91 protein-coding genes (2 of these 91 only partly in view) are annotated in these 115,343 nt (G+C 34.6%); 63 read left to right on the top strand and 28 right to left on the bottom strand.

Translation table 11 applies throughout. The features are described from left to right. A protein-coding gene (locus A4F88_RS10310) for a NanQ anomerase/TabA/YiaL family protein (RefSeq protein ID WP_068842530.1) crosses the window boundary here: on the bottom strand, window positions 1-432 show its 5' portion. 18 nt of this gene lie to the left of the window's left edge; only the first 432 of its 450 coding nucleotides appear in the window; its start codon is at window positions 430-432; its stop codon lies off the left edge, out of view. A 519-nt stretch (window positions 433-951) separates the two neighbouring features. On the opposite strand from A4F88_RS10310, the gene A4F88_RS10315 reads away from it, so the two are divergent. Then, entirely contained in the window at window positions 952-1,959 is a 1,008-nt protein-coding gene (locus tag A4F88_RS10315) for a LacI family DNA-binding transcriptional regulator (RefSeq protein WP_082815744.1), read from the top strand. An 88-nt stretch (window positions 1,960-2,047) separates the two neighbouring features. Here A4F88_RS10315 and A4F88_RS10320 read toward each other — a convergent pair whose 3' ends face one another. Continuing rightward, window positions 2,048-3,217: a DUF4861 family protein gene (locus A4F88_RS10320; protein WP_068842658.1), complete on the bottom strand. Its 1,170-nt coding sequence runs from the start codon at window positions 3,215-3,217 to the stop codon at window positions 2,048-2,050. A gap of 296 nt (window positions 3,218-3,513) precedes the next feature. Between A4F88_RS10320 and A4F88_RS10325 the strand changes: the two genes are divergently transcribed. From A4F88_RS10325 to A4F88_RS25750, 7 genes are all read left to right on the top strand, one after another. Next, window positions 3,514-3,798, top strand: coding sequence for a hypothetical protein (locus A4F88_RS10325; protein WP_068842532.1), 285 nt, complete (start codon window positions 3,514-3,516; stop codon window positions 3,796-3,798). A gap of 223 nt (window positions 3,799-4,021) precedes the next feature. Continuing rightward, on the top strand, window positions 4,022-4,657 hold the full coding sequence (locus A4F88_RS10330; RefSeq protein WP_068842533.1) for an HAD family hydrolase: 636 nt from the start codon (window positions 4,022-4,024) through the stop codon (window positions 4,655-4,657). Between the two features lie 604 nt (window positions 4,658-5,261). Beyond that, window positions 5,262-8,192: a triple tyrosine motif-containing protein gene (locus tag A4F88_RS10335; protein ID WP_068842534.1), complete on the top strand. Its 2,931-nt coding sequence runs from the start codon at window positions 5,262-5,264 to the stop codon at window positions 8,190-8,192. Window positions 8,193-8,661: 469 nt separating this feature from the next. Continuing rightward, window positions 8,662-12,552 carry a family 16 glycosylhydrolase gene (locus A4F88_RS10340; RefSeq protein ID WP_245179078.1) on the top strand — a complete coding sequence of 1,297 codons (3,891 nt, stop codon included), beginning with the start codon at window positions 8,662-8,664 and terminating at the stop codon, window positions 12,550-12,552. A gap of 176 nt (window positions 12,553-12,728) precedes the next feature. Beyond that, window positions 12,729-15,401, top strand: coding sequence for a beta-1,3-glucanase family protein (locus A4F88_RS10345; RefSeq protein ID WP_068842536.1), 2,673 nt, complete (start codon window positions 12,729-12,731; stop codon window positions 15,399-15,401). 144 nt (window positions 15,402-15,545) lie between these two features. Then, on the top strand, window positions 15,546-17,183 hold the full coding sequence (locus tag A4F88_RS10350) for a glycosyl hydrolase family 18 protein (RefSeq protein WP_068842537.1): 1,638 nt from the start codon (window positions 15,546-15,548) through the stop codon (window positions 17,181-17,183). A gap of 176 nt (window positions 17,184-17,359) precedes the next feature. Further along, the gene (locus A4F88_RS25750; RefSeq protein ID WP_245179080.1) at window positions 17,360-20,242 is read left to right on the top strand and encodes a carbohydrate-binding protein; all 2,883 of its coding nucleotides are present in this window, start codon (window positions 17,360-17,362) and stop codon (window positions 20,240-20,242) included. Window positions 20,243-20,353: 111 nt separating this feature from the next. Here A4F88_RS25750 and A4F88_RS10360 read toward each other — a convergent pair whose 3' ends face one another. Then, on the bottom strand, window positions 20,354-20,728 hold the full coding sequence (locus A4F88_RS10360) for a YdeI/OmpD-associated family protein (RefSeq protein ID WP_068842538.1): 375 nt from the start codon (window positions 20,726-20,728) through the stop codon (window positions 20,354-20,356). A 488-nt stretch (window positions 20,729-21,216) separates the two neighbouring features. On the opposite strand from A4F88_RS10360, the gene A4F88_RS10365 reads away from it, so the two are divergent. Further along, window positions 21,217-23,160: a metallophosphoesterase family protein gene (locus tag A4F88_RS10365; protein WP_068842539.1), complete on the top strand. Its 1,944-nt coding sequence runs from the start codon at window positions 21,217-21,219 to the stop codon at window positions 23,158-23,160. Between the two features lie 405 nt (window positions 23,161-23,565). Here the strand turns inward: A4F88_RS10365 and A4F88_RS10370 are convergent, their stop codons facing one another. Beyond that, entirely contained in the window at window positions 23,566-24,630 is a 1,065-nt protein-coding gene (locus A4F88_RS10370; protein WP_068842540.1) for a phosphatidylinositol-specific phospholipase C1-like protein, read from the bottom strand. A gap of 267 nt (window positions 24,631-24,897) precedes the next feature. On the opposite strand from A4F88_RS10370, the gene A4F88_RS10375 reads away from it, so the two are divergent. The 12 genes from A4F88_RS10375 (at window position 24,898) to A4F88_RS10430 (ending at window position 38,647) form a co-directional block, all read left to right on the top strand. Further along, complete coding sequence (locus A4F88_RS10375; protein WP_068842541.1) at window positions 24,898-25,422, top strand: RNA polymerase sigma-70 factor; 525 nt, start codon at window positions 24,898-24,900, stop codon at window positions 25,420-25,422. Between the two features lie 83 nt (window positions 25,423-25,505). Further along, on the top strand, window positions 25,506-26,429 hold the full coding sequence (locus tag A4F88_RS10380) for a FecR family protein (RefSeq protein ID WP_068842542.1): 924 nt from the start codon (window positions 25,506-25,508) through the stop codon (window positions 26,427-26,429). Between the two features lie 74 nt (window positions 26,430-26,503). Beyond that, a complete protein-coding gene (locus A4F88_RS10385; protein ID WP_068842543.1) occupies window positions 26,504-29,794 on the top strand; it encodes a SusC/RagA family TonB-linked outer membrane protein in 3,291 nt (1,096 codons plus the stop codon). A gap of 3 nt (window positions 29,795-29,797) precedes the next feature. Beyond that, window positions 29,798-31,567: a RagB/SusD family nutrient uptake outer membrane protein gene (locus tag A4F88_RS10390; RefSeq protein WP_068842544.1), complete on the top strand. Its 1,770-nt coding sequence runs from the start codon at window positions 29,798-29,800 to the stop codon at window positions 31,565-31,567. 348 nt (window positions 31,568-31,915) lie between these two features. After that, a complete protein-coding gene (locus tag A4F88_RS10395; RefSeq protein ID WP_068842545.1) occupies window positions 31,916-32,566 on the top strand; it encodes a porin family protein in 651 nt (216 codons plus the stop codon). 356 nt (window positions 32,567-32,922) lie between these two features. Beyond that, window positions 32,923-33,363 (top strand): hypothetical protein, encoded by a 441-nt coding sequence (locus tag A4F88_RS10400; protein ID WP_068842659.1) that lies wholly within the window; start codon window positions 32,923-32,925, stop codon window positions 33,361-33,363. Window positions 33,364-33,624: 261 nt separating this feature from the next. Then, window positions 33,625-34,290, top strand: coding sequence for a hypothetical protein (locus A4F88_RS10405; RefSeq protein ID WP_068842546.1), 666 nt, complete (start codon window positions 33,625-33,627; stop codon window positions 34,288-34,290). A 261-nt stretch (window positions 34,291-34,551) separates the two neighbouring features. After that, window positions 34,552-35,124, top strand: coding sequence for a hypothetical protein (locus A4F88_RS10410; protein WP_068842547.1), 573 nt, complete (start codon window positions 34,552-34,554; stop codon window positions 35,122-35,124). A gap of 60 nt (window positions 35,125-35,184) precedes the next feature. Next, window positions 35,185-35,766, top strand: a complete 582-nt coding sequence (locus tag A4F88_RS10415; protein WP_068842548.1) for a hypothetical protein — start codon at window positions 35,185-35,187, stop codon at window positions 35,764-35,766. A gap of 343 nt (window positions 35,767-36,109) precedes the next feature. Then, window positions 36,110-36,736: a hypothetical protein gene (locus A4F88_RS10420; RefSeq protein ID WP_068842549.1), complete on the top strand. Its 627-nt coding sequence runs from the start codon at window positions 36,110-36,112 to the stop codon at window positions 36,734-36,736. 267 nt (window positions 36,737-37,003) lie between these two features. Further along, window positions 37,004-38,029, top strand: coding sequence for an NAD(P)-dependent alcohol dehydrogenase (locus tag A4F88_RS10425; protein ID WP_068842550.1), 1,026 nt, complete (start codon window positions 37,004-37,006; stop codon window positions 38,027-38,029). A gap of 243 nt (window positions 38,030-38,272) precedes the next feature. Beyond that, a complete protein-coding gene (locus A4F88_RS10430; RefSeq protein ID WP_068842551.1) occupies window positions 38,273-38,647 on the top strand; it encodes a SpoIIAA family protein in 375 nt (124 codons plus the stop codon). A gap of 202 nt (window positions 38,648-38,849) precedes the next feature. Here A4F88_RS10430 and A4F88_RS10435 read toward each other — a convergent pair whose 3' ends face one another. The 4 genes from A4F88_RS10435 to A4F88_RS25415 form a co-directional block, all read right to left on the bottom strand. Further along, window positions 38,850-39,119 (bottom strand): hypothetical protein, encoded by a 270-nt coding sequence (locus A4F88_RS10435; protein ID WP_068842552.1) that lies wholly within the window; start codon window positions 39,117-39,119, stop codon window positions 38,850-38,852. Window positions 39,120-39,156: 37 nt separating this feature from the next. Further along, window positions 39,157-39,555: a hypothetical protein gene (locus A4F88_RS10440; protein ID WP_068842553.1), complete on the bottom strand. Its 399-nt coding sequence runs from the start codon at window positions 39,553-39,555 to the stop codon at window positions 39,157-39,159. A gap of 202 nt (window positions 39,556-39,757) precedes the next feature. Then, a complete protein-coding gene (locus tag A4F88_RS10445) occupies window positions 39,758-40,123 on the bottom strand; it encodes a hypothetical protein (protein ID WP_068842554.1) in 366 nt (121 codons plus the stop codon). A gap of 21 nt (window positions 40,124-40,144) precedes the next feature. Continuing rightward, window positions 40,145-40,294: a hypothetical protein gene (locus tag A4F88_RS25415; RefSeq protein WP_156062660.1), complete on the bottom strand. Its 150-nt coding sequence runs from the start codon at window positions 40,292-40,294 to the stop codon at window positions 40,145-40,147. Window positions 40,295-40,633: 339 nt separating this feature from the next. On the opposite strand from A4F88_RS25415, the gene A4F88_RS10450 reads away from it, so the two are divergent. Together A4F88_RS10450 and A4F88_RS10455 are read left to right on the top strand one after the other, a co-directional pair. Further along, entirely contained in the window at window positions 40,634-41,554 is a 921-nt protein-coding gene (locus A4F88_RS10450) for a hypothetical protein (protein WP_068842555.1), read from the top strand. A gap of 12 nt (window positions 41,555-41,566) precedes the next feature. Continuing rightward, window positions 41,567-42,046, top strand: a complete 480-nt coding sequence (locus tag A4F88_RS10455) for a hypothetical protein (RefSeq protein WP_068842556.1) — start codon at window positions 41,567-41,569, stop codon at window positions 42,044-42,046. A gap of 57 nt (window positions 42,047-42,103) precedes the next feature. Here A4F88_RS10455 and A4F88_RS10460 read toward each other — a convergent pair whose 3' ends face one another. Continuing rightward, window positions 42,104-43,021 carry a DsbA family protein gene (locus A4F88_RS10460; RefSeq protein ID WP_068842557.1) on the bottom strand — a complete coding sequence of 306 codons (918 nt, stop codon included), beginning with the start codon at window positions 43,019-43,021 and terminating at the stop codon, window positions 42,104-42,106. Window positions 43,022-43,182: 161 nt separating this feature from the next. Between A4F88_RS10460 and A4F88_RS10465 the strand changes: the two genes are divergently transcribed. The 15 genes from A4F88_RS10465 (at window position 43,183) to A4F88_RS10530 (ending at window position 54,453) form a co-directional block, all read left to right on the top strand. Continuing rightward, a complete protein-coding gene (locus A4F88_RS10465; protein WP_068842558.1) occupies window positions 43,183-43,500 on the top strand; it encodes a winged helix-turn-helix transcriptional regulator in 318 nt (105 codons plus the stop codon). Window positions 43,501-43,527: 27 nt separating this feature from the next. Further along, the gene (locus tag A4F88_RS10470) at window positions 43,528-44,226 is read left to right on the top strand and encodes a hypothetical protein (protein ID WP_082815745.1); all 699 of its coding nucleotides are present in this window, start codon (window positions 43,528-43,530) and stop codon (window positions 44,224-44,226) included. A gap of 35 nt (window positions 44,227-44,261) precedes the next feature. Beyond that, complete coding sequence (locus A4F88_RS10475; RefSeq protein WP_068842559.1) at window positions 44,262-45,623, top strand: DUF6138 family protein; 1,362 nt, start codon at window positions 44,262-44,264, stop codon at window positions 45,621-45,623. A gap of 402 nt (window positions 45,624-46,025) precedes the next feature. Beyond that, entirely contained in the window at window positions 46,026-47,207 is a 1,182-nt protein-coding gene (locus A4F88_RS10480) for an ankyrin repeat domain-containing protein (protein WP_068842560.1), read from the top strand. 160 nt (window positions 47,208-47,367) lie between these two features. Continuing rightward, on the top strand, window positions 47,368-47,568 hold the full coding sequence (locus tag A4F88_RS10485; protein WP_245179081.1) for an Imm17 family immunity protein: 201 nt from the start codon (window positions 47,368-47,370) through the stop codon (window positions 47,566-47,568). Window positions 47,569-47,669: 101 nt separating this feature from the next. Further along, window positions 47,670-48,131 carry an IS200/IS605 family transposase gene (gene tnpA / locus A4F88_RS10490; RefSeq protein ID WP_068842561.1) on the top strand — a complete coding sequence of 154 codons (462 nt, stop codon included), beginning with the start codon at window positions 47,670-47,672 and terminating at the stop codon, window positions 48,129-48,131. A 445-nt stretch (window positions 48,132-48,576) separates the two neighbouring features. Further along, window positions 48,577-49,524 carry a DUF6985 domain-containing protein gene (locus A4F88_RS10495; RefSeq protein WP_068842562.1) on the top strand — a complete coding sequence of 316 codons (948 nt, stop codon included), beginning with the start codon at window positions 48,577-48,579 and terminating at the stop codon, window positions 49,522-49,524. Between the two features lie 132 nt (window positions 49,525-49,656). Next, on the top strand, window positions 49,657-50,049 hold the full coding sequence (locus A4F88_RS10500) for a hypothetical protein (RefSeq protein WP_068842563.1): 393 nt from the start codon (window positions 49,657-49,659) through the stop codon (window positions 50,047-50,049). 334 nt (window positions 50,050-50,383) lie between these two features. Further along, window positions 50,384-51,067 (top strand): hypothetical protein, encoded by a 684-nt coding sequence (locus A4F88_RS10505; protein WP_068842564.1) that lies wholly within the window; start codon window positions 50,384-50,386, stop codon window positions 51,065-51,067. A gap of 95 nt (window positions 51,068-51,162) precedes the next feature. Beyond that, on the top strand, window positions 51,163-51,879 hold the full coding sequence (locus A4F88_RS10510) for a leucine-rich repeat domain-containing protein (protein ID WP_068842565.1): 717 nt from the start codon (window positions 51,163-51,165) through the stop codon (window positions 51,877-51,879). Between the two features lie 29 nt (window positions 51,880-51,908). Further along, the gene (locus A4F88_RS25420; protein WP_156062661.1) at window positions 51,909-52,085 is read left to right on the top strand and encodes a hypothetical protein; all 177 of its coding nucleotides are present in this window, start codon (window positions 51,909-51,911) and stop codon (window positions 52,083-52,085) included. A gap of 44 nt (window positions 52,086-52,129) precedes the next feature. After that, complete coding sequence (locus A4F88_RS10515) at window positions 52,130-52,441, top strand: aminoacyl-tRNA hydrolase (protein ID WP_245179082.1); 312 nt, start codon at window positions 52,130-52,132, stop codon at window positions 52,439-52,441. 2 nt (window positions 52,442-52,443) lie between these two features. Next, entirely contained in the window at window positions 52,444-53,097 is a 654-nt protein-coding gene (locus A4F88_RS10520) for an Imm19 family immunity protein (protein ID WP_068842567.1), read from the top strand. A 217-nt stretch (window positions 53,098-53,314) separates the two neighbouring features. Continuing rightward, entirely contained in the window at window positions 53,315-53,791 is a 477-nt protein-coding gene (locus A4F88_RS10525) for a TlpA disulfide reductase family protein (RefSeq protein WP_068842568.1), read from the top strand. A 50-nt stretch (window positions 53,792-53,841) separates the two neighbouring features. Continuing rightward, the gene (locus A4F88_RS10530; protein ID WP_068842569.1) at window positions 53,842-54,453 is read left to right on the top strand and encodes a thioredoxin family protein; all 612 of its coding nucleotides are present in this window, start codon (window positions 53,842-53,844) and stop codon (window positions 54,451-54,453) included. 52 nt (window positions 54,454-54,505) lie between these two features. On the opposite strand, the gene A4F88_RS10535 is transcribed toward A4F88_RS10530, so the two are convergent. Continuing rightward, window positions 54,506-55,240, bottom strand: a complete 735-nt coding sequence (locus A4F88_RS10535) for an AAA family ATPase (protein ID WP_068842570.1) — start codon at window positions 55,238-55,240, stop codon at window positions 54,506-54,508. Window positions 55,241-55,270: 30 nt separating this feature from the next. Further along, a complete protein-coding gene (locus tag A4F88_RS10540; protein WP_068842571.1) occupies window positions 55,271-56,002 on the bottom strand; it encodes a YggS family pyridoxal phosphate-dependent enzyme in 732 nt (243 codons plus the stop codon). 183 nt (window positions 56,003-56,185) lie between these two features. Here A4F88_RS10540 and A4F88_RS10545 point away from each other — a divergent pair, with 183 nt between their 5' ends. Further along, on the top strand, window positions 56,186-56,419 hold the full coding sequence (locus A4F88_RS10545; RefSeq protein WP_068842572.1) for a thioredoxin: 234 nt from the start codon (window positions 56,186-56,188) through the stop codon (window positions 56,417-56,419). Between the two features lie 147 nt (window positions 56,420-56,566). Here A4F88_RS10545 and A4F88_RS10550 read toward each other — a convergent pair whose 3' ends face one another. Genes A4F88_RS10550 through A4F88_RS10560 form a run of 3 tightly spaced genes read right to left on the bottom strand, consistent with a single transcriptional unit; the run spans window position 56,567 to window position 58,656 of the window. Continuing rightward, window positions 56,567-56,860 (bottom strand): DUF3861 domain-containing protein, encoded by a 294-nt coding sequence (locus tag A4F88_RS10550; protein ID WP_068842573.1) that lies wholly within the window; start codon window positions 56,858-56,860, stop codon window positions 56,567-56,569. An 18-nt stretch (window positions 56,861-56,878) separates the two neighbouring features. Further along, complete coding sequence (locus A4F88_RS10555; protein WP_068842574.1) at window positions 56,879-57,610, bottom strand: LytR/AlgR family response regulator transcription factor; 732 nt, start codon at window positions 57,608-57,610, stop codon at window positions 56,879-56,881. After that, entirely contained in the window at window positions 57,607-58,656 is a 1,050-nt protein-coding gene (locus A4F88_RS10560; RefSeq protein WP_073075433.1) for a sensor histidine kinase, read from the bottom strand. Before A4F88_RS10560 ends, A4F88_RS10555 begins: the two co-directional genes overlap by 4 nt. A gap of 264 nt (window positions 58,657-58,920) precedes the next feature. Between A4F88_RS10560 and A4F88_RS10565 the strand changes: the two genes are divergently transcribed. From A4F88_RS10565 to A4F88_RS10580, 4 genes are all read left to right on the top strand, one after another. After that, the gene (locus tag A4F88_RS10565; RefSeq protein ID WP_068842576.1) at window positions 58,921-60,084 is read left to right on the top strand and encodes an efflux RND transporter periplasmic adaptor subunit; all 1,164 of its coding nucleotides are present in this window, start codon (window positions 58,921-58,923) and stop codon (window positions 60,082-60,084) included. Between the two features lie 6 nt (window positions 60,085-60,090). Beyond that, the gene (locus tag A4F88_RS10570) at window positions 60,091-63,255 is read left to right on the top strand and encodes an efflux RND transporter permease subunit (protein ID WP_068842577.1); all 3,165 of its coding nucleotides are present in this window, start codon (window positions 60,091-60,093) and stop codon (window positions 63,253-63,255) included. A 48-nt stretch (window positions 63,256-63,303) separates the two neighbouring features. Beyond that, window positions 63,304-64,680 (top strand): efflux transporter outer membrane subunit, encoded by a 1,377-nt coding sequence (locus tag A4F88_RS10575; RefSeq protein ID WP_317041609.1) that lies wholly within the window; start codon window positions 63,304-63,306, stop codon window positions 64,678-64,680. A 229-nt stretch (window positions 64,681-64,909) separates the two neighbouring features. Beyond that, entirely contained in the window at window positions 64,910-65,410 is a 501-nt protein-coding gene (locus tag A4F88_RS10580) for a hypothetical protein (protein WP_068842579.1), read from the top strand. A gap of 53 nt (window positions 65,411-65,463) precedes the next feature. Here the strand turns inward: A4F88_RS10580 and A4F88_RS10585 are convergent, their stop codons facing one another. Then, the gene (locus A4F88_RS10585; RefSeq protein WP_068842580.1) at window positions 65,464-66,210 is read right to left on the bottom strand and encodes an NUDIX hydrolase; all 747 of its coding nucleotides are present in this window, start codon (window positions 66,208-66,210) and stop codon (window positions 65,464-65,466) included. A 267-nt stretch (window positions 66,211-66,477) separates the two neighbouring features. Between A4F88_RS10585 and A4F88_RS10590 the strand changes: the two genes are divergently transcribed. Continuing rightward, window positions 66,478-68,922: a glycoside hydrolase family 3 N-terminal domain-containing protein gene (locus A4F88_RS10590; RefSeq protein WP_068842581.1), complete on the top strand. Its 2,445-nt coding sequence runs from the start codon at window positions 66,478-66,480 to the stop codon at window positions 68,920-68,922. An 87-nt stretch (window positions 68,923-69,009) separates the two neighbouring features. On the opposite strand, the gene fucP is transcribed toward A4F88_RS10590, so the two are convergent. The 7 genes from fucP to A4F88_RS10625 all read right to left on the bottom strand — a co-directional run bounded on the left by fucP (window position 69,010) and on the right by A4F88_RS10625 (window position 76,924). Next, window positions 69,010-70,308: an L-fucose:H+ symporter permease gene (gene fucP / locus A4F88_RS10595; RefSeq protein ID WP_068842582.1), complete on the bottom strand. Its 1,299-nt coding sequence runs from the start codon at window positions 70,306-70,308 to the stop codon at window positions 69,010-69,012. Window positions 70,309-70,445: 137 nt separating this feature from the next. After that, window positions 70,446-70,892 (bottom strand): MaoC/PaaZ C-terminal domain-containing protein, encoded by a 447-nt coding sequence (locus A4F88_RS10600; RefSeq protein WP_068842583.1) that lies wholly within the window; start codon window positions 70,890-70,892, stop codon window positions 70,446-70,448. A 103-nt stretch (window positions 70,893-70,995) separates the two neighbouring features. Then, window positions 70,996-72,054, bottom strand: coding sequence for a Gfo/Idh/MocA family protein (locus tag A4F88_RS10605; protein WP_068842584.1), 1,059 nt, complete (start codon window positions 72,052-72,054; stop codon window positions 70,996-70,998). Between the two features lie 35 nt (window positions 72,055-72,089). Beyond that, the gene (locus tag A4F88_RS10610) at window positions 72,090-73,316 is read right to left on the bottom strand and encodes an extracellular solute-binding protein (protein ID WP_068842585.1); all 1,227 of its coding nucleotides are present in this window, start codon (window positions 73,314-73,316) and stop codon (window positions 72,090-72,092) included. Between the two features lie 2 nt (window positions 73,317-73,318). After that, window positions 73,319-74,455, bottom strand: coding sequence for a CaiB/BaiF CoA transferase family protein (locus tag A4F88_RS10615; protein WP_068842586.1), 1,137 nt, complete (start codon window positions 74,453-74,455; stop codon window positions 73,319-73,321). 175 nt (window positions 74,456-74,630) lie between these two features. Continuing rightward, the gene (locus A4F88_RS10620; protein ID WP_068842587.1) at window positions 74,631-75,779 is read right to left on the bottom strand and encodes a CaiB/BaiF CoA transferase family protein; all 1,149 of its coding nucleotides are present in this window, start codon (window positions 75,777-75,779) and stop codon (window positions 74,631-74,633) included. Beyond that, window positions 75,776-76,924, bottom strand: coding sequence for an ABC transporter substrate-binding protein (locus A4F88_RS10625; protein ID WP_068842588.1), 1,149 nt, complete (start codon window positions 76,922-76,924; stop codon window positions 75,776-75,778). The genes A4F88_RS10620 and A4F88_RS10625 overlap by 4 nt, the downstream gene beginning before the upstream one ends. A 325-nt stretch (window positions 76,925-77,249) precedes the next feature. On the opposite strand from A4F88_RS10625, the gene A4F88_RS10630 reads away from it, so the two are divergent. The 5 genes from A4F88_RS10630 to A4F88_RS10650 all read left to right on the top strand — a co-directional run bounded on the left by A4F88_RS10630 (window position 77,250) and on the right by A4F88_RS10650 (window position 82,067). After that, window positions 77,250-78,014: an SDR family NAD(P)-dependent oxidoreductase gene (locus A4F88_RS10630; protein WP_068842589.1), complete on the top strand. Its 765-nt coding sequence runs from the start codon at window positions 77,250-77,252 to the stop codon at window positions 78,012-78,014. Window positions 78,015-78,160: 146 nt separating this feature from the next. Next, window positions 78,161-79,015, top strand: coding sequence for a fumarylacetoacetate hydrolase family protein (locus A4F88_RS10635; RefSeq protein WP_068842590.1), 855 nt, complete (start codon window positions 78,161-78,163; stop codon window positions 79,013-79,015). Window positions 79,016-79,237: 222 nt separating this feature from the next. Beyond that, the gene (locus A4F88_RS10640) at window positions 79,238-80,251 is read left to right on the top strand and encodes a zinc-binding alcohol dehydrogenase family protein (protein WP_068842591.1); all 1,014 of its coding nucleotides are present in this window, start codon (window positions 79,238-79,240) and stop codon (window positions 80,249-80,251) included. A 175-nt stretch (window positions 80,252-80,426) separates the two neighbouring features. Further along, window positions 80,427-81,224, top strand: coding sequence for an SDR family oxidoreductase (locus tag A4F88_RS10645; RefSeq protein WP_068842592.1), 798 nt, complete (start codon window positions 80,427-80,429; stop codon window positions 81,222-81,224). Window positions 81,225-81,230: 6 nt separating this feature from the next. Further along, on the top strand, window positions 81,231-82,067 hold the full coding sequence (locus A4F88_RS10650; protein WP_068842593.1) for an amidohydrolase family protein: 837 nt from the start codon (window positions 81,231-81,233) through the stop codon (window positions 82,065-82,067). 327 nt (window positions 82,068-82,394) lie between these two features. Here A4F88_RS10650 and pelA read toward each other — a convergent pair whose 3' ends face one another. Both pelA and A4F88_RS10660 read right to left on the bottom strand, forming a co-directional pair. After that, window positions 82,395-83,576, bottom strand: a complete 1,182-nt coding sequence (pelA, locus tag A4F88_RS10655; RefSeq protein WP_068842594.1) for a pectate lyase — start codon at window positions 83,574-83,576, stop codon at window positions 82,395-82,397. A gap of 12 nt (window positions 83,577-83,588) precedes the next feature. Then, window positions 83,589-85,265, bottom strand: coding sequence for a glycoside hydrolase family 28 protein (locus A4F88_RS10660; RefSeq protein WP_068842595.1), 1,677 nt, complete (start codon window positions 85,263-85,265; stop codon window positions 83,589-83,591). A 433-nt stretch (window positions 85,266-85,698) separates the two neighbouring features. Here A4F88_RS10660 and A4F88_RS10665 point away from each other — a divergent pair, with 433 nt between their 5' ends. The 3 genes from A4F88_RS10665 (at window position 85,699) to A4F88_RS10675 (ending at window position 90,997) form a co-directional block, all read left to right on the top strand. Beyond that, entirely contained in the window at window positions 85,699-88,206 is a 2,508-nt protein-coding gene (locus A4F88_RS10665; protein WP_068842596.1) for an L-rhamnose mutarotase, read from the top strand. Between the two features lie 149 nt (window positions 88,207-88,355). Further along, a complete protein-coding gene (locus tag A4F88_RS10670; RefSeq protein WP_068842597.1) occupies window positions 88,356-89,420 on the top strand; it encodes a Gfo/Idh/MocA family protein in 1,065 nt (354 codons plus the stop codon). Next, a complete protein-coding gene (locus A4F88_RS10675) occupies window positions 89,417-90,997 on the top strand; it encodes a sodium:solute symporter (RefSeq protein WP_068842598.1) in 1,581 nt (526 codons plus the stop codon). Before A4F88_RS10670 ends, A4F88_RS10675 begins: the two co-directional genes overlap by 4 nt. Window positions 90,998-91,144: 147 nt before the next feature. Here the strand turns inward: A4F88_RS10675 and A4F88_RS10680 are convergent, their stop codons facing one another. Both A4F88_RS10680 and A4F88_RS10685 read right to left on the bottom strand, forming a co-directional pair. Continuing rightward, window positions 91,145-91,510, bottom strand: a complete 366-nt coding sequence (locus A4F88_RS10680; protein WP_245179083.1) for a helix-turn-helix domain-containing protein — start codon at window positions 91,508-91,510, stop codon at window positions 91,145-91,147. Between the two features lie 146 nt (window positions 91,511-91,656). Then, on the bottom strand, window positions 91,657-91,974 hold the full coding sequence (locus A4F88_RS10685; RefSeq protein WP_245179084.1) for a type II toxin-antitoxin system RelE/ParE family toxin: 318 nt from the start codon (window positions 91,972-91,974) through the stop codon (window positions 91,657-91,659). Window positions 91,975-92,159: 185 nt separating this feature from the next. Between A4F88_RS10685 and A4F88_RS10690 the strand changes: the two genes are divergently transcribed. Then, window positions 92,160-93,056 carry a hypothetical protein gene (locus A4F88_RS10690; RefSeq protein ID WP_068842599.1) on the top strand — a complete coding sequence of 299 codons (897 nt, stop codon included), beginning with the start codon at window positions 92,160-92,162 and terminating at the stop codon, window positions 93,054-93,056. A 41-nt stretch (window positions 93,057-93,097) separates the two neighbouring features. On the opposite strand, the gene A4F88_RS10695 is transcribed toward A4F88_RS10690, so the two are convergent. After that, window positions 93,098-93,310: a helix-turn-helix transcriptional regulator gene (locus A4F88_RS10695; protein WP_068842600.1), complete on the bottom strand. Its 213-nt coding sequence runs from the start codon at window positions 93,308-93,310 to the stop codon at window positions 93,098-93,100. A gap of 163 nt (window positions 93,311-93,473) precedes the next feature. Between A4F88_RS10695 and A4F88_RS10700 the strand changes: the two genes are divergently transcribed. Continuing rightward, a complete protein-coding gene (locus tag A4F88_RS10700) occupies window positions 93,474-93,677 on the top strand; it encodes a SymE family type I addiction module toxin (protein WP_068842601.1) in 204 nt (67 codons plus the stop codon). 328 nt (window positions 93,678-94,005) lie between these two features. Here A4F88_RS10700 and A4F88_RS10705 read toward each other — a convergent pair whose 3' ends face one another. Next, window positions 94,006-95,217: an MFS transporter gene (locus tag A4F88_RS10705; protein ID WP_068842602.1), complete on the bottom strand. Its 1,212-nt coding sequence runs from the start codon at window positions 95,215-95,217 to the stop codon at window positions 94,006-94,008. 101 nt (window positions 95,218-95,318) lie between these two features. On the opposite strand from A4F88_RS10705, the gene A4F88_RS10710 reads away from it, so the two are divergent. The 9 genes from A4F88_RS10710 to A4F88_RS10750 all read left to right on the top strand — a co-directional run. Beyond that, window positions 95,319-96,137 (top strand): AraC family transcriptional regulator, encoded by an 819-nt coding sequence (locus tag A4F88_RS10710; RefSeq protein ID WP_068842603.1) that lies wholly within the window; start codon window positions 95,319-95,321, stop codon window positions 96,135-96,137. 436 nt (window positions 96,138-96,573) lie between these two features. Beyond that, entirely contained in the window at window positions 96,574-98,760 is a 2,187-nt protein-coding gene (locus tag A4F88_RS10715) for an alpha-L-rhamnosidase-related protein (RefSeq protein ID WP_068842604.1), read from the top strand. Between the two features lie 379 nt (window positions 98,761-99,139). Beyond that, window positions 99,140-100,816, top strand: coding sequence for a glycoside hydrolase family protein (locus tag A4F88_RS10720; protein WP_068842664.1), 1,677 nt, complete (start codon window positions 99,140-99,142; stop codon window positions 100,814-100,816). Window positions 100,817-100,962: 146 nt separating this feature from the next. Further along, window positions 100,963-102,084 carry a glycoside hydrolase family protein gene (locus A4F88_RS10725; protein WP_068842605.1) on the top strand — a complete coding sequence of 374 codons (1,122 nt, stop codon included), beginning with the start codon at window positions 100,963-100,965 and terminating at the stop codon, window positions 102,082-102,084. A gap of 138 nt (window positions 102,085-102,222) precedes the next feature. Further along, window positions 102,223-105,558: a glycoside hydrolase family 2 TIM barrel-domain containing protein gene (locus A4F88_RS10730; RefSeq protein ID WP_245179085.1), complete on the top strand. Its 3,336-nt coding sequence runs from the start codon at window positions 102,223-102,225 to the stop codon at window positions 105,556-105,558. A 172-nt stretch (window positions 105,559-105,730) separates the two neighbouring features. Further along, entirely contained in the window at window positions 105,731-109,120 is a 3,390-nt protein-coding gene (locus A4F88_RS10735; RefSeq protein ID WP_068842666.1) for a glycosyl hydrolase, read from the top strand. A gap of 462 nt (window positions 109,121-109,582) precedes the next feature. Further along, on the top strand, window positions 109,583-111,007 hold the full coding sequence (locus A4F88_RS10740) for a sialate O-acetylesterase (RefSeq protein WP_068842606.1): 1,425 nt from the start codon (window positions 109,583-109,585) through the stop codon (window positions 111,005-111,007). Between the two features lie 153 nt (window positions 111,008-111,160). Further along, window positions 111,161-113,491 carry a DUF5703 domain-containing protein gene (locus A4F88_RS10745; protein WP_068842607.1) on the top strand — a complete coding sequence of 777 codons (2,331 nt, stop codon included), beginning with the start codon at window positions 111,161-111,163 and terminating at the stop codon, window positions 113,489-113,491. A 15-nt stretch (window positions 113,492-113,506) separates the two neighbouring features. Further along, window positions 113,507-115,343: the 5' portion of a pectate lyase family protein gene (locus tag A4F88_RS10750; protein WP_068842608.1), read on the top strand. It continues 623 nt past the right edge of the window; only the first 1,837 of its 2,460 coding nucleotides appear in the window; its start codon is at window positions 113,507-113,509; its stop codon lies beyond the right edge, outside the window.

Genomic DNA, 115,343 nt, shown 5'->3' on the forward strand with positions numbered 1-115,343 from the left:
AACAATCTTTTTAAGTGTTCCTTCGCCAATCATTGCTGCATGAACATCTTCGGGAAATAAAATCGCAAACTGTTTTTCCTGTAATTCAAAAAACATGTCGGGTTTGTCGTGAAAAAAACGAACATCTCTTTCGTCGCTGTAATCACCATTTGGACTAACACATTTTTCTCTTGGTTTCCAGGCAAAAGTTTCAGGGCCTTGTATCGAAATTTGTATGTCGATGTTTTTATCATGGCATTCAAAACCTTTAATGCTTTCTTCTCTTGTGGCACCTTCGCCTGCAATTACAATAACTTTTAATCCTTCGGCAATTTCAAAAGCTCCTTCTTCAAGAATGCTGATGTCATTTTGATTTACGTAATCAAAAGCTTTTTTAAAATTGGGATGAAGACCGAAATACTTTGAGGCGTTTTGTAATGAATCTACAATCATTTTATTGGGTTTTATATTTTGTTTTGTGTGTTTTTTATTTTTTGAATCCTGTTTTTTCAGAACATTTTCGTGTCATGATTTTAGTATAAAAACAGCTAAGTGTTACTTTATGTTTTGTGATCTAACTTGCTGGTTTTTAATTGCTTTTTGTGTTCTTTATATCGTGATGTCAGTTGTGTTCAAAATTGTTATATTTCTATTACATCATTGACATTCTTTATCTTATATCTAAAAAAGAAACAATTAGATAAAACATCATTTTTGGACTGTTTAATTCCCTTTTTTATTGACACTGAATCGCTCTTTTTTGTATTAGAAGCTAAAATCTTAATAATATTTTTGCCTGATGTTATGTTATTATGTCATACATGTGTATATTTGCGTGTACGCACACGGGCTTTTACAAATGTATATAAAAAGTTAAGTAAAACAACTTAAATTTGATAAAAAAGAATAATTGTCTGTACGTTATCGAAATCATTTAACTTAAAAATCATCAATATCATAACAATAAAAAAAATTGCCGAATTAGCAAACGTTTCTCCGGGAACGGTTGACAGAATTATCCACAATCGCGGGCAGGTTGCTCAGGAAAATGTAGATAAGGTGAATGCTATTATAGAGGAGTATGGTTATAAGCGAAATATTCTGGCTAGTAATCTTGCCTTAAATAAGAAATTTCATTTTGCAGTATTTTTACCTCAGTATGAAAATCTGGAATATTGGAAAAGCCAAATCGCAGGAATCGAAAAAGCAGCAATAGAATTTAGTAAATTCGGAATTGTGCTGGATTATTTCTTTTATGATTTTAATGTGGCTTCGTTTAAAGAAGCAGTAAAAAAAGTATTGAAATTTGATTGTGACGGATTATTGTTTGCACCGATTTTTTATGAAGAATCCGTTCGGTTTTTAAGCGAGTATGAAAAGAAAAATATTCCGGTTGTTATGATCGATTCCAATATCGACTCGAATATCGAACATGCTTATGTAGGTCAGGATGCTTTTCAAAGTGGATATCTTGCCGGAAGGCTAATCAGTTTTGCAGTTAAAAACGAAAGACAGGTTTTGATCTTTAAAATTACAAGAGAAATAGAAAGTACTTCGGTTTACTTACAACGTATCGATGGGTTTTATTCGTTTTTTAAAGATCACGATGAACTTACAAACTTTAAATTTTCAGAAATCACGATCAAAGATTCCGGAATCGATCAGCTCAATCTGGAAATGTTCAGCGGAATTAACAGCGTTTTTGTACCCAATTCAAGAGCGTATATTGTAGCGCGTTTTTTAGAACACAACAATATAAAAGGGGTTCGGATTATTGGTTATGATTTATTGAAAGACAATATTGAGTATCTCAATAAAGGCGTAATTGACTTTTTGATCAATCAAAGACCGGAAGAACAAGGATATATGGGGATTAATCATCTTTACAAAAAGCTGGTTTTGCAGGAAGATGCAGAACGCACCCATTATATTCCGTTAGAAATTATTTTAAAAGAGAATTATTTTCCTGCCAGGAAATGATTTTTTAATGCAGTGTTATTTAATTATAATCTCACAAAGACGCTAAATTGCAAAGTTTTTATCTTAGCAACTTAGCGTCTTTCAGATATTACTTCTTTACCTTAACGATCAACGGATTATTGATTTTTTTAGCAAAAGAGCTCAAATAGCTTTCCCATTCCTGTTTGGTTTGAAACGGACTTCCTTTTTTCCATCCAAAGCCTGTATAATAGATTGCTTTATTGTTTTTTACTTCGATATTTCCGTAAAGGTTACTTAAATCTTTATCAGTGGTAATATGATTATCGAAACTGTTTAACGTATTTTTTGGGGCAACAATTCCGGTTCCAATTTCAGAATCGTCAATAGGCTCCCAATGGCTTAACCAGCCTTCTTTCAGGTTTGTTCCAATAGTTCCTTTTTTATCATGAAGTGTTAATCCGGCAGCAATAGATTTTGTTCCGGTAATATGGATTTCAAAACGGGAAAGATAGCTTCCGTAGTCCAGGCTAATCAGTTTTGATTCGGTTATTTTATTTCCTTTTGCATCCCAATCGGCATACGTCAGGATAAAACTCGTTCTGACAGGGCCAGTAGTAATGGTTTTCCAACTGGTAAAATTCTTCGAAAAATAATAGTTGTTGTCTGCTTTAACGGCAATTCCGCCCACGCCACGGCTGTCTCCCACATGAAAATTATCCAGACCTTCTCCTGTATCTTTATGATATGTTCCGGTTCCGTTAGTGGCTTTTTCGTACCATTTATTGATAATTGGGTAATCGACTCTTTTAAGCCAGGCATCGATTCCGCTTGTTAAAGTTCCTCCGGCAATTTTATCTTCGACCATTTTTTGTGCTACAGGACCATAAGTTCTAAATGCTACTTTGTTGTTTTCCCATGCATAATCATCTGTTCGCTCCGGAACAAATCTCGAATAACAGCTGACCGTTTTTGATGCGGATGGATTTTCGGCAACTAAAATCTCAAAATCTTTATGCGATGAAGCATTTATTTTAGGCTGAAATAAGATTACATCCATAATTCCGTCTCCATCATTATCTACTGTCTGGCTTTCTAAAAAAGTATTGGTACCGGCTTCTTTTACAGCATAGTTTTCCAGTTTAACTGTAGTGGGTAATCTGAGTGACTTTTTGGTTAACTCAATAGTTTCAAATTCACGGTTTACAGGCAAAGAATTGCTTACTGTTATGATTTTGTTTTGAGCATGAATGGCAAAACTACCTGCCATAATTGCGGTGAATAGAATATGTTTTTTCAAAGCTTTGTAATTATTAATTTGATTTAAAAACACAATTGTTTTTTTGAATCATAAATGTACAAATCAAATCTAAGCTGAGAATCCGAAAATGGAGTAAAAAAGTACAACCTGTTCTTTTGTAGTATGTTAAGACTTTTTTTTAATGAAAAAGTCTTTAGATAAAAGTCTTTTTTGTGAGATAAATCAATGTTGTTTTTTGATTTTATTTAGTTAGTTTTCAGGTAGTTATACGTGGTTTTTAATCCATAATTTATTTGTTGCTTTACCAGTATTATTAACCCCTAAAAACAAATAAAATGGAATCAGAAAGCAAACTAGTTACAGGTACAAACAACATAACGGTAGATATTCAGATTGGTAGTACAAGAAGTGTGGATGTAGGAACCAACAACCCTAATTTGGAAGTTAAAATTTCAAATGAAGGACCTTCTAATAATGTCATAATTTCTGCAACTGCAAGACGATATGAATTGAGAGCAGGTCAGCAAAGCACCTTTAAATTAGGTGATTTGACAAATCGAAGTGTTATAATTCTTCAAAATGATGGAGGACAACCTGCTAAAGTTCAAATCTCCTGGTAAATGTTTTAATTCAGAAAGAAATCCATGCGCTGTTTTGTATGGGTTTCTTTTAAATTTTAAACCACTTTAATGATTTCTTTTTTTTATCAGTTTTCTGAGATAGGCAGGCGGGTTTAAAAGGTATTATTTTAATGATGCTGTAACTTCTTCTTTTATTTTTTTGTAATTTACATAACGCGTAATCTCTATCAGGTTATGGTATAATTAAATGTAAATCAACAATATGATTAAATGTATTATTTTCGATTGTGATGGTGTTCTGGTTGATACAGAAAAAATTGGTAACGGAATTATGCTTTCAATGGCTGCCGAATATGGTTTTAAAATGAAATTAGAAGACGCTTACCGCGATTTTAACGGCCGTAATTTAAAAGAATGTTTCCTGCATATCGAAAATGCTATTGGCAAAAAACTTCCGGATAACTTTGAATCTGAATATCGTAAAAAAAGCTTTGAAGCTTTTAAAACTCAGGTGCAACCTATGGAAGGAATAATTTCGTTTATTGAAAAACTAAAAATTCCATATGGTGTGGCTTCGAGTGGTCCGGTGGATAAAATCAGGCTGAATCTTGAAGTAGCAGGTTTACTGGATAAATTCGAAAATAAAATATTCAGTTCTTATCAAATTAATTGCTGGAAACCCGATCCGGGAATTTTTCTGCACGCTGCAAAAGAAATGGGATTTGAAGTAAAAGACTGTATCGTGATTGAAGACAGCAAAGCAGGAGTAAAGGCAGGAATTCAGGGTGGATTTAAAGTTTATGGTTTCACGAACGGCTACAATAATGAAGATTTAGAAAAAGAAGGAGCGATTCTTTTTGATTCTTATGAGCAATTGAGTGAGATGCTTCAGCTTTAAAATTTATGCCAGAAGAAGCTTCGACTCCGCTCAGTGTGACAACAGCTGATTAGTAAAAAAAGCAGTAGGAACAAATGATATTTCAGCTTTAAAATTTATGCCAGAAGAAGCTTCGACTCCGCTCAGCCTGACAACAACTGATTAGTAAAAAAAGTAGTGGGAACAAATGATATTTCAGCTTTAAAATTTATGCCAGAAGAAGCTTCGACTCCGCTCAGTGTGACAACAGCTGATTAGTAAAAAAAGCAGTAGGAACAAATGATATTATAGGATGGATTTTAATCCATCCTTTGTCAGTATTCTTAGAATTGATATTAAATTTTAAGAATATCTAATTACCCAATTCTCTCATTATCTAATTCTTTTATCTCTTAATTTTCTCATTATCAAATTCTCTAATTCAAATGTAATTTGTTACATTAAAATAAATTTTTATATATTTGATTATAGAGATTCGTTTTTTTTAGTGCTTCAAATTATCAAATTGTAATTTTTGAAGAGATGATTAAACAGTTTCTTCCTGCTTGAAAATGCCTTTTCCCAAAGAGGAATTTTCAGGTATGTAGTTCTTACAAGCTACAAATTAACCTACAGACAGAAACAAATGACGAAATTAACCATTAGAATTTTAGTTCTATTACTATCTCTTTTATTTCCAATTGTTAATGCCCAAATTAAAAAAATTGGAGTTCCGTTTATTACCAATTATAATCCTAAAACTTATAAAGCAGCTTCAGAGAACTGGGATGTTCTGCAGGATTCAAAAGGCATGATGTTTTTTGCCAATCATTTTGGAATCATGCAGTTTGATGGCGTAAGATGGAGCATCGTAACGCAACCCGAAAACAGAAGTATGGTTCGCTCGCTTGCCATTGACAAAAAGGATAAAATGTATGTGGGCGCCCAGGGAGAATTTGGTTATACGGTTCAGTTGCCTAACGGACAATACAAATACACTTCATTAGTAAAATTAATTCCTGCTACTGCCAGAAATTTTGGAGATGTCCTGCACACGATTATTCGCAATAATGAAGTGATTTTTTTCTCGAATGAAGGAATATATATTTATAAGAACAACAAAATCAAAGTAATAAAATCAAAAAACAATTTTGATGATCTTTTTGAAGTCAATACTGAAATCTATGTTTCAGAGAATGCAAAAGGTTTATTGAAGCTTACAGAAGGTGTTTTGACTGAAATTCCGAATAGTGCACAATTTAGCGGAATGAAAATCAGAAAGATATTCGAAACTCAAAACGGGCTGATAGTACTAACACAAAAAAACGGACTTTATCTTTATAAAAACAATGTACTAAAACCTTTTGTAACTCAGGTGGATCACTTGCTGAAACAAAATCAGATCTCAACCGGAATTTTACTTTCTGATGGTTATATCGGAATTGGAACACGGCAGACGGGGTTGATAGTTATGGATAGTGCAGGAAATTTGATTCAGCATATCAATAAAGAAATGGGCTTACAGAATGAATATGTTACTAATCTTAAAGTAGACAAGGAAGGTAATTTATGGGTGACTTTAAAAGAAGGGATTTCGGTAATTCAGATTTCATCACCATTATCAAAAATACTGGATGCTTCGAATGCCGAAACCAAGATATATTGCAGTCAGATTTATCAGGACAAACTATATATCGCGACAGATAATGGTGTTTTTTGGCTGGACTGGCAAGGCTATAAAAAAGGACAGCATGAAAACGACCATTTTCAGCATATTACGGGAATGTCTGAGAATGTCTGGAATATTGGCGTTTTTGGAAACTCGCTTTTGGCTTTTGAAAAAAACGGAATCTTTGAAATAAAAGGCAACTCAGCTCAATTGCTGGCTAAAACAGATGGTGCGTGGAAAGGCGTAATTATCCCGAATCATCCTGATTTGTTACTTGTTGGCGGCTATACGGGATTGTATCTATTAAAAAAAAGCAACAATTCCTGGGTGTATCAGCATAAGATAAAAGGTTTTGATGAAAGCAGCCGGGTTATTGAAACAGAGAAAAACGGAAATATCTGGATTGCACACGGATACAAAGGGATTTTTAAAATTAAACTTAATAAAACATTCGATGCCGTTTCAGATCTTCAGTTTTATAATCAGAAAAATGGTTTTCCTTCGAGTTTGTTTTTAAATACCTTTAAACTCAATGATCAGATTCTTTTTGGAACCACAAAAGGAGTATACCAGCAGGATTCTCATTCGAACAAAATGATTCCTGATCCTATATTCAGGAAATATCTTGGTATGGACAGTCATATTCGTTTGCTTAAAGAAGACAATCAAAATAATATCTGGTACATTTCGGGAGAAAATACCGGAAAAATGAGCCGAAATGCTCAAGGGAAATTTGCAATAGAAGAATTGCCTTTTCGAAAGCTACGGTATTTGTATGTTCCGGGCTTCGAAAACATTCAGACGACTTCTGGCGGAGATGTCTTTTTCGGTACTCAAGATGGTCTGATTCATTATAATACTACTAAGACCAAAAAATACCAATCGAAATATAAAGCAGTCATTTCTGAAGTAAAATGTATTTTTCCAAAAGACAGTTTATTGTTTTCAAGCAGATACGATGTGCTTCCAACACATACAGCATCTGCTCAGGATAAATTTTCGGCTGTTTTGCCACATTCTAATAATGCCTTACATTTTTCGTTTGCATCACTTTGTTATGATGAAGCCGATGCTACTAAATACGAATACTGGCTGGAAGGTTTTGAACCCAAATGGTCAGAATACAGTCTTCAAACAGAAAAAGAATATACCAATTTACCTGAAAACGAATATGTTTTTCACGTAAGGGCAAAAAATATTTACGATGTAGTAAGCGAAGAAGCCGTTTTTAAATTTGAAGTTTTGCCGCCCTGGTACAGAACAAGCTGGGCTTATATCTTGTATCTTATACTTTTTGGTGTTTTAATTTATTCGATTATCAAATACCAAAAAAATCTGGCAGAACGGGATCGTGAGCAATTGATATTGAATCAGGAAAAGGAGTTGCTACGAAACCGTGCCGAACTAAATGAGCAAAAACTATTGCTCGAACAGGAAAATATGGCAATTATAAAGGATAACCTGGAAGCAACGATTAAACTTAAAAATGCTAAAGTAGCTTCAAATACGGTAAACCTGATTCATTTAAATGAAATTTTGCTGTCTATAAAAGAACTCATTAGTCAGATTGATAAAAAGAATGATTTTAATACCAACTACGGTTTATTGACCAAAATTAACAGGATCATTGATCACGAATTGCAGGGAGATCAGCACTGGAACGAGTTTGAGGAAATCTTTAATCAGCTTCATGATAACTTTATGCAGCGATTGAAAATGAGTTTTCCGGAATTAACTCCGCGTGATATGCGTTTGTGTGCCTATTTGCGAATGAATTTCAATACAAAAGAGATTGCACCGCTTTTAGGAATCTCTGTAAGAGGGGTTGAAGATACCCGATACCGTATTCGGAAAAAACTACAGCTTTCTTCTGAAGCAAATATTACAGAATTCATCCTTAATTTCTAAAAGTGTCATTTCTAATTTTTAAACACATCAAAACATAGATTTTTACAGTTTAATAAAATCTTAAAAGGCATTTCATTTTTTGTACCACATATAGATGTGATAAAAATGAGTTTCTTTTTTGTTTTCTTTTTCATAAATAATGAATCTATCTTTCTATATCCTAAAAATACCTCATCACAGCCGTTCTTTATTATAGGTTAAATCCCAGGTAGTTTTACGGGTTTTGACTTCTAATTACTACATTTTTTTATGAACACCGTAGTCAAACCGTACTCAAAAATGTAAGTCTTGCCTGATTTATTTGTTAATATTGTCCCACTATTACCAAAATAATAATCTATTTTTTACAAAGTAGTTTTTTATTGCGGTAATAATCTTTACTAACAAAAAACTAAAAAAAATGAATCAAAAAGACTCTTTTTTCGGCCGACCACCGAAAGACAATTTTTATTATTTTAAATTTTTGGCTGTGGCAATATTTATATTGCTGCCCTTTTTAAAAGTCCAGGCACAATGTAAAACATTAGTCTGGTCTGATGAATTTAATGGGACCACAGTCGATTTAACCAAATGGCAGAGTATTTCCGGAAATGGATGTCCTTCGCTCTGCGGATTCGGAAATGCAGAGGCACAGCGTTACGATCCTAATCAGGCCACAATTGTAAAAGAAGGAACGAACAGTTACTTAAATATTGAGGCAAAATACCAGCCGAGTGCGCAATTTCCGGATCAGCCGTATGCTTCTTCAAAATTAACGACAGAAGGTAAATATTCGCTCAAATACGGAAGAATCGAAGCTCGTATGAAATTATCAAATGGGCAGGGAGCCTGGCCGGCTTTCTGGATGCTTCCGGTTGGAGGAAACTGGCCTTTTACTGGTGAAATTGACATCATGGAAGCCAAACACCGAAACCCAAAATCTGTAGACGGAACCATTCATTATGATGGAAACGGATATCATTTTACAGGCAGAAGCTATAGTTCTCCAACTGATTTATCTTCTGATTTTCACATTTATGCCGTAGAATGGGGACCAAACTTTATTAAATGGTATGTTGATGATGTTTTGTTTCATACAGCAACACCCAACACTACTGTAAATGGCGGATGGCCTTTTAACGACAATCAGTTTTATATTATCTTAAATCTTGCTGTAGGAAGTGCAGGAACGCCTTATACAAGTGTAAACGGAGCAGGAGTTGCACCGGTTCCTGGCGATTTTCCGGCAAAATTACAGGTAGATTATGTTCGTGTTTATGACGGAAGTTATAAATACGGAATTGCGGGAGATGTAAAAGTATATCAGAACGAAACAAGCAAAACCTATTCTATAAATGCAGTTTCGGGAGCAACATATAACTGGACTGTTCCTGCCGGCGCGACAATAACTGCCGGACAGGGAACAAATGCTGTAACAGTAAACTGGGGAACCACAGGAGGAGACGTTGCCGTGACAACAACAGTTTCGGGCTGTACGGCTAATACGTATAAACTTGCTGTAGCAACAGAACCGGCAATTCCGGTAGAAAGAATCTATGAAGATTTTCAGTCGAACAGAAATGTGGTCTACGGACTGAAAACCGGAGTTTTAACGGAAGCTGTTGCTAATCCTTCTGCAACGGGAATCAACACCTCTGCTTTGGTTGGAAAATATGTTCGTAATTCGTCTGAGCTGTACGATGTATTTAATATCAAAAACGTAGTCATCAGTAATGCGAATGATTATGTTTACGGAAGAAAAAGAATCTCTTTTGATTTGTATACTTCGGCGCCTGTTGGAACCAAAATATCAATGCAGTTAGAAAATAGTCTTGTAACTACAGCGACCAATTATCCGTCAGGAAGACATAGCGGTTACAAAGCCACAACAACGGTTCAGAACAAATGGGAAACGATCGAATTTGAATTTGAAAAAATAATCGATCCTAATACCAGCGCTTTGACGATCAATAATGTAGTATTTCTTTTTGAATCGAATTCAAATTCCGGAGCAACTTATTATTTTGATAATCTTCTGACCAGAGCTACTCCTGAAAAACCTATTGTAGCTACAGATGTTTTACAAAACTATGATGGCATCAATAAAATTATCAAAGGAACCACTACCGGAGTATATTCTGTTGTAGCCAATCCGGGAGCCAATTCTGTTAACTCTTCGGCAAATGTGGCAAAGTACGTTCGAAATGTTACCGAACAATACGATGTACTTTTCTTTAATACACAAGACAATATCGAAGATGCAGGTTTGCTAAAAAACCAGACTAAAAAAATCATGATCGATGTGTACACCTCAGCACCAATAGGAACTGTCGTGAGTCTGAATTTAGAGAATAGTGCGACTTCGCTTCCGGCAAATTTTCCAACAGGAAGAAACAGTACGTATGTAGCCATTACCACAAAACAAAATCAATGGGAAACCCTGACTTTCTATTATAATTCAAGTCCGGATGAAGCCACTTCGAATCTGGCAGTAAACCAAATGGTGATATTAGCCAACTCAGGTTCATATACAAACGACACTTATTATTTTGATAATATCAGAATTGCTTCGACCAAATTACCGGATACTTTTACTCCGGGAGTCGTTTACGAAGATTATCAAACCATTCATAATATTACGTTTAGAGACGCAATTGGAACTTATACGCCCAATACACCAAATCCAAATGCAAGCGGAATCAATACCTCTTCAAATGTTGGAAAATATGTGAGAAAATCAACAGAGTTGTATGATAATTTCTCTTTCAATACCACTTTAACCAATATTGGAGATTTTAAAAGCGGTACAAAAAAGTTTGCTGTAGACGTTTATACTTCGGCGCCAGTAGGATCTGTAATTTCATGGCAGGCAGAAAGCAGCGCTTCAATTCCGTCTAATTATCCGGTGGGAAGACACAGTATTTATCAGGCAGTTGTAAAACAAACCAACACCTGGCATACGCTGGTGTTTACTTATGTAAGTGCTCCAGATGCATCAACTTTAGATAGCGAAGTTAACCGTTTTGTTTTTCTGGCAGAACCGGGTACCAATTCAGGAAACACTTATTACTTTGATAATATCAGAGCAGTAAACTTAGTGTCTGCAGAAAATCCGCCTGCTACTTTACCTGCACCGTGGGTGAGTACAGATTTAGGGGCTGTTACGCCGGCAGGAGAAGCGACTCACGCTAGCGGAACATTCACTATAAAAGGATCAGGAGTTGATATTTGGGACACAAGCGATCAGTTTCAGTTTGTGAATCAGCCTATAACAGGCGATGCCGAAATTATTGCTAAAGTAAATTCACTTACCAATACCAATACATACGCAAAAGCCGGCGTAATGTTCCGCGAAACTCTTACACCAACTTCAAAACATGCCATGACAGATGTAAGTGCAGCGGCAGGTATAGAATTTTTATCGAGAGATACTGTTTCAGGAATTACTACAGCTACAGTAGCTGCAGGCACGGCTCCAAAATGGATTCGTATTACAAGATCCGGAAATGTATTTACTTCTTATTCTTCGGATAACGGAACAACCTGGACACAGTTGGGTACGCCAAAAACAATTGCAATGGCAAGTACTGTTTATGTGGGAATGGCAGTGACTTCGCATGCAAACGGAACGCTGACAACAGGAGTTTTCAGTGATGTTACGGTTCGAAATATTACGCCTCCGGTTAACAATGTCAATTTAGCTTTGGCTAAAACCGCAGTCGCTTCTACAGAAGAAAATCCGACTTTATCTTCGGCGAAAGCCACAGACGGAGATGCCGGAACAAGATGGGCAAGTAGTTTTGCCAATGCAACAGAATGGATTTATGTTGATTTGGGAAGCAATTACAATATTAATCGTGTCGTTCTAAAATGGGAAGCAGCCTTTGCTACACAATACAAAGTGCAAATTTCAACAGACAATGTTTTCACCGAAAATGAAACTGTAAACACCCAAACAGCCAGCGATGGAGGAACGGATGACCTGACAGTAAGCGGAACCGGAAGATATATCAGGATTTTATGTACTGCAAAAGCTTTGGCTCCTTACGGATATTCGCTATTCGAAATAGAAGCTTACGGATCTGCTTCGACAGCCAAAAAAGCAGCAATTGCAGCAATTGCAGCAGAAGAAACAGAAGTGACCAGTACAGCATTTACAATGTATCCAAATCCGGCGAGCAACTATGTTCAGTTGGCAATCCCTGAAAATTTAGACCATAAAGTCATAACAATTTATGATGATTCAGGAACATTGCTTTTAGAGAAAAAAGTGGAAGGTACTGAAGGACTGATTGACATTAGTAAATTAAAAAGAGGAATCTATATTCTAAACTTTAAGTCTGATCAAAAAAGCTGGTCTAAAAAACTAATCAAGCAATAAGCTAAAAAAATCCGTTGGGTGTAATTTGTTTAGAATAAAGTTTTGCGTCTCCCCATACCCGAAACAAATTCTGAGAAAAACAAACCTGCATTACACCTGACGGATTTATAAAGTCATGAACCTGAAAAGGATTCCGGCTGAAAATCTATATGATGTAACCCCAAAATAATTTAGATATGAAAATAAACAAACTTAGAAGATTTTCTCTTCTGGCAATACTGTTTCTGGCATTGTCAAACCTCATGCACGGTCAGGGACCTATTCCGTTTACTATAAGCAATACCTCAACATTTAATGATAACGAATTGTATGTTGCCATTGTTGGAATTGATTACACTACCGGAAACCACGTTTGGGTAAATGCCAAAACAAGTCAGGTTTTACCCATGAGTTCTTCTTATAATACCGTTACCGGACCTACAATTGGCGGAAATACCGGACCGGGATTAAACTCAAAATACGCGAATTGTTTTACCAAATTAAGTGAGATTCCTAACAAAACTTTTACGCTGCCACAAATTGCCGGCTGCAGGGTTTTTATCTCTAAAGGACAACAATTGTATTTTTACTTTTTTGGCGCAAGCGGTGCACCATCCGGATATACATCACCAAATCCGTTGAATGCTACAGATCCAAATCAGGGAATTTTGTATGAAATCATCGAATTGACGAATAATCAATATGGTTTCTTTGGTAATCCATCAAGAGTAGATTCGTATAAATATCCAATGGGATTAGAATTATTTGGTGCCAACGGATATCAGAAAAGAGTAGGTGAATTAAAAAAACATGCTGATATAGTAGCGGCTTTTAAAGCCAATGTTCCCTCAGAGTTTCAGGGTTGTGTAAACGATGCAACAGGCGAAATTACAGCACCGTCAAAAACTCCGGCTTTTGCAGACGGAACAGGCGGAACAACTGTTGGCGCTCAGGCAAACTACTTAAAATCGTATATTGATGCAATCTGGAATAAATATAAAAATGAAGATTTAATATTCTATGCCGGAGATGCCGGAGTTTTTAAAGGAAGAGTGATTGGAGAACAGCTCGAAGTTGTGGGACAATCCGGAGGTTTTGTAGGCCGTACCGGAAGAGTTCAAAACAGACCAACAACTCAGGAAGCACTGGAAGGAAAAGGAGTTCTGGACAGAAGGCTGGTCGACGGAGATTTAGATCTTGTTGTTCAGGCACAATTAACAGCAGCAATTAACCGTCATGTGGTAAATACTACGACGCCAAATCCGGGACAGCAAAACTGGTACGATGCCTCGAAATTTTATCAGGTAAACCCAACGAATCATTATTCAAAATTCTGGCACTTACCGGGAATCAGTGTAGATAATCTGGCTTATGGTTTTGCTTATGATGATGTGGCAGATCAGTCGCCATCACTTCATTCGCCGCAGCCAACCAAAGTAATCGCTACTTTTGGTGGTTATGCCGGAACAGTACCTTCGGTTCCTGCAACTACAGATGTGATTACGGTGTATAGAGATTGCAATTACACCGGATTTTCTGGCGGATTAACAATTGGAGATTATAATCTGGCTCGTTTAAATACTTTAGGTGTTTTAAACGATGATATTTCTTCTCTTAAAATTACTCCGGGATTTCAGGCAATTTTATATCAGGATGATAATTTTACCGGAGCTTCAACTGTAATCAATTCTGATAATACTTGTCTGAATGCAACATGGAATGATAAAGTAACTTCTATTCGTGTAATCGCAAACGGAACGACAACTTTAGGGAATCAAACTTTCTTTTTGCAAAACAGAAACAGCGGTTTATACATGGACGTTTGGAATTCAAGTATGTCAAACGGTGCAGGAATCAACCAGGGCGCTTTGAATTCAGGAAACAACCAGAAATTTACTTTTACGCATTTAGGCGACGGAATGTATAAAATCATTGCGAATCATAGCGGTATGTCAATGGATATTAACAATTTCAATAAAGCCAATGGTGCAAGAGTAGAGCAATATCCATACAATGCAACAACAAACCAACAGTTTATTTTGGTTTCTACAAGCGATGGATTTTATAAAATTGTGGCCCGTCACAGCGGCAGAATCGTTGAGGTAGCAGGAGCAAGCACAGCTTCTGGAGCAATTGTACAACAATGGGATAATAACAACCAGACCTGCGGACAATGGAAATTAGTTCCGGCTACAAGTTCTCAAACCTCAGTTTTAATTCAGGCAGAAGACTATTCAGCTATGAGCGGTATTCAGGTTGAACCAACAACCGATACAGGCGGAGGATCAAATGTAGGGTATACTGATACTGGAGACTGGCTGGCTTATAATAATATTAATTTCCCTACTACAGGTTCCTATTTAATCGAATACCGCGTAGCTAGTGCTGTAACCGGCGGCAGATTATCATCTGATTTAAATGGCGGAACGATTGTATTAGGCAATGTAGATATTCCAAACACAGGCGGATGGCAAAACTGGCAAACCGTTTCTCAAACCGTAAACGTGAACGCCGGAACTTATAATTTCGGAATCTATATTCAGAATACAGGAATGAACATTAACTGGATCAAAATCACAAAAGTTGGTGCTGGTTTAGCTGCAAAAACGGCTGCTGCTCCAATAGTGGAAGAAGAAACAACCGCTTCAGTTTTAAATGTATATCCTAGTCCGGTAGAAAACACACTTTATATTACCACTGATGTTACAGGCGGAAATGTAAGTATAGTAGATTCTCAGACCGGAGCTGTGGTTTCAGGACAAAAATTAAACCATAACAGTATCGATGTATCGCATTTGAGAAAAGGTGTTTATCTGATTGTTTTTGAAAAAGACGGTACAAAAACGGTTAAACGTTTTATAAAAAAATAGCTTAAAAAAACAGATTTTAAATTTCAGTTTGGGATTTGGTACTGCTGATCATTGGTATCAAATTCCAAACTGAAGTCTGAAATCTATAGTTAAAAAATCTCCCCCATTTTTTACAAATTTTTATTAACCTATTAAATAATTATTATGAAAAACAATTACAAAAGAATGTCACTAAGATGGATGGTCATTTTAGTATTGGGTATTTTTAATTTATCAGTAGCCCAGAAAAAAGTAATCGCTTATGTTCCAAACTGGATCGATTTAAATTCGTTTTCGAGCAGTATTCAGTACAGTAAACTGACACATATCAATATTGCGTTCGAAAATCCTGATGCAAACGGATACTTGTCTTTTAATTCAGGAAGTAATACCATTATCAATGCAGCACATGCCCAAAATGTAAAAGTTTTTGTTTCCCTTGGCGGAGGCGCAGTTTCTGAAGGAGGCGCTATTCGTGATAACTATTTCAATCTTATTACAAGTAGCAACAGAACGGCTTTTATCCAGAAGATATACGATTATGTAGTTGCCCATAATTTTGATGGTGTCGATGTCGATCTTGAAGGTCCGGCGATTAATGGCGATTATGGCGCATTTGTAATTGCTTTGGCGAATAAACTGCACGCTAACGGAAAACAAATTACAGCAGCACTTTCAGAAGGATATGGCGGAGCCAATGTACCATCGTCTACTTTTGCCGCCTTTGACTGGATCAATATCATGGCGTATGATGCAACAGGACCATGGGCTCCTGGAAGTCCGGGTCAGCACTCTCCATACAGTATGGCTGTAAACCAGTTTAATTACTGGACCGGAAGAGGATTACCGGCAAGCAAAGCCATCATTGGGCTTCCGTTTTACGGATATGGTTTTGGAGCTTCAGCAAATCAGGGTATTTCTTATGCTAATATTGTAGCGCAATATCCGGGTGCCGAAAATCTGGATCAGGTAGGAAACACCATTTACTATAATGGAATTCCAACCATCAAACAAAAAACAACTTTTGCAATTCAAAATGCAGGAGGAGTGATGATTTGGGAATTGTCTCAGGATGCAACAGGTTCTAAATCCTTATTAACAGCGATCAATCAGGTTATTACAGGAAGTAATCCTCCAACAGGAACAGGAACTTTAATTCAGGCTGAAAATTACAATGCAATGAGCGGTGTTCAGACAGAACCTACCACGGATACCGGTGGTGGATTAAACGTAGGATATTGTGATACTGGCGACTGGATGGCATATTACAACATTAATTTTCCAACTTCAGGAAATTACGTAATTGAATACCGAGTGGCGAGTGCCGTTACAGGGGGAAGATTATCAGCTGATTTAAATGCCGGAACTATTCAGCTTGGGGCAATAAATGTACCCAATACAGGCGGATGGCAAAACTGGCAGACGATTACCCAAACTGTAAATGTAAATGCCGGAACGTATAACTTTGGGATATATGTTCAAAATACTGGTTTTAATATTAACTGGTTCAGAATTACAAAATCGGCTTCAGCTTTAGCAGCAAAATCAGCGGCTTCGGCAGAAACCCCTGTAGATATTGCAAGTGTTACTATTTATCCAAATCCAACAGAAAGTACACTTTTCTTTAGTGCCGAAGTTTCAGGAGCCAATGTGAGTATCATAAACTCTCAGGGCGGCGATACTGTTTCGACACAAAAAGCCAATAACAACAGTATTGATGTATCTGGCTTAAAAACCGGAATCTACCTGATTTTAGTAGAAAAAGACGGTATCAAAACCGTAAGACGTTTTATTAAAAAATAAGCTTTAACTGCAAAGCCCGCAAAGATTTACGCAAGGTTCGTTAAGTATTGTATGATAAAGAAACAAAGCTTTGCGAACCTTGCTTTTTCAACATATTCCATAGATAACAATCTTAGTGTGTTTTACGGTTCATATTTTCAGCAAATAGTATTGCAAAACCCAAACCCCAATTTTATATGAAAAAAAATTACAAACTTCGGTTAAGTTTACTCTTGTTTCTTGCCTTTGGCAGTTTTGCCATTGCGCAGACTTCTTTAGGTTCAAGTAAAACTTTTATGAATACTTTAAAGAAAGAATTAGTCAGCGGAACAACCTCAAAAGGTGCCGAAAAAACCGTTTTGCTTCAGGTCGAAAATTCAAAAAACTTTAACGGAAAAATAAATTATAACGAATCTAATACGTCCAGCGAATTTCTGATTGGAGAAATCAAAAATATTCCTGAATCTTCTTTTTACATTAAAGTAAAAGACAAATCGCTGGAAGGTCATATCATTTTAAAAAAAACAAAAGAAGCTTACAAATATTATTCAGATGCACAGGGAAATGCCTTTGTTTCTAAAGTTGATATTAACACACTTGTTTGTATTGATTATAGAAATGTACCTGAAAATACTGCCAAAGCAACCAATAAAACAGCAGTGGCAGCAGCAATTGCTCCGGCTTTGTTGAATTTGCAGAGTTTGCCGGGTGCAGCAGGTTGCGTAATGCTGGATTTTGATGGTTATAATATGCCTGCAGGAAATCTGTGGAATAACGGAAATGCAATTAATGCCGCACCATCCGGAATGAGCGATGCTGATGTACAACAACATTGGGAAGTAGTTTCAGAAGATTACCGACCTTTTAATCTGAATGTTACAACAAGCGAAGCCGTTTTTAACTCCTATCCAAGAAACAGAAGAATGCGCGTGGTGGTAACTCCAACCAATACTGCAGCTCCGGGAGCGGGAGGTGTAGCTTATATTGGTTCCTTCAATTGGGACAATGATGTACCATGTTGGGTATTTATTACTTCAGGTAAATCTGGTGGAGATGCCTCAGCGCATGAAATTGGACATACTTTTGATCTGGGTCATGACGGACGTACGAACCCGGCAGAGGATTATTTTGTTGGAATAGACGGAACTTCATGGGCGCCAATTATGGGAGCAGGATATTACAGACCTGTTGTACAATGGAGTAAAGGCGAATATAATTATGCCAATAACAAACAAGATGATGTGGCTTCGATTGCAAGCTCAAAATTTGGTGTAGGATATCGAGGTGATGATTATGGAGATAATACAGCTTCGGCAGCCAATTTAGATTATAACGCTAACGGAACAATTAATCAAAAAAACGGAATCATCTCCAGTGAAGCCGATTATGATTTTTTCACCTTTACAACAGGGGGAGGAAATGTTTCGATCAATGCAAATACAGTGAGCCGTGACGGAAACCTGCATCTTTTAATAAGACTCTATAATGCAGCCGGAGCCGAAATGGGAACCTATTGGAATTCTGATCCTTTTGCGTTGAATGCTGCTATGAATGTTAATTTGCCTGCCGGTAAATATTTTATAGGTGTTGATGGTACCGGAGCAGGAAATGTGGGTTATGGCGGATATTCTGCTTATGGATCTATCGGAAGTTATACTATTACAGGAACAATTCCTCCGGGAGGAAATATTAGTCCGTCTACCGATGTGATTACCGTTTATAAAGATTGCAATTATACAGGTTTCTCGGGCGGATTAACTATTGGCGATTATAATCTGGCACGTTTAAATTCGTTGGGAGTTTTAAATGATGATATATCGTCACTTAGAATCACACAGGGATTTCAGGCGATTTTGTATCAGGATGATAATTTTACAGGAGCTTCGACCGTAATTAATTCTGATAATTCCTGTTTGAATACCACCTGGAATGATAAAGTAAGTTCGATTAGAGTTATTGCAAACGGAACCACCACTTTAGGAAATCAGACTTTCTTTTTGCAAAATAGAAACAGCGGTTTGTATATGGATGTTTGGAATGCAAGTATGTCAAACGGAGCAGGAATTAATCAGGGTGGACTTAATTCAGGAAACAATCAAAAATTTACATTGACTCATTTAGGAGATGGAATGTATAAGATTATTGCAAACCACAGCGGACAGTCTATGGATGTCAATGGTTTTAATGTAGCTAATGGCACACGTGTTGAACAATATCCGTATAACGGAACTACCAATCAGCAGTTTATTTTAGTTTCGACGGGTGATGGATTCTATAAAATCGTAGCCAGACACAGTGGCAGAATTGTTGAGGTTGCCGGAGCGAGTACAGCTTCTGGTGCTATTGTACAGCAATGGGACAACAACAACCAGACTTGCGGACAATGGAAATTAATTGCGACAACAACTTCGCAAACCTCAACTTTAATTCAGGCCGAAGATTATTCAGCGATGAGTGGTATTCAGGTTGAACCAACCACAGATACAGGCGGAGGATCAAATGTAGGTTATACCGAAACTGGCGATTGGCTGGCATACAACAATATCAATTTTCCAACAACAGGTTCGTATTTAATCGAATATCGGGTAGCCAGCGGAGTAACCGGAGGCAGATTATCATCTGACTTAAATGGCGGAACGATTATTTTAGGCAATGTTGATATTCCAAATACAGGCGGATGGCAAAACTGGCAAACGGTAACACAAACCGTAAATGTAAATGCCGGAACCTATAATTTTGGAATCTACATTCAAAACACAGGAATGAACATCAACTGGATCCGAATTACTAAAATTGGCGCTGCTGCAACAATTCCTGTAAGCTCAGCAATTGTAACAGATGAAAAGGTTCAGGATGTGGCGCTAAATGTATACCCAAATCCGGTTTCAGATGTGTTATTGTTTAGTAAAGATATTTCAGGAGGAAATCTACGTGTTATAGATTCCCAAACAGGAGCAATCGTAATAACACAAAAAATCAATGAAAATAGTCTGGATGTTTCCCAATTAAGAAAAGGGGTTTATCTGATTGTTTTTGAGATAGAAGGTGTACAAACGATAAAACGTTTTATCAAAAAATAAATAGTTAGTTATATTTATCCAGCCTTTGTCAGAGTTTTAAATTTTGACAAAGGTTTTTTACGCAAACATTGTTATTGCAAGTATAAAGGCTGTCATTTTTGGCAGCCTTTTTTATACAGGTTCCCATTTTCCGTTTTCTTTCGCGAGATCAATCAGTTTTTGACCATGTTCTGTCATTAAACCCTGCTCAATCATTTTTGCTGCGCGATCTCTGTTAGGCTGGCTCCATTTACTTTTCTTCGGATTTCGGGGAGTAAAAGTCAGATAGAAACTTTCAAAATCCCGTTTTTTGCATAAACTGTCAATCCAGCCAAAACACAATGCTTCTTCAGTTGCTTCGACAAGATTAACACTTACTATATTGCTTTTTTTGTGATATAAAATGAGCCACACTGATTTCTCTGTCTGACTATTTTCCTGCAACCAATCACGCCATTCTTTTCGGGTCTGGGCATAAATGGCTTGTTTTCCATCTTTTGTTTCCATGATTAATTTGAATTGAAAATAGAATATAAATTTAATGAAATAATTTATTGATTACCAGTGTTTAAGTTTCATATAGGGGACATATTTATAGAAATATACAGAGCTTTTCGACATTAGAACATTTGCTTTTAATATTGCGCAGTTGTAAAGTTTTATTTCACGCAGATTTTAAAGATACAAGCAGAAAAACGAAGATTATTATTGTAATTAATTTAAAAATTAAATCTGCTACAATCTGTATAATCTGCGTTAAATGAATCCATAGAGATTGCAGGATTTTATTTTCTTTGCGGCTCTGCGACTTTGCGAGAAATTCAACATCAGTCTAAAAAAAACTTAGCGAACCTTTCGTAACCCTTTGCGATTAAATCAATTCAGCTTACAATAAAAATTATCATTACATAACAATAACATAAAGGTCTTTCAGGTTTTAATGCATAGAATTGCAAATCGTTTCATAAAATCCCCATTTGTAAAAGCTTAACCAAATGATTCCAAAATATACGCTCCTATATAAATATACCTTAACCGTTCTCTTTCTTATTCTTTTTCATGTTCCAATTTCAGCGCAAAAACAAAATAAGCTTGACGGTACACAGGTTGCTTTTTTATCAGATGTGCATTTACAGGATTTATTCGGAAACTTTTCAGATAACGATTATAAAGGTATTTTAAATCCAAAAACCGGAAAATATACTTTGATGAGGACTATGGCTTCTCAATTGCATTCGACCAGAATCTTCAATGAAAATTACTTTGCTTTTATAGCCGCGCTGGAAGATATCGCCAAACGAAAAATAAAATATGTGGCACTTCCCGGAGATTACACAGATGACGGTCAGCCAATACATGTAAAAGGTCTGGAGAAAATTTTAGAACAATACAGAAAAAAATATAATATCGAGTTTTTCATTACCACAGGAAACCACGATCCCGTTGGACCTTTTGCACAAGAATCCGGTAAAGAGGATTTTTTAGGAAAAGACGGAAAAAGCCAGCCCATTTATAGCAAAGAAGGCCTTTATAAGCCAAATTTAACTTTCGAACAGCCTGTAGTTGTTACTGCCGATATTGCTAAAATGGGTTATTTAGAAATTACGGATAATTTGAAAAACTTTGGTTTTTACCCAAATAAGAAATACAAATTCTGGGCAACACCATTTTCAACTTATACCAGTCAGAATTATAGTTTTGCAAAAGCCTCACAAGCAGCATTGTTATCCAATCGGGTTTATAATGTAGCGCCAGGGTTTGAAGTTCCGGATGTAAGTTATGTTGTTGAACCTGTCGACGGACTTTGGTTAATGGCAATTGATGGGAATGTTTATATCCCAAAGAAAAATGATGGAGATCCAAAAGATCCCAAAAATTATTCAGAAGCGAGTACAGGTTATAATAATGTACTGTCGAATAAAAAGCATCTGATAAAATGGGTTGAGGAAATTTCGGCGCAAGCCAAACTACAAGGAAAAACTTTGATTGCCTTTAGTCACTTTCCAATGATTGATTTTAACGACGACGCTTCTGCGGAAATAAAAGAATTATTAGGCCCGAACAAATGGCAGCTGAATCGGGTTCCGGTTGAAGAAGTCGCGCAGGTTTTTGCCGATGCCGGATTAAAAATTCATTTTGGCGGGCACATGCATATTAATGATACAGGAGTTCGTACAACTGCAAAAGGAAACACTTTGGTGAATATCCAGACACCATCTCTTGCAGCATATATTCCGGCATATAAATTACTAACAATCAAAAAAGACAATCATGTCGATATCCAGACAATTACAATCGATCAAGTTCCGGGATATAACGAACTTTTTGATTTGTATAAAATGGAGTACCAGTTCTTAGAAAGTCAAAATGCAAAAGACATCTGGAATATTGACATTTTAAAAACTAAAAATTACCATGATTTTACCGATTTCCATCTAAAGGAATTGGTTCGCTTAAGATTCCTGGCAGATGATTGGCCTTCTGCTTTCAAGAATTTTATTTTGAATGTTTCAGCCGAAGATTTGTTGGTTTTATCCAGCATCGAATCGGATAAAGATTTTGATGTAATTTTGAAAAACAAAGAAAACTTCAAAAACGAATGGACAGCAGCAGCAGATAAAACCGATAAATTTCTGTCTCAGCATAATCTCAAAAAGCAAGATTTTAACTGGACGGGTTATGATTTTCTGGTAGATTTTTATCGTTTCAGAAGCGCCGATGAATTGGCTCTGGCCGATGTTGGAACCGCAAGGGCGCAGCAATATAAAGTGCTGTCTCAGTTGTTTCTTGAAAACCATAAAGAAGATACCTCAAAAGAAAAATTATTACAAAATCAAATGCGATTGTTTCTGATCATTTTCAATAAATTCATGCATGAAGTTCCGGCAGATCATTTTAGTGTTGATTTAAAAACGGGCGACATTAAAAGGGTGGAGTAATTTTAACCACAAAGTAATGGCACACTGATGATACGGATTCGCTAATGCGAAAACGCGGATTTTTACGGATTTTTATTCTCATTTTATGTCATTGTGAGAAACGAAACAGCCTCACTAACAATTATACTGTACCTATTTTATTTTCATTTTATGTCTTCCTGAGCGAAGTCGAAGGACACGTAAGGAACTCCGCTCCTAAAATCATCAAATATTAGAAAGTTTTTGTTAACGTAAAGTAGCCCTGACAGGTTTAAAACCTATCAGGGCTAATTGTTGATTTTCTAGGGCGTCCTTCGACTTCGCTCAGAAGGACAATCATTGCGTGTGACAAAGCAAAACGAAAGAAAAAAATCCGTCAATCCATTCAAATCCGCGTCATCTGCGTGCCATAAAATAAACCAGAAGCTATTTTCCTCCATTAACCGGATCTACTCTCACATAACTTCCATCATCATATTTTATCTGATAAGGAGAATTAAAAAATGTACTAGGCAGATAATAATCGGTGGTGATGATTTGTGCTCCGGATTTTTTAGCAGCTTCAAAATGAGTGTAATCATTAGCTCTTGCTTCTTTGGTATCAGAATCTGCTCTGGTTCTTATAAGATATCCTTTTTGAACCAGATCAGCAATTTCAGGATCTTCGGAGTTGTTTCTAAATAAAGTAGCAGCTTCAGGTTTTCCAGGCTCGGCGTTGATAAAAACAGCACGACCTTTTAGCGAAGGATGATTCAGGGCGTATAAGTCTCTTTTGGCTCCGTTGTTGTCCAAAATAAATAAAAATTTACCTTTTCCTTTTTTCAGTGTTGGCCAATTGTTATGCAAAACAGCTTCTTCGAGTGTTTTGTATTTTCCTCTTACCATATCCGGCGTGATGAGTTTATCTCCTAAACCCTTGCGAAGTTCAGCATCTAAAGCGTCAAATAATTCAGGTGTAAAATCTTCAGGTTTAGTTCCAAAGAAATTTGCTTCACCATCTTTGGGTTCCAGTGTAATAAAAACAGGTACGTGATCCGGATTGGCGTCAGACCACTTTTTTAATTCGGCTAAACAAAGCTGGAAGGTATAACAGGAAGTTCGAAAATCAATATCCGGCATATGAAAAACTTTAAAGCCCGGTTTTTGCATTTCTCCTTTTGGATCATAAACCTGTTCAGATTTTACGACGTCTAATCCTTTCGGATGTGCATATTTTCCGCCCTTAGTATCAGCAAAAACATCAATTTCAAGATTTCTTAAACCTTTATTTAATTGTTCTGTAAGCGAAATATGAGTGTACTGCAACCCTTTTAAAGAACGCGAAGTATCTTTTGCCTGAATCAGATTGTATAAATCCGGTTCAATATTCTGACGGTAGCTGTTGTGTGAGCCAATTACCTGAATTTGATTGATTTTTAGATTGTCATTTTTTACCTGACTATTGCAATGTATAGTACCGGCAATACATAATGTAAACAGAATTTGTTTCATGATTTGAAATTGTAAATTAGTATTAACAGATAGGGGATAAGACAACTGAGTATTGCCTTTTTTTGAGTGTACTAAATTAGATTTGGTATTTGAATTTTATGTTAGTTAAAGAAAAACAAATCGCAACCTGAGTATCATGTTTACTTCAAAATAGTAGTATTAATACAACAAACGAATTCATAATTTAATTTAAAGTTAACGTTCAGGAAAAAAACATTGCTTTTTCATTTTATTATTTTACATCACCAAACAGTCCCAAAATAAGCTATGAAAAACCCTGAAATTTTTGAAAAAACGTATACCGATTACTGGAAAAAGCTAAATGCTTTTTCGTATACGATGACTCAGGATAAAGACTTGGCACAGAACATCGTTCAGGATGTTTTTATTGATTTATGGGAACGAAAAGACGACCTTAATATTAATGCTATAGAACCTTATTTGTTCAGGGCAGTAAAAAATCAGGTTTTCAAACACTATCAGAATAACCGGTTTGACAAGACGATTCTCGAAGATAAATTTGAAGATTATATTATTGACAATTTCAGCTCAATTGATCCGGAAATAATCGATCTTATTTATGCCTTACTGGATAAACTCCCAAAGAAGCGAAAAGAAGTTTTATTGATGTACAAATTTCAGGATATGTCGATTGATCAGATTGCAGATGAACTTGGTATTTCGAAACAAACCGTTAAAAATCAAATTTCATCGGCTTTGAAACAATTGCGTGAAGGCCTGAAAGACCTTGCTTGGCTTGCTCCATTCATTTTTTTTAATCAAAAGTTTTAAGATAACTTTCTGTTAATGGTTTCATAATATTTGCGGATAGTACGATTTTGGTTTTCGCGTACTTACTGGTAACAATAAGTATTATGATAAAAAGAATCAAGCATAGTTTAGAACATCTGATAGACAAAAGTTCTCAAAACAAAACCTCTGTAGCAGAAGAGAATTTATTGAATGATTTTGCTTTAAACCAATATCAAAAATCAAAATGGGATGAATCCCTAATGGGAAATGCTGATGCAGTTTCTCAGGATATATACGAAAATATTCAGCTTAGAATAGGAAAGAAGAAAACCTTCAATCCGTATTTAAAATATATGGCAGCTGCCAGTATTCTTTTTTTAATTGGTTTAGGATTTTTCTATAAACCAAACGTTACAGCCGAAAAGCAATTATCATTTAAGACGTCAGATACCCCCAAATCTATCCAATTAAGTGACGGCTCGAAAATTTATCTGGCAGCAAATTCATCATTTCAGTATCCTGAAAAATTTATGGGCGACGAGAGAAAAGTTTCTTTACTAAAAGGAAATGCTTTTTTTGAAGTTGCCAAAGACAAAAAACATCCTTTTATAATTCGTTCCGGCGACATTAAAACACGAGTTGTAGGAACTTCATTTCATGTCCAGTTATCAAAATTAAAATGCGAGGTAATTGTCGTTACCGGAAAAGTAAATGTTTCTACAAAAGGACAAAGTGTTGATTTAGTTCCAAACGAAGAAGCTTTGTTTAGCGCACAAAAATTAACCAAACAACAGGCAGATAAATCGTTTTTGGTTAACTGGTATGCTAAAGATGTGACACTGGATCAAACTACTCTTAAACAGGTAATTACTATTCTACAATATAAATACGGGGTTTCGTTTCAATACAATGACGAGCGTGTGTTGGGAACTCCGCTAACCGTATTCATTAAAAAGGATGCATCGTTAGAAAGTGTTTTACAACAAATAAATTATATCACAAACCTAAAATTTAAAGTTTATGGCGAAATCGTAAAAGTGAATTAAAAACAAAAAAAGCAGTTGCTGAGAACAACTGCCATTAATAATTAAGTATCGTAAAAAAACCAATAACTTAAATCATGTATTTTAAACTTACCTATTTAAATCTAAAGAGAATTGTCTTTTTAGTACTAGCGTTACTCGCCATTCAAAATGGTTACAGTAAAACTAATTTTTTTGAAGCATCAAAAGTAAAAAATAAAATAGAAAAAGCTACTCTGGTTTCTATTTTTTCAAAATTGAGCGAACAAACAGACTATAAATTTAGTTACGGACAAGCTATTATTGCTGATAACACGGTTTATACTGTAAACAATACAAACGAATCGGTGGCGCTAATTTTGAATGATCTTTCTAAAAAAGCCAGTTTTAATTACAGCATTAATGGTAAATTAGTTTTAATTCAAAAAACAATTGCACCTAAAACAACCAGCCATAAAGCAGCTGATAAAATAAAAGTAAAAGGAAAAATTGTAGACGAAAACAGAGTGCCAATTCCGGGTGCTACAATCGTAGAAACCAGTTCTTCTAATTCAACAGTTTCTGATTTTGACGGTGTATTTGAAATTACGGTTGGAGAAGGAAAAACCATCGACGTTTCGTATGTAGGATACAAAACCAAAACAGTGAACGTTCAAAATGGTTTCATGACAATTCAGTTAGAACCCAATACAGCTGAGCTGAATGAGGTTTTGGTAGTAGGTTATGGTAAACAATCTAAAAAAGATGTTACCGGAGCAGTTACCCAACTTGAAGCAGCAAATTTTAAACAAGGCGTTACCATTTCTCCTGATAATTTATTACAGGGAAAAGTAGCCGGAGTTCGTGTAGTTAGTACAAGTGGAGAACCGGGAGCTGGTGTAAATGTTACGATTCGTGGAGTTGGATCGATCAGAAGCGGAAGTACACCTTTATTTGTTGTTGATGGTATGCCACTGGCAAATGATGATGTAAGCCCTTCAGGATCAAATGTTGGTTTTGGAGCATCGGCAGCCAAAAATCCTTTAAACTTTTTGAACAGCAGTGATATCGAATCGATTACAGTTTTAAAAGATGCATCAGCATCTGCTATTTACGGAGCGAGAGGATCTAACGGAGTTGTTCTGATTACCACTAAAAAAGGTTCTAAAGGTGAAGGAACATTAACGTTTGACTCTTATATGGGAGTTTCGAATGTTGCTCATAAATTAGACGTTTTAAATGCAGATCAGTATAGAAAAGCTATCAAAGATAAATCATTTGACCATGGTGGAAACACAGATTGGCAGGATGTAATTTTTAGATCTGCGATTACTAAAAACAATGCTTTGTCTTTTGCAAAGCAAACAGAATCAGGTAATTATTTTGCATCTATTGCACAAATGGATCAGGAAGGTATTATTCGTAACAGTAATTTCAAACGTATTTCAGGCAGAATTAATGCTTCTGAATCATTTTTAGACAACAAACGTTTAAAATTAAAAGTGAATCTTACTGCGAGCCAGACTACAGATGATGGTGTCCCTACTAGTGACGATGGTGGTTCTAATGGACAATTGGTGATACATACCTTGATGGCTAATCCAACAAGATCCGTTTTTGATGCCAACGGAAACTACACCAACTTTAATATGAATGCGCATTATAACCCTGCTTATTTGCTAAGCATTTATGAAGATAAAACGAATACGCTGAGAGTTTTAGGAAATCTGGAGACTTCTTTCAGAATCGTTAACGGATTAGAATATAAATTAAACATTGGTATAGATCGTTCAACATCTGAAAGAAATACTACTATTTATCCAAACATTACAGATATCAGCAAAATAGGTAAATATGTTCAGAATAATCTGGATTCAAAAAACTCATTAATCGAGCATTATTTAACATACAATACCTCATTTGGTAAACATAAAATTGAAGCTTTAGGTGGTTTCTCTTATCAAAAATTCGAAAGATCTGGTACAAGTTTTAGTATTGAAGGAATTACGGAAAAAGGGGTTGGTGTAAAACCGGAAATCAATCCTGGATTTAAAGGGATACTGCCTGTACTTTCTGGATATGCCCAGGAAAACGAATTGCAGTCTTATTTTGGAAGATTGAACTATACCTTCAATGAAAAATACCTTTTAACAGCTTCGATGAGAGCTGACGGTTCAACTCGTTTTGGTGATAATAATAAATACGGTTATTTTCCTTCATTTGCTTTAGGATGGAATATTTTTAAAGAAAGTTTCCTAGAGGATGTATCCGCTATAAATAACTTAAAGTTAAGAGCAAGCTGGGGACAAACAGGAAATCAGGAAGTTGAAAATAAAATTACAAAAGCAAGTTACTCTTTATCTGGTGCTGACGGGTATTATTTATATGATGATTTAAATTTAGTAAATGGAGTTTCTGTAGTTAGAACACCAAATCCTAATTTAAAATGGGAAGTGGTAACACAATACAACTTAGGTTTAGATTTTAATTTATGGAAAGATAAATTTTACGGAACTCTTGATTATTTTAACAAAACCACTACAGATGCAATCTTAAACGTTTCTTCACCACCATTAAGCCCAACGCCAACAGTTTGGACAAACCTTAGTAATCAGGGTAAAATCGTGAATAAAGGTTTTGAATTTATGTTAGGTTCAAAATTAATTGACACTAAAGATTTTAGCTGGAATATTGATGTAAACGGAGCAACATTAAACAATAAAATTAAAGACTTACCAATTTCAGAAATTTTAACAGGAACTATTTCAGGTCCGGGACAATCTGGTGTAAATGCTAATATTTACAAAAGTGGATATGCAGCAGGTTCATTCTATTTATTGCAGCATATAGGTTTTGATGATAAAGGAGGAAACATCTTTAAAGATCAAAATGGTGATGGTAAAATTGATAACAGCGACAGAGTTATTATCGAAGGGGCCTTACCAACTTTTTACTACGGATTTAATAGTGATATGAGATATAAAAACTTTAGTTTCTCATTTTCAATTATTGGACAAGCGGGAGGTTATTTATTGAATAATACAGGATTAAACGCCTTAAATATCAACAACCTGGCTTCTGACAGAAACGTTGCTACAAATTATTATGAGTCCGGGGCAAACCCGACAAACTCACCAATTTTGTCAACTCTTTTCTTAGAGAAGTCTGACTTTATCCGATTAAATACAGCACGTATTGGTTATAATTTCGACTTAAAAGGACTGAACTGGTTAAACGGATTAACCCTTTATATAACAGGAAACAACCTGATTACAATAACGAATTATTCAGGATTTGACCCATTAATTAACAGCCCTAAACCAAACGGAGGAAACCAATCTATTGGTATTGATTACGCTGCTTACCCAACTTCAAGAACGTTCAGTTTTGGAGCAACTTTAAAATTATAAATCATGAAGACAAAGACATTTTTAAGCATAAAAATTTTAACAATATTCTCTTTTATTTTTCTCTTAAACAGTTGTACTGATTTAAATGAAGTTCTTTTAGATGAACAACCATCAAATAGTACTTCAAATCCGGCAGGTTCGCTTGCTGCAGCATATGACAGGCTTGGAGACGGAACTTTTACAGATCACGGAGCCGTTTTTGCCATGCAGGAATATACTACTGACGAAGCTATTTTACCAACTCGCGGAAGTGACTGGGGAGATGGTGGTAAATGGAGAGATATGCATGAATTCACATGGAGTTCTACTAATGCTATTATAGTTTCGAACTGGGATTTATTAACAAACGGAATTACACGTTCTTTGACTGCAGTTAAATCAGCACAGGAAAATACTTTTCCTGAAAAGACATTATTTTTAGCAGAAGCAAAAGGACTTTTAGCGTATTACACTTACACAACATTAGATTTATATGGACAGGCACCTTACAGAGATCCGTTGAATGTAAGTGCACCTTTGCAGGTTTTAAAAGCAGATACTCAAATTGACCAATTAATTAAAGATGTTGAAGCTTTAATTCCGGATTTGGCTGATATTGGAACACAGAGAACCCACCACGGCAGATTTACGAAACAAGCGGCTTATGCTTTTTTAGCGAATATGTATTTAAATCGTGCAGTTTTTAAAGATCGCAACAATGCGTCATCAAATTTCAATTTTAATGAAGCAGCAGTAAGTGGTGGCGGAACAGATATGGATCGTGTTATTTATTATACATCTTTATTAATCGATTCAGGAAAATTTAGTTTAGAAAGTGACTTTTTCAAAAACTTTGCAAGAGATAATGAAAATGGTAAAGAGCTTATTTTTGCGATTTCTCAAAAAATAGATTACATCCGTAACGGTTCTAACAGTTTTGCTTATGTGTGTATGGAACGTAATCAGAGAACATCTGCGGCAAACAGAGGAACAAACGCAGCTTGTACAACTCCTGAATTCTACGCAACATGGGATGGTAATCATGACGATCCACGATTTGAACAACATTATCAATATGCTGATGGTACATGGTTTATGAATGATGGTACAGATGTAAGTGTACCTGCAACAGACCTCGTTCCTAAAAGCAGTCCGGGTTTACCTTGGTTTCATTTTAACAGAGGAATTCAGGCGGGTCTTCAATATGGTCCAATATTATTGCCATCAGGATCTCTGGAAATGCTGGGGAACCGCATCAAAGTTTCTCCATTGTATATGGAAAAAAGCACGACTACAAGAATGAATTTTACACCATCATTGACATTTGCAGATCCTACCAAATCTGTTTTTGCTCAAAATGAAATTAATCAGGGAGCTCGTGTATTTAAATATGAGTTTGACCCAGAAGGAGGAAACGGTAACAGTAATGTTGATATTCCGTTATTCCGTTTAGGAGGAATTTATGCTATGAGAGCCGAGGCATATTTCAGAAAAGGAAGTGCTGGTCTGGCAATGGATGATTTAAACAAACTGCGTACAAGCAGAAAAAGAGAGTCTTTATTTGGAAATGCTCCCGGAAAAGCACTTACTTCTTTAGATGCACAGCAATTGTATAAAGAATTAGGTTTTGAGTTGTATTGGGAATTACAAAGAAGACCTCAAAGTATTCGTTTTGGAAAATTTGACTTACCTGGAACAGCAAAAGCTGCTACACAACCATACAGAAGAACATTTCCAATTCCTCAAACCGTTATTGATCAGAAAGTGATGCAACAAAATCAAGGTTACAATTAAAAAGTTTTGTGTTAGTTTATTTTTTTTTTACAAAGAGCCCGTTTCGCAAGAAACGGGCTTTTGTTGTTATAGACAATTCGGTAGACACAAAGTATTGCGTTTCTACAGAAAAACCTTAACGACTGGGAACCTCAGAGCCTCAAAACCTTCAAATATTGGTTTCAAATTAGAATTTGCAACCATTAAAACACTGGATGTGAGACACTTTTATTTTTATTTTGGATAATTTTGGAAAATGTAAAATCAAAGCTATATGTAGCAATTTGAAAAATATTGTAAATAAAAATTTACAATATAAAATCATTTAACTGCTATAGTAAAGTTTAAACCCTTTAAAAAAATCAAATTATGAAAAAGATTCATTTATTATTCATTGTTTTTTTCTTCTCGCTGGCAATGTCAGCTCAAAGTTCAGGAGCATTTTTATTAAATCTGTATGGAGGTTATACATTTTCTGATAAAGTAGATTTTGATAACTCATACGCCCGTGTAGAAGATGGTTTTGAGTATGGTGCAGGTTTAGAATATTTTATAATGGAAAATAGTTCTATTGAGTTAAAATATAACAGACTTGATACAAAGATGCCTTTATACACAAAGGTTTTTACACCTAATGGTAATCTTGCTCCGGGAACTCAGCTCAATGCAGGAAATGATAAAGGAGCCATAAACTATATATTGGCTGATTATACCTATTATTTTATGGATAGTTCACAGCAAGTCCGACCTTTTTTAGGCGCTGGTGCCGGTGCTTCAATTCTTGAAACACCTAATAGTGGTAGTGGAACTTATTTTGCCTGGGAAATTAAAGGAGGTGTAAAAATTAAAACCAGTTCACCATTATCAATAAACCTACATGCATATTTACAATCTATGTCGGCGGCTGTTGGATATGATTATTATTGGGATTACTATTGGGGACCTATAGCAGTTACTGATTATGCAACAACGTTTCAGTTTGGACTTGGAGCTTCTTTAAGTTACGATTTTAGTAAATAAAGAACTTTCGATAAAGACTTCAATTATTGATAAAATAGAGATCAAAAGCGAAAATGCATTCATTTGTGTTTTCGCTTTTTTGAATATTGGTAATTGTTTCATCCTGAAAAGTTTATATGATTTAGACTTACTTCCATAATTAATTTACAAAACACCTAAAATAATCTTTTGGCTAAAACTTATTTTGATACAGTAATGGCTTTTAGTAGCTGTTTTTGTTTTTGATTTATGATATTTTTGTTTGATAATGAGGTTGTTGTATTTTATTAATGATTCGCTAGGTTCACGAGCGGGACGCTCGCGCCAGGAGAGGGCAGGTATTAATGTTATTCATATGGTTAAATAAATATTATAGAATGTCATACTCACAGGATAATTTTAAAGAATGGATCTTTTATATCGATAATAAAATGGATTCTTTTACAACAGAATTTGCCAACAAAAATAATTTAAAATTGGATTATAGTATTCAATCATTAAATGAGTTAGAAAATTGGATTATCTCTAACTTTAAAGATAGGTTTGAATTACAAAACAATTCCCAGTTATTAGATTTGTTTACTATATACATAGGGGAAACTTTTAGAAAACATATAGAAGGAAAGTGGTATATGGACTTAGAAAATAAAGACAATGTCTATTATCACATGCCTGTGTTAACAAGTCCTGACTATAAAGGAGAAAAATATATTGCCCCTCTAACTTTTGCAACTGCATGTATAATGAGAAAACGAGGAAACTATATAAGTTCTATTCTAAAAAATTGTTTGCAAGACATGGGCACCCAGATAGCGTAGATTTGCAATCTGTGCCAGCAAAGTAATTCCCCACTTCTCCGCTCCCGCACGAATCCTTTCGTGTGGCGCAAAGTATGTCAAGATCTATTTTTTAAAAGTTTTAAATATTAAAATGAGTAGAAATTATAAATTTCATAATGCTGAGGGTATAGTTGGAATGTACCACACGAAAGGATTCGTGCGGTAGCGGGGGAATCAATCAAGATTGAATCTAAAAGTATAAATATTTATTCAACTAATTTATAATATCAATATAAACTCATGGCAGATTTATCTAAAATAACAGATTTTAAAACAGAGTTGATTAATTGTTTATTAGCATATTTGGCTCCTATTGGATATAAGTATAATAAGTCTAAGGAGATGTTTAGCATGTCTGAGGAGGAGTATAATTATAAAATTTTTGTCTATACAAACAAGAGAAGCCGAACCATTGCAGTTGAAACAAAAGGATATATTTCTTTTAATAAATTGGATAAGAAATTTAAAAACAATTCAATTACAAATTTAGACATTGGGCTGTGTGGTGGAGGTGGGAAAGCAATATGTGAAAAATATTTTAAGCAAAAATATTGGAATGAATATCCTGAAATGCAGTTTTATTTTGAAGGGGTTGATAAGATTGACAAAATAATAGATGCCTGGAAGTCGGATTTCGAACAATATTATGTGCCTTTTTTTAACGAATGCAAAAGCCCCTTCCAAATTAATGAGATTGTAAACGGAAATATCGAAGAAGTTGGACTTTGCCATACTTTTAAAGCGAAAGTTATGTACAGCCTTGATATTGCAAAAATGGCTAGTGTAAGTAATTCTGATTTATTGAAATTAGTATCTCAATATGAAAACTATTTAAAAAATAAATTTGATGATGGTGGTCGACTTTTAAATGCCTTTTTAGCTAATAAAGAACTATTCTTCAAATAGAGAGACTTGCATTGGTCCCCCCGCTACCGCACGATTCCTTTCGTGTGGCGCAAAGTATGTCAAGCTCTAGTTTTTAAAAATTAAAAATATTAAAATGACTAGAAATTATAAATTTCATAATGCTGAGGGTATAGTTGAAACGTACCACACGAAAGGATTAGTTCGGTAGCGGGGAAAGTGCAAATCCCGTCCCGATAGTGTAGATTTGCAATCCGTAAAGTATATTGACAAAATGAGAGAGAAAAAATAAAAGACATACCTATGAAAATCAAGTTTTTAATTTTGCTTTTAATCATTTGTAGTTGTGAAACTAAATCAAAAAAAAGCATACCTGACAATTCTAAAACAGAAAAACCTGTTAAAGAGAAAATTGGAATAGAAGATCAAAAGTTTTTTGTTGGAGATATTGATAATGATAAAGTCAGCGACACTGCCTTTGTATATTATAAATGGAATGATGAAACAAATGAAATTGAGTGTGGAGAGAAAATTTGTAATATAGATATTGAATTTAAAAGAAATATTCCAAAAATAAGTATTGAACAACGTTTAGTAGGCGTTTGGGTCATGAAAACCGAAGATATCAATCATGACAACGCAAATGAAATTTTAATTTTTTCCAGAACAAATGAAGGCTGGTGGAAAAACATTTCGGTTTGTTCTTTTCAAAAAGGAACCTGGAATGAAATTGCAAAAACAAATGCATTCATATCTGATGACAAAGATTTTGTAAACCATATAATTAAAGAAAAAGGGAAATACTATTTGATAGGACAAGACAAGTGGAACGAAGATGAAAATGGAAATTTCAAAATAATTAAAATTAAATTATAAAAACTCAAAGCCATGAAACCTTAATACAGATTGGTAAGCAACACTTAAGAAACAAATAATATGAAAAAATTCGCAGTAATTTTTACCTTAATAATCTTGACAAATTATTCATTTGGACAAGATAAGCTAATAAAAGATATAGATTTTGATGGTAAAGAGGATACTGTTTTTATTGACATTTCAAAATCGACAATTGTTTGTAAATTATCGACATTGAATTATAAAGCTATATCAAGCAGACCAATTGAAATCTTAAATGAAATGTCTGGAATTGTAGAATCAAAAAATGGATTTATATTCTTCAATGACTGGATGCGTTCAGGCTATAAAAATCAATTTAGATATAATTCCAAAACAAAAAAAATACAATTAATTGGAATGAGCTTCTATTATTTTGGAAATGTTGTAAATGACGGAAGCGGAGAATCGAGTATAAACCTACTGACGGATGATTATATTGGAAATTGGAACTATTATGATGAAAGGAAAGAGAAATTAATCAAAATACCAACCATTAAGACAAAAATGAAAATCAAAAGCACCAGTTTAGAAGATTTCTCGGAGGAAACCTATTTTGGCTATAATGAAAAGTGTACTGAATTATACTATAAACACAAGAAAATCAAAATGAATAAAAAATAATTTCCGTTAACAAAGGTTTTTACATCATTCAGTTTGAAGGGCGAAATGCAATGGTAGTTTTTCAATTAAAATTAAAATATTTACCTCTTTGTCCCTTTAAACCTCAGCTCCGCTCCCGCACGAATCCTTTCGTGTGGCGCAAAGTATGTCAAGCTCTAGTTTTTAAAAGTTTAAAATATTAAAATGAGTAGAAATTATAAATTTCATAGTGTTGAGGGTATAGTTGGAACGTACCACACGAAAGGATTCGTGCGGTAGCGGGGATTCGCTAAGTTCACGAATGAGGTAAACGAATTTCAATTTTTGGCACATTCTCAAGTGACCATAACCTATCAGAAACACTATGGCAAATGATTTAAATAAATTAGCAAAAACATTAAAGGAATTTCAGCAAGTTATACAAAGACCGGAAAGCCAGACTATATTATCTTTTGAAACAAGAGACCCTTCCTTTCCACTCAAAAAAATTGAAAATCACGATCTGTCACCCGAACTCACTTACTTATATTCTAATTACGAGACAGGTATTATAATGCCTACAAATATTCATATACAGTGGTATAATAAACTTTTCCCAATGGACTACACTATTGACAAAGGAAATACATTTCATCATTACACGCCCTGGAAGAGAGGAAAAGTTATCATTGCCACAACAGACGGCACAAAAAAGATTTTAGCAGATCCTACACAAAATGGCACCCCTGTATATGTAACAATTGGTAAAGAGAACGAAGAAGATGAAGTTCACGAACTTATCGCACCTACTTTAGAAATTTTTTTTCGGTTATTAACAGAGCTGTCAAAATGTGATAGCGATAATTTTAGTAAGTCACCAAAACCGGGCATAAATACCACAAATTGGGCAACTTACAGAGATGATATTGTATACTCTGATTTTTTAAACAGAGCTAAAACCATCATTAGCACAAAAAACGTAGAAGCCCTTGCCTGTTTCTTAAAAACTTAAAACTTGCTATGCAAAAAAAAACGATCGTGCGGATTTGCAAACCCCAATAGCGCAGATATATTTACACAAAGTTAGTGAGATTTTAAATCTGCGCTAACGGGCGGGTATTTGCGAGAGTAAAATGGGGTAAATGGTTTCTTTTTGCCTCTTTGTCCCTTTAAACCTCAGCACCTAAAAAAAGTTAAGAAATTGATAAAGAGCACTAAAAGTAAGGCAGTTGGATTTTATTTGATTAAATTTACTATAGTAATTTATAAATAAAATCTTATGAAAGCAGTACGTTTTTTTGGTAACAAAGATGTTAGGGTTGTAAATGACTTAGAAAAGCCCTCTCCAAAAGGAGATGAAGTATTATTAAAGATTGGCGGAGCAGGAGTGTGTCATTCTGATTTGCATATCATAGACGAAGGAATAGTATCCGGAGTTACTTTTACATTAGGACACGAAAATGCAGGATGGATAGAAGAAATAGGAGAGGATGTAAAAGGGTTTAAAAAAGGAGATGCTGTTTTGGTTTACGGACCCTGGGGTTGCGGACATTGCAAACCTTGCCAGCATTCGAATGAAAATTATTGTGATCATCAGTCTGAAATGGCTTTTGGTGGCGGACTAGGATTAAACGGCGGTATGGCAGATTATATGCTCGTTCCTTCTTCCCGCTTGCTGGTTCACATTCACGACTTAGATCCTGTTATTGCAGCTCCTTTAACAGATGCAGCCTTAACCCCGTACTCAGCAATTAAACGTTCTTTGCCTAAATTAATGCCTGATGAATATGTAGTCGTAATTGGAGTGGGCGGATTGGGTCATGTCGCCCTACAGATTTTATCAGAAATGTGCGGATCGACAATTATTGCCTGCGATATAACTCCTGAAAGACTTGAATTTGCAAAGAAATTAGGAGCTGCTTACGCAATTAATTCTACAGATAAAGATGCTGCAGAACAAATAAAAAAAATTACAGGAATCAAAAAAGCCAAAGTAGTACTTGATTTTGTAGGCGCCTCTTCTACCATTGATTTAGGAACAAAAGTGATCGGTTTAGATGGTGACTTAACGATTGTAGGCCTTGGCGGAGGAAAATATGAATACAACATGAACGGTTTGCCATTTGGAGTAAGTATGACCAATCCGTATTGGGGTTCCAGAACCGAGTTGATGGAAGTAATTGGATTGGCAATACAAAAGAAAATTCATATTGAAATCGAAAAATACAATTTAGACCAGGCAGTCGAAGTCTATGACAAACTACGACACGGACAAATAAAAGGAAGAGCAGTATTAATTCCATAATACAAAAAGCATAAGCAGATTGAAATTTATTTCGACCTGCTTTTTTTATAAAATGTATCTAAACTTTTATCCTTAAAAATACCCTTTTAAAACCTCAAATTCTTTTATACATAATGTAGTGATTCTATAAAAACAGAATGAGATCATATAAGGTTTCAGTTGTATTGTATAACTAAATTTGAAGGTGATTTATAGAACAGAAGCATAAATAATGAATAAAATAACTCAAAAAAATAAACTAAAATGATACATCAAATTGATACAACAGACAATATTGTAGCTTTTAGAGCATTGGCAGAAGTCTCTAAAGATGATTTTTTAAAAGTAGTAGTTCCAAGTGTAGAACATTTGGTAAAACAAATCAACGAAATCAATTTTTTATTGGTTTTAGACACAGACATAGAAAATTTTACTGCCGGAGCCTGGCTTGAAGATGCCTTACTGGGATTAAAGCATCTTGGCAAATGGAACAGGGCTGCGATCATCACAGATTCTGATGATATAATTACGTTTACCAACGGATTTAGTTTTGTAGTGCCTGGAGAATTTAAAGGATTCAAAAAAGTAGATTTTAATAAGGCTTTAAACTGGGTAGAAGGAAATATTCAGATTAAATAGCTTCATAATCTAATACCTTTAAAAACTTAAAAGTAAGCAGATAAACCATTTTAATTAAAAAGAGGTTTTGCTATATATTGAATATAAAAGCCACAAATTCAGGAATTTTCTATTGATAGTAATTCCTGAATTCGTGGCTTTATTTTGTGATTTTTATGCTTTACATGAAGTGGTTGTAACACATTCAATCTAAAACTAAACATTAATGGTTGTACTCAATTCCGCTGCTGTCATTAATTTCTCTTTTTGCTTTAGCGTTTTTTGCAATTTGTTTGTAACATGCTGTTGCCAATAGAGGTACTGCAAGGCTTCCTACAATTGCAGCAGTTTTATGTTGTCCCGTTTTTTTCAATACCGCACCAATTAAAAGCGAACTTACTCCGGCGCAAACTAAATTTTTTACAGATAATTTAGAGGCTGGTTTTGGCGTTATTCCGTGCAATAGCGGGTCTATGAAGTTTAAATTTTCCATGATTATAATAATTAATTTAGTTAAACCTGTTTGATATTTATACAGATAGTTTTTCACTATCCGTTTCATTTTCTATTTTTTCATTTTCTACCTTTTCCTTTTTTATCGCCTGTCTTAGCAAGGCAAAAAAACTCATGTAAACATTTGCCATAAAAACCAGCGAAAATCCTGCCAAAATATAACCGCGCCAATCATTTAGCAAAAGTTTATAATTACACAGGATTAAAAAAGCGATTGTGACATAATGGCTAAAACAATACTCACAGGTAAAAAGATAAAATGCCTTTCGTGACAAAAGAGTACGATCGTTTTTAGAATGCTTTACACACCATTCACGAGGCTCTTTAAATATTTCTTCGTGTGTAACTGTCCAGCTAATGCACGCTATCGGAATAGCGAGAACAAACAACCAGACAATTTGAGTTGTGATATCCATGATCTCAGTGTATTTTTAAATCAGATTTTAATTTAGCTAAAAACCAATAATTTAAAATTACTGCAATTCAATCTCTTAAGATTATATAGTTTTGTTTTTTTATTATAAAATTTCATTTCGAAATTCAATTTACAAAAAATAACCGTTAAGTTCAAATTCTTAACGGTTATCTATTCAAAACGTGTCATAATGTCTTAACATTTCAGGGATTTATACTCGGAAAAGGATCATGCGATACTTCGTCCGGCTCTTCGTCTATATCTCTCAAATTATCCCTGTCCTCTGAGTCATCATCATCCAGATCCCCATCTTTTTCTAAAGTATTATCCAGGCTTTCAGGATCTTCATCATTTGTAATCTGATCTTCTCCGTTTAGGATAGGTTCTCCGTTTGGATCGCTTTCGTTTCTGTTATAATCATTCGTTTGATGGTTGACATCATCAATATATTCTTCCTGATGTTGATATTGATCTTTCTCAATTGCATTTTCCTTATTAATGAGCGTATCAATATTCGGGCTAAAATCACGAGTATCCCGATCGTAATTTTGGTGGTTTCCGTTTTCCATAGTAATATACTTTAGAATTAATTATTTTTTTGCTGTCGAAGGTTTCTTGTCGTCTTTTGGATTATGTTTTACCTCTCTTTTTGGAGACGTTTCTTTTTTATCTATTTTCTTATCCATCGATTTTGCACCTGAAGTTGAAGTACTGCTGTTTTTTTGATCTGTAGTTTTCATGATATTTAATTTTTAAATGTTTGTTACCATACAAATCTACTCTGTAATGTTGGCATACGTCTTACACGAAAATAGTTTGTAATTTCATAATTAACAGGGTGTTATTATATGAAAGATAATGAGAATGGTGTAATTCTTATAGTATGTTCAATAATTTAGGCATATAAAATTTGAACTTATCATAACATAATTATGTCTTTTAGAAGATCATTAGTAAACAGATAGCATCTAATTTTGTACTGCTTCAAATACTTAATTAAACTTAAACTGCTAAAATGCGCGAATGAGATTCTAGTTTACAAGAAATTAGATATAAGTTAATGATTAGAATTTGATAAAATGAAAATTGATTTTATAAAATGCACCCATGATTCTTACGGTGGCAGACTTGTCGAGCCATTTAGGTATTTTGGAAAAATTATTTCTGACAGATTTGAACAAGAAGGCATAATGTTTTCTTTTGAAGAAATTCAAATACAACTTGCTTTTTTTTCAGCCAATCTTACAGACAAACATCTTTATATTAATTGGTATAATAAATTGCCAACTTATCATCGAAATAATAATATAGTTAAAGTGATTTTACCAGTTTTAGAAACTGAAAAAAGTTTAGAAGATGTTTTTAAATTAGCCTGTCAGGCTTTTAAAATTATGGCTCATAAAAAAAAGGAAATGGATATTTTTGATGAGCAGAAGATCGTACAAACATTACTTTCTTTAGAGTTAGAATTGCAAAATGCAGATCTGTGGGATTTAAACAAACAATACAAGTCAACTTTAAGAGCAACAGCGCTGAAAAGAAGTTTAGATGAAAGAACGGCAAGAGAAAATCGTATTATAGAAAATAAGAAATTGATCTATGATTTGCAATTTTATTATGAATTTGAAAATGCAGACAAGCTTTATTTCGCACCTTATGACAAGAGTTTTTGTGATAAAATATTAATAAAACTTCGTAAGGAAAAGTTCCGTTTACCGGATTATACTCATTTGCATATCATCGTTTCAGATTCTTTTGAAAATGCGTTGTATTATGCCGGAAGAGAAGAAAAATACTGTGCTTACGGAATTACAGTATTTAAAGATTATGCTGCTTATGCAGATAAAAGTGAAACAGAAAAAGAAAGAATAACTTTTGATCTCATTAAACAAGGTTTGTATGACATAGCCAAAATTGATAAATTAGATTTAGAAACCTTAGAAGCTGTTTTGGATGAAACCGAAAGAGAAATTGAGCGTAAAAGTTTTAGTTGGATTTAATTATGTATGATTATGAATGAAAATAATAACGTTTATGAAACTAAATTTGGACAACTCGTTTTAGGAGATGGACCTGAAAATGATTTTTACTGGACGGGTTATATTTCGAATACTTTTTTTTCAAACAAAATTCCTGTTTATGTCTTTACAAAAAACAGCAATATTTCCAGTCAGACAATTGACTTTATGCAAACAATTGTTTCAGATATCGATCGATATTTAGAAACCGCAATTTTGTTTATAAAACAGACTTTAAGCGAACAAAAAGAAAAGTATAATATTAGAGAAAATGAATATGAGTTTTTGAGCCTAGAGGTAAAACTTTTTCCTGTTGATCTGCCTGAACTTACCTTTTGGGAAGATTCAATCGAATGGATGATCCGGTTTGCAGAGGGAAACTTTTATATTTGTGATCCGTTAGGTATTGGAGTAACATTTAAATTTGACCAGCCCATAAGTGTCGATAATCTGGAAGACAGCGAATTGATATAATTCATATAAATGCTAAAAGCCATAAAGTTCATTCTTTATGGCTTTTAGCATTTTAAATTACTTTTTGATATAAAGAGAACCGTTTTTTATTGTCTTCTTACTCAGTTTTCCTTTCTCGAATAATTTCTCCAGAATAATTTCCGCTTCAGTATATGAGATATTAAAAATTACAGCATATTCCTTGGGTGTCAATGTGGGATAAATTTCAAAAAGTGAAAATGTAGTATCATTTGGTACCTTCTTCTTTTTGGCTTCAGGATATAATGCCAGTAAAGCATTTTCATAAGCACTATAAGGTTTAGAACCATAAACCGTTAACTTATTTTGGTTCTCATCAGCAAAAAATAAAGTCGGAAAACCTCTTACACCAAGTGTTCTTGCCAAATTTAAATCATCCTGAAAAAGTTTTTTAGCTTCACCATCATAATCTTTTTTTAGTTTGTCAAAATCCAGTTGCGCTGTTTTTGCGGCTTCGGTTATGTTTTGCCATTTAGCAATATTTCTCTTTTCGAGATACAATTTCTCACGAAGAACACGCATAAATTTTACCGCTTTATCTTTACTCTGAATTTGTGCTGCTTTCATGGCAATACAAGACGGGTAAGAAGAATCCAGAGGATCTTCGAGCCATACATCACCATCAATTGGCATTTCATAATGTAAACTGGCTTCATCCCAATGATGTGCAACATCTGAAGGTTTACTTATTCCGCCGCTGTTATAACTCCAGTCAGGTAATAAACCTCCCATTCTGTAATCAATTTCAAAATAATCTCCGTATTCCAGTTTTAGTTTTCTTAACTGAGGTTCAATTCCCCAGCACGAAGAACAAATAGGATCAGTATAATAAATTATTTTTACAGGTTTATTTTCTGTACTAATAACCGTTGTTTCATTTGAAGTTTCTCCCATTGGCATTTCGCATGTACCGCTAACAGGATCACACAACAACGGATTTGTTTTATTTTCATTCATTTTAGAATTAGTTTGCGACTGACAGCTTGCACTGCAAATCAGGGTTAACAACAGCAATAGTATTTTCATATAACTGTTTTTAGTTTACGCTTTAGGTTTAAATTTATAATTTTACGCAAAGTTCGTTCGTATTTAATCACAAGTCAATTAGTCTAAAAAAGATGACTACAGAAAATCACAGAGAAACAGAAAAAGAATGTCCTGCCGAAGGACTTTTAAAATTATTATCAGGCAAATGGAAACCGCAGATTTTTTTATTGGCTGTTGATGGTCCTTTGCGTTTCAACGGACTTTTAAGAGATATAAAAGGGGCTAATAAACAGTCGATTGCAGTTGCACTTCGCGAACTTGAAGATTTTGGACTTTTAGACAAAAATGTCATTAAATTAAAACCGCTTCATATCGAATATACTTTATCAGAAAAAGCAAAATCTCTAATTCCGGTTTTCAAACAATTGGAACTATTTTCAGAAAAATAAATTTTACAGACTATAATCTATTTTTAAATGACTTTAATACAAAAAATTAAACGCCTCTATAACCTTTCTGAAAACGAAAACCATGGATTTTCTGAAACTGAAATTCTTGACCTTGAAAAGAAATTAGAAGTAAAACTTCCAATAAAACTCAAAGAATATTATCTGGAATTAGGGAAAGAAGAAAACCTTAATTATTCTTATAACAGACTTTTAAAACCCGATGGAGAAATTGGTTTTTCAGAGGATAACTATTTGGTTATTTATGAAGAAAATCAGCTTGTAGCATTTTGGGGAATCAAAAAAGAAGATTTAAAAAAGGATAATCCGGCGGTTTATGGCAATTACGATACTATTGAAAAATCAGACTGGGAAATTGAGAGCCAAACAATCGAGGATTTCTTTTTGTTGATGGCTGTTTATAATGGGACTTTGGGAGGATTACAGTATAACGGAAATTTTTTTGGAGAAATTGATCCTGAAACTGTTAAGCAGATCGAAGAACGCTGGATGTTGGTACCCGAAATAAGCAGAGACAATCAAAAAGTGTTTACAGACAATTATTACGAAATGATAAGCCTTTCTTTTGATCAGGAAAATAATTGCACAGGAGCTTTTATTGGAACAAATGATCAGGAACGTTTTGATGCTATTTTAGAAAATTTAGATATAGACTGGTCTTATCTTTCATACGATGATGATGAAGAATATGACGAAGATGAGAATTAATAATTGCCATAATTTATTAGAATAAAAATTTAAAAATGAGAGAACTAAATTATTTAGTAAAAATAGAAGGCAATGAAGCCCTTTTAGAAAGATTCATTGATGCTATAAATGAAGGAACAATTAAAATTGACAAAGCATATCCGGAACCTTATTTGTTGCATACAGGAGAAAAATTTCTTCTGGATCCTATTGTAAAATATTTTTTCCAGACACGTCCATTTTCAAAAGAACTGTATATTTCTTTTGTAGAGAAACTTAGACAACTAAACGGATTTAGAAGTTATGAATATGCGCTGGGAAATTTGACAAAAGATTTGATTTGTAGTAAAATAGAACGTGTAAAGAAAAATAATTCCAGAATTTTTGTTCCTAAAACAGGTGAAAACCTGCCTCAGCCAATCCTGGCAGAAGAAGAAAATGAATTGTTGAGTTTTCTGTGTTATTTAGCCGTTTCACATATTAAATACGGGCCAAGTTATGCATCAGTTACAGCAAATCAATATTTTGATGTCGTTACAGCATTAGGTTCTGATGAAGTAGAAAAGCTTAAGAAAAATGGAACCGGAAAACTGTCAAAAGAACTTACAGGTTATAAAGACAGTGATTTTATAGGCAAGGCAAATGATGTTTTTGCAACCATCAATATAAAACTAACAAATGAAACCGAAGAGAGCTATAAAAAGGCATTAGTGTTCGTTAATAATCTGCTCAAATCAGATTTTCCTAAGAGTTATGAAATAGCATTTTCTTCAAAAAATAAAGAATTACTTCCTGTAAAAGGACTTCCAAAATGTGGACAAAACTACCTGTTTGCAGGAGCAGTAAAATATCCAAACCTTCATCAGGAAATCCTGGAATACATTAGTCTTGCCCGGCAAAAGTATGCATGGTACACCAATCTTGAAGACGAAAATTGTGCCATGCCTTCAACCTTTGCAGTTTTTGCATTAGGATTAGAAAGCGAAACTTATTTTGAGACACTCATTAGTTATTATCAAACAATAGATGAGGAACACCAATCGATTCAGCAAAAGTTTACACCGGTATTTTTGGAAAAATTTGGCGTAACCGAAAAATCAATAAAAGTTTATATCAATGCGATTTTATCGCTGCAGGAACATCCGCATAATAAAGCTTTCATTCCGTATTTTATTACCCAAAATAGCCTGAATTTATTATTAGACAGTAAAGAAAATTTTTCAGCCTATTATTTTACCGAAGAGCATCTGAAAGAATTCTCAAACGGTGAAACCGAAGTTCAGGAAATGGCAGATTATTATTGGGAAAGCGTTATGTACACCATTTTCGGGCAAAGCAAAGACTTTAATAAAATAGTAAAACAACTGAATAATGAGGAGAAAGTATTATTCGAAAAATTACAAATTCAGGAACAATAGAAAACCATAAAAAAGGAGATAACGGAGATACAATTTTGGTATCGTTCAAAATAATAAATCTTCTTTCAGGAATCAGTTATAAAATAATCAGCACTATTTTATCGAAAAACAAAAGCTGTAAATACAATTTTATCAAGCCGCAAAGTTGACTAAATGTCAAAATTGCGGCTTTTTTTATGTGATCTATTATTCAGTCTTATTTTAATATATAAATAGCTTTTTGTGAAGTACTTCAGTATTTGTGATTTATAAATTTGTATTCAGGCTAAATTATAATTTCAAAACAAGTACTAAAAAAATAAATCTTCTTTTGATACTGTATTAGAATTATAACCTAAAAACATAACGTTTATATTTTTGAGTAATAAAATAAAAAAACACATATAAAAAACACAGGAAAATATGTTTACAATTGGGACACAAAAATTTAAAGACGCGCAGGAATTACTTGATTATTTAGCAGCAGGTTATGGTTTTCCTGACGAATGTTTTGATCATAAAGCTATATTACATCCTATAGAATCTCTCATGGCAGAAGGTGCCGGAGATCTGGCTCATGGAATTTTTCAAAGAAGTAAACAAGTATTAGATCTTTACGAATATGATAGCTTTTTAAGTACCATTTATTCTGCTTTTGATTACAATACACCGGCAACTGAAAAAAATCTTGGATTCTTTTGGTATTTGGTTTCAAACACACAAAATATCAATGAAGAAGTAAGTAATAAAACATTATTAGAATATTATCTGGATCGTGGGTTACCGGTCGAGTTTTTTTATCTCTTATTAGAAGCAGGCTGCGATGTAAATTACAGAAGTAGTACAGGTCGTACTTATCTACACAACATCATTGATATTTATTGGCATATAATTAGCGACGACACCAAAATGGCATGGTTTCTCATGTTGATAGACGCAGGTATAGATATCAATCAGAAAAATAATGAGGGCGAAACCGCTTTAATATATGCCGTAAAAAATTGTGCATATCAGTATATTAAAACATTGCTGGATCATGATGCTGATCCAAACCAGACTGATGATTACAAATGTTCAGCTTTTTATTATACTATGGCACACGGTGAACGTAACCTTGCATTCGACTTAATGATGCAATATGCTTCTCCGGATTTTGATATGCTTAATCGTTATGGAGAAACATCGTTTATTGCTTTTATGAAACGATTTAGTGGTAGCGAAGAGGATATGAAATTACTGCCCAAGTTAATCGAAGCCGGAGCCGATTTTTCGCAAACCATTACAGGCCCTCATGGTGATAACATATCGGCAATTTCATTATTGGCACGCAAAAAAACGGAAGTATTAAAATTTGTATTAGAACAGAAGTTTATTGATGTCCATCAAAAAGATAATAATGGCGATACCATTTTGCATATGGTTTGTGCATCGTATACCGGATGGGACAGTGAAACAGCAAAAGAAGTATATCGTAAAGTGAAACTATTGCTTCAGGAAGGCGCAGATCCTGATTCATTGAATGATAGAGACGAAACGCCAATGATGCTCGCTGTTTTAGATGATGCCAAAGCTAAAACTGTAGAACTGCTCCTTGCTGCGAGATAAACAGAATAACCTCATTTTAATTCTTTGATTGAAGGTAGAGTTAATTATGTCAAACATAATACAACAACTAAATTTTATTATTGCAAAGATGGATATACACAATTGGATACATGTAAATAAAGAAACGACAGCAAAAATATTTTCATTTACAATACTCATAATGGGAATATTATTTATTCTGGGAGCTATTAAAGACTGGGATTGGCTCTACAAACCAGATGAATATTATCAAAGTAAATGGAGCCTTGGACAGGCAAGCCGCTATTGGGGAAGAAAAACATCCCGGATAATTGGTTTCATTAGCGGTGTGTTATTTACTATAATAGGCATTGGCTGGGTATATTTTACCTGTATAAAATAGCATTAGTTAGTTGTTTTTTAATGATTTGATTGTTTTGAAAAAAATAGCAATGAATGTTTCATCAACATCTTATAAATTGAATTTATTAATACTTGACAAAAATGGCCAATACATATACACAAATACATATTCAGTTTGTTTTTGCTGTAAAATTTCGAAAAGCATTAATTGATAAAGAATGGAAAGACAGATTACATCAATATATAACCGGAATAATTCAGTCAAATCAACACAAAATGTTATGTATAAACAGCATGCCTGATCATATTCATATTTTTATTGGTATGCGGCCAACGCAATCTATTTCCTCACTTATTCAGAATGTAAAAACAGAAACCAGTAAATGGATTAAAGAGCAAAATCTATCTCCTTATTTTGCATGGCAGGAAGGTTATGGTGCCTTTTCTTATTCAAAAAGCCATGTTCAGAATGTGATTCACTATATACAAAATCAGGAAGAACATCATAAAAAAGAAACATTTTTGGAAGAATATCAAAAGTTTCTAAAGGCATTTGAAATAGAGTATGATGAACAATATATATTTAAAGAGCCAGGTTCGTAATATAATGTGAGATCAAACGTTTCCATGAAACGATATGTATAGAGCTATTAATTAGTTGCCAATAAATGTTCCTCTTGAAGTTTTAAAGATGTTTAATATTACTCTTTGATTTGTTTTAAAAGTATCTAAATAAAAAGAATTTTATATAATTTAGTTCTGTTTTCTTAAAAGATCACATAGCTAAGATCAAACGTCCCTAAGGGACGACGATGTGAGAAAGAGGATTAATTAGTTACCAATAAAATGTTCCAATGGAACATTCATTAAATATGTTTTATATTGTTCATTAATATATTTTATAAAAATTTTTAAATTAAAACATTTCCATAAATTCAGTTATGTTCCATGGGAACATCTCATCGGTAGAACATCAAAAAAATAAAAGTTTTTACGTTCCGTAGGAACGTTTGAAAAGAAGAGTCATTTAATAATAAAAGCATAAAAAATGTCAAACGCTGTAAAAATCATAGACGAAATATCTACTTTTCTTGATAAGTTTTCTTTAAAGAAAAATAAACTTACTAAAGAAGACCTGATTCAGTTTATTGAAGAAAAATGGGCAGAAGCAGATGATGAAAAGTATCGTATTTATGAAGCTGTTATCATAATTGGAAGAATGACTAACGAATATATTTGGGCGGAAGATTTTCCTAATATGATGCGCTGGCTAGAATTTGACGATCTTCATTCGGCGTCAGAACGAAATGCGGCTTATGTTAGAAATTATTATAAAGGAGAATGCTGTTTAGAATGTAAAAATGAAGAAAAAGCGCTGGAATATTTTTATTTGTGCTATGATGAAAACCCAGATTATATATTTACCAGAGCGCCATTTTGCTACGAATTCTTTAATAAACATTTAGGTAGTCCCCGTGTACTTCCCAAACAAGAAGAAATCGAAGAGGAGGATTATTTCAATTGTATTGAATTAAAAGAATGGGCATCATTTTTTAATGAAGAAGACGATTGTATACAATGTGAAGTTTTATTTGATGATGAAGAGGAAGAAGAACTTACCAAAGAACATGAAAACGGAATCGAATATCTTGAAAATAATCAGATAAAAATACTCGAAAGTATTTTGACAGCACTAATGAAGGTATATCCCGAATGGCAAAAAAGATACAATTATAACGAAGAAGAAAAACCTGACTTCATGCCGGATATTGCGGAAATAAAAGATTTTGTAAATTTAATTTCGCCAACCACCATTTATATAACATCTGTTTTTAAAGACAATATTCCCTATATCGGTTATCTTTTTTCCTGTTCCTGGGATGGAGAGCATGGTTTAGGTATTATGACGCATAAAGACAGAGTAATTGAAATAGAAGGTGCTGATACCGCATTTTCGATTTGGTCAGCCGAAAAAGACAGAGAAAGCAAAGAATAATTATAAAATAGCCAATTAAGATCTGATTGATAAATACTTGTCTGACAGATAGATAATTTTTGGTTAATTAATATTATTTTTACAAATAAAACAAATTCAAAAAAAACAAGAGTAAACAATAAAACATAAAATATGAAAAAGCTATTTATAATTCTGTTATTATTATGGCAGATTCCTGCAATTTTTGGAAGCAGCCAGACTCAGGAACCTTCCTCTAAAAGAATTGTCGGAACGTGGTATGTTGATGCAAATCGAAATACAAAATGGGTATTTACTCAGGATGGAAAACTGTACAATTATGATAAGGATGTTTTTAAAGTGATGTATCGATATACGATTTCGCACAGTTGTCAAAACAACTCAGATGATACAACAGAATATTTAACTTTAATGGACAGAGACGGAGATGAGTTTTGTTTTAAAATCAACGCAATTAACGAAAACAAAAACGGAGTTTTATCTCTTACCAAAATGGATAATATGCAGACACTTTTGTTTGTAAATAATATAAATGTAAAAATCTAAGACATTTCTAAATGTTAAGTAATTATAGATTATATTAAAAGTAGCGATCAGTTTGTTTTTTAATTTGATCGAAAAAGAGCCCGATGCAATATCGGGCTCTTTTTTTGATTTATTCTGTCTTATAATGATATAATTATATCTTACTCTAAACATCTCATTATTAGGATCTCTATATTTTTGTAAGAAATGTTTTTTGCCGGATGTAAGATCCTTATCCTGATGCAAAAAAAAATAACTTAAATAATCCATATGTTATGTTTTAGTAGCTTCTATTGAAATCTCAATATAATAGAAGGTCGAACATTTTGGTCCAAACATTGATAAAACAACCGTAATGAAAAAGCATGATTATGTAAATCTAAAAATGGGCTTCATTGAGCAATATTCAATGATAATAAAAAAGAAAGAACTATCTCATTGGAAAAAATCTGGCTGGTTGGAATATAAAGAAATAGGTCTTCCCAGAGGTAACGAAAAGGCTTCTTTAATGTATGGAGAATTAAAAGAAAGAACAGAAACTTTAATTTTTAATAAGCCTTTATTATTCAAAGATACCGCTCAAAAAACAATTATAGGAAAATCAGTGACAAAAGTTAGTACCTCTCTGGGAAATTACGGAATGGGTGGTCCCGGATTTTTTGGATTATTGCTTGATGATACAGAGTTTATAGTATATGCCGTTTGGAGTGCCGATAACTATGTTTTTGTAGATGATATCATAGTAGGATGCCACTGGAGCTTTTATGACAGAACAAAACCCTGGATATCGAATATCTCAAGTGTTGCATGGGATAATTTAACAGATTATATCTATGGTAGCGTTATTGTTGACTACATTTTAAAAGAGGATACATTTAAGCTGATTTTAAAAAAAGATGACAAGAATATCGAAGTAAATTTTTTACGTAATGATGACAGGATACCAAGAAAAGCTGGCAGATTTCGTAATGCTTATAAGCAAGGAACCATAGATGAATTTATTGTTTTTCAGCATAAAGAAGCTACTTTAATTGTTTGATTTTTATGGTTTTAAATTTTTGTCTTAAAGGAATTAAAAAGAATTGGCTAACTGATTTTATAAACCAGATATTAATTTGAAACTAATCAAAGTATATGAATTGGAATAATTATTTATTAGAAGGAAAAGCACCTTCAGGAGATTTTGCTCATTTAGGTTCTTATAAAGATGCCATTAGAGGTATTTTTGATTTATCAGAAATTCCTAAAGACACTGTGTTTCTAGAAATGTCGACACCTCTTAAAAAGTTTAAATTAAAATATACTAACTTATCTTCTTTAAAGGAGAATGATAAAATAGAAGCCATTTCATTAGGAGATATTGATGAAGAGCGAATTTCGGTTTTTTCAACAATTTCGAACTTAAAATATTTAAAATTAAGTATAAATCAGCAGGACAAAATTCCAGACTTATCCAGTTTAAAATCTGTTGAAGTTTTGGTACTTGCCAATATCAAAAAAGTTCAGAATATTGACTTTTTAACAGGGATGAAAAGTTTAAAGACACTTTATATCTTTGGAATTAATAACCTATATGATTTAACCCCAATTTCTTCTTTAATAAATTTGCAAGAACTCTTTATTCATCACGGAAAAATAAGTGGCACAGGTAAATTGATTAAAAGTATAAGTCCATTAAAATCCTTAACTGAGTTGAAATATTTATATTTGAATATTGCATTCGAAGAAAAAAAAGTTGATTTATCTCTATTATATGAAATGAAAAAACTGCAAGAAATAGCATTACTTCCAAGGTATTTGAAAAATGAACAATGGGAGGCTTTGAAAAAAGAATTACCATTAATTCAATAATTAAAACAGTATTATAAATAGAATAAAAAATGAAGGAACAAACTTTTGATATCATAGAACTAATTCCAGGCAACAAACATTATTATGGGGATAGTATAAAAATGCCCCAAATATTACTAAAAAATGAATCATTAGTAAAAGCCAGTACACTAGATATTCCGTTAGGACATTCACGTTATGGCGGACCAATTGCTGATTTGAGGTAATTAGAATAAAATAATGTTTTATCTGAACAAAAAATAATATGAAAATGTACATTTTAGTAAAGCAGGATGTTCCGGACAAACTGGTTCCCGTAATAACAGCACATGCTTCTTTAGCCTGTTTTAGAAAGTTTGAACATAATGAGAATATGCAAACATGGATCAACGGAATATTTAAAAAAGTAGTTTGTGTAGTTTCTGAAAAAGAATTTATAAATGCAACAAAAGAAACAGATCATATTATACTAACAGAATCCGCATTAGAAAATAAAGAAGTTTGTATCGCATTTGTACCACGGGAAGAATACTCTAAAATGTTTAAGTTTTTTAGAATGTGGACACCACAAGATCATTTGTAACTATGAATAGACAGATAACAAAAGAAGAAATTCAGCATAATACCTTTTTCTGGAAATTGTATTTATGCTGGTTTAGAGGTTTTGATGATAAAAAAGAAATTAATATCGATGAAGCAGTTGAGGTTATAGAAACCAATGAAACTGATTTTTATGAATGGGAACGAATATTTTTTAATTATAAATCAATAGAGGAAAATCCAAGATATTTTACTGATGATCTAACAAATGATTTAAACTTTGCAATTGAGTTTCAGGAATACGAAATCAATTTTTTCCTGAACGATATATACATTGGTAATTTAGGAGGTCATTTTGAAATATGTTTTTTCACATTAAATGAATTATTAGCCTTTGAAAAATATCCTGTTTTCTTTTTACTTCTTTTGCCAATGGTTGGAATAGAAGAAAATCAGAAACCTATTTTGAAACCAATAATCGTAAAACATCTGGGAGCAATTCCAAAATTTGAAATACATTCTGAATATATTGCAGATTGTATTTTAAATGGTTTAATAATAAAATCTCCATTTGTGGAAACAGCTGAAATCGGGATAACAAACAATCAAAACCATAGCGTCAGGAATATAACTGCATATCCTCGTTATATAGAAGATGTAATAGAATTGAATAAAGCTTTGTCTCCTTTTAAAAAGTAAACTTTTTGTATTTGATAGAAAAATTTCACTGTAAAAAAGCACCAAACATTATAGAATTCCACAGGAACAAAATATATAAAACCTTTGTGCCTTTGTGGCTCTGAACCTTTGTAGTTCTAAAACAACTATTTCAAACCATTAAACTTTTATTAACAAAAAGTATATTTTCATTAGTTTATATTTGTAAGGCAAAACAAATCCTAAAGCGCTGTAACTTATGAAAATCAAGTCTTTTATCTATATTTTTCTTTTTGGATTTTTTTCAGCATCGGCTTACAGCCAGAATGTAAAACTGATTACTTTAGATCAGCTTAATGAAAGAATTAAAACAGGAAAAGACAGTACTTATGTTATCAACTTTTGGGCAACCTGGTGTGCACCTTGTATAAAAGAGCTTCCGCATTTCGAAAAACTGGCAGCAGATTATAAATCAGATAAGCTAAAAGTTTTGTTAGTAAGCGTTGATTTTAAATCGAAATTAAACTCAAACGTAATTCCCTTTGTAAAAAGAAAAAATCTAAAAAATGAAGTCTTTCTTCTAAACGAAAGCAGCCCGCAGGAATATATCGACAGAATTGATCCTTCATGGTCAGGCAGTATTCCCGCAACGCTTTTTATTAAAGGCGACACACGAAAATTTGTTGAAAGCGAATTTACCTACGAACAATTATTGAGCGAATATAAAAAGTTGTAGAACATTTATTAAAAATACAGAACCTTTAACTAATTAAAACTTTACCCAAAATGAAAAAAATAATCCTTTTATTAGTCTTGGCATTTTCTGCCTTTCTTTCTCAGGCACAAACGGCAACGCTTAAAGCCGGAGACACCGCACCGGAATTTAAATTGAAAAATGTAGACAACAAAGAAGTTTCTTTTGCAAGCTATCCAAAAGCCAAAGGTTTTATTGTAGTGTTTACCTGCAACACTTGTCCTTATGCTGTCGCTTATGAGCAAAGAATCATTGACTTAGACAAAAAGTTCAGATCACAAGGATATCCGGTAATTGCGATTAATCCAAACGATCCTGAAGCTTCAAAAGCAGATGCGTTTGATAAAATGCAGGATTTGGCAAAAGAAAAAAAATATCCTTTTCCGTATTTATTTGATGCCGGACAAAAAGTTACTGATCAGTACGGTGCAAAACATACACCACATCTTTTTATCGTATCTAAAACCGCCAAAGGAAATATCGTAGAATATGTTGGAGCAATAGATAATGATCCTGAAGGAACTAAAACTGAAAAAATAAAATATGCCGAAGATGCAATTGCAGCCTTAAAAAGCAATCAAAAACCGGCAGTTACGCAAACTAAAGAAATTGGTTGTACCGTAAAAAGAAAAGCAAAAGCTTAATAGCAATAAACCCTTTTAATTAAAAAAATGCCTCAATATATGAGGCATTTTTTTATAACATTGTTTCACTTAGTTTTTGCTGTTCCAAAAGTTCTAATTCAGCAATAATTTGCCTTTTCATTGTAGTATGAATGTAGTCTTTGACTTCGGCGTATGAGATATTGTATTTTCGTGGAATATCCTGCAAATGCAACGGAAAATCAGTTAATAGTTTATCGTAATAGTGATCAAGTTCTTTTTCAGTTGGCATTTCAAACTTTAGTTTAATCTGAAATCTCCTTAGCAAGGCTGTATCAATACTATTATAATAATTGGTTGCACAAATAAGCAAACTTTCTACAGGCAAATAATCTATCAACTGAATGATGGTGTTGACCAGACGTTTCATCTCGGCAACATCCTTGTCATCATTATCCCGGCTTTTGCCAATCTGATCAAATTCATCCAGAAACAGCACTGCTTTTTCACGAATCGCTTTATCAAAAATTGCCTTTACATTTTTTGAAGTTTCACCTATTTTAGCATTGATTAGCGTACTCAGATTAATTATAACAATACTTTTATTTAAAGCAGTAGCAATAGCCTTAGCTGTTGTCGTTTTACCACATCCGGAATGACCGTGAAGGAGTATTTTGTTATCAACCTTAAGATTGTATTTTTTTAACTCTTCAATGTATTGATGTTCTTTTATAGTTTGAAAAAGAGCAGATTTATTCTCTTCGCTAAAAAGTAAATCGTTCAGTGCTATTTTTTCAGTATCGTTTACAACAAGTTCGTACAGATTCATTTGAGCTTTTATTTGGTGCAAAATTAAGCTTTATTCTATAATATTTTCATTCCAGATTTCTTTTCCCAAAAAGCGGTTTCCAAAAACAGAAGTTCCAATTCTTACCAGATTTGAACCTTCGGCTATAGCCAGTTCCAAATCCTGTGACATTCCCATTGAAAGCTTTAAATCGTGAATACCATCAATATCAGCCTGATATATTTTATCCCTGATTTTTCGCAGCCAATATAAAGAAGGACGCATTTTCTCTTTCTCCACATCCAGTAATCCTATGGTCATTAAGCCTTTTATATTCAGTGTTTGGTAATTTTTTATTTCTTTAAGAAAAGAGATTACCTCATTAGGAGCTAAACCAAACTTGCTATCTTCAAACGAAGTATTAACCTGAACAAAAACATCAATAGAATGTCCTTCTTTTTGTAATTGTCTGTCTAGTTCCTGCGCCAGACTTAACCGGTCGAGAGACTGAATACAACTGGCATATTTCAGGACATCTTTTACTTTATTTGTTTGCAGATGACCAATAAAATGACGTTCGATATTTAAATCTTTCAAAGCCGAATCTTTATCACGTAACTCCTGCATTTTATTTTCACCAATCAGTGTTTCTCCCGTATCAATAGCAATTCGGATTTTTTCAGGGGAAACTGTTTTAGTAGCCAGTAATAATTGAACATCTGAAACCTCTCTGTCGGAAAATTGACAGGCATTTTCAATACGCTGATGAACCTGTTTCAGATTAAAAATAATGTCTTCTTTCATAAAGTCAAAAATAGGGAGTAAGGAGCATATCGAAAAGATCCAGTTTTAAGGATTACCAATAGTCCAGTCTTAATCTCAAAGTAGACCAGAATAGGATTATAAATGAAAAAACTGGATTATCAGGACGATTTTAAACCTGATTAATTTTGTAATGACAATAAAGTCAAAGTAAAACAAATTACAATGAGTAAATCAATTTTTTATCATGCCGGTTGTCCGGTTTGTGTAAGTGCAGAACACGATATTTTAAGTTTAATTAATCCGTCTGATGTTGAGGTAGTACATTTGGGCGAAGACAGATCTAAGATTTCTGAAGCTCAAAAAGCAGGAGTACAATCTGTTCCGGCTTTGGTAACACCAACCGGAAATGTACTTCATATTAATTTTGGTGCTTCAATTGCAGATGTTATTGGATAGATAACGAAATTTTTAATCTCAAACAAAGAAGTTTTCTTCGTTTTGATTCCAACCAAAAAAAGACTGATAACAAATAAGTTATCAGTCTTTTTTTGATGTATAAGAATTCTCGAAATGCAATACTTTTTGAGATAAATCAGGAAGAAATTACAAACTTTTTAATTTCTTCATAAAGGTAGGGAACACCTCGTTGAGTTCTTCAAACAATGGATTGTTACGATGTTTGATTTTTATTTCGCTAAACAATTTCAGTCCAAGTGCAAATTGTGTAGCTTCAGATTCGTTTTCAAATATATTTTTAGCTTTAATTCTTTCAATTATGCCAAAGATTTCATCGTGATTACTAAATTCAATACCAAGTTCTTTTGCCGGTTCGGTTTCACCATTTGCATATTGTTTCAGGCTTAATGTCAGATAATATTTGTTTGATCTTTTTTCCATGATAATACTATTTCAATTTTATTTTAACCATTTATCAACTATGGTTTTAAACGTTTCTTTGTATTGTTCACCAACCGTAATTTCTGTTTTTCCAATGAATATAGAATTCTTGCTTATTGCATTTATTTTATCCAGGGCAACAATAAAAGAACGGTTGATTCGCATAAATTTTGAGGTTGGTAATTTTTCTTCGAGAGCTTTTAAAGAAATAAGCGACATGAGTCCCTTTTGTGAATCTTCCAGATGTACTTTTACATAATCTTTTAAACTTTCGATATATAAAATATCTTTCAGTGAAATTCGAACCCATTGGTATTCTACTTTCAGAAATATAAATTCGTCATCGGCAGTAACAGAATGAAAGTGATTAGAAGCTTCTTCAGATAATTGAAGCACTTTGTTAGAGGCTCTTAAAAACTCTTCATAGCTAAAAGGCTTTAGTAAATAATCAACAGCATTTACCCTGTAACCTTCTATGGCATAATGGTTATAAGCAGTTGTGAAAATAATTTTAGGCAATGGGCCAGGTTGTTCCTGAAGCAATCTTGCCAGTTCCATTCCCGTTAAATTAGGCATGTTTATATCTAAAAAAACAACATCAGGCTGTTGTTCCCGTATCAGGCTCATGGCTTCTACCGCATTATCGCAGCTGTACAATAATTGCAAAAAAGGAGTTTGTCCTATAAAAGTTTCCACCAGTTTCAAAGCAAGTGGTTCGTCATCGACGGCTATACATTTTAATACAATCATTCTTCTAAAGTTATTTGCAGGTTTACTTTATAATTTCCGTTTTGATCAATTCCGGCAACCATAATATGCTTGTTCGGATAAATTAAATGCAACCTGCGTTTGGTATTTGTTAATCCAATTCCGCCCTGATCAGTGACCGAAGTTTTCTCAAAAAAAGTATTGATTACTTCAAATTCAAGATTAGTTCCTTCCTGTTTAAGTTTAATATGTATTTCGCTTTTATCTGTGGCATGAATGCCATGTTTAAAAGCATTTTCTACTAAAGGTAATAACAACATCGGAACAATTGGATAATCGTGTAATTTTTCCGGAATATCTGTTGTAATCGTTAGTTTACTATTGGCTCGAAGTTTCATCAAAGCAATAAAGTCTTTCATGAATTCTACTTCTTTCAGCACAGTAGTTCTTTCACCTTCAGTACTGTAAAGCAAATACCGCATCATACGGCTTAAAGTATGAAGTGCACCACGGGAATCTTCAATATTGGTATACGTAAGAGAATAAATACTGTTAAGTGAATTAAAGAAAAAATGCGGATTAATCTGCGCTTTCAGCATCGCAAGTTCTGCCATAGTTTTATCCTGTTCCAGTTTTTGTTTATGCTGTGCCGCTTTTTGCCAGTGATGTAGCATGGCCCAGCTTGTGCTGATACCTAAAACCAATAAAGTGATCGTAAAAACATAGTTGTCAAAATAATTGCTTCGGTATTTTTTAAAACCAAGTATAGCAGCAATTTTGTTATGTAAATCGGTATTCAGATTGTATAAATAAGCAATAAACTGCATCGCAAAAATGATAAAAAGTGCCCACAATAGAAATGGTGTGACCCTGTCTTTAATAATTGTTTTCGGAACTATTATTTTAGCATTCGAATAAAAGATAACAATCATAAAAAACAAGACGATCGATTGCCACAACCAAAAGATACTCGGAAGCACAATATTCCAGGTCAGAGGGATATAAAATAATAAGGTAAATCCCAATAATAACCAGGCAAGAATGTGTAATCCGGTGAATATGTATGGTTTAAAAAAGTTTGATGACATTATAATTTTTGATTTTGTGACAATATTACACTATATTTATAAAAGAAATAAAACCAATCGTCCAAAATAGAATCAGAATCCTTAAAAACCATTTTAGAGCCGACGAGCTTGTTTTAAAATAGAGAAATTTAACTAAATAAATTTCTATCGGTTCTTAAGTAATCTCCATCGATTGTTTTTTGCTTTACGTCTATTGAAAATTTTTTGCCTGTAATATTTTAGTTCTTTTGTTTCGATATAAATTGATAATTACACATTTTCACAATGAATAAGCAATCCTTTTTAAGCATTCTCGCAGCAGCTATTATCATCACATCGTGTGGTAATAAAAATGACAAATCGGCTCAGGCCGGAGGTGCACCACAAGTCAAAGAGTATAAAACGCTGACATTGCAGCCGAAATCCACAACCTTAAATACAGACTTTCCCGCAAGTATCCAGGGACAGCAAAACATAGAAATCCGACCGAGAGTTGAAGGCTACATCGAAAAGATTTTTGTTGATGAAGGTGCTGTTGTAAAAGCAGGTCAGCCTTTGTTTAAAATCAATGCGCCGGAATACGAACAACAGGTTCGTACTGCAACAGCAAGTATAAAAAGTGCTCAGGCAGATTTAAGTTCGGCAAAACTGGCTGTAAATAAAGTAAGACCACTGGTAGAAAAAGGAATCATTAGTAAATACGATTTAGAATCGGCACAATATACTTATGAATCTGCTGTAGCATCATTAGCACAGGCAAATGCCGCTTTAGTAAATGCTAAAACCAATTTAGGATATACTACCGTAACAAGTCCGGTTAACGGAGTTGTAGGTTCTATTCCGTTTCGTTTAGGAAGCTTAGTAAGTTCTAATACCACAGAACCTTTAACAACTGTTTCTAGTATTGGAAATGTGTATGCCTATTTTGCATTAAACGAAAAAATGCTTTTAAACTTTACTGAAAATGCCGGTGCAGGATCTTCGTTAACGCAAACAATTAAAAAAATACCGCCCGTTTCATTAATTCTGGCAGATGGTTCTGTTTATCCTGAAAAAGGATATGTAGAAACGGTAAACGGACTTATTAATACAGAAACGGGTTCCGTAAACATCAGAGCACGTTTTCCTAACCCAAAAGGAATCATCAGAAGCGGAAGCAGTACAATAGTAAGAATTCCAAAAGATGTAAAAGATGTTATTCTAATTCCTCAAAGTGCCACATTTGAACTTCAGGACAAAATTTTTGCAGTAACAGTGGGCAAAGACGGAAAAACGAAAAACACCAACATTACCATCCTTGAAAATACAGCAGGCAATTATTATGTTGTAACAAGCGGCTTAAAAGCAGGAGATGAAATTGTATTAGAAGGAGTAGCTTCCCTAAAAGACGGAAGTGAAATTAAACCTCAAAATCAGAAACCAGAAACGGTTTATGCTGACTTAAAATAAGAAAAAATGTTTAAAAAATTCATACAACGACCTGTCCTTTCGACAGTAATATCTGTTATTATTGTCATTTTAGGTATTCTGGGGCTTATTGAGTTGCCTATTTCTCAATACCCTGATATTGCTCCTCCAACAGTAAACGTTTCGGCAAGTTATACTGGTGCCAATGCAGATGTGGTACTTAAAAGTATTGTGATTCCGCTTGAAGAGCAGATTAATGGTGTAGAAAACATGACTTACATGACTTCTACAGCAACTAATGACGGAAATGCTTCGATCAAAATTTTCTTTAAAGTAGGAACCAATCCAGACTTAGCAGCGGTAAACGTTCAGAACAGGGTTTCCAGAGCTACAAGTTTATTACCGGTAGAGGTAACTCAGGCAGGTGTAACGGTAACAAAGAGCCAGAGTAGTAACTTATTGATTTTCTCTCTTTACAGTGATGATAAAGCTTACGATCAGACTTTCCTTCAAAACTATGCTAAAATCAACCTTGTACCACAAATTCAGCGTGTAGTTGGAGTAGGAGATGTAACCGTTTTTGGAGCAAAAGATTACTCTATGAGAATCTGGCTAAAACCGGATGTCATGCAACAATACAAACTGATTCCGAGCGATATTTCGGCTGTTTTGGCTGAACAAAACATTGAAGCGGCACCAGGTAAATTTGGTGAAAACGGAAATCAGGCATTTCAATATGTAATTAAATATAAAGGACGTTTAACAAGTGCCCAGGAATTTGAAGACATTGTCATAAAATCTGTAGGTAACGGACAAATGTTGCGATTAAAAGATGTGGCTAAAGTAGAGCTGGGATCTCTAAGTTATGCCTCAACCATTAAAACAAACGGTGTAGAATCGGCAGCGATGGCAATTAGCCAGACTCCGGGATCTAATGCCCGTGATGTAATCAACAACTCTAAAAAGCTGATTGAAGAAGCAGCGAAAAACTTTCCAAAAGGAGTAAAATATACGATTCTGGTAGACGTTAACGAAAACCTGGATGCTTCTATTGAAAAAGTAATTCATACCTTAATTGAAGCTTTTATATTGGTTTTCATAGTAGTATTTATATTCCTTCAGGATTTCAGGTCTACATTAATTCCCGCAATTGCAGTTCCGGTAGCGATTGTAGGTACGTTTTTCTTCCTGAATTTATTTGGATTTACGATCAACCTGTTAACGCTTTTTGCAATGGTACTTGCCATTGGTATTGTGGTCGATGATGCCATTGTCGTCGTCGAGGCAGTGCACGCCAAACTCGATCATGGTTATAAATCGTCTAAAAAAGCAACCATTGATGCAATGGATGAAATCTCAGGCGCGATTATTTCGATCACACTTGTTATGGCAGCCGTATTTATTCCGGTTACCTTTATTAATGGATCTACAGGGGTTTTCTACAAACAGTTTGGTATCACGCTGGCTGTTGCGATTATTCTTTCGGCAATCAACGCTTTAACTTTAAGTCCGGCATTATGTGCTTTACTTTTAAAACCGCATGCCGACGATCATCAGCATAAAAGTTTTATTCAAAGATTTTACACCTCATTCAACGTTGCATTTGATAATGTAACCCAAAAATACAAACGTTCCGTTACATTCCTTTCTGTCAAAAAATGGATTGCACTTCTGGCTATCGTTATTGCAGGTTCGGCATTATTTTATATGATGAAAACGACTCCGTCAGCCTTCGTTCCTGCGGAAGATCAGGGAACTGTTTTTGCCAACATTAGTCTGCCGCCATCAGCTTCAATGGAACGTTCTGAAGTAATTGCCAAAAAAGTAGACAGTATTGCCAATACGATTCCGGGAGTTAAAAATACCCTTCGTATCGTAGGACAAAACTTTACAGCAGGAGCAGGTAGTGCCTACAGTATGGTTATCGTAAAACTGGAAACCTGGGATAAACGTGAATTAAGTGTTAATGATGTAATTGGACAGCTTTTTGCCAAAACAAGCGGTATTCGCGAAGCTAATATTTTCTTTATTTCTCCGCCAACCATTCAGGGATTTGGACAAAGTGGTGGATTCGAATTCCAATTGCAGGACAAAGGAGGACATACTACCGCTGAATTCTTTAAAGTGAATACAGAATTCTTAGAAAAATTATCAAAACGTCCAGAAATACAATATGCAACAACGCCTTTTAATCCAGGGTTCCCTCAATATATGATGGATATTAACCTGGCAAAAGCGAAAGATGCAGGCGTATCAATCAATACGATTTTGTCTACGATGCAAGGGTATTATGGTGGATTGTATGCTTCGAATTTCAATAAATTCGGGAAACAATACCGTGTTATGATACAGGCTTCACCGGAGTTCAGAACCAATACAGAAGGATTAAACAAAATCTTTGTGAGAAACAGCTCGGGAACAATGGCTCCAATTACAGAGTTTGTAAAAATGACCAGAGTTTTTGGACCGGAATCTATTTCAAGATTTAACCTTTTCTCTTCTATTGCCATCACAGGAGCGCCAAATCCCGGATTTAGTTCAGGAGATGCAATCAAGGCAATTCAGGAAGTTGCTGCCGAAGAATTACCGGCAGGTTACGGATATGAATTCTCCGGATTAACACGTGAGGAATTAGCTTCAGGAAGTGAGACTATTTTCATCTTTATTCTGTGTCTGGTGTTTGTTTACTTCTTATTAAGTGCACAATACGAGAGTTATATTTTACCATTTGCGGTATTGTTATCCATTCCGTTTGGATTGGCGGGAGCTTATTTATTCTCGATCATTTTCAAATTAAACAGTAACATTTACTTGCAGATTTCCTTAATCATGTTGATTGGATTACTGGCGAAGAACGGTATTTTGATCGTCGAATTTGCCCTCGAAAGAAGGCGTAAAGGAATGCCAATTGTACAAGCCGCAGTCGAAGGAGCCGTAGCACGTTTACGACCAATTTTAATGACCTCTTTCGCCTTTATTTTAGGACTTGTTCCTTTAATGTTTGCTACAGGAGCAGGAGCTGTTGGTAATAAATCGATCGGAACAGGAGCTGTTGGAGGTATGTTAATCGGAACCATTTTAGGAGTATTTGTTATTCCGGTATTGTTTATCATTTTCCAGGGTTTACAGGAAAGAATAAGTGGTCCGGCGAAAGCAAGTTTTGATGAAGATGATGACGAGGAAATACAACTTATAGAAGCTCATAAAGAGTAATAATTTAATTAAGAAAAAATGACTCATAGTTCAAATAAATATATTCTTATGATAATCACAGCCACACTTTTAAGTGCGTGTTCGATTACTAAGAAATACGAGCGTCCATCGACCCTTTCGACGGATAAGTTATATCGAGACCAATCCGGTACCGATTCGACTACGATTGCTAATATGCCCTGGCAAACTGTTTTTAAAGATCAAAAACTAAATGCTTTAATTCAAAAAGGGTTAGACCAGAACCTCAACTTAAAAAATGCGATCGAAAACATTGTTCAGGCACGAGCAACTTTGCGTCAGACCAAATTGGCTTATTATCCAACTTTGGAGCTGGATGCAAATGCAACACGTAATAAGCAATCTAAAGCCGCATTAAATTTTCCGGCAGGAATTAATATCAATACCTTAACTACAACCTATAAATTAGGTTTAAGTACATCCTGGGAAGCTGATATTTGGGGAAAACTAAGCAGTTCTAAACGAGCAGCTCTGGCAACGTATCTTTCTACAGATGCTGCCAAACAAGCAGTTCAAACTCAATTGATATCAGACATTGCCAACAATTACTTTTTATTGTTAGCATATGATAAACAATTAGAAATTACGAAATCAACCTTAGAAAGCCGTATCAAAAATGTTGAAGTTATAAAAGCCTTAAAAGAAGGAGCAATAGTAACCGGAGCATCTGTAGTACAAAGTGAGGCGAACCAGCACGCGGCCGAAGTTTTGATTCCGGACTTAAAAAGAAGCATTCGTGAGACCGAAAATGCACTTAATATTTTGCTTGGGCAAGCTTCGGGACCAATTGACAGAGGTGTTTTAGCCGATCAGGTAATACCTGAAAAAATTGCGATTGGATTACCGGCACAATTATTAGAAAATCGTCCGGATGTACGTCAGGCTGAATTTGATTTCAGAACTGCTTTCGAAACAACAAACATGGCTAAAACCTATTTTTATCCAAGTTTGACACTTACAGCAAGTGGCGGATTATCGACTTTGCAATTAAAAAACTTCTTCGATCAGTCTATTTTCTATTCTATAATTGGAGGATTGACACAACCATTGTTTAATCAGGGACTTAACAGAGCAAGATTGACAAACGCACAATCAAGACAAGTGCAGGCTTATAATAATTTCCAGCAAAGCCTTTTAGTTGCAGGTCAGGAAGTTTCTAATGCGCTTTATGCTTATCAAATGGCAGTTGAAAAAGAAGATTCGAGAGAAAAACAAATTGAAGCCTTAGAAAAAGCAGTTGATTTTACACAACAACTTTTAGAATATAGTTCTGCAACTAATTACACCGATGTATTAACATCAGAACAAAACCTTTTAGCTGCTCAATTGAGCGGTGTTAACGATAATTTACAGAAGTTGCAAGCTGTAGTTGATTTGTACCGTGCTTTAGGTGGTGGATGGAAATAGATTTCTGATCAAAATCTTTTTTGAAAATTTCCACTGCTATTAAATTAAATTGTTGAAACGAAAAACGCCTCCTTTGTGAGGCGTTTTTTTATTGGAGAACTTCTGTCGGTTAAGAAGTGCTATACGTCGATTGGTTTTGCCTTTCCGTATAATGTATAGGAGAAAGGTAAAATGATGGCACTACTTTAGCTTTGTTTCAAATCAAATTTAATACTTAACAACAAACGAAATGAAAAAATTAGGAATCGCTCTAATGCTCCTGATGAGTGTTTTTGCAACTGCGCAAGTTTCAATCAATGTCAACATTGGTACACCTCCAAACTGGGGACCTCAGGGAAATGACAATAGCAGATATTATTACTTACCGGATATTGATGTTTATTATGATGTAAACCAAAGTCAGTTTATTTATGATAATAACGGAAGATGGATTCGTGAAAGCAAATTACCGGTACAATACAGACAATATGATCTTTATGGAGGTTATAAAGTAGTTTTAAATGATTACAGAGGAGATGCTCCTTATACGTATCATAAAAAACACAGAACCAGTTATCCAAAAGGTTATCAGGGACCACCTCAAAAAAACAGAGGAAACAGACCGGAGAAAAACAATAAACATGAGGGGAAACAAAAGCCAGAGAAGGGAAACGACAGAAAAGACAATTCAAAAAACGGAAAAGATTATTCCAACAAAGATCAGAAGCATGGGCATGATGATCGTCATTAAACAGAATTAACTAAATTGGAAGAACGCCTCAGAAATGGGGCGTTTTTTTTGTTTTACCAGCTTCCTTTTAGGCCTTCTTTTAAGGCAATATTGTATTTCTCTACATCAAAACGGTACAAATCCGGAGCTTTGTGTGCACCGCCTTTTCGTGATTCATCAAGTTTGGTTAAAATGTCGTAACGAAGAATTTTACGGTAGAAATTACCACGGTTAAGTTTTTTATCTAAAATGATTTCATACAACTTTTGAAGTTCCGGCATAGTGAATTTTTCAGGTAAAAGGTTATAACCAATCGGATGATTGTTTAATTGTTCCCGAAGCGTAAGTAAAGCTTTCTCAAAAATAGCTTTATGATCCATCATAAATGGTGGTAAATCATCAATCGATTTCCATTCGCAAGCCGATGAATATTCATCAATAACCAGATTCACTTTTGAATATTCTGCCAAGGCATAATACCCAATCGAAACAAATCGCTGTTTGTTCCATAGATCATCAGGATAATCTTCAAAAGCACTTTCAGAACGTTTTAGATTACCAAAAGTGTAAAATTGCTGTAAGTAGATATTTTCAGTTCCGGTTCTGTCTTTTAAAATACGAATCGCAGCATCATCTACATTTTCATCTTTTTGCACATATCCTCCCGGAAGTCCCCAGGATTCCTGATCTTTCATTTTAAGAGTCAGAACCTGAAGAGAAGTTTCATGAAAGCTAAAAATCACACAATCAATAGAAAGCGTTGGAATGTATTTTTTCCACGCTGCCTCAGATTGCTGTTCAAGTATCTTTTTAAATTCCATTACAATGATTTGTTTTCAAATGTACTGTTTTTGAAAATTATGAAGCAACAAAAAAATCTAAACTTCTTTTTTAGGTTTTTATTGCTATCTGCTCAGGCTTGGTAAATGCTCATTTTTAGATATTTATAATTCATGAAAATGAAATTTTAGAGGAATTTATTTGTTGATATGAGAAAAAGTTTTTAATATTGCTTCATTATGAAGCAATGAAAAATTTCAAAAAACCACTTACTATATTTTCATTCAAATTCTGTAAAATTTCTAACTATGAAACTAACCATTAAAAAAACAGCACGAACATCACTTTTAACCGTTTTAGTGATTTCAAATTTATCATGGAATACAATTCCGGATGACGAAACAAATCCGCGACTCTTAACCATAAATGGATTTACTTTTAAAGATTTAAACAAAAACGGAAAACTTGATATTTATGAAGATACTAGGCTTTCGATAAAAGAAAGGGCACATGATTTAGTCACCAAAATGACCGATGATGAAAAAGCTACATTTTTAATGGGAACCGGAATGCCGGGATTTGACGGAATTAAACCTGTTGTTGGTGCCATCGAAGGTCGTGTTCCCGGAGCTGCAGGAGGAACTTATGAAATAAAGCGTTTAGGAATTCCGGCAATTATTGTGGCCGATGGTCCTGCGGGACTTCGTATAAAACCCATTCGCGATAACGATTCCAAAACCTACTATTGCACTGCTTTTCCGGTTGGAACTGCTTTAGCATCGACATGGAATGAGGCTTTGATCGAAAAAGTGGGAAAAGCAATGGGAAATGAAGTAAAAGAATATGGTGTTGATGTTTTACTGGCGCCTGCTTTAAACATTCACAGAAACCCGTTATGTGGCAGAAACTTCGAATATTATTCTGAGGATCCGTTGGTTTCCGGAAAAATAGCTTCGGCAATGGTAAAAGGAATTCAGTCGAATGGAGTAGGAACTTCAATTAAACATTTCGCAGCAAATAATCAGGAAACAAATCGTCTTTCGATTAACGAACATATCAGCGAAAGAGCCATGCGTGAAATTTATCTGAAAGGCTTTGAAATCACAGTAAAAGAATCTAATCCCTGGACGGTAATGTCATCCTACAATTTGATTAACGGAACCTATACTTCTGCCAGAAAAGATTTGCTAACAGAAATTCTTCGTAATGAATGGGGATTTAAAGGAATCGTAATGACAGACTGGTTTGGTGGTTTTGCCGGAGCACAATCTATCATGGCAGGATCCAGTAATGTAACACAACAGCTTAATGCCGGAAATGATCTACTAATGCCCGGAATTGCAGCTCAAAAGAAAGCTATTGTTGAAAATATGCAAAACAAAGAACTTTCTAAAGAAGTCATTGATACCAATGTAGAAAGGATTTTAGAATTGGTTTTGAAATCTCCGGTGATGGAAAACTACAAGTACTCTGATCATCCAAACCTGAAAGAAAATGCACAAGTTACCAGACAGGCAGCCAGCGAAGGAATCATTTTATTAAAGAATGAGAAAAATGTTTTGCCTTACACCAATAAAAAAGGAAAAGTTGCAGCTTTTGGAGTTACTTCTTATGATTTTATTTCTGGCGGAACAGGAAGTGGAGATGTCAACGAAGCTTATACGATTTCACTAATAGATGGTTTAAAAAATGCCGGTTTTTCGCTTGACGAAGAATTAAAAAACACCTACACACCATTTGTGGCTAAAGTGAAAAATATTGAAATGGAAAACCGTAAAAAAGAAGGTTTTCTAGCCTTGCCAAAGAGGTTACCGGAATTAAAATTAGAAAAAAATGCAATAGAAAAAACAGCATCAGAAGCTGAACTGGCTATAATTACAATTGGAAGAAATTCCGGTGAAGGAGGAGACAGATCTATAGACAATGACTTTAATCTGGCAGCAGATGAAGTAGAGTTAATTAACCATGTATCAGAAGCATTTCATGCAAAAGGAAAAAAAGTAGTTGTAATTATGAATGTTGGCGGTGTTATCGAAACAGCCAGCTGGAAAGATAAAGCAGATGCTATTTTACTATCCTGGCAGCCGGGACAAGAAGGAGGGAATTCTGTAGCAGATGTTTTCTCCGGAAAAGTTAATCCGTCCGGTAAATTGACCATGACTTTTCCAATAAAATATGAAGATACACCATCAGCCAAAAACTGGTTAGGAACACCTGCCAATGATCCAACAAGCGTAACTTATGCAGAAGGTGTTTATGTGGGATATCGTTATTACAATACATTCAATGTGAAACCTTCTTATGAATTTGGTTTTGGCGGTTCTTATACCAATTTTGATTATACAAATGTAAAATTAAGTTCGCCTGTTTTCAATTCTAAAATGACCGTTTCAGTTACTGTAAAAAACACCGGAAAAGTCAGCGGAAAAGAAGTAGTTGAAGTTTATCTTTCGGCGCCCACAAAATCAATTGACAAACCAAAAGAAGAGTTAAAAGCATTTGGAAAAACCAAAGAATTAAAACCGGGAGAAAGTGAAACTTTACAACTGACTTTGTCTCCAAAAGATCTCGCTTCATTTTTAGAAAATAGAAATGCCTGGATTGCCGAAGCCGGAACTTATAAAATTTTAGTTGGAACCTCTTCTTTAAACATTAAAAAAACAGCTGAATTCTCTGTACCAAAAGAAATTACCGTTGAAAAAGTTAAAAAAGCTTTTGAATTAGATTCTAAATTTACAGAGCTTAAACCATAAAGTATTTAATATTGGTTAGTATTAAATAAAGAAAAGCCTTCTAAAACAATTGTTTTGAAGGCTTTTTGTCATTTAAAATAAAAAATCTTATTTCACTGTTTTAACCTTATGACCATACAATCCAAACGATAAAATAATCACAAAACACAAAAGCGGAATGATATATCCAGACTGAATATCATCATGTTTCATATCAATTAAAGTCCCCATTCCGTATGGAAGAATCGCTCCGCCCACAATTGACATTACCAGCCATGATGAACCCGTTTCAGTATTTGATTTTAAACCAACCAATCCTAAAGAAAAAATAGTTGGGAACATAATCGACATAAAAAATCCGATACCGCCCAAGGCATAAATAACCACAATTCCGGTTCCGTAAATAGCTAATAGGCAAAGCAGAATACTTGCCGCACAGTAAATAGAAAGTAAAGTATAGTCTTTTACAAACTTTAGGAAAAAAGTACCAATAAAACGTCCAGCCATAAACAAGAAACCATAAATACCAAGATAATATCCGGCAGTTTTTTCGTCTAAATGAGCACCTTGCTGTGCAATTCTAATAAAGAAACTCGTAATGCAAACCTGCGCACCCACATAAAAGAATTGAGCTGCTACAGCCCAGCTTAAATGACGAAATTTTAAAACAGAGAAAAATCCAGGTTTAATTTCAGCTTCAGTATGTTGTGGTTTCATCGAAGGCAAATGCATGAAATAGAATATAATCGCCACTAAAACCAATACACTTCCTAAAATGATATACGGCATTTTTACGGCAGCCGCTTCGCCTAATAAATAGGATGCTTTTTCAGCTTCCGGCATTGCTGCCATTTGTTCCGGAGTATGATTTTTTCCGGAAAGTATAAATAGTGAACCCACAATTGGAGCCACCATCGCGGCTAATCCGTTGAAAGAAGCTGCTAAGTTCAGTCTCTTAGAAGAAGATTCAGCAGGGCCCAAAATCGCCGCATACGGATTGGCACTTGTTTCTAAAATCGTTAAGCCGCAGCCAATTACAAATAAGGCGAATAAAAACAATTCATAGGTTCTGGTATTGGCAGCAGGCACAAATAAAAAGGCTCCCGCAGCGAAAACCAATAATCCGGTAATAATACTGTTTTTGTAACCAAATCGTTTAATAAGCATTCCCGCCGGAATCGCCATTATAAAATAGGCGAAAAACACCGAAGTATCAATCAATGTCGATTGGCGGTTGTTTAATTCACACGCCTTTTTTAAGTGCGGAATTAAAATAGAATCCAGATTATGCGCCATTCCCCAAAGGAAAAATAAGCTGGTAATTAAAATAAATGGCAGAAGATAGTTGGTTTTTCCGCCTTCGTTTGGCACTTCGTGAAGATCGCCTGTTTGGTTTGTTACTTGCATTAGTTAGTTTTTTTTAAAGGTTCAAAGGGGCAAAGGTTCATAGGTTCAAAGATTTGTAAAGATGCTCAACAGCGCGTCTTTTTTAAAGATATTAAGAGGAAAACCTCTGTTCCTTTGTTGCTTTGAACCTTTGCACCTTAAAAAAGTTTCTTTTTAACCAAAAGAAGGTGGTCGCAGACCAAAACCACTTCACCTCTTTGGTTAATGATTTCGACATGTTCTGTTACGGTTCCCATTTCTAGATTTTTTGCTTCGCCTTTTTCGGAAATCGTGATTTCAGAATGGATTGTATCGCCAATATGAACCGGTTTTACAAAGCGCATTTTATCGTATCCTCTCGAAAAAGCTTCAGGATTTATTTCTGATGCCGTTAATCCAATACCGATGGCAAAAACCATAGTTCCGTGCGCAATACGCTGTCCGAATGGCTGTGTTTTGCACCATTCTTCATCCATGTGATGCGGGAAAAAATCTCCCGTGTGTCCGGCATGAACCACAAAATCAGTTTCTGTAATGGTTCTTCCTAATGTAACTCTTTTATCTTCAAGTTTATAATCCTCGAAAAATGTTGATTTGAAATACATATATTTTTTAGTTTGAAAGTTGTAAAGACTAAAGTCGAAAGTCCAAAGTTGTAAAGTGTAATAAAACCAAGGCTTTAAGACTTTCGACTTTTGACTTTAAGACTTAGATTAAAATTCCTCCGTTTGTATTGCTGATGTAGCAGGCTTCAACGACCTTCATGGTATCTAAAATGTCCTGAACGCTTGCTAATAATTTAGAATCTGAGCCTTCTTTAAAGCGCATTAGATTAGACATTGTCCCGATGAAAGCTTCTGGAAACCAGGAACCTTCAAGGTTAACTTTTTTCCATTCATATTGACCGTTTTCGTCCTCAATCGCATATTCAAAAATATCCGGGAGTCCGTCGGGATAATTCATTAGTAATCCCATTTTGGCTTTGATGGCGCCTTTTGTACCTTCCCATTTAATGTAACTTTCTTCATGATTTGGCCCAAAATGATGATCGTGATTCGTATTGATCACCACATGTTTGTCTTCACCATAATCTAAAATAATCGTAGAACGGCTCGATGACAATTTTTTAAGCGGATGTTTGGCTGTTTTTGCCATCACACTTTTCGGATTTCCCATAAACGAACGTATGCAATCGATATAGTGAACACTGTGAAAAAGAATTTCCAATCTAGGATGCTCCTTAATTAGTGGAAACAATTCCCATGGCGTATTTACCGTTATTTTAAATTCAAAATCGTATAAATCGCCAATCAATCCTTCGTTAATTAAATACCTCGCAGCGCTGACAAAAGGCGAAAAACGAAGCTGAAAATTGATCGCTGCAACAAGGTTTTTTCTTTCGCAAACTGCTACAATTTCTCTAGCCTGAGCCAAATCATTTCCCATTGGTTTCTGGATCAAAACCGCAGCATCGTTGGGTAATTGTTCCAATATTTCGATATATTGATCCGGAAGAACCGTAATGTCGTAGACCGCATTTGATGGCGCATTTTTTACTGCTTCAGCAACATTCTCAAAAACATGCTGAATTTCAAATTCTTTAGCTAAATCGTGTGCTTTTGCAATTGTTCTGTTCGTAATGCCAAAAACCGTAAAACCAGCCATTTTGTAAGCAGGCAGGTGCGCATCTTTTACAATACCGCTTGCACCGATAATGATAATGGGCTGTTTGGTTTCGGGCAGTAAAGGTTTATAGGGAATATTCATTTTTGTGCTATTTTAAGTTTATTGATCAGTTCTAATCAATTCGTTAGTTTTTCAATATTTTCCTGTGTTTGTTCTAAAAGTTTTTCCGAGGGAATATCTGTTTCAATTGCTTTTAAAACCATTTGATCTATCAATTCTGCCACCTTTGGCCAAATTGGTGTTTGCGGTAAAGTCAAAGCATTTTCATGCAGCATTTCCAGTTTATGATAATAGGGAATCGTTTTATTGATTTCGGCATCATTCCAGGTTGATTTTCTGCATCCAATGCCGCCTTCGGTTGTCAATAATTTATCGCTTTCGGCAGTTGTTGCAAATCGCAAAAAATCATAGGCAAGTGCTTTATTTTTGCTTCCAATACCAATTGTATAAAGCCAATACACATTTAATGAAGCCGTTTTGTGGTTTTCATCGTGCGGTAATTCAGTAATGTCAACTTTGCCTTTTACTTTCGATTCCTCAATTACTTCACACATCGAAGCAAATCCAAACCAATTAATTGCCATTGCGGCTTGTCCTTCGGCGAAAGCCATTCCAGCTTCAACAGAACCAAAATTTTTCGAACCCGGATGAAGGGCATTTGTATTGTTAACGATTTTTCTATAATAATCTAATGCTGCAGCTGCTGGATTATGATTGATATTTATTTTATTTTGATCGTTTAAAAGAGATCCGCCACGAGTCCATAACTGCAGGCAGAAATCAAAAACCATATTATGACCGTCGGGATAATTGGCAAAAACACAGCCGAATAAATTACTTTCCGGCCGATTAAAAAATGTGGTAATTTGGGTGAATTGCTCCCAAGTTTTTGGAGGGAACAATTCGTAACCAAATTGTTTCCTGAAGTTTTCTTTTTCGGATAAATCTTCAAATAAATCTTTTCTGTAAATCAAACATTCCGGCCCATCGTGAAACGGAAGTCCATAAATACTGCCATTAATATGCTGTAGGTTTAATAACGATTGATGCCATCCTTCAGGATAATCCTGCGGTGGATTTTGGTTGATAAAAGAAGTTAAATCGAGAACCGCTCTTTCATTTGCAGCATCAAAAATCCAATCGGTATTTAAGTGTGCAATATCCCATCTTCCGTTTTTTAAACCTTTATTCACGATAGTTTCTTCATAAAGATCGTGCAGTTCAAGCGGAATCATTTCAACTTCAACCTCAACATTATTTTTCAGACAGAATTTATCCCACAGCTTTTGCAGCGTGCTTTCAAAAGGAGAAAATTTTCTAACAGCGATTCTAAATTTTTCCATATCTATGCTATAAATTCTTTTATAATTCGCTCGTTATCTTGTCCTAATTTTGGAGAACCTTTAGTCGATGTAAAGTATTCACCGTCGATTTTTATAGGGCATCTTGTCGTTTTATAGGAGTAACCATCAAGCATTTCAACTTGCTGTGTAAATTCTAAAACTTTAAAACCGTCTTCTTTGAAGAGCTGTTCATAGTTTAAAACTCCGGCACACCAAATGTCGGCAGGTTCTAAAATATCCAGCCAAAACTGCGTTTCCTGTGTCAATAGGTGAGAAGCCAGAATATTTTTAATTTCGTCTCTAAGCGTAAATTTATTTTTTGGGAATTGTAATAATGCATCACATTTTAGCAATGAAGCCAAAACCAGAATTGATCCCATTGCCAGAGCCAGATAACCGTTCTTAGTTTCGTAAATTCCGTAAGGAGCGCCCAAATAAGCATGTGCATTATTGGTTTTGGTACGAACAGGAAGTTCACCGCCGTCATTAAAGAAAGTGGTAATCGTTTCAAACTGAAAATCAAATGCCGATTCGAGCATACTTACCTGAACTGTTCCGCCAATATTTTGTGCTGCTTTTCGATATAAAGCCGCTAAAATTCCCTGTGCTAAATGCGCGCCAGCCAGCATATCAACAATTGACAATCCCATTGGTACAGGGCCGTCTTCGTGATTGCCGCTCAGCCAGGTTAAAGCCGTTAAGGACTGTAATAACAAATCTTGTCCCGGTAAATCTTTAAGTTCAGGATGATTGCCGAAACCAGAAATCGAAGCGTAAACCACCGTTGGGTTTATCACTTTTACATCATCATAACTCAAACCAATGCGCTCCATAACGCCTGGTCTGAAATTGTGCATGACAACATCGGCTTTAGCCAATAATTTTTTTAATTTTTGAAGTTCCTCCGGCTGTTTAAAATCAATGGCAAACGATTCTTTATTTCTGTTTATGGTATGAAAAACAGACGATTCACCGTTCATGATTAAGTCAGAAGTATATAAGGTTCTGCAGATATCGCCAGTTCCCGGTTTTTCAATTTTTATAACGCGCGCTCCCAAATCAGCCAGGCGAAGACTCGCCGACGGACCCGAAAGAAACTGACTAAAATCTACTATTAAATAATCTTCTAAAGGTTTCATTTTTTTGTTTATTCGTTGAATCGTTTATTTGTTTAATCGTTTTCCTTCAATAATTAAAAATCTAATTTGATCTGCTAAAATTTTTTGAATCTGCGTGAAATAACTTTTTTGCATAAAGATTTTTTTACGCAGATTTGTGCAGATTAAAGCAGATTTTAATTTAAGCTGTTGAGTATTATTTAGATTCAATAAACTCCTTGTGTATGCTTAAATTATCCTGACCTACTTTTGGCGCTGCTTTTTCACTTAATAATATCTCGCCATCCAATTGTATCGGACTTCTGGTGGTTATCAAAGTTTCGCCTTCAGTATTTTTTACGGTTTGTTTCAGCTGTAATTCATTTACAAAAGGCTGATTATCTAATTCTTCATAATTGAAAACTTTTCCGCACCAAATGCCTTCTTTCTGCAAGATTTCAATCCAATAATCAGAAGTTTGGGTTTGAATTTTTTCACTCAAAATAGTTCTGATTTCGTCTCTTTTTTCAAACCAAAGATGTTTATCCGCAAACGCACTTAAATCTAAACCTAGTGTTTTTGCAATGAAAAGTAAATCGCCCATAGCAAGAGACAAAAAGCCGTCTTGTGTTTTGTAAACGCCATAAGGTGCACTTAAAAAAGCATGCGCACTTCCTTTAATATCACCTCGTTCCGGCTGTTGTCCGCCATCATTTAAGAAAGAAGTAATCGCTTCAAACTGAACATCTAAAATCGATTCCAGTAAACTCACTTCAATCAAAACGCCTTTTCCGGTTTTGACTCTTTTTAATAAAGCTGCTAAAATTCCCTGCACAAAATGATTGCCGCACATTAAATCGGCGACAGCCAGACCAAACGGAACAGGTCCCTGACTTTTTCGGCCGCTCAGCCAGCTTAAACCTGAGAGTGATTGCAAAAGCAAATCCTGTCCCGGTTTTTTTGCCCAAGGACCTTTATCGCCGTAACCTGTTATGGTTCCGTATATTATTTTTGGATTAATCGTAAGTGCTGCAGTAAAATCTAAACCGATTTTGTCCATTACACCCGGTCTGAAATTATGCGTCATAATATCTGCCTTTTCGATTAGTTTTTTAATTAAAACTAGATCGTCTGGATTTTTTAAATCGGCTGAAAAAGATTCTTTATTTCTGTTAATCGTGTGAAACAAAAGACTGCTGTCGTCAACAAAAAGATCTTTGATGCTTAATTGTCGGCAGGCTTCGCCTTTTACAGGACGCTCAATTTTAATCACTCTTGCACCTAAATCGGCTAATTTTAATCCGGCAGAAGGACCCGCCAAAAACTGGCAGAACTCTAATACAATTAATCCTTCTAATGGTTTCATGAATTTTGCAGTTTTAAGGATTTAGCATAAAGTGCATTCAATGCATCTAAAACCAGTTCTTCGTCACCACCATTCATTAAATAATCACGAACTACATCGCCTGCATGATCCTGAAAATACATATGTCCGGAATATCTTGGTCTTAAAAAAGCTCTTTCTAAAGCGGGTAAAGTATTCTTGAAATAATTGTTAGTTATAGAATTGATTCGGTCATTTTTCCAGGCTTGTAAATGTCCCGGCTGACCTCCGTTATCGGCAAAAATATTCTGCTGAACATGAGACGAGCCTGTAAATTCAGCATAACGAATCGCTTCCGGAATGTGTTTACTGAAAGATGAAACCGCTAATCCTGTTCCGCCCAGAGAGCTTATCATAGGCGCATTGTTCAGCTTAACCAAATCATAAAAATGAAGCAGATTTTTGCTATATCCGGCTCGTGAATAATTAGAATATCCATAAGCAAAAGGGCAGTAGGCAATTTCATCTGAATTGACCATTGCTTCGTAAACCTGAATTGGGTTTCGGTTAAAATTCTTCGGATCAATTAATTGTGCCAGTTCACGAAATAGCTGCAAAGCCTTTTTTCCTGTTTCTATAGAAATAACTTTTTCTTCAGACTGAAACGGAGCTTCGCTTAAACTGCAGCAAAACATATAAAAACTCATCAAAACATCAACCGGAATTCCTGCAAAGGCAACTAATCCTTTTTTAGCCAAAGCCAATAAATCATCGTATGTCTGAGGAACTTCAAGTCCCTTTTTTTCTAAAATATCCAAACGGGTTGCAGCAACGGGAGTCGCAGCATCAATTGGCAAAGCCCATAATTTATTACTGAAAACATAGCTTCCGTATGATTTTCCTACGGTATTTATTTCCTGATCTTTAATATAATCGGCAGGCAGAAAATCTGAAAGTGGGAGTATAGCATTAGTATGCGCTCCAAAACCTGTCCACGGATGATCGATAACCAATAGATCAAATCGTTTTGCCAGATCTTCGATAGAAGCATCTGCAAATTCTTGTAAACTTCTTTTCTCCCAGGTAATTTCGATATCCGGATTTAACTCGGTAAAGCGTTGTGCCGTTGCAACCATTGGGAGTAAACCTCTTGTATGATTCCACGTAATGCCTTTTAATACTGCCATTGGTATTGATTTAGGTGTAGGTAAAATAATAAATGTAAAAAATACAATTACAAAATTAGAAATAAGATTGGATTGCACAAGGAAATGTAACTTTTTGCATAATTTTTTTTGATAATAGTTTCGAAGGAATTGTATTTTTTTACAAACCGAATAAAAAATGTTATAATTTATTAAAGAATGATCATTTTATTATATTAGTATAAAAATAAAATGCAAATATTGTTTTAATCGATTACATTTGTAATTGTGTTTTTTACATTTATTATTTATTGGATATGTTTAAAGCCATAAAAGTTGATTTCTATAATACTAAATACCATTTAAAATGTTTTCATTACAAAATAAAAAAGCAGTCATAACAGGAGGCGGAAGCGGCATTGGAAGAGCAATTGCGTGCTTGTTTGCCAAACAGGGAGCAGAAGTTCATATTATCGATTTATCTATTGAAAGTGCACAGGATGCTGTTGACGAAATTAAAAATGCAGGAGGAAATGTGTTTTCGTATGGGTGTAATGTTTCCAATCAGGCTGATGTCAAAGCGACTTTCGAAAAAATTGGAAATATCAATATTCTAATCAATAATGCCGGAATTGCTAATGTTGGAAAAGCTGATACGACTTCTGAAACTGATTTTGATCGTGTAATGGACGTAAATGTAAAAGGCGTTTACAACTGCTTGTTTGCTGCGATCCCACAGTTCCGACTTTCAAATGGCGGTGTAATTTTAAACATGGCGTCGATTGCGGCATGGGTTGGAATCTCAGACCGATTTGCTTATTCAACTGCAAAAGGAGCTGTTATGGCGATGACTTTATCTGTAGCAAGAGATTATTTAAGTGAAAATATCAGATGTAATTCTATTTCTCCGGCAAGAGTTCATACGCCTTTTGTAGATGGATTTATCTCTAAAAATTACGCCGGAAAAGAAGAAGAAATGTTCGAAAAATTGTCTAAATCGCAGCCAATTGGTCGTATGGGAAAACCAGACGAAATTGCCGCTTTGGCGTTATACTTATGCAGCGAAGAAGCCGGATTCATCACCGGATGCGACTACCCAATCGACGGAGGATTTATTAAACTGAATAATTAATTTGAAGGTTCTGAGGGACTAAGGTTCTAAGGCATTAAGGAAAAAACTCAGAATCTTAAAACCTTAATCCCTCAATACCTTTAAAAGAAAACCTTAGAATCTCAGAACCTTAGCACCTTAGTAACTTTAAAAAAAAAATATATACAATGAAATTAATACGTTTTGGAGAAATCGGAAAAGAAAAACCAGGAGTTTTAATTAATGAAAAAAGATATGATGTTTCTTCTATCGTTTCAGACTTCAACGAAAGTTTTTTTGAAGAAAACGGATTGGAAAAACTGCAAAAAGCATTAGAAAGCAATCCTTCTTTGCCAGAAGTTGATGCCAGTGTACGCTTAGGATCTCCGGTAGCGAGACCTTCAAAAATAATCTGCATAGGGTTAAATTATGTGGATCACTGTAAAGAAACAGGTGCTCCAATTCCAACAGAACCAATTATCTTTTTTAAATCAACAACTTCTTTATGCGGTCCGGATGATGATGTAATTATTCCAAAAAACAGTGTAAAAACCGATTGGGAAGTAGAGTTAGCATTTATCGTGGGTAAAAAAGCAAGTTATGTTGAAGAAGCGGAAGCTTTAGATTACGTTGCAGGTTACGCTCTATTGAACGATTACAGCGAAAGAGAATTTCAAATTGAGCGCGGCGGACAATGGGCAAAAGGAAAAGGATGCGATACATTTGCGCCTCTTGGACCATTTTTGGCTACGAAAGAGGAAGTAAAAGATGTTGATAATTTATCGATGTGGTTAAGCGTAAACGGTAAAAAATACCAAGACAGTAATACTTTAAACCTTGTATTCAAAATTCCGTATTTAGTACATTATTTAAGTCAGTTTATGACTTTACTTCCGGGCGATATCATTAGTACAGGAACGCCTCCGGGAGTTGGTTTGGGGATTAAGCCAGATCCGGTTTATTTAAAAGCAGGCGATGTTGTAGAACTTGGAATTGAAGGTTTAGGAACAAGCAAGCAGACAGCTGTTGCATATAAAAAGTAAATTATTAACTCGTTGCGCATAATTATTTTTAAACACATAGAAACATAGATTTTGTTTATCTAAAAAAGGCGTTTCACTTGCAATAACAAACATAGCTATGTGTAAATGATGTATCATTTATTTTAGTCTTCTTGTTTAAAAAGGAAAAAATCTATGTTTCTATGTGTTTAAATAAAATGTTTACGAATTGTACCCTACGAGTTAGTTTTAAAAAAATCAAAGATGAAATTTATTGTATGCGAAAAGCCGCAGGAATTTAAACTAAAAGAAAAAGAAATTCCCGAACCAAAAGACGGTGAAGTTCTCTTAAAAATAAAAAGAATAGGTATCTGCGGAACTGATATTCACGCTTTTGGTGGCACTCAACCGTATTTTGAATATCCAAGAATTTTAGGGCACGAATTGGCTGCAGAATATGTAAAAGGAAATGCAGCAGGTTTTAAACCGGGTGATAAAGTAACTTTTATTCCGTATTTCAATTGCGGAAAATGTGTTGCGTGCCGAAACGGATTGACAAACTGCTGTGTAAATATTAAAGTTTTTGGAGTTCATATTGATGGCGGAATGGCTGAATATGTTTCAATTCCAGAACAATATTTACTTCACGGTCAAGGTTTAGATTATGATGAACTGGCTTTGGTTGAACCATTGGCAATTGCAGCACACGGAGTACGAAGAGCGGCTGTTAAGTCAACTGATACGGTTTTGGTAATGGGAGCAGGGCCAATTGGAATTGGATTGATTCAGTTTGCTAAAATTGCTGGAGCAAAAGTCATCGTAATGGATATCAACGATTACCGATTAAATTTCTGCAAAACGGAATTAAATGCCGATGAAACGATCAATCCGTTAAACAATGATGTAACCACAAAACTGGCTGAATTGACAAAAGGCGACATGGCAAACGTGGTAATTGATGCAACTGGAAATCAAAAAGTAATGAATAGTGCTTTTAATTACATTTCGCATGGTGGAAGATTTGTTTTGGTCGGACTTCAAAAAGGCGAATTAAGTTTTAGTCATCCCGATTTCCACAAAAGAGAATCGACTTTGATGAGCAGTCGAAATGCAACTATTGAAGATTTCGAATATGTAATGAAATGTTTGAAAGAAGGAAAAATCGATCCGAAGAAATACATCACACACAGAACAAGTTTTTCTGAAATGATTACTGATTTCGGACAATTAATCGATCCAAAAAACAATGTCATCAAAGCTTTAATTGAAATAGACTAAGAGTATAGTTAAAGTTTTACGCAAACTTTGTCATTTCGATGAACGAGAAATCTTCGCAAGAAACTCTACAAAGATTGGCGAATTTCTATGAGGAGATTCTTGTGAAGATCCTTCCTTTGTCAGGATGACAAAAATGTGAAAATCTAGCTACTATTAAACCTTAATAACCACAAAAATGGATTTAAATTTAAAAAACAAGATTGTTGTCGTTTCCGGTTCGGCTGGAAAAGAAGGCAGTATTGGAGAAACTATAATCAACCGAATAGCAGACGAAGGTGCGATTCCGGTTTTGGTTGACAGAAATGCAAGAGGTTTCGCTTACGCGGAAGCTTTCCAAAAAAGAGGAATTGATTCTTTATTTGTACAGACTGATGTTACTGATCCTATAGAAATCGAAAATGCTGTAAAAACAATCGTGGCAAAATACGGAAGAATCGACGCTGTTATCAACAATGTTGGAGTAAACGACGGTGCAGGTTTAGAGGCGAGTTACGAGGAATTTATGGATTCTTTAAAACTGAATGTAGTAAGTTACTTTTTGCTGGTTAAATACGCACTTCCGTACTTAAAAGAGTCAAAAGGAAATATCTTAAATATTGGTTCAAAAGTAGCTTTAACAGGGCAGGGAGGAACTTCTGGCTACGCGGCTGCTAAAGGCGGCGTTTTAGGGCTTACGAGAGAATGGGCGGTTGATTTAATCCAATTCGGAATCCGTTCGAATGCTATTATTATTGCTGAAAGTTATACTCCTGCATACGAAGACTGGATTAAAACTTTGGCAGATGGAGAAACCGTTTTAAAGAAAATCAACAAAAGTATTCCGTTTGAAGGCAGAATGACCAAAACAGAAGAAATTGCAGATACGGCTCTTTTTATTATTTCTGATCGTTCTTCGCACACTACAGGGCAATTTGTTTTTGTAGATGGCGGTTACGTGCATTTAGATCGTGCTTTAATCAACGATGTAAACTAATTCAGAATGAATAACCGAATTGATTCTCATCAGCATTTTTGGAAATTTGATCCTGTTAGAGACAGCTGGATTGATGAAAGTATGTCGAAAATTCAAAGAGATTTTCTTCCAGAAGATTTATGGCTTCTGCTTAAAGAAAACAAATTTTCGGGTTGTGTAGCGGTTCAGGCAAGTCAGTCTGAAAACGAAACCAATTTCCTTGCGGATCTGGCTTCAAAAAATGATTTTATAAAAGGAATCGTTGGCTGGGTTGATCTTCGGGACGAAAATATATCGGAACGTTTACATCATTTTTCTTCTAATAAAACAATTAAAGGATTCCGACACGTTGTACAAGGTGAGGCCGATGATTTTATGTTTAGGGAAGACTTCCGCAACGGAATTTCGGCTTTAAAAGAGTTTGATTTTACGTATGATATTCTGATTTTTCATCGTCAATTACCAGTAGCAATAAGTTTGGTAAAAGATTTTCCAAACCAAAAATTTGTAATCGATCATATTGCGAAACCAGACATTAAATCAGGAAGTATTGATTCTTGGAAAAGCGGCATCGAAGAAATTGCAAAATACGACAATGTCTGGTGTAAAATCTCAGGAATGGTCACAGAAGCCGATTGGAAAAACTGGAAACCGGAAGATTTAAAACCCTATTTAGATGTGATTTTCGAAAACTTTTTAATTGATAAATTGATGTACGGTTCAGACTGGCCAGTTTTAAATGTTGCTTCTGATTATAATGAGGTTGTAAAAACTTTAGAAGATTATATTTCGAAGTTTTCTGTTGAAGATCGGAATAAGATTTGGTTTGAGAATGCTAATGAATTTTATAGCTTGAATGACTAATATTTAATTTTAGATTTATAAAAAAAGCGTGAATTATTAATTCACGCTTTTTTGTTTTTAGACTCCAGTTTGTCATTTCGACCGAAGGGAGAAATCACACTAGAAATTCCGCAAGAATAATCACTAACTCTTTGTCGATTCTCGTGTGTGATTTGCTTCGCCTATTCGCTATCGCTCGGGTCTCCCTTCGGTCGAAATGACAAAAACATAGCCCGTAGTTTCAACCACGGGAACACAATACGAGACGTTACAATATTGCGTCCCCGTGGTTGAAACCACGGGCTATATTTGAAAATTGGATTTCAGTCGAAATGGTAAAAATTATTTCTAATTCTTCAAAACATCATTTTCAGGAGCCCATTTTTTCTGCCATTCTGGATATTTCTTCAATGCCTTTTCAGGCTTATCCGTATACCAGGCATACCCCGTTCTTCTTTCACGGCTTACTTCGGCTAAAGAATATAAAAACTCACTGTCACGATCAGAGAATAAAGGACGATGTGTTTTTAATTCGTAATAACGAGTCCAAATAGGTGGAGCAGTTGTATCGTGCACGACTCTTACGTCATTTTTGATCTTCTTGTATTTGGATTCCATTTCTTCAGCAGCAAAACTTTCAACTCTGGTATTATAGATTTTAGAATCCTGAAACCATTTTATAGCACCTTGTACCGCATTAATAATTTTTGCATCTGGATTATCAATATCCATTAAAAACAAAACTACATCGACACTTTCGGCATTACAGATGCTTGGTGGTTCAAATTTACGTGCCCATGCCGGTTCAAGTGTTATTTCGTCGTGTTGCTGGCACCAAGCAGTCAATTTTCCATTGTCTTTAATTTGCATTTTCAAAATGCAATCCAATCCTTTTTGGTAAGCATTAGCTACTTTTTTTCGGGTTTTAGCGTCAATAAAAGCATAATCAGGATCATTATTTACAATCTTTTTTAAAAGATTCATGATGCCCATATATGCTCCATCATTAAAAGTAATGTGTCGGCTATAACCTTTTTCTAAAGGAAAATATTGTGGCCAGCCTCCATTTGAATATTGCGCTTTTATGGTGAAATTAATTCCTCGTAGGCCTCCATCTTTATATTTCGGATCTTTTGTGAGCGTATAAACTTGTGCCAGATAATGAATATGAGTATAAGTTGTTTCATTATCAAAAGTTGTATGTTCAATATATTTCGTTTTGACTACACTATCAATCTGTTGTGGTGTCAAAATAGCTTTCATGTCATAATTCTTTGGCCATCCGCCATTATCACGCTGGAAATACAGAATATTATCGGCGATTTTCGTATAATCTGTTTCAGCATATTTCGGCTGATTCGGCACTGGATTTATGATATTGGTTTTGTCTTTTATAAAGTACCAATGATTCGTGCCATCTGTAAAAGGTTTTGTACTGATTTCAGTATTTGTCTGTGCATTAGAGCATAAAAATGAAAAAACACAAAAAGCAGATGCCAGTAATTTCGAGCTGTTTATGGAATTGAACATAGAATCTCGTTTTTAGAATTTAACCGCTTTCTTAGGCACGTTTTTATCGATAGTAGTGGTCTTAGAAAAATTAGCCGAAGAACCACTTAAATCAATATTCTTACTCGCTTCACCATTAATCGTAATTGCATTTGATGAAGAAGGGTTAAATTCGATATTTTTCAGCGAAAGGTTTTTAGTATTATAAATTTCAAAAGCATTTTTAGCCTCAATATCCAATTGTGTGTTACTGATTTTAATTCCGTTAGCGTCAATTATAGAAAAACCTTTTTGTGCTTTAGCAATTAGATTTGTGATTTCAATATTTTCTAAATTCATTTCTGGAAGACCTTGTAAAAATACGGCTTGCTGAGCACCTTTAATTGTAATATTTTTGATTACAATATTTTTAAACTGAGGCGTTTCTTCGTTTACCGGAATTGCTTTTGTGCTAACGGTATTTCCTCCTTCTGCTAAAGTCTCAGCGATTGATTTTCCGCCATAGTACAAATCAAACGAAATTGCCTGAGATGGAATATCAGTCATAAAAACATCTGAAATGTAAATGTTTTCTACAACACCGCCACGTCCGCGAGTACTTTTAAAACGAAGACCAACATCAGTTCCCATAAAAGTACAGTTAGAAACGTGCAGGTTTTTTACACCACCAGACATCTCACTTCCAACCGTAACACCGCCGTGACCGTGATATACGATATTGTTTTTTACAATGATATTTTCGCAAGGAACACCTCTGTCACGTCCGTCTTTATCTTTACCTGATTTAATGCAAATTGCATCGTCACCCACATCAAAACTTGAATTTTCGATTACTACATTTTTACAAGATTCTACATCAAGTCCGTCGCCGTTTTGAGAAAACCACGGATTGCGAACAGTTATATTTCGAACAATTAAATCTTCAATTAATAACGGGTGAATATTCCATGCAGGAGAATTTTGAAAAACAGGTCCGTCAAATAGCACTCTTTTACTATTTTGTATGCTTACCAAAACAGGACGCAGGAAATCATGAATCGCTTCAAAATCTTCTTTCGTTTTCAAGTCAAGACGAATATTTTGATCTGCACCTTTAGCACCTTTTAAATATTGTTCAGAAGGATACCAGCTGTCCTTTTTTTCGTTTAAAACCCCGCCAGAAGCTACAAATTTCTTCCATTGTTCATCTGTCAATTTACTCTTTTTAACTTGTCGCCAAGCTTCACCAGAACCATCCCAAACGCCATTTCCTGTAAATGCAACATTTTCTAGGTTTTTACCATAAATAGGAGAAATGCATCGCCAAGTATTTATGCCTTCAAAACTAGTTTCGATAATTGGATATAAAGTTTTGTCTGTAGAGAATTTAATCAAAGCGCCAGTTTGTGCATGAAGTTCAATATTGCTTTTTAAGATAATTGGTCCCGTCAGCCAGATTCCCGGCGGGATAATTAATTTTCCTCCGCCTTTTTTAGAAAGTGCATCAATTGCATCGGCGAAAGCCTTAGTATTTAAAACATAACCACCATTTACAGCTCCAAAATCTTTTAAATTTACACTGTAATTTGGAATGACAGGTTCTTGGACTTCAGCCATTTTAAACTCAATATTTTTATAAGTGTCAGCAGATTTTTGTGCCGAAGCGGTGTTGAAACTCAAAGCAAAAGAAGCGAGAGCGACACATAAAAGGTTAATTCGGTTAGTTTTCATTCTATTCTATTATAGTTAAAAGTCTTTTTAGGGAAATCGATTCACTATTAATTCAACTTTTAATTAATGAATTTTTTATTCAATAAATAAAATTATACTTTTTTAATTTGAAATATTTAATGTAATCGATTACACAAATCTATTAAAAAAATATTATGAAATAGAAATTTTAGCCTATTTATCACATCTTTTTTATGAATTTAATTTTTTTTGAATGCGAAATCAATAGAAAATGAAATGACTGTTTTTATAGAGAAAGTCTATAAAACATGATGTTTATCAAAGTTACAGGAGGGTACAGGATGCATAGTTTTTTATGTTCGATTAAATTGTGCCGAATATTTAATTTATCTGTTAAAATTAATCATGATGTAAAATTTTTAGTACTTAAAATTTATATCCTGATAATTTTAGAGAAGAAAAAAAGAAAATAATGCGTTCAATTCCTTTCAACAAATTACTGATCATTTTTTTAATGGTATTTACAGTTTCGGCAAATGCTGCTGAAATCTGGGTTTCTCCAAATGGAAAAGATATAAATTCTGGAACCAAAGAGAGTCCGTTGGCAACGGTTCACATGGCAATGCGAAAAGCCAGAGAACTTCGTCGCTTAAAAGATCCATCTATAAAAGACGGAATCCGAATCATAGTAATGAACGGAACGTATTATTTAAACGAACCTTTATTTGTGCGACCAGAAGATTCTGGAACTGCAGACAGCCCAACAACAATTGAAGCCGATGTAAATGCAAGACCCATTATAAGCGGTGGAATCGAAATTAAAAACTGGACAAAATCGACAACAGTAATAAACGGACTTAAAAAAGGTGCTGTTTGGGTAGCCGATGCTCCTAAAAAAGCAGGAAGTCTTATTGATTACAGACAATTGTGGGTAAACGGAAAAAAAGCCGTTAGAGCCAAAAATACTGCAGGAACCACAATGGAACGCATTTTATCATGGAATCACGAGGAACAAACCTGCTGGATTCCGTTTAAAGATAAATCGGTAAAGTTCGAGCCAGGAATGGAAATGTTTATTGTGCAATGGTGGTCGAATGCCAACTTGCGTATTAAAAATATTGAAGTGCAGAAAGACAGTGCCAAACTTTCATTTGAAGAACCAGAAAGCCGTATTCAAAGCGAACATCCGTGGCCAGCGCCGTGGATTTCTAAAAACAACGGAAATTCGGCTTATTTCTTAAACAACGCTTTTTCGCTTTTAAACGAACCAGGAGAATGGTATTTAGACAAGAAAAATGCTAAAATCTATTATATTCCAAGAGCTGGAGAAGAAATTAATTCGGTTACCATTACAGCTCCAGTTTTAGAAAATCTGGTAGAAGTAAAGGGAACAATCGATTCTCCTGTTCATCATTTTCAATTTAAAGGAATTTCGTTTCAATACAGCAACTGGCTTCGTCCATCGCAACAAGGTCATGTGCCGTTGCAATCTGGATTGTATTTGTTAGATGCTTATAAATTGAAACAACCGGGAACGCCAAATCAGGCAAGTTTAGAAAATCAGGCTTGGGTGGGAAGACCTCGTGCTGCGGTGGAAGTAAATTATGCTAATAATATTCAGTTTGAATCTTGCCGTTTTGAGCATTTAGCTTCGACTGGTTTAGATTTAAATAAAGGAACAAATCATAATACCATAAAAGGTAATTTATTTAAAGATATTGGCGGAAGTGCCATCAATGTTGGAGTTTTCTCAGAAGAAGCTTTTGAAGCGCATTTGCCTTTAATCATAAAAGACGAAAGAGAAATGTGTTCGGATGAAGTGATTTCGGATAATTTAATCACCAATGTAACCAATGAAGATTGGGGAACTTTAGGAATCAGTGCTGGTTTTGTTAGAAACATCACAATTGAACACAACGAAATTTCGGATGTATCGTATTCTGGAATGGCAATGGGCTGGGGTTGGACACATACGCCAAACGTGATGCAGAACAATAAAATTCTAGCAAATAAAATTCATCATTATGCAAAACATTTACATGATGTTGCTGGAATTTACACGCTTTCGGCTCAGCCAGGAAGCCGAATCGAAGAAAATTATATTGACAAAGTTTACAATAGTCCATACGCGCACGATCCGTTTTTATGGCTGTATTTATATACCGATGAAGGGAGTGAAGGTTTTACGATTAAAAACAACTGGATTGCCGAAAAGAAAATCCTTAAAAACCATAACGGTCCAAAAGGGAATATCTGGGAGCACAATGATCCGTATGTAAGCACTAAAATTAAAGATGCTGCAGGAATTAGAGCACCTTATAAAGATTTAGAAAAAGAAGTCGTAATCGATGAAAAATGGGGATTGCAGGAAATGCCAAAACCGTATGCAATCGAATTGATAGGTTCTGATTTTGATATCGAAAAAATCAAATCAACTTTAACCGGATTTAGAATTGTAGGTCAGGAATTGTACCAATGGAAAAATCATTTGGTGATTTACGGAAAAATGAATCAGCCAGAAAGAACAAAACGAAAACTAGCAGGCGCTTTTCCTTCTTTAGAAATTAAAATCTATGATGATTTGGTTTACGATTTCCAAAATTTCGAAAGATGTAAAGATTCAAAACCAGCATCAGATTGGGAAAATGTGGTTTTAACAGCGAATCTTCCTGCTGATGAAAAACTGCAAAAAGAATATGTAGAGTATCATAAAACGCAATTCGAAAAATGGCCAGAAGTTGCGAAAGGCTTTTGTAACGCCGATTTTCAGCAATTACAAGTTTTCAAAAAAGACAGACAATTAATCTTGGTAATCAGTATTCCGAAAGGGGAAAATCTGGATAAACTAAATCCAAAAACCACAGAAAATAACCCGCGTGTAGACGAATGGAATGCGCTAATGAAAAAATACCAATCTGGAATTGAAGGCGCAAAACCAGACGAAACATGGATTTTCTTGAATAAAGTTGAAACGAAATAAAAAGAGATAGCCACGAATTCACGAATTATTCTTTTACAATCTAGATGTAATATTAATTCGAATTATTCGAAAAAATAATTGCAAAGATTTTCAAATAATAATTCGTGAATTCGTGGCGAAAAAAAACTAATAATCTAAACTGACCACCAATGTTAAAAATAGCCATTCTAGGACTTGGAGAAGGACGAAGCACAATGTCGGCTGCCATAGAAAGTTCAAAACTAGAACTCGTTAAAATATGCGACCGAAACGAAGAATTGTGTAAACAGCGAGCAAAAGAATTCGATTTTCATTCGTACACAACCAATTACGACGATTTATTAAACGATTCGTCAATTGATATTATAGCGATTTATACGCCAGATCATCTTCATGCTCAACATGTAAAACAAGCTTTACTGCATGGAAAACATGTCGTTTGTACAAAACCTTTTATTGATGATCTTTCTGATGCAAAAGAGCTTTTAGAATTAAGCAAATCAACTGGAAAGAAAGTTTTTATTGGTCAAAGTTCTCGTTTTTTCGAACCAGCAAAAAGACAAAGAGCCGATTATGAAGCAGGGTTAATAGGAGATTTAATTACAATTGAAGCACAATATCATGCCGATCACAGATGGTTTTTAAAGAAAGAATGGTCGTTATTGCAATCGTTTAAATGGCTGTACGGAGGTTTGAGTCATCCTGTAGATTTTATCAGATGGTATTTGCCGAATATTCAGGAAGTGATGGGTTACGGAATGATTAGCAGTAACGGACAAAATGCAGGATTGAAAAATGAAGACACGATGCATTTTATCTTTAAAGCAACTGATGGAAGAATTGCTCGTGTAAGCGGTGTGTATACTTCGCCGACTCAGCCGGCACAGCGCGATAGCGGAATGAGTACAATTCTACGAGCAACAGAAGGAGCAAGCCAAGCTGATTATCATGAATTACGTTATGCCGTTACAGATAAAACAGGCGAAGAAAAAGTGATTACTTGGGGTGACAGCACAATAAAATATTATTTCCGTTTTGAAGGACAAAGTCACCACGGCGGAGAATATCAGAATTATTTAGAATATTTTACAGATAGTATTGAGCAAGGTTTTGAAGCGTATCCAAACATGGAAGAAGGAATTGGAACTGTGGCTTTGTTACAAGCAATGGATAAATCTTTGCAAACTGGAATGCCGGTTAAAATTGCCGATATTCTTAACGAATACGGACTATGAACAGCATCTACGATAAATTAACCACGCTCGATTTTGTAATTGTAGCAGGTTATTTAGTGGCTTTATTGGTCATTGGATATGTGGTAAGTATGAAACAGAGAAAGAAAAACGAAACGCTTTTTCTGGCCGGAAATTCATTAAACTGGTACAGCATCGGATTTAATATGTGGGGAACCAATGTTGGGCCTTCGTCGTTATTGGCTTTTGCAAGTATTGGTTACGCTACGGGAATTGTAGCCGGAAATTTCGAATGGTATGCTTTTGTGTTTTTACTGCTCTTGGCAATGGTTTTTGCGCCGAGATATATTGCAAGTAAAGTAAGCACAATGCCCGAATATATGGGAAAACGCTATGGCGACAGTACTCAGAATATTTTGGCTTGGTACGCTTTGGTAAAAATATTAGTAAGCTGGTTGTCTTTAGGATTATTCAGCGGAGGCGTTTTAGTACGTCAGATTTTGGGAATTCCGATGTGGCAGAGCGTTACCGTTTTAGTGATTTTCTCTGGAATTTTCACTTTTGCAGGTGGACTGAAAGCAATTGCTAAAGTGAATGTTTTTCAGATGATTCTGCTGATTGTAGTTTCATTGACGCTTTCCTTTTTGGGTTTGCAGAAACTAGGCGGAATAGATGTTTTAATTGCTAAAACTCCTTCTAACTTTTGGAATTTAGTTCGTCCTTCAGATGATGCGCATTATCCGTGGCCTGCTATTTTGTTAGGATATCCTGTAGCAGCAGTTGCTTTTTTCTGTACCGATCAATCGATGGTTCAGAGTGTTTTAGGAGCGAAAAACCTAGAGCAGGGACAATTGGGCGTAAACTTTATTGGATGGCTAAAAGTCATGGCTTTGCCGTTGTTTATTCTTCCTGGAATTTTGTGTTATGCTTTGTATCCTGAATTAGGAAGCAACTCTGATTTAGCTTATATGACAATGGTTACGAATCTTTTCCCAAGCGGAATGAACGGTTTGGTAATTTGTGTGATGATTGCCGTTTTGGTGGGAACAATTGGTTCTTCGCTAAACGCCTTAAGCACTGTTTTTACGAATGATATTTATGTAAAGAAAATAAACCCGACGGCGACAATTCAGGATCAGATTAAAATTGGACGTTTAACAATTGCTGCTGGTTGTGTATTTGCAATTCTGATTGCCGTTGCTATTGATAATATCAAAGGACAGAATTTATTCAACATTTTTCAGGCGGTTTTAGGTTTCCTGGCGCCTTCGTTATCTGTTGTTTTCCTTTTGAGTGTTTTCTGGAAACGTACCACAAAAAAAGCCGTAAATGCAACGCTTTCTTGGGGTTCTGCTTTTAGTTTGTTTGTTGGGGTTTTATATCTATGGATTTTTCCTGCCGATAAATATCCAGTTTGGCCTCACTTTTTGTTGATTTCCTTTTACATTTTTGCTGTGCTTTTAATTACGGCCGTTATTATTTCTTTAACTGATAGAAATCCTGAAGTTAATGTTTCAGATGAAACGGATATTCCTAAAACTAGTAAAAAGGTTAAGCTTTTGTTTGGGTTGTTGGGATTGACAATTTTGGTTTTGTATTTGGTTTTTAATGGGAATTAGAAAAAATAATATAGTATAAAAACAATAATTCTATTTATAAAAAATTTATTGTTTTTATACTATGTATTAATTTAGATTAAAAAGTGTAGGAATAAATATATTGTACTTTTAATCAATTAAAATTAAGAAAAGATTAATCGATAATATTTAAATTTCGAACTCAACTTTTTTTTCATTTACAATTACTTCAAACTTTATTTTTGCATTTAGTGCTTCAAATATTCGTTTTACCGTAAATAAATTTGCATTTTTTAAACTACTCTCAATGCGAGATATTTGTGATTTTTGAACTCCAATTCTTTCGCCTAGTTCTTCTTGTGTTAGATTTTGTTCCTTTCGGATCTCTTTAATTATATGACTTATCATTTTCATATTTAAATTAAACTCGTAGGCATCACGAATTTCAGAACCTTTTAGGCCAATTGCACCATCTTTTAATTGGTCAAGTGATAAAACTTCCATAGTAAAATTAATTTCGGGTTGAACCCTTAAAAATATTAAATAGCGTTCCATAAAATTTATGGGCGCAGAAAAAAACAACAGAGATTTTCTGTTTATTAAATGTCTTTTTTATAAATCGTATAATTGGTAATTATTAAGAAATAAAATAAAATTGGAGAATGAATTTTGTTCATTTTCATTCTCCAATTTTTTTCATATTAGGTAAAATACTCTGTATGTATTTTGTTAGCTTTTGTGATTTCGTTTAAAGGAGTTTTATTTGTTTTTTTAATAAAACCATTAGAACAAAAAATTATAGTATTTTCTTTATCTCTTTTATCCCAAAAGCACAATATTCTATAATGTATTCCTTGGATTCTAGTTCTAAATTCCCAAATCTCATTAGTTAACTTCTTTAATAAGTTTGAGTTAATATTGTTTGTTGCCAATTCAATATTTTCAATAATTTTTATTCTATGCTTTAAATCTACTTTCTGCAAAAACTCGCCTACTTGTTTGGCAAATTTTACTTCCATAATTTCAAATAACATTTTTATAAAGTGCAAATGTATAAAAAAGTTTCTATAAAGGGAAACTTTTTTTGTAAAAAAATCAAAGTATATTTCTATAACTTGACTCTTAGTTACTTATTTTATTTATTATTTTAAATCGTATTTTCGTTAAGTTAGAAATACTATCCTCTTTAAATATTAATATAAACATGAATAAAATATTGTTTTTTGAAATTCAATTTTGTAGCCCTATACCTTTTATTCTATTACACGATGAAAAAGCAATTAATCAATTTACAAGCCGTTTTTTTTACAAAGATTCGTTGATTTATTTTATTTGTAAGGTAAAAAAAGTGCGATTCGATATGAAATCGATATCGATTAATAAAGATGTTATAAATCTTAGTTTGATTTTTAATAAAAAAGTGATACCTGTAAAATTCTGTATTGTAAGAGATAGAGAAGTGAAATTGCTTGAAGGATCGACAAATAAATTATTATTAATAGATATTGAAGGATATGATGCAGAGAATCCAATGAAAATAACACCAGATTTAGTGTTGAGAAATTCAAAAATTGAAATTGGGAATAAACCACAGCTTATTTATATCGGATATTCTTTTAAGCCAATTAGAAGATTATTAAATCATGAAAAGATTATTAAAGCTTCAGCAGAAATAGAAGATGATGATGAATTAAGGTTATATGTTAGTTCATTTAAATTTAGCTTTTGTTATCTAAAAGAGAAAAAGAAATTAGTATGTATTAGTGATATTGGAATTCAAAAGGATGTAACATCTGATGAACAACTAAAAGAATATGTGATGTTAGTTGAGAGAATTTTAATTAACTATTTTCAAACTGAAGGCCTAAATGATAAACATGTAGATATGGATATAAATAAAGATCGTCTTTTTAAAAAGATTTTGAAGAAAAATGGAGTACGATTTATAGGTGGAGGATATGAAATGGAAGATGGTGAATATTTTGATTTTTTATCTAAACATATAGATTCCTCCGAAAAACATTTTTATCTTGACTATGAAAATATTAAAGATGGTTATTTAACACATGATGAAATAATGGATAGATTTCTGAATGGATAATCTTGAGTAATATTTTTAAACTAAAAATAAATAATTTAAGACTATTTATTCTCAGTAGAAACCAACAACTCCCGAATATCAACCTTCAAATATTTAGAAATCTCATAAAGTGTTTCAATAGAAGGCTGAGCTTCGTTTGTACACCAACGCGAAACAGTCGATACAGTTTTGCCTAAATGATTAGCTAATTCCTTACTAGTTCGATTGTTTTCAACCAAAACAACTTTTATTCTATTTAACTTAAGTTTCGACACAATGTTGATTTATTGATATTTCATGCAAATATCTTATAATTTAAATATAATAAAAAGAATATTTCAAATACTCAAAATTGCCCTAAAACAATAATTTAGTGTCTAAAAAATATTATTTGTAGTATAATTTTTATTATTTTTGTTTCAATGAAATAAAAATAAAATGAAACAATCAGCGAAAAGACGATTAAAAATACAGCCAAAACATATTGCAAGATCATATCATCGATACGTTATATTTCCAGAAATTCGTCTTTGCGGAAAATGGCTTCAGAAAATCGGTTTTAATTACGGGAATTTCGTAACGATTGAACATCAGCAAAATAAAATCATTTTTACAACCAATAATGAAATTGAAACGAAATAAAAATCATCTATTTAAACATAACCCGTGGTTTCAACCACGGGAACGCAATGTACAACATTACGTTTATAAATATACGTTTCCCGTGGTTGAAACCACGGGCTATGTTTTGAAAAAGATTGTAAATAACAAAGCAAAGCTATTTTTAATTGCCTCCAGTTTTAACTGGAGGTATATTTAAAAAGAATAGAAAAAGGCTTTAGCCAAACTGTGGATATTTTGGCTAAAGCCTTTTGAGCTTCCTAATTAATTTGTCATCCAGCTAAAGCTGGACGCAATTAAAACTTTTAAAAAAAACTTTGCGTCTTAGCGACTTTGCGGCATAAAAAAATTACTCAACCTTCTTTTTCTTCTCCAAATTAGGTAAGAACCCAGTAATAACCCCAATTAAAGGCAGAAACGCACAAATCTTAAATACATATTCAATACTAGTAGCATCGGCAATTTTTCCTAAAATAGCAGAACCTAAACCACCCATTCCGAAAGCAAATCCGAAGAAAAGACCCGCCACAAGTCCGACTTTTCCAGGCAATAATTCAGTTGCATAAACCAGAATTGCTGAGAATGCCGAAGAAAGAATCAACCCGATAATTACAGATAAAGTTCCAACCCAGAAAAGAGAAACGTAAGGTAACATTAAAGTAAACGGTGCAACTCCAAGAATTGAAACCCAGATTACATATTTTCTGCCGTATCTGTCTCCAATTGGCCCACCAATTAAAGTTCCTGCTGCAACAGCACCGGAGAACAAGAATAAATATACTTGCGATTGCTGAATCGTAATGTGGAATTTATCTATCAGGAAGAAAGTATAATAACTCGTAATACTACTCATGTAGAAATACTTAGAGAAAATCAGAACCAATAAAATAACCAACGAAGCAATTACTCGGTTTTTAGACAAATGATGTGTTTCTATTTGGTGAGAAGCTTTATTGGCATTTCTTTCCGATAGATGTGCAGTGTACCAAATCGCAATTTTATACAAAGCAAAAACTCCAATTAAAGCAATAATACAAAACCAAGCAATATAAGATTGTCCGTGCGGAATAACGATAAAAGCAGCTAATAAAGGTCCGATCGCACTTCCTGCATTTCCTCCCAATTGAAAGATAGACTGTGCCAAACCTCTTTTTCCGCCAGAAGCCAAATGCGCCACACGCGAAGATTCAGGATGAAAAATGGAAGATCCAATTCCGATTAAACTTACCGATAATAATAAGTTGATAAAACTCGAAGCGATCGAAACAAAGAAAAGTCCAACCATTGTAAAACACATTCCCACAATTAGCGAGTATGGTTTTGAGTTTTTATCGGTATACATTCCCACAAATGGCTGTAAAATAGACGCTACCATTTGGTAAGTTAGCGTAATAATACCAATTTGAGTAAAACTTAAACTAAAATTATCTTTTAAAAGAGGATAAATTGAAGGAACAACAGCTTGTAAAAGATCATTAATTAAATGAGAAAAACTAATGATAAATAAGATCGAATAAGTGGTTTTTTTAACTATGTCAGGATTTGCTTTAATAGTGTCCATGTGGTATTTTTTGATTTTTAAATTAGACTAAAAAACAACAGCTGTATTATTTTTTGCAAAGATTAAAAGAATACTAATGTCAGAATTGCTATATTTGGACAATGAATAGTCAATATCGGACATATAGAGTCGCGACGGATTTTGGATATCAAGTAGATTCCTCAATCCCAGTTATAGGTTATACTGAAACAGTTAACAACGAAATGTGTATCTCGCACTCGCATCCAAGAGCTCAATTGATCTATGCAACTCGTGGTGTAATGAATGTTGTGGTCGGCAATAACATTTGGGTTGTAAATCCGTTGCAAGGACTTTGGATTCCAAGCGGTGTAGAGCATCAGGTTACTTTTCAGAAAGACGTTAACTATTACAGTGTTTTTATTGATCCTTCTGCAATTGGAGGATTGCCAGAAAAGAGTTTTTCGTTTGATATTCCGATGTTTTTAAAGCAATTGGTTTTCAAAATCATTTCTTTTGGAGTCGAAGGAAATCTCACTCCGCCACAAAAAAGAATCATTGCTGTTTTTTTGGACGAATTGGCTTTAATTGAGCCAAGCGCCACTTTCTTGCCAACAACCAATCATGAAAGATTACAAAAAGTAGTCGAACTTTTAATGAATGATGTTGCCAGTAAAAATACGATAGAGTATTACGCCGAACTTTCGTTTATGAGTACGAGAACTTTATCCCGTTTATTCATCAAAGAATTGGGAATGAATTTCAGCGATTGGCGTACTCGTTTAAAATTACTCGAAGCGATAAAACGTTTGGGTGAAAAACAATCCATTAAAGAAATTGCATTCAATTTAGGTTATGAAACTACAAGTGCTTTCATTTATATGTTTAAAAAACATTTAGGCAAAACGCCTTCTAACTATATTTTAGAAGATGAGAATGAAAATGATAAATTATCGGCTTAGGTAATAAATGCAAATTAGAACGCGGATAAAACGGATTTACTTCGTAAAGACACGGATTGACACGGATTTTTTTAAACACATAGAAACATAGGTTTTATTTACTTAACAAAATACAGAATAAAAAAATGACTAGTCATAAACACATAGCTATGTGTGTTTATGCAAGTGAAACGCCTTTTATAGATAAAGTAATTCTATGTTTCTATGTGTTTAAAAAATAAAATCCGTTTTTATCCGTGTCTTTGCGATAGCGAATCCGTCTCGTCAGCGTCCCATAAAATTATAACATCATTTTTTTTAGTACTAAAAAAGTGATAAGTCATAATTTTTCCCTTAAAAATTTATCAAGAATCATAGTTTTTTATGAAATAACAGGATACTACAGGTTGTGAAATGTAAAAATAACACTTATCTTTAGTCCCAAAATAAACTAACTATGCTAAACCGCTTTTCCATTTTTAAGACTTTACTTCTTTTTGTTGTCCTTTTTTCCTGTTCGCTGTCATTTGCGCAAGAAAAACCAAAAGAAGCGACATGGATCTGGTATCCAGGAGATTTCGAAGTTTGGTTAAGCAACAAAATGCAAGTAAGACGTACTGAGCGCGAAGCCGTATTTCCTCCACTTTGGCAATATTACAGTCCTTATGCTTTGGTTACTTTTCAAACAGAAGTAGATATTCCAAAACCAGACGAAGTGAAAATCTTTTCAGAAGGACCTTTTCAATTACTTTTAGATGGCGTTCAGATTTACGGACAGCCAAAATCAATCGCAGTTCCTGCCGGAAAACACAAAATTTCTTTTAAAGTTTACAATCAGGAAGTGTTGCCAGCTATTTATATTAATGGAAAATACATTAAATCTGATGCTTCGTGGAAAGTTACCAACGAAGATAAACTTTGGATTGACGAAACTGGAAAAGCACAACAGTCTGGTACGCCTTGGGTTCCTGTTGGTTCTTGGAATTTTAATTCGCCAGAAAATAAACCTTCAGGATTCAAACTAACAACCAAACCTTTAACTGCAAAGAAAACAGAGAAAATAGGAACTGGTCAACTAGTAGATTTTGGTAAAGAAACTTTTGGTTATATTAAAATTCATGGTTTAAAAGGAAAAGGGAAACTAGCACTTTATTATGGAGAATCTCGTGAAGAAGCTTTGGATTCTGCTAAATGCGAAACCTTAGATCATTTATCTTTTGACGGAAAACAATCTGAAACTTACACTCATAACGGTTCAAAAGCATTTCGTTATGTTCAGTTGCAGGCAGATGCAGGGGTAAAATACGATTCGATTTCAATGCTTTATGAGTATCTGCCATTAGACTATCGCGGTGCATTCAAATCTTCAGATGAACAATTGAATAAAATTTGGGATGTGTCGGCTTATACGATGCATTTAACTTCTCGTGAATTTTTTATAGACGGAATCAAACGTGACCGTTGGGTTTGGTCTGGCGACGCTTATCAAAGTTATTTAATGAATTATTATTTATTCTTTGATTCGGCTTCGGTAGAAAGAACATTGTTAGCACTTCGCGGAAAAGATCCTGTAACGGCTCACGTCAATATCATTATGGATTATTCGCTGTATTGGTTTGTAGGCGTTTACGATTACTACTTACACACGGGTGATACGAAATTCATCAAAACTTTTTATCCAAGAATGAAATCGCTTATGGATTTCTGTTTAGAAAGAAGAAACAAAAATGGATTCCTGGAACCATTAGAAGGCGATTGGGTTTTTATTGATTGGGCAGACGGATTACCGAAAACAGGTGAAGTGAGTTTCGAGCAAATGCTTTTAGCAAGAAGTTTAGAAGCTATGGCTGTAAGTGCTGAAATTGCTGGTAAAACCGAAGACCAAAAGCAATATGAAAAATTAGGAACTGATTTAAAAACCAAATTATTTGATGTCTTTTGGGATAAAAAAGAAAACGTCATGAAACACCAGCGTATCGATGGAAAAATTCAAAATATTGTAACCAGATACGCTAATATGTTCGGTATTTTCTTCAATTATTTTACTGAAGAACAAAAACAAAGCGTAAAAAATAAAGTGCTACTGAATAAAGATGTTCTTCAAATCACAACTCCATACATGCGTTTTTATGAGTTGGAAGCATTATGCGCAATGGGGGAACAAAACTACGTTTTAAAAGAAATGAAAGATTATTGGGGCGGAATGTTAAATGAAGGCGCAACCTCTTTCTGGGAAGAATACAATCCAAAGAAAAAAGGAGCAGAACATTTAACAATGTACGGTCGCCCTTACGGAAAAAGCCTTTGCCACGCTTGGGGTGCGAGTCCGATTTACTTATTAGGAAAATATTATTTAGGTGTAAAACCAACGGCGCCCGGTTACTCTCAATATGAAATCAAACCAAATTTAGGAGGTTTAAAATGGATGGAAGGAAAAGTGCCAACACCAAACGGAGAAGTTGCCGTGTATTGCAGTACCAAAGAAATCAAAGTAAAAGCAGGCGAAGGAGAAGGAAAATTGATTTTTGAAAGTGCCAGCAAACCCAAAACAAACTCTGGAACGATTACAGAATTAGCCAAAAATAAATATCAGTTGATTGTAAAACCGAATGTGGAGTATAAAGTGAGTTATAAGGCTTTGTGAGTTATGAGTGATGAGTTATGAGTGATGAGTTATGAGTGATGAGTTATGAGTGATGAGTTATGAGTGATGAGTTATGAGTGATGAGTTATGAGTTATGAGTTGTTAGTGATTAGTGATTAGATTAGTCCTTAGTACCTAGTAATTAGTTCTTAGTTTATACCGTCCAGTTTGTCATTCCGACTGAAAGGAGGAATCACACTTGTAACCACAAAGATTATCACGTCCAGTTTTGTCATTTCGACGGAGGAGAAATCTTCGCAAGTAGCTCCACACCGAATGTCGCTAATCTTTGTAGAGTTTCTCGCGAAGATTTCTCCTTCGTCGAAATGACAAGATTGAAGAAATGTATCAGAAGAATAAAAGCAAAAAAATAATACCAATGTTTTCAAAAAGTAAAAAATACAGCTTCAAATTAAAAACAGCATTCTTAATGCTATTAACCGTCTGCATTCAAGCCACAGCACAAACAACAGGATGGAAACCAGCCTCATTTGAAATTGTAAAATCAAAATACAAGACATTCAAAACCGCACAATATGCTCATGTATTTTCAGGAAGCAAACACAATATTGTTCGTTTAGCTCCAGAATTGCAAGGCTTAACAGGAATTGAACTTCCTTTAGAAAAATATAAAAATGGAAATAATGCTCCATTACAATTAAAATTTAAAGAACAAGTTCAGGTTTTGATTGGAGTTTTTCAAGAAAATAATTCAGATTATCTTCAAGCTGATAAGCTTCAAAATGCCAAATTAATTTTAGAAAACGGATTGACCATTACAGGTTTACCTCCAGTAAATATATATGGGATTTCTTTCCCAAAAGGAACACAAACATTAAATTTTGGAAAAGGATTATTTGCAGTTTTAGGAGTTGTAAAAGCTTCTGAAAAACTAGAACCAAGAGATGCCAATTTCCCAGACGGAAAACTTTGGAACCCAACTTTTATCGTTGAAGGATTTTCAGATGAAAAACCACTTTTTGAAGTTATTGGTGGAGAAAACAAACCCGTTATTGATGAAGGAATGTCTGGAACAGATGGAATTCAAGGAGGTTTTGAAGGCGGGCGTGTCGTAAAAGTGGGCGATACCTATCATATGTTTCCAACTGAAAGAGCAGGAGAAAAAGGCGTTGATTATTACTACGATCGTGTAAAAACCAAAATAGGACATTGGACAAGTAAAGATGCAATCCATTGGAAAAGAGAATCAACCATTTATCAAGCAAGCGGAACTTATGCCGTTACTGAAGACGATAATCCAATGAATGATCGTCGTGCAGCTATTTGGTCGTATATGCCAGTTTTTAATGAAAAAGCAAACAAATGGTACGGCTATTATTTGGCTTATACTGTTAGTAAAGAAATAGAACCAAATCATTCATTCGGAAGAATATGGCGTTGCGAATCGACTGTGGATGGAATCGACGGAATTGGCGGACCTTATAAAGATATGGGGATCATCATGGAACCCGGATTAGATTCTCAACCTTGGGAAGGACGTCAGGGTGTAGCATCGTTTTTTCCATATCAGGTAGGAGATAAATATTTCGGATTCTATAGCGGTGCGTATCCGTTCAATTCATGGGCAGATTATCCAAAGAAATCTGGTAAAGGTTGGTTTGTTGCTTTAGCTGAATCTAAAAGTTTAGAAGGCCCTTGGTTAAGAATGAACAAAGGTTTGGAACCCATTAAAACAATACATCCGTTATTCGTAGAAAATCCAATTGTAAGTCAATTACCAAACGGACTGTATATCGCGATTTTCGACGGAGGTCCAGACGGCTGGGGGCATCATTTGCCAAACATGATTGCGTATTCATTATCAGCAGACGGCATTAATTGGGCAGAGGCGCATTATCTTCCAATAGAAACCAAAGTCGATAAATGGTGGGACATTATGAGAACGCCTTTGTGCTTAATCCCAGAAGGAAATGACGTTTACACAATAGTCTATAACGCCATCGACCTGAAAAGAAGATTTCATCCAACAGGAATGGTAAAAGTAAAATTGAACAAAGACGTAATGGAATCTAAATTAAAAGAATTGAAAAAATAATTTCACGCAGATTTTGCAGATTTTGGCTGATTAACGCAGATAAAAATCAATTAATAATCTGCTTAAATCTGTAAAATCTGCGTCAAACAAAAAATAAAAAAAACTTAGAGCCTTAGCGCCTTCGTGGCAAAAAAAACATAACCAAAATGAAAATTAAATATCTAATCCTAGCCATTTCAGCACTTGCTATAACCAGCTGTGCAACTAAATACAAGAAAAGAGAAATCACAGACAGTGTAATGCAGGAGATTTACGAAGAAATCAAAACGCCTTATAAATACGGTTTGGTGATGGTTCCTACTGACAACTCATACAAAATGGATTGTCCTAGTGTATTTAGAAAAGATGGCAAATGGTATATGACGTATTTAATTTATGACGGAAGGGGTTACGAAACTTGGTTAGCAGAAAGCGACAATCTTTTAGATTGGAAACATCTAGGAAAAGTAATGTCATTCTCAGAAAATGAAAAACATTGGGACGTCAACCAAAAAGCAGGATATATTTCGTTGCAAGATCTAACTTGGGGCGGAAGCTACGAATGGGAAAAATACGATGACAAATACTGGATGAGTTATTTTGGTGGAGATAGTAAAGGTTACGAAGCGGGTGTTTTATCAATTGGAATGGCATACACCAAAGAAGCGCCGACAAGACCACACGAATTCCAAAGATTAGAAAATCCGGTTTTAACACCAAAAGAGAAAGATGCCAAATGGTGGGACAATAGCACAATGTACAAAAACAGTGTGATTCGTGATAAAGATAAAGTGACAGGACACAATTTTATCATGTATTACAACGCCCGTGGTGATAGTATCAATCCTGCAAAAGGTGCTGAGCGTATTGCTATGGCAGTATCAAACGACATGAAAACATGGAAACGTTATGGCGATAAACCTTTAATAAACCATCATAAAGGAATCTCAGGAGACGCTTATATTCAGCGTATTAATGATACTTGGGTAATGTTCTATTTTGGAGCTTTCTGGACAGGTTGGAATCAAGGTGCATTTAACCGTTTTGCAGTTTCGAACGACTTAGTAAACTGGACCGATTGGAAAGGAGATGATTTAGTTAAATCTTCTGAACCTTACGATGATATGTTTGCTCATAAGTCATTTGTGGTAAAACATGATGGAGTTGTGTATCATTTCTATTGCGCTGTAAACAAAGCAGAGCAAAGAGGAATTGCTATTGCAACTTCTAAAGATCTAGGAAAAAGCAAATTGAATTTTGTGGCACCGCCGGAGAAAAAGAAGAAATAATTATGAGTTATGAGTTATGAGTTATGAAATATCTTAATACTCCCAACTGAAATGACTCCGCTAGGAGGCTCTCGTCGGTAGAAAAAAAATAGCGCATAGAAAATTTTGTCCCATAGGGACAATTGAATCAAAATAATAATGAACAATAATATAAAGCCAATGTTTACATCAAAATACAATAATCCATTTTTCAGATTACGATTTTTGACGTATACATTTTACATTTTACTATTCACAACTTACACGCAAGCCCAATCCGTAACAGGAGAGCCAGCGGGAGTTCCGGAATTGCATAAAAAATACGAATTTGCTCCTTGGGAAGATCCAACAATTACAAGTATTAACAGACAGCCATCAAGAGCAACTGCTTATTCGTATGCAAGTGTCGAAGACGCACTAAAAGGCGACAGAACCAAAAGTAGAATCCAGATGCTAAACGGCGATTGGGATTTTAAATATGCCATAAATCAGAAAGAAGCTTCAAAAGATTTCTATAAAAATACCGTTTCAGGCTGGGATAAAATCGAAGTGCCTTCTAACTGGGAAATGAAAGGTTATGATAATCCAATTTACAAAAGCGCCGTTTATCCGTTTAGACCCATAAATCCGCCTTATATCCCTAAAGATTATAACGGAGTTGGTTCTTACCAAAGAAGTTTTACCGTGCCAGAAAATTGGAAAGATATGACCGTAACTTTACATTTCGGAGCCGTAAGTTCAGGTTTTGAAGTTTGGCTTAACGGAGAATTTTTAGGATATGGAGAAGACAGTTTTCTACCATCAGAATTCGATATTACACCCTATTTAAAAGCGGGAGAAAATGTAGTTTCAGTTCGTGTAATTCGTTGGACAGATGGTTCTTATTTAGAAGATCAGGATCATTGGCGAATGAGTGGAATCCAGCGTGAAGTTTTCATTATGGCAGAGCCGAAACTACGTATTCAGGATTTCTTTGTTCAAACGAAATTAGACAAACAATACACAGATGCAATTTTTAAACTGCGTCCGAAAGTAGAGAATTTGACAGGAGAAAAAATCAAAAATTATACGATGAATGTTCAGTTGTATGACGCCAATAATACGGCCATCTTCAAAGAACCGCTTCAAAGACCTGTAATTGATTTAATCAACGAAAGTTATCCTCGTTTGGATAATGTTCGTTTCGGATTCTTTCAAGAAAAGATCAAAAATCCAAAAAAATGGAGTTCAGAAGAGCCGAATTTATACACGATGGTTATTTCTATAAAAGATAAAAACGGAAATGTTACTGAAGCCAAAAGCTGTAAAGTTGGTTTCCGTTCGATTGAATTTTCGAAAGAGAATGGAAAAATGCTCATCAACGGAAAAGAAACCTATGTATATGGCGTAAACCGTCACGATCATCATCCAACGAGAGGAAAAGCGGTTACAAGAGAAGATATCAAACAAGATATAACCACGATTAAAAAGTTCAATTTCAACTTTATACGTACAAGCCATTATCCAAACGATCCATATTTCTACGAATTATGCGATCAACACGGAATCATGGTTATGGATGAAGCCAATCAGGAAACACACGGAATTGGCGGGAAATTAAGCAACGATCCGCTTTGGACAAATGCTTATATGGAAAGAATGATACGAATGGTCGAAAGAGATAAAAACCATCCATCGGTCGTGATGTGGAGTTTAGGTAACGAAGGTGGAAAAGGGCCAAATCATGCTGCAATGTCGGGCTGGGTTCATGATTTTGATATTACACGTCCAGTTCATTATGAACCAGCGCAAGGAAATGCCAAATTAGACGGATATATTGATCCGCTTGATCCTGGATATCCAAAAACGATCGATCACGCTTATCGATTTGAAAATCCGCAGGATGATTCTTATGTTGACATGGTCAGCCGTTTTTATCCAGGCGTTTTCACACCTAAATTTTTAGTAGATCAAAAGAAAGATACACGACCAATTATTTTTGTGGAATATTCTCATGCGATGGGGAATTCAGTTGGAAATTTAAAAGAATTATGGGATGAATTCCGTTCGCTTCCAAGAGTAATTGGAGGTTGTATTTGGGAATTTAAAGATCAGGGAATCTTGAAATTTGATTCGAGATCAGGGCAGAATTATTTTGCTCACGGAGGAGATTTTGGCGAAAAATACCACGACGGAAACTTCAATACAAAAGGAATTGTAGATTCTAACGGAAAACCAAAAGGTTCTATTTTTGAAAACAAATGGGTGTATCAGCCAGCGATTTCGACTTTAAACGGAAATCAATTAGAAATTAAAAATCGTCAAGCTGTTAAATCTTTAGAAGGATATATTCCAGTTTTAAAAGTGTTGGAAAATGGAAACGTAATCAAAACTCAGATTTTAAAACCGTTAAAAGTAGAAGCAGGACAATCAACAACATTAGATATCAGTTCTTATCTTCCAAAAATGAAAGCTGATGCCGAATATATTTTAAATATAGAATTCCAACTTTCAAAAGACGAACTTTGGGCATCAAAAGGTTACGCTGTCGCGGAAGATCAGTTTATATTGAAAAAGAAAGAAGCCGTTTCTCCAGAATCTAAAAAAGAAATGCAGAACGTTTCTGAATCAGATTCCGATTTTAAAATAAAAGGGAAAACTTTTGATATTACAATTAATAAAACAAACGGAGCTTTGAGTTCGTATATTTTTAACGGAGAAGAACAAGTTTTTGCACCGCTATTGCCAAACTTTGTAAGACCACTTACAGATAATGACAAACGCGGATGGAAATCGCAAAAGCTACTGAAACAATGGTATAAAGCAAAACCAAAATTGGTTAACATTTCAATTGATAAATCATCTTCAGAAATCAAAATTACAAGCGATTACGAAGTTATAAAAGACAGCGCAAGTGTAAAAGTAATCTACAACATTTTACCAAACGGATTGATCAAAGTAGATTACAGCTTAAAAGCTTCAAACAAATTGCCAAACATTCCAAAAATCGGAATGCAGATGGGAGTTCAAAGAAAATTCGACCAAATTTCATGGTACGGAAAAGGAGAATTAGAAAATTACAGCGACAGAAGTTTTGGTTCGTTTGTTGGGAAATATTCGCTTCCAATAAATGATTTTATCGAACATTATCCAAAACCGCAAGAAAACGGAAACCGATGTGATGTAAGATGGATGGCATTAAGCACTCCGCAGAAAAACAACGGATTTTTGGTTATAAATGATTCTAAAGTTTTAAGCATGAGCGCATGGCCGTATACACAGGAAAACTTAAGCTCATCTGGTCATACATACGATTTGAAAGATCCAGGATTCTTAACGCTAAACATCGATTTAATCCAAATGGGAGTAGGAGGAAATGATAGCTGGACGATTGTAGCACAGCCTTTAGAGCAATATCAGATTAAGTCTGGAAATTATGAGTACAGTTTTTATTTGACGCCTTTCAGCGGTTCAAAAAATCAATTGGAAAATAGTTTGAAGAAGTTTAAATATTAGATTTTAAAAAATTAACCATATAAGTGATATAAGATAATTCAAGTGTTAGCTTCAACATGAATTCGTATGTTTTATTTAAAAAAATAGTACATATAAGAATAACAAAACAAAAAGCTATTTAAGCAAACTTAAATTATCTTATATCACTTATATGATAAAAAAAACAGTAATAATGTTTCAAAAAAAATACCTCTTTTTTATCCTCCTTTTTGCAAGCTTCGTCTCTGCACAAGAAGTCCATAAAAAAGAAACTAATTTTCAGCCAACTTTAGAATCCTCAAGACCTTGGGTATATTGGTATTGGATGAAATCGGCGTATTCTAAAGCAGGAATCACAGCCGATTTAGAAGCAATGAAACAAGCTGGAATTGCGGGCGCTTATTTAATGACGATTAAAGGGCCAGCCAATCCGCCATTGATAGATCCGCCAGTTTTACAGTTGACGCCTGAATTTTGGGATATGATTCATTGGGCATTTAAAGAAGCAGATCGCTTAGGGGTAAAACTAGCTTTTCACGGAGCTGACGGATTTGCCGTTGCCGGTGGACCGTGGATTACACCAGAAATGTCGATGCAGAAAGTTGTCTGGTCAACGACTGAAATTTTAGGCGGAAAAGAAGTTTCGTCGAAATTGCCAGTTCCAGCACATTACAAAGACTATTATAAAGACATTGCCACTTTTGCGATTCCGATAAAAGAATACCAAATTACTTCGCAGATGCAACTGCCAAAAGTAACCACATCAAACAATACAGATGCATCGTTTTTGGCTGATCCTAAAAAAGACGAAAACTTCAAGTTTGCTGATGCAGGTTGGATTCAGTACGAATTTGCTCAGCCTTTTACGTGCAAATCTATTGTAATTGAAACCAAAGGAAGAGATTTTCAGGCACAGCGTCTGATTGTCGAAGTAAGCGATGACGGAATCAATTTTAGATTTCACGAAAGAATGATTGCGCCACGTCACGGCTGGCAGGATATGGATTTCCCAAATACACATACTATTACGCCAGTTACAGCAAAATATTTCCGATTTGTTTATGATCCAAAAGGAACAGAACCCGGAGCAGAAGATTTGGATTTTGCGAAATGGAAACAAAACCTGAAAGTAAGTAAAATTACGCTTTCAAATCAGTCGTTGATTAATAATTACGAAGGAAAATCAGGAGCAATTTGGCGCTTGACTCCGCAGACTACTGAAAAAGAAATTCCAAATTCTGATGCATTCAAAAAATCAGAAATTATCAATATCTCCAATTTTGTTGATGCCGATGGAAATCTCAATTGGAAAGCTCCAAAAGGAAAGTGGAAAATCATCCGAATGGGACATACTTCTACAGGGCATGAAAATGCCACTGGCGGAGCAGGAAAAGGATTGGAAGTCGATAAATTTAATCCCGAATTAATTCGTTTTCAGTTGGATCATTGGTTTGGAGAAGCCGTTCGTTCTGCTGGACCAGAATTAGCTTCGAAAGTTCTTGAAATCCTTCATTTTGACAGTTGGGAATGTGGAAGTCAAAATTGGTCTTCGGTTTTTCAAGCTGAATTTAAAAAGAGACGTGGTTATGATATTATAGAATATCTGCCAGTTATGGCTGGAATTCCAGTAGAAAATACCGATTTCTCAGAGAAAGTTTTATACGATATTAGAAAAATAATTGCCGATTTAGTTGCCGATAATTTCTACGGAACTGTAGCGCAAATCGCCAAAGAAAACAACATAAAATTAAGCGCCGAGAATTTAGCGCCGGTTGTAACAAGCGATGCCTTGCTTCATTATAAATATGTTGATTATCCAAGTGGAGAGTTTTGGCTGAAAAGCCCAACACACGACAAACCTTTTGATATGGTCGATGCCATTTCGGGCGGACATATTTACGGAAAAGATATTATTCAGGCAGAATCTTTTACCGCTCTGCGTATGGATTGGGACGAACATCCAGGAAACTTAAAAACAACGGCTGACCGAAATTACGCTTTAGGAATCAACCGATTATTTTATCACGTTTTTGTACATAATCCATGGACAGACAGAAAACCGGGAATGACTTTAGATGATATCGGAACTTTTTTCCAAAGAGACCAAACGTGGTGGAAACCCGGAAAAGCTTGGTTTGATTATTGTCAAAGAGTACAGTTTCAATTGCAAAAAGGGAAACCTGTAATTGATTTAGCGGTTTTTATTGGCGAAGATTTTCCTTCACGTTCTTTTGCGCCGGATCGTTTGGTGCCATTTATTCCGAATGTGTTTGGAAAAGAAAGACTCGAAAGCGAGAAAATCCGTTTAGAAAATGAAGGTCAGCCAACGGCTAAAATGCCAAAAGAAGTGACTTATTCTAAAAATATCACCGATTTATCACAGTGGATTAATCCGTTAAATGGTTATCAATATGATTCTTTCAATGCTGATGTTTTAATCAACAGAGCGAAAGTGGTAAATGGAAAAACAACTTTTGAAGGTGGAATTGAATACAGTGCTTTATTCTTTCTAGGGAGTCATAAAATGGCACCGAATAAGATTTTATCTTTGGCTTCCGCCGAAAAAATCCTGCAGTTGCTAAAAGACGGTGCAACCATTTTTGTGGATGAAAAACCAAATATTCAGCCGGGAATTCAATCAGAAACAGATCAAAAGAAATGGCAAAATGTAATTGATGAAATCTGGAATAACGCCAATTTATCAACGTGGAAAATCGGAAAAGGAACGGTTGTTAAATTGCCGTATTTAGGAAATGATTTTGCTTCAATCGGAATCACACAAGACGTTTATTTTCCAAATTTAAGCAGAGCTGATTCAGAAACATTGGCTTGGGCGCATCGTAAATCTGAAAAGGAAGATGTTTATTTTATTTCGAATCAAAAAGAGGAAAAATGTTCTTTTGAAGCTTCTTTCAGGATTACAGGAAAAGTTCCGCAATGGTACAATCCGGTTACAGATCAAACTTCGGCATTAGCCAATTGGAAACTAGAAAACGGAAGAACAATTGTTTCGTTAACATTAGATGCCAACGAATCTGGTTTTGTGATTTTTAATGAGGTAACAAAAGAAGTTTTAGCGCAAGGAAAATCATCTGAGTTTGAAAAAGTGCAGACTTTAGATGAAAACTGGGAATTACGGTTTGATTCAACATTTAAAGGCCCGAAAGAAGTCGTAAAAACCAACAAACTTTTTGACTGGAGTACTTCTGAAAATGATCAGATTAAGTATTATTCAGGAACTGTTATTTACAAAAAAGAGTTCGTTTGGAAAGGAAAAGACACCAATAAAATTTGGTTAGATTTAGGTGAAATCTCAAATATCGCTGAAATCAAAATCAATGGAAAAGATTGCGGAACGCTTTGGACTTTCCCTTTCAAAACTGATATTTCAAAAGCTTTGCAAAAAGGAAAAAACACGATAGAAATAAAAGTTACAAACACCTGGGCAAATAGATTAATCGGGGATCAAAAATTGCCAAAAGAAGAAAGGTTAACGTGGACAACAGCGCCATTTCGTTTGGAAGGAGAACCATTGTTAAAAGCGGGATTGTTAGGACCGGTTATTATTTTTAAAGAAAAATAAAAGTTAGCCACTCCCGATAGCTATCGGGATAAAGGATTAAAAGAATTATTTAATCTGTGATAAAAAAGAAAAGAAAAATCAATTGCCTCCAGCTTTAGCTGGAGGTTTAGAAGAAGATAAAAATTGGGCTTTAGCCAAACTAATTATTTGGCTAAAGCCCTAGAAATGCAAATACTTTATGACCTCCAGCTAAAGCTGGAGGCAATTGAAAAAAATATCGCTCCTCTGGAGCTTTTGTATATTGTTGTTATTTTTCTATAAATATTTCGTCCCTCCGGGACTTTCATAAAAGCTCTGGAAGAGCGAAATATTTATAGAAAAAGAATGTTTAGAAATTAGTTTAGCTCCAGAGGAGCGACATATTTTTCAATAATTTAAAGAATAAAAAAAGCATATTAAAAGTTTAAAACAAAGATTAATAATCCAAATAATCCTTTAATCTGTGGAAAAAAAACAAAAAAAATGAAAAAATCAATTATTGTACTAGTAGCGATTTTAGCTAGTTTTCAAATCAATGCCAAAATCAAACTGCCTGCATTATTTACTGATAACATGATGTTACAGCAAAAATCAAACGCACCAATTTGGGGCTGGGCAGAAAAGAACGCTAACATTGTAATCAAAACTTCTTGGGATTCTAAAATCTATAAAATAAAAGCAGACGCGTCAGGTAAATGGAAAGCAGAATTACAGACTTCATCTTTTGGTGGTCCTTATACTATTGAAGTTTCAGAAGGAACTGAAAAAATAACCATCAAAAATGTTTTACTGGGTGAAGTTTGGCTTTGTTCAGGGCAATCGAATATGGAGATGCCATTAAAAGGATTTCAAGGACAGCCTGTTAAAAATGGAAACGAAATTATTGTAAGATCAACTAATAAAAACATTCGTTTAATTACGATTCCAAGAGCAACAGTTTTAGAACCTTTACAAGATTTTGAAGGGAAATGGGAAGAGGCTTCTCCAAAATCGACTTCAAACTTTAGTGCAACAGCTTGGTATTTTGGATCGCTTTTACAGGAAGTTTTAAATGTCCCTGTTGGATTGATTCATGTTTCGTACGGTGGTTCGAGTATGGAAGCGTGGATGAATCAGGAAATGTTGAAAGATTTCGCGAGCGCTAAAATTCCGACTACAAAAGAAGAATTGGTAAAAGATCCAAATCGAGTTCCAACGACTTTGTTTAACGGAATGCTTTCGCCTGTAATTGGTTACGGAATTAAAGGCTGTATTTGGTATCAGGGAGAATCAAATTACGAAAGAGCTTCTGAATATACTGCTTTAATGAAGAAAATGGTAAGCAGTTGGAGAGCGTTGTGGAATCAGGGAGAATTTCCTTTCTATTTCGCTCAGATTGCTCCGTTTAATTATGCTTCCTTTCATCCAAAAGATTATCAGGAAAAATACAATTCGGCTTATTTGAGAGAGGCGCAGTTTAAGGCTTCAAAGGAAATTCCGAATGCAGCAATGGCAGTTTTAATGGATGTTGGAGAAGAAAATAACATTCATCCAATGGATAAAGAAAAAGGAGGAAACCGTTTGGCTTTTCAGGCTTTGGCAAGAACTTACGGAATTGAAGGTTTTGAATTCGAAAGTCCGAAATACAAATCAATGGAAATAAAAGATGTTGCTGTAACGGTTTCTTTTGATGATGTTGCTAACGGAATTACGTCTTATGATAAAGAAGTTTTAGGTTTTGAAATAGCAGGAGCAGACAAAGTTTTTTATCCAGCTAAGACTGTGGTGAGAAGAAAATCGGTGGTGCTGACTTCTGATAAAGTGAAAAATCCTGTTGCAGTTCGCTATTTATGGAAGGATTTCGCAAAAGCGGAATTGTTTAGCGCAGGTGGTTTGCCAGTTTCTTCGTTTAGAACAGACGAATGGTAATTTTTTAAACCATATAAGTTATATAAGAAAATGTAAGTTTTGTGTTTTGCTTGTCTTTTAGGAAATATAAGTTTAGAAATGAAAGCTTAGCTTAAATTATCTTTTATGACTTATATGGTTCAATAATAGTATTCTATATAAAATATTAATACGTTGAAAAATTTAATACTTCTATTTTTTCTCTTCACGACACTTTGCCTCAAAGCGCAAATCCCTGCGCTCGATAATTACAATCAGGTTTGGACAACGCAGAGCAATAATTCATCAGAATCTATGCCTTTGGGAGGCGGAGATATTGGTATGAACATTTGGGTTGAGAAAGGCGATTTGTATTTTTATTTTTCACGAAGCGGAACTTTCGATGAACATAATACTTTATTGAAATTAGGAAGAGTAAAAATGACTTTAAGTCCGAATCCGTTTGAAGGAAAAGATGGTTTTCATCAGGAATTAAAATTGAAAGATGGTTATGTTTTAGTTGGGCAAAACAACACAAAAATCAAACTTTGGGTAGATGTTTTTAAACCGATTATTCATATGGATTTAGAAAGTAGAAATCCGTTGAAAATGACAGCTTCTTATGAAAGTTGGCGTTATCAAAATCGTTATCCGAAAGGAAAAGAAAACAACGCTAATTCCTATAAATGGGCGCCTCAAGGAGAGCTTGTTACGTATAAAGATTCTATTTCGTTTGAAAATAACGGTATCAAATTTTACCACAGAAATCGAGAAAATACGGTTTTTAACGTTGCGGTAAAACAACAGAAAATGGAATCGGTAAAAGACCAAATGCTGAATCCGATTGCGAATCTGACTTTTGGAGGATTCATGAAAGGCAATAATTTAAAACCAGACGGAACATATCTTGGGAAATATCAGGATACCGATTTTAAAGGTTTTAATTTAACAAGTATTAAACCATCCAAAAAACATTCATTAGAAATTTATTTAAACACCAATCAGTCAGATTTTTCTACTTGGGATAATGGATTGAAAAGTTTGATTTCTCAAAATAAAAACACAGCAAAACAAGCCGAAAAAAACACTCAAAAATGGTGGAATAATTTCTGGAATCGTAGTTTTATTTTCACTCAAAAAAATCAGTCAACTGCAAAAGATTCAGTGTATCAAATTGGACAGAATTATCAGTTGTTCCGATATATGCTGGGATGCAATGCGTACGGAAAATATCCAACCAAATTCAACGGCGGACTTTTTACGGTTGATCCTGTTTTTACTAATGCAGCCTTAGATTTTACTCCTGATTTCAGAAATTGGGGCGGAGGAACCATGACAGCTCAAAACCAAAGATTGGTTTATTTTCCGATGGTAAAAAGTGGTGATTTTGATATGATGAAATCTCAGTTGGATTATTACATCAGTCTTCAAAAAAATGCTGAATTGCGTTCTAAAGTCTATTGGAATCATAACGGAGCATCATTCACAGAACAATTAGAAAACTTTGGTTTGCCAAACCCGGCAGAATACGAATGGAAACGTCCTGCAGATTACGATCCGGGAATGGAATATAATGCGTGGCTAGAATATGAATGGGATACGGTTTTAGAATTCTGCCAAATGATGTTAAAGCAAAAAGAATATGCTGGAGAAGACATTCAAAAATACAACCAATTCATTATAAGCTGTCTTCGATTTTTCGATGAACATTATCAATATTTAGCCAAACAAAGAGGCAGAAAAGCTCTGGATGGAAACGGAAAATTAGTTCTTTTTCCGGGTTCGGGAGCAGAAACGTATAAAATGGCGAATAATGCCAATAGCACGATTTCGGCTTTGCAAGTTATTACAGAAAACCTTTTAAACCTTTCTGGTAATCAATTGTCAAAAGAAGACTCAGAATATTTAAAAGCATTTCAAACTAGAATTCCGCCTTTAAATTTCGGGCAGATCGAAAATCATAAAGTTTTACTACCTGCTAAAACTTGGGAAAGAGTGAATAATTCAGAAGTTCCACAATTGTATCCTGTTTATCCTTGGGGAATTTACGGTGTTGGAAAACCTGATTTAGAAACGGCTTTAAATACATGGAAATACGATCCAGATGCTTTAAAATTTAGAAGTCATGTAGGATGGAAGCAGGATAATATTTTTTCGGCTCGTTTGGGTTTAACCGAGGAAGCGATGAAATACAATACACTAAAAATGGCCAATTCAGAACGACGTTTTCCTGCTTTCTGGGGACCAGGTTTTGATTGGGTTCCAGATCATAATTGGGGCGGATCGGGAATGATTGGTATGCAGGAAATGCTTTTGCAGGAAGCAGACGGAAAGATCTATCTTTTCCCAGCATGGCCAAAAGATTGGAACGTTCATTTTAAATTACATGCCAAACAAAATACAACAATTGAAGCCGAACTCATGAATGGAGAATTGAAGGTTTTAAAAGTAATTCCAGAAGAAAGAAAAAAAGACATTATAAATCTGCTAGGAAAATCTGAAGTAGAGAAAACAAAATTAAACTAACTATTGCTAATTAAGATGATAAAGAAATTAATAAGTGCTGCAGTTTTGTCCATGCTTTTAACCACAAACGGACAAGCACAATCAGTTCAAAATACTGATAAACAAATTGTAAAAGTCGACTTTGATTTTTTTCAAAGAAGACTAGAAGAAGTTCATGATCCGAGTTATGATTCATGGGTAATTAACGAAGGAAAAGAAGCGGAGAAATCATTTAATAATGTGTCTTTTAAGTTAAAAGGAAACTTTACTTCAAAGTGGTACAAAGTCGGAATGAGTGCTCCATTTTATAATAGATTAGGAAGTGATGGTTTGGTTACAGCTGAGAATTTAGAATTGAAAATAAGCGGATTGAAATCTGGAAAACATACACTTTTGACTTTTCACAATGCTTTTGATGTCATTACAGGAAAAACTTTTTCTCCGATAAAAATCTACGTAAACGGAAAGCTTCAGGAAACGGTAAATGCGAGTCAGAGAGCCAATGCTAAAATTGACGCTTCGATGGCTTATATTACTTTTAATGCTGAAAAAGGGAAAGACGTGATCGTTCGTTTTGAAATTGATCCAACTTCAAATCCTGATATCGTAAAACAAATTGTAATCAACGGTTTTGAAATTGATACACCAAATTTGATGAATCAAGCGCGTACTCCAGAACCAAAAAATAGAGATGAACATGTTGAAGTAACAAAGAGCTTAACCTTAAAATGGGATGCTGTAAAAAATGTGGCCTCTCATAAATTGTACTTCGGTGAAGATAAAAATGCGGTAGAAAATGCAACTGAATCTTCAAAAGAATTTAAAGGAAAACTGACTGAGAAATCGTATTCAGTTTCTGATTTATACAGCGGAACAACTTATTACTGGAGAGTCGATGAAGTGGATAATAATGACGAAGTGACTTTAGGAAACGTTTGGTCGTTTAAACCTGCACAATTAGCATTTAAAGGCGCAGAAGGTTATGGACGTTACGCAGTTGGTGGACGTGGCGGAAAAGTAATTGAAGTAACCAATTTAAATGATGACGGTCCGGGAAGTTTACGTGATGCGATCAATCAGGAAATTGGACCAAGAACGATTGTTTTTAATGTTTCGGGAAATATAAAACTGGCTTCGAGATTAGTAGCAAATCAGCCTTATATTACTATTGCGGGACAAACAGCTCCGGGTGAAGGAATCACAATCAGCAGAGCGCCAATTGGTTTGACCGGAAATGATGGTGTAATTCGATTTTTAAAAGTAAGAATTGGCGGCGGAACTACTTTTGACGGAATGGGATTAACAGGCGCTGATTACAGCATTATTGATCATTGCTCGATCAGCTGGACAATTGATGAATCGTTTAGTTCGCGTGGTGCGCATCATATTACTTTACAACGAACTTTAATTTCTGAAGCTTTAAACATTGCGGGACATGATAAATATCCTGCTGGAAAAATGCACGGTTTTGCAGCAACAATTGGTGGAGATATTGGAAGTTTTCATCATAATTTACTAGCACATAATCAAGGTCGAAACTGGAGTATTGGCGGTGGCTTAAACGGTGACGGCTATTACACAGGAAGATTGGATATCACCAACAACGTGGTTTACAATTGGGGTGGAAGAACAACTGACGGAGGTGCAAACGAAGTAAATTTTGTAAACAATTTTTATAAACCGGGTGCTTCAACTACCATATTTGTAGCCTTAAATGCGCAACACGAAGGTGTCGGAAAAGGAATGCAACGTTACTATTTTAACGGAAACATAATGCCGGGTTACTTTGATGAGAAATCTCAGGATAAAGGCAGAAAATCTACTATAAGTCATAATGAGAAAGTAGATTATGAAACTTTCGTTGACAAACCAT

The sequence above is a fragment of the Flavobacterium chilense genome (assembly GCF_001602525.1).
Taxonomy (GTDB): Bacteria; Bacteroidota; Bacteroidia; order Flavobacteriales; family Flavobacteriaceae; genus Flavobacterium; species Flavobacterium chilense.

Excerpts from the sequence above, each read along its gene's own strand:
- A4F88_RS10365 (WP_068842539.1), top strand. The coding sequence starts at position 21,217 with ATGATTCCAAAATATACGCTCCTATATAAATATACCTTAACCGTTCTC.
- A4F88_RS10585 (WP_068842580.1), bottom strand. The coding sequence starts at position 66,210 with ATGGAATTTAAAAAGATACTTGAACAGCAATCTGAGGCAGCGTGGAAA.
- pelA (WP_068842594.1), bottom strand. The coding sequence starts at position 83,576 with ATGTTCAATTCCATAAACAGCTCGAAATTACTGGCATCTGCTTTTTGT.
- A4F88_RS10400 (WP_068842659.1), top strand. The coding sequence starts at position 32,923 with ATGTCATACTCACAGGATAATTTTAAAGAATGGATCTTTTATATCGAT.
- A4F88_RS10500 (WP_068842563.1), top strand. The coding sequence starts at position 49,657 with ATGAAAAAGCTATTTATAATTCTGTTATTATTATGGCAGATTCCTGCA.
- A4F88_RS10710 (WP_068842603.1), top strand. The coding sequence starts at position 95,319 with ATGAATAGTCAATATCGGACATATAGAGTCGCGACGGATTTTGGATAT.
- A4F88_RS10525 (WP_068842568.1), top strand. The coding sequence starts at position 53,315 with ATGAAAATCAAGTCTTTTATCTATATTTTTCTTTTTGGATTTTTTTCA.
- A4F88_RS10395 (WP_068842545.1), top strand. The coding sequence starts at position 31,916 with ATGAAAAAGATTCATTTATTATTCATTGTTTTTTTCTTCTCGCTGGCA.
- fucP (WP_068842582.1), bottom strand. The coding sequence starts at position 70,308 with ATGCAAGTAACAAACCAAACAGGCGATCTTCACGAAGTGCCAAACGAA.
- A4F88_RS10550 (WP_068842573.1), bottom strand. The coding sequence starts at position 56,860 with ATGGAAAAAAGATCAAACAAATATTATCTGACATTAAGCCTGAAACAA.
- A4F88_RS10720 (WP_068842664.1), top strand. The coding sequence starts at position 99,140 with ATGTTTTCAAAAAGTAAAAAATACAGCTTCAAATTAAAAACAGCATTC.
- A4F88_RS10640 (WP_068842591.1), top strand. The coding sequence starts at position 79,238 with ATGAAATTTATTGTATGCGAAAAGCCGCAGGAATTTAAACTAAAAGAA.
- A4F88_RS10450 (WP_068842555.1), top strand. The coding sequence starts at position 40,634 with ATGAAAATTGATTTTATAAAATGCACCCATGATTCTTACGGTGGCAGA.
- A4F88_RS10660 (WP_068842595.1), bottom strand. The coding sequence starts at position 85,265 with ATGAAAACTAACCGAATTAACCTTTTATGTGTCGCTCTCGCTTCTTTT.
- A4F88_RS10495 (WP_068842562.1), top strand. The coding sequence starts at position 48,577 with ATGTCAAACGCTGTAAAAATCATAGACGAAATATCTACTTTTCTTGAT.
- A4F88_RS10690 (WP_068842599.1), top strand. The coding sequence starts at position 92,160 with ATGAATAAAATATTGTTTTTTGAAATTCAATTTTGTAGCCCTATACCT.
- A4F88_RS10445 (WP_068842554.1), bottom strand. The coding sequence starts at position 40,123 with ATGGAAAACGGAAACCACCAAAATTACGATCGGGATACTCGTGATTTT.
- A4F88_RS10470 (WP_082815745.1), top strand. The coding sequence starts at position 43,528 with ATGACTTTAATACAAAAAATTAAACGCCTCTATAACCTTTCTGAAAAC.
- A4F88_RS10635 (WP_068842590.1), top strand. The coding sequence starts at position 78,161 with ATGAAATTAATACGTTTTGGAGAAATCGGAAAAGAAAAACCAGGAGTT.
- A4F88_RS10685 (WP_245179084.1), bottom strand. The coding sequence starts at position 91,974 with ATGGAAGTAAAATTTGCCAAACAAGTAGGCGAGTTTTTGCAGAAAGTA.
- A4F88_RS10600 (WP_068842583.1), bottom strand. The coding sequence starts at position 70,892 with ATGTATTTCAAATCAACATTTTTCGAGGATTATAAACTTGAAGATAAA.
- A4F88_RS10545 (WP_068842572.1), top strand. The coding sequence starts at position 56,186 with ATGAGTAAATCAATTTTTTATCATGCCGGTTGTCCGGTTTGTGTAAGT.
- A4F88_RS10505 (WP_068842564.1), top strand. The coding sequence starts at position 50,384 with ATGAAAAAGCATGATTATGTAAATCTAAAAATGGGCTTCATTGAGCAA.
- A4F88_RS10440 (WP_068842553.1), bottom strand. The coding sequence starts at position 39,555 with ATGGATATCACAACTCAAATTGTCTGGTTGTTTGTTCTCGCTATTCCG.
- A4F88_RS10565 (WP_068842576.1), top strand. The coding sequence starts at position 58,921 with ATGAATAAGCAATCCTTTTTAAGCATTCTCGCAGCAGCTATTATCATC.
- A4F88_RS10650 (WP_068842593.1), top strand. The coding sequence starts at position 81,231 with ATGAATAACCGAATTGATTCTCATCAGCATTTTTGGAAATTTGATCCT.
- A4F88_RS10375 (WP_068842541.1), top strand. The coding sequence starts at position 24,898 with ATGAAAAACCCTGAAATTTTTGAAAAAACGTATACCGATTACTGGAAA.
- A4F88_RS10485 (WP_245179081.1), top strand. The coding sequence starts at position 47,368 with ATGGGAATATTATTTATTCTGGGAGCTATTAAAGACTGGGATTGGCTC.
- A4F88_RS10435 (WP_068842552.1), bottom strand. The coding sequence starts at position 39,119 with ATGGAAAATTTAAACTTCATAGACCCGCTATTGCACGGAATAACGCCA.
- A4F88_RS10455 (WP_068842556.1), top strand. The coding sequence starts at position 41,567 with ATGAATGAAAATAATAACGTTTATGAAACTAAATTTGGACAACTCGTT.
- A4F88_RS10580 (WP_068842579.1), top strand. The coding sequence starts at position 64,910 with ATGAAAAAATTAGGAATCGCTCTAATGCTCCTGATGAGTGTTTTTGCA.
- A4F88_RS10570 (WP_068842577.1), top strand. The coding sequence starts at position 60,091 with ATGTTTAAAAAATTCATACAACGACCTGTCCTTTCGACAGTAATATCT.
- A4F88_RS10555 (WP_068842574.1), bottom strand. The coding sequence starts at position 57,610 with ATGATTGTATTAAAATGTATAGCCGTCGATGACGAACCACTTGCTTTG.
- A4F88_RS10630 (WP_068842589.1), top strand. The coding sequence starts at position 77,250 with ATGTTTTCATTACAAAATAAAAAAGCAGTCATAACAGGAGGCGGAAGC.
- A4F88_RS10430 (WP_068842551.1), top strand. The coding sequence starts at position 38,273 with ATGATACATCAAATTGATACAACAGACAATATTGTAGCTTTTAGAGCA.
- A4F88_RS25750 (WP_245179080.1), top strand. The coding sequence starts at position 17,360 with ATGAAAAAAAATTACAAACTTCGGTTAAGTTTACTCTTGTTTCTTGCC.
- A4F88_RS10460 (WP_068842557.1), bottom strand. The coding sequence starts at position 43,021 with ATGAATGAAAATAAAACAAATCCGTTGTTGTGTGATCCTGTTAGCGGT.
- A4F88_RS10465 (WP_068842558.1), top strand. The coding sequence starts at position 43,183 with ATGACTACAGAAAATCACAGAGAAACAGAAAAAGAATGTCCTGCCGAA.
- A4F88_RS10625 (WP_068842588.1), bottom strand. The coding sequence starts at position 76,924 with ATGGCAGTATTAAAAGGCATTACGTGGAATCATACAAGAGGTTTACTC.
- A4F88_RS10665 (WP_068842596.1), top strand. The coding sequence starts at position 85,699 with ATGCGTTCAATTCCTTTCAACAAATTACTGATCATTTTTTTAATGGTA.
- A4F88_RS10425 (WP_068842550.1), top strand. The coding sequence starts at position 37,004 with ATGAAAGCAGTACGTTTTTTTGGTAACAAAGATGTTAGGGTTGTAAAT.
- A4F88_RS10380 (WP_068842542.1), top strand. The coding sequence starts at position 25,506 with ATGATAAAAAGAATCAAGCATAGTTTAGAACATCTGATAGACAAAAGT.
- A4F88_RS10530 (WP_068842569.1), top strand. The coding sequence starts at position 53,842 with ATGAAAAAAATAATCCTTTTATTAGTCTTGGCATTTTCTGCCTTTCTT.
- A4F88_RS25415 (WP_156062660.1), bottom strand. The coding sequence starts at position 40,294 with ATGAAAACTACAGATCAAAAAAACAGCAGTACTTCAACTTCAGGTGCA.
- tnpA (WP_068842561.1), top strand. The coding sequence starts at position 47,670 with ATGGCCAATACATATACACAAATACATATTCAGTTTGTTTTTGCTGTA.
- A4F88_RS25420 (WP_156062661.1), top strand. The coding sequence starts at position 51,909 with ATGAAGGAACAAACTTTTGATATCATAGAACTAATTCCAGGCAACAAA.
- A4F88_RS10700 (WP_068842601.1), top strand. The coding sequence starts at position 93,474 with ATGAAACAATCAGCGAAAAGACGATTAAAAATACAGCCAAAACATATT.
- A4F88_RS10390 (WP_068842544.1), top strand. The coding sequence starts at position 29,798 with ATGAAGACAAAGACATTTTTAAGCATAAAAATTTTAACAATATTCTCT.
- A4F88_RS10475 (WP_068842559.1), top strand. The coding sequence starts at position 44,262 with ATGAGAGAACTAAATTATTTAGTAAAAATAGAAGGCAATGAAGCCCTT.
- A4F88_RS10515 (WP_245179082.1), top strand. The coding sequence starts at position 52,130 with ATGTACATTTTAGTAAAGCAGGATGTTCCGGACAAACTGGTTCCCGTA.
- A4F88_RS10420 (WP_068842549.1), top strand. The coding sequence starts at position 36,110 with ATGGCAAATGATTTAAATAAATTAGCAAAAACATTAAAGGAATTTCAG.
- A4F88_RS10645 (WP_068842592.1), top strand. The coding sequence starts at position 80,427 with ATGGATTTAAATTTAAAAAACAAGATTGTTGTCGTTTCCGGTTCGGCT.
- A4F88_RS10385 (WP_068842543.1), top strand. The coding sequence starts at position 26,504 with ATGTATTTTAAACTTACCTATTTAAATCTAAAGAGAATTGTCTTTTTA.
- A4F88_RS10675 (WP_068842598.1), top strand. The coding sequence starts at position 89,417 with ATGAACAGCATCTACGATAAATTAACCACGCTCGATTTTGTAATTGTA.
- A4F88_RS10370 (WP_068842540.1), bottom strand. The coding sequence starts at position 24,630 with ATGAAACAAATTCTGTTTACATTATGTATTGCCGGTACTATACATTGC.
- A4F88_RS10335 (WP_068842534.1), top strand. The coding sequence starts at position 5,262 with ATGACGAAATTAACCATTAGAATTTTAGTTCTATTACTATCTCTTTTA.
- A4F88_RS10670 (WP_068842597.1), top strand. The coding sequence starts at position 88,356 with ATGTTAAAAATAGCCATTCTAGGACTTGGAGAAGGACGAAGCACAATG.
- A4F88_RS10730 (WP_245179085.1), top strand. The coding sequence starts at position 102,223 with ATGAACAATAATATAAAGCCAATGTTTACATCAAAATACAATAATCCA.
- A4F88_RS10620 (WP_068842587.1), bottom strand. The coding sequence starts at position 75,779 with ATGAAACCATTAGAAGGATTAATTGTATTAGAGTTCTGCCAGTTTTTG.
- A4F88_RS10605 (WP_068842584.1), bottom strand. The coding sequence starts at position 72,054 with ATGAATATTCCCTATAAACCTTTACTGCCCGAAACCAAACAGCCCATT.
- A4F88_RS10520 (WP_068842567.1), top strand. The coding sequence starts at position 52,444 with ATGAATAGACAGATAACAAAAGAAGAAATTCAGCATAATACCTTTTTC.
- A4F88_RS10360 (WP_068842538.1), bottom strand. The coding sequence starts at position 20,728 with ATGGAAACAAAAGATGGAAAACAAGCCATTTATGCCCAGACCCGAAAA.
- A4F88_RS10510 (WP_068842565.1), top strand. The coding sequence starts at position 51,163 with ATGAATTGGAATAATTATTTATTAGAAGGAAAAGCACCTTCAGGAGAT.
- A4F88_RS10415 (WP_068842548.1), top strand. The coding sequence starts at position 35,185 with ATGAAAAAATTCGCAGTAATTTTTACCTTAATAATCTTGACAAATTAT.
- A4F88_RS10330 (WP_068842533.1), top strand. The coding sequence starts at position 4,022 with ATGATTAAATGTATTATTTTCGATTGTGATGGTGTTCTGGTTGATACA.
- A4F88_RS10575 (WP_317041609.1), top strand. The coding sequence starts at position 63,304 with ATGATAATCACAGCCACACTTTTAAGTGCGTGTTCGATTACTAAGAAA.
- A4F88_RS10325 (WP_068842532.1), top strand. The coding sequence starts at position 3,514 with ATGGAATCAGAAAGCAAACTAGTTACAGGTACAAACAACATAACGGTA.
- A4F88_RS10540 (WP_068842571.1), bottom strand. The coding sequence starts at position 56,002 with ATGAAAGAAGACATTATTTTTAATCTGAAACAGGTTCATCAGCGTATT.
- A4F88_RS10350 (WP_068842537.1), top strand. The coding sequence starts at position 15,546 with ATGAAAAACAATTACAAAAGAATGTCACTAAGATGGATGGTCATTTTA.
- A4F88_RS10610 (WP_068842585.1), bottom strand. The coding sequence starts at position 73,316 with ATGGAAAAATTTAGAATCGCTGTTAGAAAATTTTCTCCTTTTGAAAGC.
- A4F88_RS10615 (WP_068842586.1), bottom strand. The coding sequence starts at position 74,455 with ATGAAACCTTTAGAAGATTATTTAATAGTAGATTTTAGTCAGTTTCTT.
- A4F88_RS10705 (WP_068842602.1), bottom strand. The coding sequence starts at position 95,217 with ATGGACACTATTAAAGCAAATCCTGACATAGTTAAAAAAACCACTTAT.
- A4F88_RS10715 (WP_068842604.1), top strand. The coding sequence starts at position 96,574 with ATGCTAAACCGCTTTTCCATTTTTAAGACTTTACTTCTTTTTGTTGTC.
- A4F88_RS10535 (WP_068842570.1), bottom strand. The coding sequence starts at position 55,240 with ATGAATCTGTACGAACTTGTTGTAAACGATACTGAAAAAATAGCACTG.
- A4F88_RS10560 (WP_073075433.1), bottom strand. The coding sequence starts at position 58,656 with ATGTCATCAAACTTTTTTAAACCATACATATTCACCGGATTACACATT.
- A4F88_RS10735 (WP_068842666.1), top strand. The coding sequence starts at position 105,731 with ATGTTTCAAAAAAAATACCTCTTTTTTATCCTCCTTTTTGCAAGCTTC.
- A4F88_RS10345 (WP_068842536.1), top strand. The coding sequence starts at position 12,729 with ATGAAAATAAACAAACTTAGAAGATTTTCTCTTCTGGCAATACTGTTT.
- A4F88_RS10590 (WP_068842581.1), top strand. The coding sequence starts at position 66,478 with ATGAAACTAACCATTAAAAAAACAGCACGAACATCACTTTTAACCGTT.
- A4F88_RS10725 (WP_068842605.1), top strand. The coding sequence starts at position 100,963 with ATGAAAATTAAATATCTAATCCTAGCCATTTCAGCACTTGCTATAACC.
- A4F88_RS10405 (WP_068842546.1), top strand. The coding sequence starts at position 33,625 with ATGGCAGATTTATCTAAAATAACAGATTTTAAAACAGAGTTGATTAAT.
- A4F88_RS10740 (WP_068842606.1), top strand. The coding sequence starts at position 109,583 with ATGAAAAAATCAATTATTGTACTAGTAGCGATTTTAGCTAGTTTTCAA.
- A4F88_RS10480 (WP_068842560.1), top strand. The coding sequence starts at position 46,026 with ATGTTTACAATTGGGACACAAAAATTTAAAGACGCGCAGGAATTACTT.
- A4F88_RS10680 (WP_245179083.1), bottom strand. The coding sequence starts at position 91,510 with ATGGAACGCTATTTAATATTTTTAAGGGTTCAACCCGAAATTAATTTT.
- A4F88_RS10410 (WP_068842547.1), top strand. The coding sequence starts at position 34,552 with ATGAAAATCAAGTTTTTAATTTTGCTTTTAATCATTTGTAGTTGTGAA.